The 111,858-nt window shown below is 60.8% G+C and carries 108 protein-coding genes, 1 other RNA gene and 1 pseudogene (1 of these 110 cut by a window edge); 62 read left to right on the top strand and 48 right to left on the bottom strand.

Features of this window, described 5'->3' with window-relative positions; translation table 11 throughout:
• The first annotated feature begins 85 nt into the window (after positions 1-85).
• Together M5B98_RS07860 and M5B98_RS07855 are read left to right on the top strand one after the other, a co-directional pair.
• Positions 86-634 carry a cupin domain-containing protein gene (locus M5B98_RS07860; protein WP_003229444.1) on the top strand — a complete coding sequence of 183 codons (549 nt, stop codon included), beginning with the start codon at positions 86-88 and terminating at the stop codon, positions 632-634.
• A gap of 182 nt (positions 635-816) precedes the next feature.
• The gene (locus tag M5B98_RS07855) at positions 817-1,233 is read left to right on the top strand and encodes a c-type cytochrome (protein ID WP_025112727.1); all 417 of its coding nucleotides are present in this window, start codon (positions 817-819) and stop codon (positions 1,231-1,233) included.
• Between the two features lie 54 nt (positions 1,234-1,287).
• On the opposite strand, the gene M5B98_RS07850 is transcribed toward M5B98_RS07855, so the two are convergent.
• The 4 genes from M5B98_RS07850 to lanM all read right to left on the bottom strand — a co-directional run bounded on the left by M5B98_RS07850 (position 1,288) and on the right by lanM (position 6,690).
• Positions 1,288-2,007, bottom strand: a complete 720-nt coding sequence (locus tag M5B98_RS07850; protein WP_248742378.1) for an AAA family ATPase — start codon at positions 2,005-2,007, stop codon at positions 1,288-1,290.
• On the bottom strand, positions 2,000-2,641 hold the full coding sequence (locus M5B98_RS07845) for a hypothetical protein (protein WP_248742377.1): 642 nt from the start codon (positions 2,639-2,641) through the stop codon (positions 2,000-2,002). Before M5B98_RS07845 ends, M5B98_RS07850 begins: the two co-directional genes overlap by 8 nt.
• 243 nt (positions 2,642-2,884) lie before the next feature.
• On the bottom strand, positions 2,885-3,763 hold the full coding sequence (locus M5B98_RS07840) for a hypothetical protein (RefSeq protein ID WP_248742376.1): 879 nt from the start codon (positions 3,761-3,763) through the stop codon (positions 2,885-2,887).
• On the bottom strand, positions 3,760-6,690 hold the full coding sequence (gene lanM / locus M5B98_RS07835; protein ID WP_248742375.1) for a type 2 lanthipeptide synthetase LanM: 2,931 nt from the start codon (positions 6,688-6,690) through the stop codon (positions 3,760-3,762). The genes M5B98_RS07840 and lanM overlap by 4 nt, the downstream gene beginning before the upstream one ends.
• A 589-nt stretch (positions 6,691-7,279) precedes the next feature.
• On the opposite strand from lanM, the gene M5B98_RS07830 reads away from it, so the two are divergent.
• A complete protein-coding gene (locus M5B98_RS07830; RefSeq protein WP_248742374.1) occupies positions 7,280-9,202 on the top strand; it encodes an acetyl-CoA hydrolase/transferase C-terminal domain-containing protein in 1,923 nt (640 codons plus the stop codon).
• A 126-nt stretch (positions 9,203-9,328) separates the two neighbouring features.
• On the opposite strand, the gene M5B98_RS07825 is transcribed toward M5B98_RS07830, so the two are convergent.
• Both M5B98_RS07825 and rep read right to left on the bottom strand, forming a co-directional pair.
• Complete coding sequence (locus tag M5B98_RS07825) at positions 9,329-9,901, bottom strand: xanthine phosphoribosyltransferase (protein ID WP_007920398.1); 573 nt, start codon at positions 9,899-9,901, stop codon at positions 9,329-9,331.
• A 57-nt stretch (positions 9,902-9,958) separates the two neighbouring features.
• A complete protein-coding gene (gene rep / locus M5B98_RS07820) occupies positions 9,959-11,968 on the bottom strand; it encodes a DNA helicase Rep (RefSeq protein ID WP_085708895.1) in 2,010 nt (669 codons plus the stop codon).
• Between the two features lie 264 nt (positions 11,969-12,232).
• On the opposite strand from rep, the gene M5B98_RS07815 reads away from it, so the two are divergent.
• Complete coding sequence (locus M5B98_RS07815; RefSeq protein ID WP_085708896.1) at positions 12,233-13,903, top strand: putative bifunctional diguanylate cyclase/phosphodiesterase; 1,671 nt, start codon at positions 12,233-12,235, stop codon at positions 13,901-13,903.
• A gap of 39 nt (positions 13,904-13,942) precedes the next feature.
• On the opposite strand, the gene M5B98_RS07810 is transcribed toward M5B98_RS07815, so the two are convergent.
• Positions 13,943-15,337 (bottom strand): NorM family multidrug efflux MATE transporter, encoded by a 1,395-nt coding sequence (locus tag M5B98_RS07810; protein ID WP_114886307.1) that lies wholly within the window; start codon positions 15,335-15,337, stop codon positions 13,943-13,945.
• 157 nt (positions 15,338-15,494) lie between these two features.
• Here M5B98_RS07810 and M5B98_RS07805 point away from each other — a divergent pair, with 157 nt between their 5' ends.
• Both M5B98_RS07805 and M5B98_RS07800 read left to right on the top strand, forming a co-directional pair.
• Positions 15,495-16,415, top strand: coding sequence for a LysR substrate-binding domain-containing protein (locus M5B98_RS07805; RefSeq protein WP_192552564.1), 921 nt, complete (start codon positions 15,495-15,497; stop codon positions 16,413-16,415).
• Positions 16,416-16,597: 182 nt separating this feature from the next.
• Positions 16,598-18,574 (top strand): methyl-accepting chemotaxis protein, encoded by a 1,977-nt coding sequence (locus M5B98_RS07800; protein WP_114886302.1) that lies wholly within the window; start codon positions 16,598-16,600, stop codon positions 18,572-18,574.
• Between the two features lie 105 nt (positions 18,575-18,679).
• On the opposite strand, the gene M5B98_RS07795 is transcribed toward M5B98_RS07800, so the two are convergent.
• Positions 18,680-20,173 (bottom strand): YifB family Mg chelatase-like AAA ATPase, encoded by a 1,494-nt coding sequence (locus M5B98_RS07795; protein WP_248742373.1) that lies wholly within the window; start codon positions 20,171-20,173, stop codon positions 18,680-18,682.
• A gap of 304 nt (positions 20,174-20,477) precedes the next feature.
• Positions 20,478-20,738, bottom strand: a complete 261-nt coding sequence (locus M5B98_RS07790; protein ID WP_248742372.1) for an accessory factor UbiK family protein — start codon at positions 20,736-20,738, stop codon at positions 20,478-20,480.
• Between the two features lie 413 nt (positions 20,739-21,151).
• On the opposite strand from M5B98_RS07790, the gene glnK reads away from it, so the two are divergent.
• The 4 genes from glnK to sutA all read left to right on the top strand — a co-directional run bounded on the left by glnK (position 21,152) and on the right by sutA (position 23,936).
• Entirely contained in the window at positions 21,152-21,490 is a 339-nt protein-coding gene (gene glnK / locus M5B98_RS07785) for a P-II family nitrogen regulator (protein WP_002555808.1), read from the top strand.
• A 37-nt stretch (positions 21,491-21,527) separates the two neighbouring features.
• The gene (locus M5B98_RS07780) at positions 21,528-22,865 is read left to right on the top strand and encodes an ammonium transporter (RefSeq protein ID WP_119426782.1); all 1,338 of its coding nucleotides are present in this window, start codon (positions 21,528-21,530) and stop codon (positions 22,863-22,865) included.
• Between the two features lie 216 nt (positions 22,866-23,081).
• Positions 23,082-23,507, top strand: a complete 426-nt coding sequence (locus M5B98_RS07775; protein WP_085708920.1) for a secondary thiamine-phosphate synthase enzyme YjbQ — start codon at positions 23,082-23,084, stop codon at positions 23,505-23,507.
• 102 nt (positions 23,508-23,609) lie between these two features.
• Positions 23,610-23,936: a transcriptional regulator SutA gene (sutA, locus tag M5B98_RS07770; protein WP_007951900.1), complete on the top strand. Its 327-nt coding sequence runs from the start codon at positions 23,610-23,612 to the stop codon at positions 23,934-23,936.
• Positions 23,937-24,001: 65 nt separating this feature from the next.
• On the opposite strand, the gene M5B98_RS07765 is transcribed toward sutA, so the two are convergent.
• The 6 genes from M5B98_RS07765 to lptM are packed head-to-tail and all read right to left on the bottom strand — an operon-like array spanning position 24,002 to position 28,618.
• Positions 24,002-24,706 (bottom strand): HAD family hydrolase, encoded by a 705-nt coding sequence (locus M5B98_RS07765; RefSeq protein ID WP_248742371.1) that lies wholly within the window; start codon positions 24,704-24,706, stop codon positions 24,002-24,004.
• Positions 24,703-25,602, bottom strand: coding sequence for a tyrosine recombinase XerC (xerC, locus tag M5B98_RS07760; protein ID WP_114886293.1), 900 nt, complete (start codon positions 25,600-25,602; stop codon positions 24,703-24,705). Before xerC ends, M5B98_RS07765 begins: the two co-directional genes overlap by 4 nt.
• 2 nt (positions 25,603-25,604) lie before the next feature.
• Positions 25,605-26,330 carry a DUF484 family protein gene (locus tag M5B98_RS07755; protein WP_114886291.1) on the bottom strand — a complete coding sequence of 242 codons (726 nt, stop codon included), beginning with the start codon at positions 26,328-26,330 and terminating at the stop codon, positions 25,605-25,607.
• 13 nt (positions 26,331-26,343) lie between these two features.
• A complete protein-coding gene (dapF, locus tag M5B98_RS07750) occupies positions 26,344-27,174 on the bottom strand; it encodes a diaminopimelate epimerase (RefSeq protein ID WP_248742370.1) in 831 nt (276 codons plus the stop codon).
• Positions 27,175-27,178: 4 nt separating this feature from the next.
• Positions 27,179-28,426, bottom strand: coding sequence for a diaminopimelate decarboxylase (gene lysA / locus M5B98_RS07745; protein WP_248742369.1), 1,248 nt, complete (start codon positions 28,424-28,426; stop codon positions 27,179-27,181).
• A gap of 9 nt (positions 28,427-28,435) precedes the next feature.
• The gene (gene lptM, locus M5B98_RS07740; protein WP_119426778.1) at positions 28,436-28,618 is read right to left on the bottom strand and encodes an LPS translocon maturation chaperone LptM; all 183 of its coding nucleotides are present in this window, start codon (positions 28,616-28,618) and stop codon (positions 28,436-28,438) included.
• 239 nt (positions 28,619-28,857) lie between these two features.
• On the opposite strand from lptM, the gene cyaY reads away from it, so the two are divergent.
• The 3 genes from cyaY (at position 28,858) to rnk (ending at position 29,949) form a co-directional block, all read left to right on the top strand.
• Positions 28,858-29,190: an iron donor protein CyaY gene (gene cyaY / locus M5B98_RS07735; RefSeq protein WP_114886277.1), complete on the top strand. Its 333-nt coding sequence runs from the start codon at positions 28,858-28,860 to the stop codon at positions 29,188-29,190.
• Position 29,191: 1 nt separating this feature from the next.
• Entirely contained in the window at positions 29,192-29,410 is a 219-nt protein-coding gene (locus tag M5B98_RS07730) for a DUF1289 domain-containing protein (protein ID WP_085708928.1), read from the top strand.
• A 128-nt stretch (positions 29,411-29,538) separates the two neighbouring features.
• Complete coding sequence (gene rnk / locus M5B98_RS07725) at positions 29,539-29,949, top strand: nucleoside diphosphate kinase regulator (protein ID WP_085708929.1); 411 nt, start codon at positions 29,539-29,541, stop codon at positions 29,947-29,949.
• A 7-nt stretch (positions 29,950-29,956) separates the two neighbouring features.
• Here the strand turns inward: rnk and M5B98_RS07720 are convergent, their stop codons facing one another.
• From M5B98_RS07720 to M5B98_RS07710, 3 genes are all read right to left on the bottom strand, one after another.
• Positions 29,957-32,800 carry a class I adenylate cyclase gene (locus M5B98_RS07720; protein WP_248742368.1) on the bottom strand — a complete coding sequence of 948 codons (2,844 nt, stop codon included), beginning with the start codon at positions 32,798-32,800 and terminating at the stop codon, positions 29,957-29,959.
• A 194-nt stretch (positions 32,801-32,994) separates the two neighbouring features.
• Positions 32,995-33,240 (bottom strand): TIGR02647 family protein, encoded by a 246-nt coding sequence (locus M5B98_RS07715; RefSeq protein ID WP_007951883.1) that lies wholly within the window; start codon positions 33,238-33,240, stop codon positions 32,995-32,997.
• Positions 33,241-33,431: 191 nt separating this feature from the next.
• Positions 33,432-33,716, bottom strand: coding sequence for a hypothetical protein (locus M5B98_RS07710; protein WP_102620727.1), 285 nt, complete (start codon positions 33,714-33,716; stop codon positions 33,432-33,434).
• A 123-nt stretch (positions 33,717-33,839) separates the two neighbouring features.
• On the opposite strand from M5B98_RS07710, the gene M5B98_RS07705 reads away from it, so the two are divergent.
• A complete protein-coding gene (locus tag M5B98_RS07705; protein WP_248742367.1) occupies positions 33,840-34,499 on the top strand; it encodes a glutathione S-transferase in 660 nt (219 codons plus the stop codon).
• A 59-nt stretch (positions 34,500-34,558) separates the two neighbouring features.
• Here M5B98_RS07705 and argH read toward each other — a convergent pair whose 3' ends face one another.
• Positions 34,559-35,953, bottom strand: coding sequence for an argininosuccinate lyase (gene argH, locus M5B98_RS07700; protein WP_103368168.1), 1,395 nt, complete (start codon positions 35,951-35,953; stop codon positions 34,559-34,561).
• A 343-nt stretch (positions 35,954-36,296) separates the two neighbouring features.
• Between argH and M5B98_RS28780 the strand changes: the two are divergent.
• The 8 genes and pseudogenes from M5B98_RS28780 to rsd all read left to right on the top strand — a co-directional run.
• Positions 36,297-36,428, top strand: a pseudogene (locus M5B98_RS28780) (sensor histidine kinase); the annotation flags it as partial.
• Positions 36,425-37,171, top strand: a complete 747-nt coding sequence (locus M5B98_RS07690; RefSeq protein WP_085708933.1) for a LytR/AlgR family response regulator transcription factor — start codon at positions 36,425-36,427, stop codon at positions 37,169-37,171. The pseudogene M5B98_RS28780 and the gene M5B98_RS07690, both read left to right, overlap by 4 nt.
• Before the next feature lie 138 nt (positions 37,172-37,309).
• Positions 37,310-38,251, top strand: a complete 942-nt coding sequence (gene hemC / locus M5B98_RS07685) for a hydroxymethylbilane synthase (RefSeq protein WP_248742366.1) — start codon at positions 37,310-37,312, stop codon at positions 38,249-38,251.
• On the top strand, positions 38,248-39,003 hold the full coding sequence (locus M5B98_RS07680; RefSeq protein WP_248742365.1) for a uroporphyrinogen-III synthase: 756 nt from the start codon (positions 38,248-38,250) through the stop codon (positions 39,001-39,003). Before hemC ends, M5B98_RS07680 begins: the two co-directional genes overlap by 4 nt.
• Positions 39,004-39,019: 16 nt before the next feature.
• On the top strand, positions 39,020-40,159 hold the full coding sequence (locus M5B98_RS07675) for a uroporphyrinogen-III C-methyltransferase (protein ID WP_119426770.1): 1,140 nt from the start codon (positions 39,020-39,022) through the stop codon (positions 40,157-40,159).
• On the top strand, positions 40,156-41,394 hold the full coding sequence (locus M5B98_RS07670) for a heme biosynthesis protein HemY (protein WP_248742364.1): 1,239 nt from the start codon (positions 40,156-40,158) through the stop codon (positions 41,392-41,394). The genes M5B98_RS07675 and M5B98_RS07670 overlap by 4 nt, the downstream gene beginning before the upstream one ends.
• A 217-nt stretch (positions 41,395-41,611) precedes the next feature.
• Positions 41,612-42,163, top strand: a complete 552-nt coding sequence (locus tag M5B98_RS07665) for a disulfide bond formation protein B (protein ID WP_134828481.1) — start codon at positions 41,612-41,614, stop codon at positions 42,161-42,163.
• 185 nt (positions 42,164-42,348) lie between these two features.
• Positions 42,349-42,807 (top strand): sigma D regulator, encoded by a 459-nt coding sequence (rsd, locus tag M5B98_RS07660; RefSeq protein WP_085708939.1) that lies wholly within the window; start codon positions 42,349-42,351, stop codon positions 42,805-42,807.
• Between the two features lie 59 nt (positions 42,808-42,866).
• Here the strand turns inward: rsd and M5B98_RS07655 are convergent, their stop codons facing one another.
• The gene (locus M5B98_RS07655) at positions 42,867-43,532 is read right to left on the bottom strand and encodes an FKBP-type peptidyl-prolyl cis-trans isomerase (RefSeq protein ID WP_248742363.1); all 666 of its coding nucleotides are present in this window, start codon (positions 43,530-43,532) and stop codon (positions 42,867-42,869) included.
• A gap of 192 nt (positions 43,533-43,724) precedes the next feature.
• Here M5B98_RS07655 and M5B98_RS07650 point away from each other — a divergent pair, with 192 nt between their 5' ends.
• The gene (locus M5B98_RS07650) at positions 43,725-44,888 is read left to right on the top strand and encodes an AlgP family protein (protein WP_248742362.1); all 1,164 of its coding nucleotides are present in this window, start codon (positions 43,725-43,727) and stop codon (positions 44,886-44,888) included.
• Here M5B98_RS07650 and M5B98_RS07645 read toward each other — a convergent pair.
• Positions 44,885-45,346, bottom strand: coding sequence for a TIGR02444 family protein (locus tag M5B98_RS07645; RefSeq protein WP_248742361.1), 462 nt, complete (start codon positions 45,344-45,346; stop codon positions 44,885-44,887). The two genes, M5B98_RS07650 and M5B98_RS07645, sit on opposite strands and share 4 nt — an antisense overlap.
• Before the next feature lie 50 nt (positions 45,347-45,396).
• Between M5B98_RS07645 and M5B98_RS07640 the strand changes: the two genes are divergently transcribed.
• The 3 genes from M5B98_RS07640 (at position 45,397) to M5B98_RS07630 (ending at position 48,635) form a co-directional block, all read left to right on the top strand.
• Complete coding sequence (locus tag M5B98_RS07640) at positions 45,397-47,307, top strand: ATP-binding cassette domain-containing protein (protein ID WP_248742360.1); 1,911 nt, start codon at positions 45,397-45,399, stop codon at positions 47,305-47,307.
• Positions 47,307-47,888: a mechanosensitive ion channel family protein gene (locus M5B98_RS07635; RefSeq protein WP_096817368.1), complete on the top strand. Its 582-nt coding sequence runs from the start codon at positions 47,307-47,309 to the stop codon at positions 47,886-47,888. The genes M5B98_RS07640 and M5B98_RS07635 overlap by 1 nt, the downstream gene beginning before the upstream one ends.
• Positions 47,889-48,002: 114 nt before the next feature.
• Positions 48,003-48,635: a LysE family transporter gene (locus M5B98_RS07630; RefSeq protein ID WP_085708946.1), complete on the top strand. Its 633-nt coding sequence runs from the start codon at positions 48,003-48,005 to the stop codon at positions 48,633-48,635.
• Between the two features lie 60 nt (positions 48,636-48,695).
• On the opposite strand, the gene M5B98_RS07625 is transcribed toward M5B98_RS07630, so the two are convergent.
• The 5 genes from M5B98_RS07625 to M5B98_RS07605 form a co-directional block, all read right to left on the bottom strand.
• Positions 48,696-49,439, bottom strand: a complete 744-nt coding sequence (locus tag M5B98_RS07625; protein WP_085731448.1) for a penicillin-binding protein activator LpoB — start codon at positions 49,437-49,439, stop codon at positions 48,696-48,698.
• A gap of 3 nt (positions 49,440-49,442) precedes the next feature.
• A complete protein-coding gene (lpoB, locus tag M5B98_RS07620; protein ID WP_007951848.1) occupies positions 49,443-50,030 on the bottom strand; it encodes a penicillin-binding protein activator LpoB in 588 nt (195 codons plus the stop codon).
• A 36-nt stretch (positions 50,031-50,066) separates the two neighbouring features.
• On the bottom strand, positions 50,067-50,441 hold the full coding sequence (locus M5B98_RS07615; protein ID WP_192552538.1) for a YcfL family protein: 375 nt from the start codon (positions 50,439-50,441) through the stop codon (positions 50,067-50,069).
• A gap of 15 nt (positions 50,442-50,456) precedes the next feature.
• A complete protein-coding gene (locus M5B98_RS07610) occupies positions 50,457-51,851 on the bottom strand; it encodes a COG3014 family protein (RefSeq protein WP_248742359.1) in 1,395 nt (464 codons plus the stop codon).
• A gap of 206 nt (positions 51,852-52,057) precedes the next feature.
• Complete coding sequence (locus tag M5B98_RS07605) at positions 52,058-53,458, bottom strand: COG3014 family protein (RefSeq protein WP_248742481.1); 1,401 nt, start codon at positions 53,456-53,458, stop codon at positions 52,058-52,060.
• Positions 53,459-53,634: 176 nt separating this feature from the next.
• On the opposite strand from M5B98_RS07605, the gene M5B98_RS07600 reads away from it, so the two are divergent.
• Together M5B98_RS07600 and M5B98_RS07595 are read left to right on the top strand one after the other, a co-directional pair.
• Positions 53,635-55,530 carry an FTR1 family protein gene (locus M5B98_RS07600; RefSeq protein ID WP_248742358.1) on the top strand — a complete coding sequence of 632 codons (1,896 nt, stop codon included), beginning with the start codon at positions 53,635-53,637 and terminating at the stop codon, positions 55,528-55,530.
• Positions 55,531-55,534: 4 nt separating this feature from the next.
• Entirely contained in the window at positions 55,535-55,990 is a 456-nt protein-coding gene (locus M5B98_RS07595) for a YaiI/YqxD family protein (protein WP_065258237.1), read from the top strand.
• A gap of 130 nt (positions 55,991-56,120) precedes the next feature.
• On the opposite strand, the gene elbB is transcribed toward M5B98_RS07595, so the two are convergent.
• A complete protein-coding gene (elbB, locus tag M5B98_RS07590) occupies positions 56,121-56,789 on the bottom strand; it encodes an isoprenoid biosynthesis glyoxalase ElbB (protein ID WP_085708951.1) in 669 nt (222 codons plus the stop codon).
• 116 nt (positions 56,790-56,905) lie between these two features.
• On the opposite strand from elbB, the gene M5B98_RS07585 reads away from it, so the two are divergent.
• Positions 56,906-58,141: a sterol desaturase family protein gene (locus tag M5B98_RS07585; protein WP_248742357.1), complete on the top strand. Its 1,236-nt coding sequence runs from the start codon at positions 56,906-56,908 to the stop codon at positions 58,139-58,141.
• Here M5B98_RS07585 and M5B98_RS07580 read toward each other — a convergent pair.
• Entirely contained in the window at positions 58,122-58,778 is a 657-nt protein-coding gene (locus M5B98_RS07580) for a DedA family protein (protein WP_085708953.1), read from the bottom strand. The genes M5B98_RS07585 and M5B98_RS07580 overlap by 20 nt on opposite strands.
• 208 nt (positions 58,779-58,986) lie before the next feature.
• On the opposite strand from M5B98_RS07580, the gene hemB reads away from it, so the two are divergent.
• Both hemB and ppk1 read left to right on the top strand, forming a co-directional pair.
• Positions 58,987-60,000 (top strand): porphobilinogen synthase, encoded by a 1,014-nt coding sequence (gene hemB, locus M5B98_RS07575; RefSeq protein ID WP_248742356.1) that lies wholly within the window; start codon positions 58,987-58,989, stop codon positions 59,998-60,000.
• 18 nt (positions 60,001-60,018) lie between these two features.
• A complete protein-coding gene (gene ppk1, locus M5B98_RS07570; RefSeq protein WP_114886240.1) occupies positions 60,019-62,244 on the top strand; it encodes a polyphosphate kinase 1 in 2,226 nt (741 codons plus the stop codon).
• A 66-nt stretch (positions 62,245-62,310) separates the two neighbouring features.
• Here ppk1 and ppx read toward each other — a convergent pair whose 3' ends face one another.
• The 5 genes from ppx to M5B98_RS07545 all read right to left on the bottom strand — a co-directional run bounded on the left by ppx (position 62,311) and on the right by M5B98_RS07545 (position 66,775).
• Complete coding sequence (gene ppx, locus M5B98_RS07565; protein ID WP_134828472.1) at positions 62,311-63,813, bottom strand: exopolyphosphatase; 1,503 nt, start codon at positions 63,811-63,813, stop codon at positions 62,311-62,313.
• Between the two features lie 103 nt (positions 63,814-63,916).
• Complete coding sequence (locus tag M5B98_RS07560; protein WP_114886236.1) at positions 63,917-64,654, bottom strand: amino acid ABC transporter ATP-binding protein; 738 nt, start codon at positions 64,652-64,654, stop codon at positions 63,917-63,919.
• Positions 64,641-65,291 (bottom strand): amino acid ABC transporter permease, encoded by a 651-nt coding sequence (locus M5B98_RS07555; protein WP_085708957.1) that lies wholly within the window; start codon positions 65,289-65,291, stop codon positions 64,641-64,643. Before M5B98_RS07555 ends, M5B98_RS07560 begins: the two co-directional genes overlap by 14 nt.
• Complete coding sequence (locus tag M5B98_RS07550) at positions 65,288-65,968, bottom strand: amino acid ABC transporter permease (RefSeq protein ID WP_248742355.1); 681 nt, start codon at positions 65,966-65,968, stop codon at positions 65,288-65,290. The genes M5B98_RS07555 and M5B98_RS07550 overlap by 4 nt, the downstream gene beginning before the upstream one ends.
• A 21-nt stretch (positions 65,969-65,989) precedes the next feature.
• On the bottom strand, positions 65,990-66,775 hold the full coding sequence (locus tag M5B98_RS07545; protein WP_248742354.1) for a transporter substrate-binding domain-containing protein: 786 nt from the start codon (positions 66,773-66,775) through the stop codon (positions 65,990-65,992).
• Between the two features lie 256 nt (positions 66,776-67,031).
• Here M5B98_RS07545 and M5B98_RS07540 point away from each other — a divergent pair, with 256 nt between their 5' ends.
• The 6 genes from M5B98_RS07540 to M5B98_RS07515 all read left to right on the top strand — a co-directional run bounded on the left by M5B98_RS07540 (position 67,032) and on the right by M5B98_RS07515 (position 74,373).
• Complete coding sequence (locus M5B98_RS07540) at positions 67,032-67,739, top strand: FadR/GntR family transcriptional regulator (protein ID WP_248742353.1); 708 nt, start codon at positions 67,032-67,034, stop codon at positions 67,737-67,739.
• Between the two features lie 120 nt (positions 67,740-67,859).
• Complete coding sequence (gene trxA, locus M5B98_RS07535) at positions 67,860-68,189, top strand: thioredoxin TrxA (protein ID WP_003206727.1); 330 nt, start codon at positions 67,860-67,862, stop codon at positions 68,187-68,189.
• 250 nt (positions 68,190-68,439) lie between these two features.
• Entirely contained in the window at positions 68,440-69,699 is a 1,260-nt protein-coding gene (rho, locus tag M5B98_RS07530; RefSeq protein WP_007951825.1) for a transcription termination factor Rho, read from the top strand.
• A gap of 172 nt (positions 69,700-69,871) precedes the next feature.
• On the top strand, positions 69,872-71,869 hold the full coding sequence (locus tag M5B98_RS07525; protein WP_248742352.1) for an acyltransferase family protein: 1,998 nt from the start codon (positions 69,872-69,874) through the stop codon (positions 71,867-71,869).
• Positions 71,870-71,938: 69 nt separating this feature from the next.
• Entirely contained in the window at positions 71,939-73,405 is a 1,467-nt protein-coding gene (gene ubiD / locus M5B98_RS07520; RefSeq protein WP_007951823.1) for a 4-hydroxy-3-polyprenylbenzoate decarboxylase, read from the top strand.
• Positions 73,405-74,373: a CDP-6-deoxy-delta-3,4-glucoseen reductase gene (locus tag M5B98_RS07515; protein WP_085708962.1), complete on the top strand. Its 969-nt coding sequence runs from the start codon at positions 73,405-73,407 to the stop codon at positions 74,371-74,373. The genes ubiD and M5B98_RS07515 overlap by 1 nt, the downstream gene beginning before the upstream one ends.
• A 29-nt stretch (positions 74,374-74,402) precedes the next feature.
• Here the strand turns inward: M5B98_RS07515 and M5B98_RS07510 are convergent, their stop codons facing one another.
• Positions 74,403-74,879 (bottom strand): sn-glycerol-3-phosphate transporter, encoded by a 477-nt coding sequence (locus tag M5B98_RS07510; protein ID WP_248742351.1) that lies wholly within the window; start codon positions 74,877-74,879, stop codon positions 74,403-74,405.
• Positions 74,880-75,234: 355 nt separating this feature from the next.
• Here M5B98_RS07510 and M5B98_RS07505 point away from each other — a divergent pair, with 355 nt between their 5' ends.
• Entirely contained in the window at positions 75,235-75,903 is a 669-nt protein-coding gene (locus tag M5B98_RS07505) for a gamma-glutamylcyclotransferase (protein ID WP_085708964.1), read from the top strand.
• Here the strand turns inward: M5B98_RS07505 and glpT are convergent.
• Complete coding sequence (glpT, locus tag M5B98_RS07500; RefSeq protein ID WP_248742350.1) at positions 75,879-77,228, bottom strand: glycerol-3-phosphate transporter; 1,350 nt, start codon at positions 77,226-77,228, stop codon at positions 75,879-75,881. The genes M5B98_RS07505 and glpT overlap by 25 nt on opposite strands.
• Positions 77,229-77,453: 225 nt before the next feature.
• On the opposite strand from glpT, the gene M5B98_RS07495 reads away from it, so the two are divergent.
• Positions 77,454-78,086: a flagellar basal body-associated protein FliL gene (locus tag M5B98_RS07495; RefSeq protein ID WP_248742349.1), complete on the top strand. Its 633-nt coding sequence runs from the start codon at positions 77,454-77,456 to the stop codon at positions 78,084-78,086.
• 14 nt (positions 78,087-78,100) lie between these two features.
• On the opposite strand, the gene M5B98_RS07490 is transcribed toward M5B98_RS07495, so the two are convergent.
• Positions 78,101-79,078, bottom strand: a complete 978-nt coding sequence (locus M5B98_RS07490) for an NADPH:quinone oxidoreductase family protein (protein ID WP_248742348.1) — start codon at positions 79,076-79,078, stop codon at positions 78,101-78,103.
• Between the two features lie 150 nt (positions 79,079-79,228).
• Between M5B98_RS07490 and M5B98_RS07485 the strand changes: the two genes are divergently transcribed.
• Positions 79,229-79,636 (top strand): flagellar basal body-associated protein FliL, encoded by a 408-nt coding sequence (locus M5B98_RS07485; protein ID WP_065259922.1) that lies wholly within the window; start codon positions 79,229-79,231, stop codon positions 79,634-79,636.
• Positions 79,637-79,681: 45 nt separating this feature from the next.
• Here the strand turns inward: M5B98_RS07485 and M5B98_RS07480 are convergent, their stop codons facing one another.
• Positions 79,682-80,131 carry an EVE domain-containing protein gene (locus M5B98_RS07480; protein WP_248742347.1) on the bottom strand — a complete coding sequence of 150 codons (450 nt, stop codon included), beginning with the start codon at positions 80,129-80,131 and terminating at the stop codon, positions 79,682-79,684.
• Positions 80,132-80,328: 197 nt separating this feature from the next.
• Between M5B98_RS07480 and M5B98_RS07475 the strand changes: the two genes are divergently transcribed.
• Positions 80,329-80,484 carry a hypothetical protein gene (locus tag M5B98_RS07475; protein WP_007911192.1) on the top strand — a complete coding sequence of 52 codons (156 nt, stop codon included), beginning with the start codon at positions 80,329-80,331 and terminating at the stop codon, positions 80,482-80,484.
• Between the two features lie 37 nt (positions 80,485-80,521).
• Here the strand turns inward: M5B98_RS07475 and M5B98_RS07470 are convergent, their stop codons facing one another.
• The 4 genes from M5B98_RS07470 to M5B98_RS07455 all read right to left on the bottom strand — a co-directional run bounded on the left by M5B98_RS07470 (position 80,522) and on the right by M5B98_RS07455 (position 81,939).
• The gene (locus M5B98_RS07470) at positions 80,522-81,127 is read right to left on the bottom strand and encodes a 5-formyltetrahydrofolate cyclo-ligase (RefSeq protein ID WP_085708969.1); all 606 of its coding nucleotides are present in this window, start codon (positions 81,125-81,127) and stop codon (positions 80,522-80,524) included.
• Between the two features lie 79 nt (positions 81,128-81,206).
• Positions 81,207-81,385, bottom strand: a non-coding RNA gene (gene ssrS, locus M5B98_RS07465) — 6S RNA.
• A 30-nt stretch (positions 81,386-81,415) separates the two neighbouring features.
• On the bottom strand, positions 81,416-81,733 hold the full coding sequence (locus M5B98_RS07460; protein ID WP_007967943.1) for a cell division protein ZapA: 318 nt from the start codon (positions 81,731-81,733) through the stop codon (positions 81,416-81,418).
• Positions 81,730-81,939, bottom strand: coding sequence for a TIGR02449 family protein (locus M5B98_RS07455; protein WP_007940359.1), 210 nt, complete (start codon positions 81,937-81,939; stop codon positions 81,730-81,732). The genes M5B98_RS07460 and M5B98_RS07455 overlap by 4 nt, the downstream gene beginning before the upstream one ends.
• A gap of 125 nt (positions 81,940-82,064) precedes the next feature.
• Here M5B98_RS07455 and M5B98_RS07450 point away from each other — a divergent pair, with 125 nt between their 5' ends.
• From M5B98_RS07450 to gcvH, 9 genes are all read left to right on the top strand, one after another.
• Positions 82,065-82,625, top strand: a complete 561-nt coding sequence (locus M5B98_RS07450; protein WP_085708970.1) for a YecA family protein — start codon at positions 82,065-82,067, stop codon at positions 82,623-82,625.
• Between the two features lie 27 nt (positions 82,626-82,652).
• Entirely contained in the window at positions 82,653-83,987 is a 1,335-nt protein-coding gene (gene pepP / locus M5B98_RS07445) for a Xaa-Pro aminopeptidase (protein ID WP_248742346.1), read from the top strand.
• A complete protein-coding gene (ubiH, locus tag M5B98_RS07440) occupies positions 83,984-85,171 on the top strand; it encodes a 2-octaprenyl-6-methoxyphenyl hydroxylase (protein WP_248742345.1) in 1,188 nt (395 codons plus the stop codon). The genes pepP and ubiH overlap by 4 nt, the downstream gene beginning before the upstream one ends.
• Positions 85,164-85,649 (top strand): DUF4442 domain-containing protein, encoded by a 486-nt coding sequence (locus M5B98_RS07435; protein WP_248742344.1) that lies wholly within the window; start codon positions 85,164-85,166, stop codon positions 85,647-85,649. The genes ubiH and M5B98_RS07435 overlap by 8 nt, the downstream gene beginning before the upstream one ends.
• 9 nt (positions 85,650-85,658) lie before the next feature.
• Entirely contained in the window at positions 85,659-86,876 is a 1,218-nt protein-coding gene (locus M5B98_RS07430; RefSeq protein WP_248742480.1) for a 2-octaprenyl-3-methyl-6-methoxy-1,4-benzoquinol hydroxylase, read from the top strand.
• A gap of 107 nt (positions 86,877-86,983) precedes the next feature.
• Complete coding sequence (locus M5B98_RS07425) at positions 86,984-87,988, top strand: extracellular solute-binding protein (protein ID WP_248742343.1); 1,005 nt, start codon at positions 86,984-86,986, stop codon at positions 87,986-87,988.
• A 95-nt stretch (positions 87,989-88,083) separates the two neighbouring features.
• Complete coding sequence (locus tag M5B98_RS07420; RefSeq protein WP_248742342.1) at positions 88,084-89,700, top strand: ABC transporter permease; 1,617 nt, start codon at positions 88,084-88,086, stop codon at positions 89,698-89,700.
• A 156-nt stretch (positions 89,701-89,856) separates the two neighbouring features.
• Positions 89,857-90,939 carry a glycine cleavage system aminomethyltransferase GcvT gene (gene gcvT / locus M5B98_RS07415; protein WP_248742341.1) on the top strand — a complete coding sequence of 361 codons (1,083 nt, stop codon included), beginning with the start codon at positions 89,857-89,859 and terminating at the stop codon, positions 90,937-90,939.
• 48 nt (positions 90,940-90,987) lie between these two features.
• Positions 90,988-91,371: a glycine cleavage system protein GcvH gene (gcvH, locus tag M5B98_RS07410; protein ID WP_085708978.1), complete on the top strand. Its 384-nt coding sequence runs from the start codon at positions 90,988-90,990 to the stop codon at positions 91,369-91,371.
• Positions 91,372-91,441: 70 nt separating this feature from the next.
• On the opposite strand, the gene M5B98_RS07405 is transcribed toward gcvH, so the two are convergent.
• Complete coding sequence (locus M5B98_RS07405) at positions 91,442-92,584, bottom strand: DegT/DnrJ/EryC1/StrS family aminotransferase (RefSeq protein ID WP_248742340.1); 1,143 nt, start codon at positions 92,582-92,584, stop codon at positions 91,442-91,444.
• A 156-nt stretch (positions 92,585-92,740) separates the two neighbouring features.
• On the opposite strand from M5B98_RS07405, the gene gcvP reads away from it, so the two are divergent.
• Positions 92,741-95,614, top strand: a complete 2,874-nt coding sequence (gene gcvP / locus M5B98_RS07400) for an aminomethyl-transferring glycine dehydrogenase (protein WP_248742339.1) — start codon at positions 92,741-92,743, stop codon at positions 95,612-95,614.
• Between the two features lie 54 nt (positions 95,615-95,668).
• On the opposite strand, the gene M5B98_RS07395 is transcribed toward gcvP, so the two are convergent.
• The 3 genes from M5B98_RS07395 to M5B98_RS07385 all read right to left on the bottom strand — a co-directional run bounded on the left by M5B98_RS07395 (position 95,669) and on the right by M5B98_RS07385 (position 98,269).
• Positions 95,669-95,986, bottom strand: a complete 318-nt coding sequence (locus M5B98_RS07395; protein ID WP_007951791.1) for a DUF2388 domain-containing protein — start codon at positions 95,984-95,986, stop codon at positions 95,669-95,671.
• Positions 95,987-96,055: 69 nt separating this feature from the next.
• Positions 96,056-97,840, bottom strand: coding sequence for a GspE/PulE family protein (locus M5B98_RS07390; RefSeq protein ID WP_248742338.1), 1,785 nt, complete (start codon positions 97,838-97,840; stop codon positions 96,056-96,058).
• Positions 97,841-97,930: 90 nt separating this feature from the next.
• Entirely contained in the window at positions 97,931-98,269 is a 339-nt protein-coding gene (locus tag M5B98_RS07385; RefSeq protein ID WP_248742337.1) for a hypothetical protein, read from the bottom strand.
• 126 nt (positions 98,270-98,395) lie between these two features.
• Here M5B98_RS07385 and M5B98_RS07380 point away from each other — a divergent pair, with 126 nt between their 5' ends.
• Complete coding sequence (locus M5B98_RS07380) at positions 98,396-98,866, top strand: Lrp/AsnC family transcriptional regulator (RefSeq protein ID WP_248742336.1); 471 nt, start codon at positions 98,396-98,398, stop codon at positions 98,864-98,866.
• Between the two features lie 39 nt (positions 98,867-98,905).
• On the opposite strand, the gene M5B98_RS07375 is transcribed toward M5B98_RS07380, so the two are convergent.
• Positions 98,906-100,276: an inorganic triphosphatase gene (locus tag M5B98_RS07375; protein ID WP_248742335.1), complete on the bottom strand. Its 1,371-nt coding sequence runs from the start codon at positions 100,274-100,276 to the stop codon at positions 98,906-98,908.
• 156 nt (positions 100,277-100,432) lie between these two features.
• Here M5B98_RS07375 and argE point away from each other — a divergent pair, with 156 nt between their 5' ends.
• Both argE and argA read left to right on the top strand, forming a co-directional pair.
• Positions 100,433-101,581 carry an acetylornithine deacetylase gene (gene argE / locus M5B98_RS07370; protein ID WP_248742334.1) on the top strand — a complete coding sequence of 383 codons (1,149 nt, stop codon included), beginning with the start codon at positions 100,433-100,435 and terminating at the stop codon, positions 101,579-101,581.
• 135 nt (positions 101,582-101,716) lie between these two features.
• Positions 101,717-103,015, top strand: coding sequence for an amino-acid N-acetyltransferase (gene argA / locus M5B98_RS07365; protein WP_248742333.1), 1,299 nt, complete (start codon positions 101,717-101,719; stop codon positions 103,013-103,015).
• An 81-nt stretch (positions 103,016-103,096) separates the two neighbouring features.
• Here the strand turns inward: argA and tauA are convergent, their stop codons facing one another.
• The gene (gene tauA / locus M5B98_RS07360) at positions 103,097-104,086 is read right to left on the bottom strand and encodes a taurine ABC transporter substrate-binding protein (RefSeq protein WP_248742479.1); all 990 of its coding nucleotides are present in this window, start codon (positions 104,084-104,086) and stop codon (positions 103,097-103,099) included.
• 365 nt (positions 104,087-104,451) lie between these two features.
• Between tauA and M5B98_RS07355 the strand changes: the two genes are divergently transcribed.
• From M5B98_RS07355 to M5B98_RS07320, 8 genes are all read left to right on the top strand, one after another.
• Positions 104,452-105,783, top strand: a complete 1,332-nt coding sequence (locus M5B98_RS07355) for an OprD family porin (protein ID WP_248742332.1) — start codon at positions 104,452-104,454, stop codon at positions 105,781-105,783.
• A gap of 293 nt (positions 105,784-106,076) precedes the next feature.
• Entirely contained in the window at positions 106,077-106,715 is a 639-nt protein-coding gene (locus M5B98_RS07350) for a peroxiredoxin (protein ID WP_085708987.1), read from the top strand.
• Between the two features lie 241 nt (positions 106,716-106,956).
• Complete coding sequence (ssuE, locus tag M5B98_RS07345) at positions 106,957-107,550, top strand: NADPH-dependent FMN reductase (protein ID WP_085708988.1); 594 nt, start codon at positions 106,957-106,959, stop codon at positions 107,548-107,550.
• Between the two features lie 89 nt (positions 107,551-107,639).
• On the top strand, positions 107,640-108,620 hold the full coding sequence (locus M5B98_RS07340) for a sulfonate ABC transporter substrate-binding protein (protein WP_248742331.1): 981 nt from the start codon (positions 107,640-107,642) through the stop codon (positions 108,618-108,620).
• A gap of 25 nt (positions 108,621-108,645) precedes the next feature.
• Positions 108,646-109,794, top strand: coding sequence for an FMNH2-dependent alkanesulfonate monooxygenase (gene ssuD / locus M5B98_RS07335; protein ID WP_192552522.1), 1,149 nt, complete (start codon positions 108,646-108,648; stop codon positions 109,792-109,794).
• 9 nt (positions 109,795-109,803) lie between these two features.
• Positions 109,804-110,586, top strand: coding sequence for an aliphatic sulfonate ABC transporter permease SsuC (gene ssuC, locus M5B98_RS07330; RefSeq protein ID WP_011336451.1), 783 nt, complete (start codon positions 109,804-109,806; stop codon positions 110,584-110,586).
• Positions 110,583-111,389, top strand: coding sequence for an aliphatic sulfonates ABC transporter ATP-binding protein (gene ssuB / locus M5B98_RS07325; protein ID WP_085708992.1), 807 nt, complete (start codon positions 110,583-110,585; stop codon positions 111,387-111,389). Before ssuC ends, ssuB begins: the two co-directional genes overlap by 4 nt.
• Positions 111,390-111,416: 27 nt before the next feature.
• Positions 111,417-111,632, top strand: coding sequence for a TOBE domain-containing protein (locus M5B98_RS07320; RefSeq protein WP_007953520.1), 216 nt, complete (start codon positions 111,417-111,419; stop codon positions 111,630-111,632).
• Between the two features lie 70 nt (positions 111,633-111,702).
• Here the strand turns inward: M5B98_RS07320 and M5B98_RS07315 are convergent, their stop codons facing one another.
• On the bottom strand, positions 111,703-111,858 hold the final stretch of the coding sequence (locus tag M5B98_RS07315) for a TetR/AcrR family transcriptional regulator (protein ID WP_248742330.1). Its footprint extends 477 nt past the window's final position; the window shows 156 of its 633 coding nt (coding positions 478-633); its start codon lies off the right edge, out of view — the gene reads right to left on this strand; it ends in the stop codon at positions 111,703-111,705.

Raw genomic sequence — 111,858 nt, 5'->3', positions numbered from 1 at the left:
CGGGCCGGGCCCAAGTGTTGTAAATACTGAACGCTGTCGCCATGATAACGCTCAATATTTCTACAACACTCAGGAGGCCCAAGCCTTGGACGTCGGTGAACGACTGCAATCGATCCGCAAGCTCAAAGGGCTTTCCCAGCGTGAACTCGCCAAGCGCGCGGGCGTCACCAACAGCACCATTTCGATGATCGAAAAGAACAGCGTCAGCCCTTCGATCAGTTCGCTGAGGAAGGTGCTGGGCGGGATTCCCATGTCCATGGTCGAGTTCTTTTCCGAAGAAATCCTCCAGGAAAAACCGACCCAGATCGTCTACAAGGCCAACGAGCTGATCGACATTTCCGACGGCGCCGTGACCATGAAACTGGTCGGTCGCGCGCACCCGAGCCGGGCCATCGCGTTCCTCAATGAAATCTACCCGCCGGGCGCCGATACCGGCGAAGAAATGCTCACCCATGAAGGCGAGGAAACCGGGATTCTGGTGGAAGGTCGTCTGGAGCTGGTGGTGGGTCTTGAAACTTTTATCCTCGAAGCTGGCGACAGCTACTACTTTGAAAGTACCAAGCCGCATCGTTTCCGTAATCCGTTCGACGCACCGGCGCGACTAATCAGCGCAGCCACGCCGGCGAACTTTTAAACCGAGAGGCGCCAGGCCACTGCGGCAAAGGTGTCCGGACTGTTTGACCGATGCGCAACAAGACCCCTTTAACTTTGGGGTTGTTTCAGTGTGGCGGGCTACCCGCTATACTTGCGCCCGCCTGCGAACCGTGGCCGCAGGCGTGAATAGCCACCATTGAGGGTGAACGCGTGAATCTAATTATGAAAATGCTGGCTGCACCAGCAACCGTACTGGCCCTCTGGGCTGTCAGCGCTCAAGCTGCGACGAATGACGACATTGCCAAACGCCTCGAGCCTGTCGGCCAGGTGTGTGTTCAAGGGCAAGAGTGCAAGGGGATGGAAGTCGCCGCTTCGGCAGGCGGCGGTGGCGGCGCCAAGACGCCGGACGAAGTGATTGCCAAACATTGCAACGCTTGCCACGGCACCGGCCTGCTGGGTGCACCGAAAATCGGTGACGCGGCAGCCTGGAAAGACCGTGCCGATCACCAGGGCGGCCTGGACGGCCTGCTGGCCAAAGCCATCACCGGCCTGAACTCGATGCCTCCGAAAGGCACCTGCGCCGACTGCTCGGATGACGAGCTGAAGGGCGCTATCCAGAAGATGTCCGGCCTGAAATAAGGCGCGCTTCTGACGAAAAAAAACCGTCTTCGGACGGTTTTTTTGTCTGCAATATCACTGTGTGCTTTTCGCGATAAAGGCACCGGAAGAATTCAGCACGGCTTTGTACACTGCATAAGCATCAGTATCTGCCGGGGCTATTGCTTCGGAGCGCCCTTCCGAAATCTGTCTCAGATCACATCCCGGGATCGACATAATGAGCGGTGAGTGAGTGGCGATGATGAACTGTGCACCCTTGCGCGATAGCTCCATTACTCGGTTGATAAACACCAATTGCCTCAATGGGGATAACGACGCTTCCGGTTCATCGAGAACGTACAGTCCCTGGGCTTTGAATCGGTTTTGAAACAGCGCCTCCATTGCTTCACCGTGCGACATGCAATGCATATCCTCGCCGCCGTAGTAGGTTTTTATTTCGGGATCAAAGCTCGCCTCTGCGTCAAGCTTGCGGATCGCAGTGTTCAAGTTATAGAAGGTTTCTGCTCTGTAGAAAAAAACGTCCTTCTCCTTTCGGTAGCCTTTTGAAAGCGTCAGGGTTTCGTGCAGATTCGAGTGGGTGTTCTCGGTCGAGAAATTGAAATTCTTCCCACCGCCTTCTGGATTGCAACCCAATTTGATGGCGAGAGCTTCAAGTAAAGTAGATTTCCCTGAGCCATTTTCTCCGATAAAAACAGTTATGGAACTGCTGAATTCAAGCGGGAATAGGCCGCGCAGGCAGTCAGCCGCCATCATGTCTGGCTTCAGACGTATTTGCTGGATAAATAAATCATTCATAGCGATACCCTCTGAAGATTCTATTCAAGGATACCTTTACTCCAATCATCGCTATTCCTAGTCTTATCGAAGTCGTGCTAGCCATGGCAAAAATTCCGATATAGCCAAGGCAGGCAATGAGACGCTCGCCGAATAGTTCCGGTGTGGCAGTGGCGCTGAAAAAAATGACCGATGCAGTCCCTGCCGAGATAGCCATTTCCGGCCAGAAGGACTGTAGGGTGCTTGCTTTTTGAAACTTGTAACGTGCTCGTACAGTGTCATTCAAATATCCATAGCTCCTGGCAAGCTGAATTTTACTTCGCTCGCCGTCACTGGATACGTTGAAAGTATTAATGAGCGACTCCTTGTACAACTCTTCCTTCGACATTTCTGCTTCATATAATCGCTGGATTACAGGCTTCGCAAACCTCAATTGCACACACGTCAATGTGACAATGGACGCAATGGGTAGGAGGAAGTAAACGTTTTCCTTAAGCAGGATATAGGCTGTGGAAAATGCCAAAATGCAAGTGCCGATAAAATGAATTGAGTCATGAATGACAGAAGCGATTTTCTCGGCATCCTCTTTTATCATCGTTACGCGAGACCATAATGGAGAGGGGCGCTCATCATGCACGATAAAATCGATAAGCATAAAGCGAGATCTCGCTTCTATGAGTGTTGCCAAGGAGCTGCCCAGGGTTTGCGTTGACAGCTTGGTTAAAAAAACAGCGATAAGGATCCAGTATAGTTCAGCGTAAATAGCACCACTGGTGAGAGCAGTTAGGCTCTTTGCGACGACTGATGGTATTAGCAATTGACAGGTGGCTGCTAACGTTAGGCAAATAATAGAAAGCAATAACAAGACCAGGTTTTTTCGTAGACATATAAACATAGCTCAATGTCCCTCATTCTGTAGTTCGTAGCTGCGAATTCGACTTCGTCTATAAGATGCCTCTCTGCTTGAGTAGTAAATTGATATCAGTGACATCGTCGGGCTCAGTACGCGCTCAAGATAGATGGTTGAGGCAAAAATAGCGCCTATATTCGAATCGCCGGACCTTAGCAGATGGGTCGATACCAAGAATAAAACTAACATCGCTACCGGATAACATGAGCCTGAAACAGACTCGAAAGTTGATGCTTTGAGACTGGAGCGAAAAGCGAGGCGTTTTACATTTTTTATGTCGAGTTCAAGCCTGTCGGTGTATGGTGTTGCGTCATATAAATGCTCACAAATGTTGCCGATTGTTGCAGTGTTTTTTTGAATATAGTCAGAAAATAATGAGTTGCTGTTTCTTCGAGTCAAAAAATATGCTGCAGTAGCATAAAGGAGGCCGCTAAGTGGTGCGAGCGCCAGAAGTGGATGATAAAGGGCAGTTATCACGAGCGCAGCGATAATGATGCTGCCGTTTAGTGAAATATCAAAATAAACGGAATGATATAGATAGGTCGAGCCGTCGACATCGCCATCAATTAGCTCGATCCGCTCGCCTAATTTCCTTTTGGTTTGGAGGCGTGTGTTTAGTAAATAATTCAGGATTGTCTTTTTTAAAATATACCTTGTCTTGGAAGTCGTTCTTTGGATATAGATATTGGCTGCCAATTTTAATGGCGGAGTGATGATGATGAACAGTGAAGCGCTTGTAAGTGCATATAAATATAAGTTGTCGCTTGCTAGATACAAATTAATTGAGTTGCCAATTAAGTAGGGTGATGCGCTCGTTGCAATTGAAATGCCCACACCAAAGCAGCAAATTATCAAGTTGTTTTTCATGATTTCAGAAATTCCATTTGGTGGGGGAGAAATGGAAATTCATAGTCGTGTTCAATTAGTGCAATGGATCCGATCAGGGTTCCGACTCGTCCGATCCACAAACCTAAAGGATCTGCGGCGTTTGTTCTAAGTACTCTAGAGTTTTGTTCGCCTAAGTTAATAATGTTCGACCAAAGAAAGACCTTCGGATCGCACAGTGATTTGGTTGAAAGCTTCTTTATGATGTTTAGAATCCCATAAGCGCCATGGCATAACGAGTCGTTAATAGGCCTCTTTCTTTTTTCCAGATTCCTGTATGAGAATACTACTTCGGATGGGTTTTTCTCCAAGAATTCTATTGCCTGCTGCACTCCTTTTCTCGCGAAATAATCTATTGCCAAGTAATTTCCTGGTAAACCATGACTCCATGAAAACTCGCCCGTGCTCGATGCTGAGCGTTTTCTATAGTCATGCCAGTTTTCTATTGCTCCATCATATTCTTCGAGTTCCCAAGATAGAAATCCCATGAATAATTCATAAACTGAGTCTTTTTTTGCAATGAGGTCATTGAAGTAAAATAATGAATATGCGCACCCCATGATTCCATGAGACAAGCCGCTCAATAAGGCATCGGCTCTGGATGTGACTGCATTATCGAATGTGGTTAGCTTTTTGCCAGATATAGGCGTGAGTTCTGTTTCTATTTTTTTGTATAAATTTCTGGCTAAATCAGAAAAATCTGAATCTTTCGTTAGACTAAATAGATGCGTCAGTACATTTAGAGTGCCGAACATACCTGATAGAAAGTCAGAGCCCCAAAAATATTTCTGCCACCATGGCTCAATAAGCACTTCCTGGACGTATTTTTTGTAAAGCTGCAGCAGTTCGCTTTCTCTTTCATCGTCAAAATAGTCTAAGCTTATCAGTAGCGGTATGATCGCAGAGGATAAGCCGAAGTGAAATCCACCTAAGTGCGCACCTTTATTTGAAAGTTTTTTGAATATCCTGGTGCAGCAAATATTTAGCAGTTCGACTACTAAGTGTTTATCTATAGCATTGCAGCGGCTGGTAGCAACTACGCAGCCATAGAGAATGCCAGACAGTCCATAGTAGAAATCGTCTCCTAGCTCTGAGAATTCCATGTAGCCACCAGGTGATGAATGAAATCCTAGCCAAAGCCCGTTGCTAGAAATTTCAGTGGCTAGCATTTCATTGATCAATTTCGCATTTATTTCTGTTGATGACCTGATTTTTTCAATGATCTTATTTGTGTTGGAGTAGCGAGGGTCGTTAATATCATCGTGTTGTTTGAATGTGTGATCCGTGAGGTTGTTCCCATGTTCATACATGTTCCTCATTGCTAATAACGTGTTGGTAGTCAATTTTTCTTCAAATGCAACTCTATTCTTATCCAGGGCTCTGACGTACCGTACACTGTTATCTATTCCATTTATGTAATCATTGCTATCGAGGTATCCAGAGCCATCATACCTAGGCTCGTGAAATTCAAGGCCCCCAGTTTTTCCTTGAGCAAAGGGTACGTCCAGATCGAGGCAAGCGGCGATCTCTGCGCTGAGGAAACCTATTGCAGGAGCGGTGTCATTATTAAGAATATTCTCAAGGAAGGCTGCTCGTTTTTTAGTACATCGCATTAATGTCGCATGTAAGGAGCATTGAATAGCGTAGTGGTATGTGGCGGTCGGTCTTGGGATATACCTATTTCTTCGCCCTCGGAGAGAACTAATAATTTCGATAATTGAAGACTGATCACTACTCACAATGGAAAATAATGTGTTCAGGCCCTCAATAATTTCTTTTTCGTAGTCCCACGGCTGCGCCGGTTTTCCGTTGAGATATAAAACGTTTTGGTTTGGAAATATTTTCACTCCGTCCATGCTAAACTGGCTATGTCCACTCTCGTCTTCTAAATGTTGATACAGGTTCAGGCTGACATATTGCTCCGATAATCCCCCCAGTGCGCTCAAATCTACGCCGATACCATCGGTGCCTTTCCAGGTCCAGTTTGGAAGTATGCTTGTTTGGGTGACATTCCAGCGTACTTCTTTTGGGATGGTTTCTATGTTGAGGCTGCTGTAGAAAATGGTTTCTAGATCAACTGGAATGGGACTTGAGCCATGCGCAATCAAATTATCAGATGTGATATCGGCAGCCATAAAGGTTGTGCAGTAACCTAAGAGGAAGCCAGCTTTTTTAAAATACGATGAAACTTCTTTTTCACTTTCTGCTTGCTTTTGAGGGGTATGCTCTGACCAGCCATGCTCGTCTTTTACAAGGTATTTTGGTATTTTCCAGTCTCGGTAATTATCTCCAGCTGCATTGCTCAAATAAAGCAATAGATCAGATGCGTCGGATTCAAGTTTCAAGTTTCTCGGTTTGTAAAGCACCTTAATGGAATCAAACGACAGCGTACAGACGGTTCGGGATCCATTGTGAGTTTCGCCGGACGAGACCTCAATTGCGGAAAGGTTGGCTCCGGTCGGGATGTTGAACTTTTTGTTGATCTCTTGCCTGTCATCGATCAAGGCTTTAATGAGTTGCACTGTGAACTCAATAAAATTGTTTGAGATTTTGGTGAGGATCCGGTCTAGTTCGGGATAAGCGTTAATTATATCGGCAAGATAATTTTTGTTCCTGCTAACCAAGTCGAAATATGCAGCAGTTTCCATCTTGCTGCAGGTCGTTTTTTCAAATACTTGTTTCTCCGTTATCAATACATTGTTGGCCGCATTGGTAATTCTTGCTGCAAGATTGGTCACAAAGCCATTGATTACAGTTGATTTATACGCTTCGTGGTTTTCACATAACTGTGAAATGCTTTTCTCGATATGGAAAATATAATAAGACAGGTAGGGCCAGACCGGACAGTCAGTGGTATAGCCACGCTCGGGGCTCATTGTCTCACTTAAAAAATCTATCGGGTTTTTCAATATCTGATCCTTGCAAAGGTAAGGGCGGCTACTCGGATTGAGTGCCGCCCGATTCAACTACATATAGGTTGCGTAGCAGCATCCTTGCCAACATTGTGAGCAGCAGCTGGTGCAAGGTCGCGAACCGCTGCTTGCTGCACTTAAGTTGCTGAATGCTTGAATTGCCAAAGTTGAGATAGGTGTTGTTGAGTTCAAAACACGTGCCCGGGCACGATGGATTGCCAGGAAGTCGATTTCCATAATTAAGCCTTGGCGTGAGTTGGTATTTGCCTGGAGGGCGTTGGTATTGAGGTGTTACGTTACTAATCCTAGCGGGGGCTGAAATAACTTCAATCCAGACGCGTCCTGTAGTACTGCATGATTGAATTCGAGGTGGTGTAGGAAAGTATCTTTTAGTTCGTGAGGCAATTCTTTAGGCACTGATAGTTCATTGTTATGTCTAAAGATTTTCCTTTGGTCTTGGCAACCAGATCGCAGGTTTGGCGAATCGGGCATTTTTAAGGTTTTCTTCTTTGATCGTCTTCCCTCGGAAGTAAATCCCCGGCAATCTCGGTCTACCCCTATTCACGGAACGGGCAGGAGGCTTCAGATGGTGCAGTTGTGTTCGATCGAACAGGCAGTGGACGACGTGCTGGCACGGTTGCCGGCGCACATCCACATGGGCCTGCCACTGGGGCTGGGCAAACCCAATCCCTTCGTCAACGCGCTGTACCGGCGGGTTGCCGGATTGCCCGAACGGCAACTGACTATCTACACCGCCCTGTGCCTCGGCCGTCCTGCGTTGGGAGATGGCTTGCAGAAGCGCTTCATCGAACCCTTCGTCGAGCGGGTGTTTGGTGATTACCCGGAGCTGGATTTTCTCGCTGACCTGCGCCGCGACAGCCTTCCGGCGAACATCCGCATCGAGCAGTTCTTCATGCAGCCCGGCAGCCTGCTCAACAGCGCGCCGGCCCAGCAGGATTACGTCAGCAGCAACTACAGCCACGCCGCCCGCGACATCAACGCCGCCGGCCTGAATCTGGTGGCGCAGTTACTCGCCAGCAGCAGCGACCATCCTGATCGCCTGAGCCTGAGCTGCAACCCGGACATCACCCTTGACCTGTTCCCGATGATCGCCAAACGCCGGGCGGCGGGGGAGACCATTCTGCTGGTCGGTCAGGTGCACACCGAGCTGCCGTACATGCCGGGCGACGCCGAAGTCGACATCGATACTTTCGACCTGCTGATCGATGAGAAGGACAGCAGCACGCTGTTCTCCACACCGAACATGCCCGTCGGCTTTCAGGATCATTTCATCGGTCTGCACGCCAGTACGTTGGTGCGCGATGGCGGCACCTTGCAGATCGGCATCGGTTCGATGGGCGATGCGCTGACTGCCGCGTTGCTGGCGCGTCAGGCCGACAATGCCGGGTATCGTGAGTTGCTGGCCGATGTGAACCTCAGCCAGTGGGCGCAACTGATCGAACGCGAGGGCGGAATTGAACCGTTCGCCAAGGGCCTTTACGGGTGCAGCGAAATGTTCGTCAACGGCCTGCTGGTGCTGGCGGACGCCGGGATCATCCGGCGCAAGGTCTACCCGGACGTGCAGACTCAGGAACAGGCCAACGCCGGCACTCTCGACGAAGCCGCACAAACCGACGGCATATCAGTGCATGGCGGCTTCTTCCTCGGGCCGCGCAGTTTCTATAAGCGCCTGCGCGAGCTGCCCCACAGCAAACGTCTTGAATTCAACATGACCCGCATCAGCTACATCAACGAGCTGTACGGTCAGGAAGAGCTCAAGCGCCTACAGCGTCTTGATGCACGATTCATCAACACCGCGTTCACCATGACCCTGCTCGGGGCCGGGGTGTCCGATCAGTTGCAGGATGGCCGTGTGCTTAGCGGTGTCGGCGGGCAATACAACTTCGTCGCCCAGGGCCATGCGCTGCATGATGCGCGGTCGATCCTGCTGCTGCGCAGCTGGCGCGAGTCCGGCGGCGATGTCAGTTCGAACATTGTCTGGGAGTACGGCCACTGCACGATTCCGCGGCATCTGCGCGACATCGTGGTGACCGAGTACGGCATCGCCGATCTGCGTGGCAAGTCCGATGCGGTGGTAATCGAAGCGTTGCTCAATATCAGCGACTCACGCTTCCAGCAGGGCCTGATCGAGCAGGCGCAGAAGGTCGGCAAGCTGCCGAAGGATTTCCGTCTCGATCCGCGTTTTACCGACAACACCCCGCAACGCTTGCAGGCGATTGCCGCGCGGCATCCGAACCTGTTTCCGGAGTATCCACTCGGCTGCGATTTCAATGAGGTCGAGAAGGATCTGTTGCGGGCGCTGAACTGGCTCAAGAGCAAGTTCAAACTGACGGAGATTCTGGAGCTGGGCAAGGCAGCGCTGGATGCGCCGGAGGCTTCGCTGTATCCGGAACATCTGGCGCGCATGCAGCTCACCCACCCGGAAGGCCTGAAGGAGGACCTGTTTCAGCGGTTGTTGCTCACTGGCCTCAAAGCCACCGCACAATAACTCCAACACCCAAAGCAACTGTGGGAGCCAGCCTGCTGGCGATTGCTATCTGCCAGTCCTGAAGATGTTGACTGACACGATGCCATCGCCAGCAGGCTGGCTCCCACAGAGGTAATGCGGGGTTGCTTACTCGATGAAGGTCACGACGCCATCCTTCAGCGACTTCACGCGAGCCAGCGACTCGACGCGATAACCCTGCGAGTCCAGCTCCGCACGGCCGCCCTGGAACGACTTTTCGATCACGATGCCCAGGCCCGCGACGGTAGCGCCGGCCTGCTTGATGATCGAAATCAGCGCCTGGGACGCCTTACCGTTGGCCAGGAAGTCGTCGATGATCAGCACGCGGTCGCTGCTGGTCAGGTGACGCGGGGAGATGGCCACGGTGCTTTCGGTCTTCTTGGTGAACGAGTAAACGGTCGCCGACAGCAGGTTTTCAGTCAGGGTCAGGGACTGTTGCTTGCGGGCGAAAATCACCGGCACGCCGAGGTTCAGACCGGTCATGATCGCCGGGGCGATGCCCGAGGCTTCGATGGTGACGATCTTGGTGATGCCGGAATCCTTGAACAGCGAGGCGAATTCGTCGCCGATCAGCTTCATCAGGGCCGGGTCGATCTGGTGGTTCAGGAAGGCGTCGACCTTCAGGACCTGGTCGGAAAGCACGATGCCTTGTTCGCGGATTTTCTGGTGCAATGCTTCCATGAAGCTGTCCTCATTTGGCGCTTTGTGCGCCGAAGGTCTAGTAAAAAGTGGTCAATTCTAGCGCTTTAACATCGCGCGTATATCAGCCAGTGCGCTATTGCCCCGCACGGCTTTGACTTCGGTCGGTGTGTCGTCGTTGCCTTCCCAGGCCAGGTCGTCCGGCGGCAGCTCATCGAGGAAGCGGCTGGGCGCGCAGTCGATGATCTCGCCGTACTGTTTGCGCTTGGCGGCGAAGGTAAACGCGAGGGTCTGGCGCGCGCGGGTAATGCCCACGTAGGCCAGGCGGCGTTCTTCTTCGATGGTGTCGGCTTCGATACTGGAGCGGTGCGGGAGGATTTCCTCTTCCATGCCCATGATGAACACGTAAGGGAATTCCAGCCCCTTGGATGCATGCAGGGTCATCATCTGCACGCCTTCGGCGCCGTCTTCCTCTTCCTGCTGACGTTCCAGCATGTCACGCAGAACGAGTTTGCCGATGGCGTCCTCGACGGTCATTTCGCCGTCTTCGTCTTTTTCCAGGGTGTTCTTCAAGGCTTCGATCAGGAACCAGACGTTGCTCATCCGGTAGTCCGCAGCTTTGTCGCTGGAGCTGTTGGTGCGCAGCCAGTTCTCGTAGTCGATGTCCATGACCATGCTGCGCAGGGCCGAGATCGGGTCTTCGCCGGCGCACTGCTCGCGCACCTTGTCCATGAAGCGCTTGAAGCGCGACAGGCGATCGGTGAAGCGGCTGTCCAGATGCTCGCCCAGGCCGAGTTCGTCGGTGGCGGCGTACATCGAGATCTTGCGTTCGGTGGCGTAGTTGCCAAGTTTTTCCAGGGTCGTTGAGCCGATTTCCCGGCGCGGCACGTTGATCACGCGCAGGAAGGCGTTGTCGTCGTCCGGGTTCACGATCAGGCGGAAGTAGGCCATCAGGTCTTTCACTTCCTGGCGGCCGAAGAAGCTGTTGCCACCGCTCAGACGGTACGGCACCTGATGGTGCTGCAGTTTCAGCTCGATCAGCTTGGCCTGGTAGTTGCCGCGATAGAGGATCGCGAAATCGCTGTACGGGCGGTCGGTGCGCAAGTGCAGGCTGAGGATTTCCATGGCCACGCGCTCGGCTTCGGCGTCTTCGTTGCGGCAGCGGATCACGCGGATCTCGTCGCCGTGGCCCATTTCACTCCACAGCTGCTTTTCGAATTCGTGCGGGTTGTTCGAAATCAGTACGTTGGCGCAGCGCAGGATGCGGCTGGTGGAGCGGTAGTTCTGCTCCAGCATCACCACTTTCAGGGACGGATAGTCGTCCTTGAGCAGCATCAGGTTTTCCGGCCGCGCGCCGCGCCAGGCGTAGATCGACTGGTCGTCGTCGCCTACCACGGTGAACTGGTTGCGTTTGCCGATGAGCATTTTCACCAGCAAATACTGGCTGGCGTTGGTGTCCTGGTATTCGTCCACCAGCAGGTAACGCACCTTGTTCTGCCACTTTTCGAGGATGTCGGCGTGTTCTTCGAAGAGTTTCACCGGCAGCAGGATCAGGTCGTCGAAGTCCACCGCGTTGAACGCCTTGAGCGTGCGCTGGTAGTGGGTGTAGACGATGGCGGCGGTCTGCTCCTTGGGGTTGCGGGCGTTTTCCAGGGCCACGGCCGGCAGGATCAGGTCGTTTTTCCAGGCGCCGATCATGTTCTTGATCTCGTCGACACCGTCGTCGCCTGCGTATTCCTTCTGCATGATGTCGGTCATCAGCGACTTGACGTCGGTTTCGTCGAAGATCGAGAAACCGGGTTTGTAGCCCAGCCGTTCATGTTCCTTGCGGATGATGTTCAGGCCCAGGTTGTGGAAGGTGCAGACCGTCAGGCCGCGACCTTCGCCGGGACGCAGCAGGGTGCCGACCCGTTCCTTCATCTCGCGCGCGGCCTTGTTGGTGAAGGTCATGGCGACGATGTACTGGGCGCGGATGCCGCAGTTCTGGATCAGGTGCGCAATCTTGCGCGTGATCACGCTGGTCTTGCCGGAGCCAGCACCGGCGAGCACCAATAGAGGGCCGCCGACGTAGTTCACGGCTTCTTGCTGCCGGGGATTGAGTCGGGACATACGAAAATTCGGGAGTCGTTGACGAAATGGGCCGGCATTTTAACAGGCTCAGCGATTTGTGCTGCTCTCTCCGACTTGTGACGCACCACGCGATTCAAATTTGCCGGTTTTGATACTTTCACGCAGGATGCGCGGTGATTTTGCGGCTAATGTTCTCATTCATGACACAAAATAACGTTCTGATAACCGTTGTCATTTGGTCATTGGTTGGCAGAACGGCATAATGCCCGCCGCCCACATCATTGCAGAGTCTAGGGAGTCAGCTTGACTACGCCTGTCGAACCCTTGCGTTTGCTGCTACTGGCCGAAGAGCCAGCGTGGACAGCGTTATTGCGCGAGTGTCTGGCTCCGTTGGGGAGCGCGGCGGTGCTGATCAGCGCGCCGAGCTGGGAGTCGGTCAGCAGTCTGTTCGAAGACAACCGCCATGCGGTGTTGTTGACCGTTCCCGCCTTGCAGCCGGCCCCCGGCCGTTGCAGCCTGCCGACCGTGTTGCTGCTGGAACACGAACCGGCGACCGCGCCCGATGGTGTCAGCGACTGGCTGGTGTTCGATGCCCTCGACGCCGGCATGCTGCGTCGTTGCCTGCGCCATGTGCGCGAACGCGGCGTGCTGGAAAACACCCTGCAACGCCTGGCCGAACAGGATCCCTTGACCGGCATCGCCAACCGTCAGGGCTTCCAGACTTTGCTGACCGCGCGTCTTGCCGAAAATGACGGTCGCGGCCTGGCCCTCGGGCACCTCGATCTCGATAACTTCCGTTACGCCAACGACGCCCTCGGCCATCAGGCCGGCGACCGGTTGATCCTGCAAGTCGTCGCCCGGCTGAAAAGCCAGCTGGAGGCCGGCGATCAACTGGCGCGCCTGGGCAGCGATGAATTTGCCCTGCTGATCGACACCCGTCGCGCCCCGCAACGGGCCGAATGGATGGCCGAACGCATCACCGAAGCCCTGGCCGAGCCTTACTGGATTGACGGTGAAAGCCTGCTGATCGGCTCCAGTCTGGGCATTGCACACGCCCGCGCCCAGGGTGGCGCCGATCCACTGATGTGGCATGCGCACATCGCCATGCAGCAGGCCAAGAGCACGCAGGGCTGCACCTTTCACATCTTCAACGAACGAATCAACCGTAACGCGCGGAGCATCGCCGACCTCGAAAGCGAACTGCGCCGGGCGTTGCGCCGCGACGAACTGGAGCTGCACTACCAGCCACGTCTGGACATGCAGGACGGTCAGATCGTCGGCCTCGAAGCCCTGGTGCGCTGGCGTCACAGCGAACGCGGCCTGTTGCCGCCAAGCGAATTCGTGCCGCTGGCGGAGCAGAGCGGTCTGATCGTACCGCTGGGTTACTGGGTGATTTCCCGGGCCCTGCGTGACATGCAGGCATTGCGCGAACGCGGATTGCCAGCGCTGCACATGGCGATCAACCTGTCGTTCCGCCAGTTTCAGGACAGCCAGTTGCTGCCGACGCTCAGCCGTTTGATCGCCGAGCGTGGGGTCGAGGCGCAATGGCTGGAATTCGAACTCACCGAAACCGCCGTGATGCGCCGCAGCGATCTGGTCAAGCAGACCATGGACGCCCTCGGTCGCCTCGGCGTGCGTTTCTCGCTGGATGATTTCGGCACCGGGTTTTCGTCGTTCGTGCACCTCAACAGCCTGCCGATCACCTTGCTGAAGATCGACAAGAGCTTCGTCGGCGGCATGGAACAGCGCGAAGAAAACCGCAAACTGGTGCACGCGATGATCAACCTCGCGCACAACCTGCACCTGGAGGTGGTGGCCGAAGGGGTGGAAACCCGGGAGCAACTGGATCTGTTGCGCGGATTCGGCTGTGATCAGGTACAGGGTTACCTGATTAGCAAGCCGTTGCCGTTGGCGGAGCTGGTTGACTATCTGATTGCTGACGCCAGCCAGCCTCCGTTGGGTATTGTGGTCTGACTGACAAGCGTACGGGAGCAGGGTTGCTCCCGTAGTCCGTCATTCCGGCTGAGCGATCTTGAATCCTCGAGATTGCGGCTCCAGCCGAATCATCCGCTTCATCTTCCATTCGAACGCCAGCGTCAGGCTGATCGCTGCGCAGGCCAGGCCCAGCGCCAGACCCCACCAGACGCCGGTCGGCCCCCAGTGCAGATGGAACGCCATCAACCACGCTGCCGGCGCGCCGATCAGCCAGTAGCAACCGAGCCCGACCAGGAAGGTGGTCTTGGCATCCTTGAGTCCGCGGATGCAGCCCATGGCAATGGTCTGCGTGCCGTCGAACAGCTCGAACCATGCCGCCACCGCCAGCAGGCTCACGGCCAGCCGAATCACTTCGGCAAACGCCGGGTCGTTATGGTCGAGGAACAAACCGACCAGCTGATTCGGCAGCAACCAGAACACCATCGCAAACCCCAGCATCACCACTGCACCGAAGACGATTCCGACTCGCCCGGACATTCGCGCATCGTTCAATTGCCCGGCACCGTAATGCTGGCCGACGCGCATGGTGATCGCATACGACATCCCCGCCGGCACCATGAACGCCACCGAAACAATTTGCAGGGCAATCTGGTGCGCCGCCAGTTGGGTGCTGCCCATGGTGCCCATGCACAGCGCCGCGAAGGCGAACAGCCCGACTTCAACTGCGTAGGTGCCGCCGATCGGCAGGCCCAGGCGCCAGAGTTCTTTCAGGTACTGCCGGTTGGGCCGCGACAGGCCCTCGCGCAACGGGTAAGCGTCATAGGCCGGATGCCGACGGATATGCCACGCCAGTGCCAGCGCCATGCAGTTGGCGACAATCGCCGTGACCAGCCCGATACCGGTCAGCCCCAGTTTCGGCAGGCCGAACATGCCAGTGATCAGCGCGTAATTGAGCAGGAAGTTGGCCACGGTGCCGGCGAGGCTGATGACCATCACCGGCGTCGCCCGGCCAATCGCGCTGGTGAACCCGCGCAAGGCCATGAAGCTCAAGTAGCCGGGCAGGGCGAACGGCAGGGCGATCAAGAACTGCCCGGCAGCGTTGACGTTGGTCTCGGTCTGGCCGAACAGCAACAGCACCGGTTTGAGGTTCCACAGCAGCAACCCGGCGCCCAGCGCCATCAGCCACGCCAGCCACAGCCCGGCCTGGGTCAGTCTGGCGGCGCCGATAATGTCGCCGGCACCCTGACGGATCGCCACCAGGGTGCCGACCGCCGCGATCACGCCGATGCAGAAGATCGACACGAACGAGTAACTGGCCGCGCCCAGCCCACCGCCGGCCAGTGCTTCGGGGCTGAGGCGGGCCATCATCAGGGTGTCGGTCAGCACCATCAGCATGTGCGCCAACTGCGAGGCGATCAACGGCCCCGCCAGCCGCAAAATGGCCCAGAGTTCGGTACGCACAGGACGCTGCATGGTTTCACATCCTTATAAAAGAGGGAGCAAGAGACCGTCGATTCTCAGGGTTTGGCGCGGGTTGCACAAAGGGATAAAAAGGATGGGTGGCATGATTAAAACTCATCCAGAAGCAATTCTGCTAAGTTGGCGCAATCCCGCCATTGGAGCGCTGTGCATGTCCCGTCGTCTTCCACCCTTGTATGCCCTGCGTGCATTCGAAGCTGCGGCGCGGCACAGTTCGTTCACCCGCGCCGCCGAAGAGTTGTCGATCACTCAAAGTGCGGTGAGCCGGCATATCCGCACGCTCGAAGAGCACTTCGCCTGTCGGCTGTTCCATCGCAGCGGCCGCAACCTGCAACTGACCGAGTCGGCGCGCCTGCTGTTGCCGGGCATTCGCGAGGGGTTCGCCGCCCTGGAGCGAGCCTGCAATACCTTGCGCGCCGAAGATGACATCCTGCGCATGAAAGCCCCGTCGACCCTGACCATGCGCTGGCTGCTGGCGCGGCTCAGTCGCTTCCGCCATTTGCAGCCGGGTAATGAAGTGCAACTGACCAGTGCCTGGATGGACGTGGACTCGGTGGACTTCAACAACGAGCCTTTCGATTGCGCGGTGCTGCTGAGCGACGGGCATTTTCCGCCGGACTGGGAGGCCAGCCTGTTGTTCCCGGAAGAGCTGATTCCGGTAGGCGCCCCCAACCTGCTCAATGATCAGCCCTGGGATGTGACGCGACTGGCCTCCACCGAATTGCTGCACCCGACCCCGGATCGCCGCGACTGGCGCAGCTGGCTGGAGCACATGGGGTTGTCGGATCAGGTATCACTCAAGGGCGGACAGGTGTTCGATACCCTGGAACTGGGGATGATCGCGGCGGCCCGGGGTTATGGCGTGTCCATGGGCGATCTGCTGATGGTGGCCGAGGATGTGGCGCAAGGACGTTTGAGTCTGCCATGGCCGACGGCGGTCGCCAGCGGCCTGAATTATTACCTGGTGTGGCCAAAGACCCGTCCGGGAGGTGAACGTTTGCGCCGGCTCAGTGATTTCCTTCAGGGCGAAGTTCGGGCGATGGAACTGCCGGTGGTCGCGCGCTTGAGCTGAAACGTTCGAGCCGCCACAATGCCGGCCTCGGGCCATAACCCTGCTGTACGCTCAAGTATTCGCTTTCACCGCCGAATACGTCCAAGTGGAACCGTCGTGCCGGTTCTGCGCATCACCCCCATTATTAGAATTTTTCCGAGCCGCGATCAGGGAGGATCCGCAGACTCGGCCAGGAGCTGTCCATGTCTCAACCTCGCGCCCGGATCGCCTCGCAGCTGGGCCTTGCGCTCGCCGTGATACTGGCGGTTGTCATCAGTGGCAGTACGGTGTTCGCCCTGCGTTCGCTGGACACCGCCAACCTCGCCACCCGTGAAGAACACCTGGCCAGCGAGGCCCGTCTGCTCGCCGACCAGTTGAGCACCTTCCACGGCACGCTGCGTGAAAGCACCCAGCGCCTGAGCGGGCTGTTCGAGAAGCGCTTCAGCGCGGGCCTGAGCATTCACCCGGACGAGCCGGTCAGCGTGGCGGGCACCCAGACCCCGGGCCTGCACCTGGGCAGCGAAGTGTTGAACAACAACTTCAAGGAAGTCGACGAGTTCAAGCAGATGACGGCGGGCGTTGCCACGCTGTTCGTGCGCAGCGGCGAAGACTTCGTGCGGGTCAGTACCTCGCTGACCAAGCAGGACGGCAGCCGCGCCATCGGCACCTTGCTCGATCACGCTCACCCGGCCTACGCGAAGTTGATGGCGGGGCAAGGCTACGTCGGCCGCGCGCTGCTGTTTGATCGCTCCTACATGACTCAGTACACCCCGGTGCGTGACAGCAGCGGCAAGGTGATTGCGGTGCTGTTCGTCGGCTTCGACTACACCGACGCGCAGAACGCCCAGTTCGACAACCTCAAGCGCTTCCGCATCGGCCAGAGCGGCTCCCTGGCGCTGCTGGACGAGCAGAACAAATGGCTGGTCGCGCCGGCCGGCGTGCAGGCGCCGGATCAAGCGGTGCCCGTGGTGAATGGCCTGGCGAAAGCGCCGGGCAAGGGTCGGTTCTGGAGTGATACCTCCGAAGACTTCTACAGCATCGCCGTGCCGTTCGAAGGTGGACCGTGGTCGGTGGTGGCGAGCATGCCGAAGTCCGAGATCCGCGAAGTGACCTGGAGCGTTGGCTTCCAGTTGGCCATCGGCAGTCTGCTGGCGATGCTGATCGCGGTCGGGTCTGCGGTGTGGCTGCTGCGCAGCAAACTGCAACCGCTGGGTGATCTGGTGCGTCAGGCCGAAGCCCTGGGCGCCGGTGATCTGAGCGTGCGTCTGAACGTGTCGAGCAACGATGAAATCGGTCAGTTGGCCCGTGCGTTCAACCAGATGAGCCAAGCCCTGTCGACCATGGTCGAGCACATCCGTCGCGCTTCGGAAGAGGTCAACAGCCGTGCGCAGGCACTGTCCGGTCTGTCCGGTGGCGCTTATGAAGGCATGGAGCAGCAGTCCGGCGAAATCACCAGCATGGCCGGTGCGGTTGAAGAGTTTTCCGCTACTTCGCTGAACATTGCCGACAACATGGGCAACACCCAGCGTCTGGCCCAGGAAAACGCCCAGCAGACCCAGATCGGCCGCAGCTCGATGGAAGAAGCCTCTTCCTCGCTGGAGCAGATTGCCGGCGCGCTGAACACCACGGCAACCGTGATCAACACCCTTGGTCAGCGCTCCCAGGAAATCGGCGGCATCGTCAGCGTGATCACCTCGATTGCCGAACAGACCAACCTGCTGGCGCTCAACGCGGCCATCGAAGCGGCCCGTGCCGGTGAACAGGGTCGCGGCTTTGCCGTGGTGGCTGACGAAGTGCGCAACCTGGCGTCGCGCACCCGTCAGGCGACTGACGAAATCTCCGGAATGATCCACAGCATCCAGCAGGAAACCGGCAACGCCATCAGCACCATGGAACAGGGCAACGTGCTGATGCAGGAAGGTCTGTCGCGCAACGCCAACGTTGCCTCGGCGCTGGCGCGGATCGATGAGCAGAGCCGCTCGGCGGGTCAGCAGTTTGCGGCGATTACCACGGCGACTCAGGAGCAGAGCAGCACCGCGACGCTGTTGAGCAGCAATCTGCAGAGCATTGCGATGGCCAACAGTGAGCAGCGTGAGGTGGTTTCCAATCTGGCGGTAACCGCTAAAGAGCTGGAGAAGCTGGCGGCGGATTTGCGTTCCGAGGTTGATCGCTTCCGCTGATGCATCTCTGAAATAGCTATCGCGAGCAGGCTCGCTCCCACAGGATTTGCGTTGCACCTGTGAGAGCGAGCCTGCTTGCGTTTGGGTCCTCCCAAAACTCAGCACCTACTGAGTCGCCGGCCGATACTGCAACGCTTCGGCCAGATGCTCGCGATTGATATCCGCGCACGTTTCCAGATCCGCCAGCGTCCGCGCGACCTTGAGCAACCGATGCGCCGAGCGCAGCGACAAGGTCAGCCTTTCACACGCCGTTTCCAGCCAGGTTTCATCGGCTGTGGATAACTTGCAGTGCCTCTTCAGCCCCGGCAAATCGAGAAACGCATTGGCGCAACCCTGGCGCTTTTGCTGGCGTTCGCGGGCCTCGGCGACCAACGCCGCCGCACTGGCACTGTCTTCTCCCGGTTTCACCGCCGGGTTCAACGCTGTGGCCTCTCGCGCAACCGTCAGGTGCAAGTCGATCCGGTCCAGCAACGGCCCCGACAGCTTGTTGCGATAGCGCTGCACCATGTCCGGCGTGCACGAGCACTTGCCGCTTGGTTCGCCAAGATATCCACAGGGACAGGGATTCATCGCCGCCACCAGCTGGAATCTTGCGGGAAACCGCACCCGTTCCTTGGCCCGGGCAATCACGATGCAGCCGGACTCCAGCGGTTCGCGCAGAACCTCCAGCACCTTGCGATCAAACTCGGGCAGTTCATCGAGAAACAGCACGCCGTGATGGGCGAGAGTGATTTCGCCGGGTTGCGGTTTTGAGCTGCCGCCGACCAGTGCCGGCCCGGAGGCGGAGTGATGGGGTTGGCGGAACGGACGCTGCGGCCAATGAGTGAGCGGCGTGCCGCTGGCGACGGACTGAATCGCCGCCACTTCCAGCGCCTCACTCTCGGCCAGCGGTGGCAGCAACCCTGGTAGTCGGCTGGCCAGTAATGTCTTGCCCGTTCCGGGAGGTCCGCTGAACAGCAGGTTATGTGCGCCGGCAGCGGCAATCAGCAGCGCCCGTTTGGCGGCCAGTTGACCCTGTACTTCGTTCAGGTCGGGATAGGGTTTGGCGGCATGGATCAGCCCGTCCGATACATAGGGTTCGACCGGTGTATGCCCGTTGAAATGCGCCACTGCCTCCAGCAGATGATCCACCGCGATCACCCTCAGTCCCGACGCCAGACATGCCTCCTCGGCATTCGCCCTCGGCACCACCAGCGTCCGCCCGGCCTTGCGCGCCGCCAGCGCCGCCGGCAACACCCCGCGCACCGCCCGCACTGCGCCGGATAACGCCAGTTCGCCAAGGCATTCCACATCATCGAGCGTCAACGTCGGCACCTGAACACTCGCCGACAGAATCCCCAGCGCAATCGCCAGATCGAAACGCCCGCCATCCTTGGGCAAATCCGCCGGGGCCAGATTCAGGGTGATCCGCCGCGCCGGAAACTGCAGCCCGGAATTGATGATCGCACTGCGCACCCGGTCCTTGCTCTCTTTCACCGCCGCTTCGGGCAGGCCGACCATGGTCAGCGAGGGCAAGCCGTTGGCGAGGTGAACTTCGACGGTGACGGCGGGGGCATCCACGCCAATCTGGGCGCGACTGTGGACGATGGCGAGGGACATGGTCGCTCCTTGAGTTGAATCGGGGGCCGCTTCCTGCGGTTTTTTAAGGGTAGTCGGGGAGAGGGGAGTTGAAGGGACAGTTGCCTGGGCAAAGCTTCACTGGATGTTGCTGAAATAGAAATGACTAATCTTCAGGCGAAAAAAAACCGCCTTGAGGAGACGGTTTTTAGTTGCAGGCTTCGGTGAGGCCAAGGCCTGCGCATCCTTAGTGGACACACTCACGTTCGCTGAGGGTATGCAGGTTTGCTCAGTGGCACAAGCATCAACGAAACTCTTCCAGCCAGTTGCGGACTGGAATGAGGCCTCACTCAGCCGGCGGCGTCAACTTCGCTTCCATCTCCGCCACCTTCGTCTCAAGGCTCTCAAGCCGGGCGCGAGTGCGCGCCAGTACCACCATCTGACTATCGAATTCTTCCCGGCTCACCAGGTCCAGTTTGCTGAAGGCGCTTTGCAGCAGCATCTTGAACTGGCTTTCGATTTCGGCTTTCGGCAATGGCGTGTCGCCGCTGAACAGGCGGGAGGCGGTGCCGCTCAGGGCGTCGAGGAAGTCTTTGGGCGCGAGCATGGGATATGTCCTGGAAACAATGGCCGGCAGTGTATCACGCGGTGTCTATAGTCATTCGCGCGGGCCGGGATGCACGCTTTTCGCGCAAAAGGACGAACGGCTGCGCACCGTTGTTGTGCGTATCCCGTGTGCCATTTCGGTGATGGCATCGGCGGCCGCGGCCAAGGGATTGAAATCAGGGGATTTTGGCGAGATGGCAAGCTTTCTGCTTAGTCGGTAGTGACCCATGCACTGATGCAGTCGCTGTGACGAATGCAGTGCGCCGGACGGGACGGGGAGTTTCGTCGGGAGCGGTTAGCTGGCGTCAGTCGGGCGGGTAGGGCCGACGATGCGTTACAAAGCCAGGCACTGCGCTTAGACTTGAGTCGGGTTTGTTTTCCTGGGGCAAGTCCATCAATTCGGGAGAGAGTTTCATGAAGCTAGTCACTGCCATCATCAAGCCGTTCAAGCTGGACGACGTGCGCGAGTCGCTGTCCGAAATCGGCGTGCAGGGCATTACCGTAACTGAAGTCAAAGGCTTCGGCCGGCAGAAGGGTCACACCGAGCTGTATCGCGGCGCGGAGTATGTGGTCGATTTTCTGCCCAAGGTGAAAATCGACGTTGCCATCGACGACAAGGATCTGGATCGGGTTATCGAGGCGATAACCAAGGCTGCCAACACCGGCAAGATCGGTGACGGCAAGATCTTCGTGGTCAATCTGGAACAGGCGATTCGCATCCGTACCGGCGAAACCGATACCGACGCGATCTAAGCGCCGCCACAAACCCAACGCCCCAGGAGAAAACAATATGACTCTGCGTAAATTCGCAGGGCTAGGCGCCCTGTTGTCCATCGTAATGCCCGGCCTGGCTTTGGCGGCAGATCCGGTGGCGCCTCCAGTCCTCAATTCCGGCGATACCGCCTGGATGCTGACCTCGACGGCCCTCGTGCTGTTCATGACCATTCCGGGCCTCGCGCTGTTCTACGGCGGCATGGTGCGGTCAAAAAACATTCTTTCCGTGATGATGCAGTGCTTCGCCATTACCGGCCTGGTCACCATCCTGTGGTTCATTTATGGCTACAGCATGGCGTTCGACACCACCGGGATGGAAGCCAACGTCGTCAACTTCAACTCCTTCGTCGGCAGCTTCGGCAAGGCGTTCCTGGCGGGCGTCACCCCGGCCAGCATTACCGGCCCCACGGCGCTGTTCCCTGAAGCGGTATTCGTCACTTACCAGATGACCTTCGCCATCATCACCCCGGCGCTGATCGTCGGTGCCTTCGCCGAGCGTATGAAGTTCTCCGCGATGCTGGTGTTCATGGGCGTCTGGTTCACCCTGGTTTACGCGCCGATTGCACACATGGTCTGGAGCGGTCCGGGTTCGCTGTTGGGTGACTGGGGCGTGCTCGACTTCGCCGGCGGCACCGTGGTGCACATCAACGCCGGTATTGCCGGTCTGGTGGCGTGCCTGGTACTGGGCAAGCGCAAAGGCTTCCCGACCACCCCGATGGCGCCGCACAACCTCGGTTACACCCTGATGGGCGCGGCGATGCTGTGGGTCGGCTGGTTCGGTTTCAACGCCGGCTCCGCAGCTGCGGCCAACGGCACTGCCGGCATGGCAATGCTGGTCACTCAGATCGCAACCGCCGCTGCTGCACTGGGCTGGATGTTCGCCGAGTGGATCACCCACGGCAAACCAAGTGCGCTGGGTATCGCTTCGGGCGTGGTTGCCGGTCTGGTGGCGATCACTCCGGCGGCCGGCACCGTGGGCCCGATGGGCTCGCTGATCATCGGTCTGGCCGCTGGCGTGGTGTGCTTCTTCTGCGCCACCAGCCTGAAACGCAAACTCGGTTATGACGACTCCCTGGACGCCTTCGGTGTGCACGGTATCGGCGGTATCCTCGGCGCAATCCTTACCGGTGTGTTCGCTGCTCCAGCGCTGGGTGGTTTCGGTACCGTTACCGACATTGCTTCCCAAGTGTGGATTCAGTGCAAAGGCGTCGGCTTCACGGTGATCTACACCGCGATCGTCACCTTTATCATCCTCAAGGTGCTGGATGCGGTAATGGGTCTGCGCGCTACCGAGGAAGAAGAATCGGTAGGCCTGGACCTGGCACAACACAACGAGCGCGGCTACAACCTGTAAGAACGCGCCTCAAAAAAACTTGCCCGGTTCGCCGGGCATTTTTTTGTCCGGAATTTGTCATCCCTGATGTGGCTGAATGGATTTTTCGTACTGCTTTGGTCGTGTTTACGACGGGTGTTTTTCTACGGCCAATGGCTTACATCATTGAAGGAATATTAGGGCCTTTGTTTTTTTTCAGAGCGCGCTAGAATGCGCCCCGAACGTGCGGAGAACTGTATGTGGCAACAGACTCTGATAACCCTGCGGGCACGGCCCCGGGGCTTTCATCTGGTAACGGAAGAGTTGCTCGCCGGACTGCCCGAACTCAAGGCATGCCGGGTCGGTCTGTTGCATTTGTGGCTACAGCATACCTCGGCGTCGTTGACCATCAACGAGAACGCCGATCCGGCGGTACGTCGCGACTTCGAACGATTTTTCAATCGTCTGATCCCACAAGGAACAGACGGCTATGAGCATAACGACGAAGGCCTGGACGACCTCCCGGCGCACTTCAAGGCCAGCGTGCTGGGCTGCCAGATCAGTTTGCCGGTAACGGCGGGTCGACTGGCACTGGGCACCTGGCAAGGCGTTTACCTGGGCGAGCATCGCGATCATGGCGGTGCCCGTAAAGTCCTCGCCACCTTGCACGGTGAAGGGGCATAAACCGTTGGTCACCAATGGTTACCGATTTTTTTACGGCGACTTTCGACAGTCGCCAAAGCTGGTCTATAACTAATCTGCTTTTCGCAAGTCATGAGGTAGAACATGAGCGACGATGATCTGGAAAACGACGACCTCGAAGTAGGCGACGAAGACGAGGCCGAAGACGGTCTGGAAGCGGCAGCGGAAGACGTTGCTGAAGACGATGGCGGTGACGATACGCCGGCCCCGGCTGCCAAAGGCAAGGCCAAGGCTGCGGTGTCGGTCGACGAGTTGCCGAGCATCGAAGCCAAGAACAAGGAGCGCGATGCCCTGGCCAAGGCCATGGAAGAGTTCCTTGCCCGTGGCGGCAAAGTGCAGGAAGTGGAGGCCAACGTGGTCGCCGATCCGCCCAAGAAGCCGGACAACAAGTACGGCAGCCGCCCTATCTGAAGCGTGCCGCCTGCTTGCTGAAAAAGCCCGCCGTCGCTGCGGGCTTTTTCATGGGCGAAAGAAATCTAGCCGCGGCTGTTCCAGCGAGCGAGCACGGCGGGCAGATCGTTCAGGCTGCGAATCTCGGCATCCGGCAAACGCTCCGCTTCCCAGACCTTGCCCGCCGGGTTGAACCAGATCGCACGCAAGCCCGCCTGCTGCGCTCCGGCAATGTCATCCCCCGGATGATCGCCGATATGCACCGCCGCCTCGGCACTCACGCCGCCGCGCTGCAGGGCTTCATGGAACAGTCGCGCATCCGGCTTGGCGATGCCGATGTCTTCGGCGCACAGCGCAAACTTGAAGTAATCCGCCAGCCCGAGGCGACGCACATCGGCGTTGCCGTTGGTGACCACGCCTAGGGCGTAATGTTTGGCCAGGGTTTCCAGGATCGGCTCGACTTCCGGGAACACCTCGATCTGATGCCGGGCATGCAGAAACACTTCAAAACTCTTGTCCGCCAGCTCCGACGCTTCGCCGTGGGCATATCCGGACTCTTCCAAAGCATGGAACAGCACTCGCCGGCGCAGCGCGCTGATGCGGTGCTTGAGCCCCGGCTCGCTGCTCAGCACGCGCTCGCGGATCGACCACAGATGTTCCACCGGCACCGCGCCAAGCTTCGGTGCATGGTCGCTCAGCCACTGGCGCAAAACCGCTTCGGCGCTGACGATCACCGGGGCGGTGTCCCACAGGGTGTCGTCGAGGTCGAAGGTGATCAACTGGATGCTCATGAATCGTCGCCTTTCATGCGTTTGGCCCGTGGGTGGGCGCTGTCGTAGACCGCCGCCAGATGCTGGAAGTCCAGGTGGGTATAGATCTGGGTGGTCTTGATATCCGAGTGGCCGAGCAGTTCCTGCACCGCGCGCAGGTCCTGGGAGGACTCCAGCAAATGGCTGGCGAAAGAGTGCCGCAGCATGTGCGGATGCAGGTTCTGCCCCAGTTCGCGTTCGCCGGCCAGTTTGACCCGCACCTGAATCGCTCGCGGGCCCAGGCGCCGGCCTTGCTGGCTGACGAACACCGCGTCGTCCGCCGGGTTGGTCAATGCGCGCAGCGGGAGCCACTGCTCCAGCGCTTCCCGGGCCTTTTTGCCGACGGGCAACAGGCGCGTCTTGCTGCCTTTGCCGAGCACCTGAACCATGCCGTCGGCGAGGTCGAGCTGATCGAGATTGAGCCCGGTCAGTTCCGACAGGCGCAGGCCTGAGGAATAGAACAACTCCAGAATTGCCTGATCGCGTCGGGCCAGAAAATCGTCCTCGACCGCGCCTTCAAGCAATTGCAGCGCCCGGTCGGTATCAAGGGTTTTCGGCAGGCGGCGTTCGCCCTTGGGCGGTGTCAGGCCGGTGGCCGGGTCGTGATCGCAGAGGCCTTCGCGATTCAGATAATGATAGAGCCCGCGCACTGCCGAGAGCAGGCGTGCAAGGCTGCGCGAGGACTGGCCCTGGGCGTGCAGGCGGGCGATCAGGCTGCGCAGGCGCTGGATGTCCAGGGCCTGCCAGCTGCCGACGTTCTGTTTGTTGCACCAGCCGAGGACTTTATCGAGGTCGCGGCGATAGGCCGACAGCGTATGCGGCGACACCTGCCGCTCACTGCGCAGGTGTTCGCAGTAAGCGTCCAGTTGCCGTTCCATGCTCAGCGTACCGAGCGCAGGGAGCTGTTGACCCGTGGCAGCACGCGGCCCATGACTTCGGCGATGTAGCTGAGGAACAGCGTGCCGACCGAACTCTTGTAGTGCTGCGGATCGCGGCTGGCGATGGCCAGGATCCCGTGAATGCCCTGGTGGCTGACGGCGACCACGGCGGTGGAACCGATCTGCTTGCGTTGCTCTTCGCCGAACAGGAAGTCCAGTTCGTGTTCACGCAGGCTGCCGCTGACGCTCTTGCCTTCGGTGAGCAGGCCGCCGATGGCGGTCTGCGCGTCGGCGTGGGTCACCCAGCGGCCGACCGGCGCCGGGTTGTCGCCGAGCAGGATCAGGCTGACGAAGGGCACCTGGAAATCCTGTCGCAGGCTGTCTTCGACGCTGATCACCACGTCTTCCAGAGTCGCAGCGTCCATCAGGGCGAGGATCAGGCGACGGGTCTTGTCGAACAGGCGATCGTTGTCCCGGGCCACGTCCATCAAGTGCGAGAGGCGGTGACGCATCTCGATGTTGCGGTCGCGCAGGATGGACATCTGGCGCTCGACCAGCGACACGGTGTCACCGCGACGATGAGGGATGCGCAGGGACGGCAGCAGCTCTTCGTGCTCGACGAAGAAGTCCGGATGAGCCTCCAGGTACGCGGCAACCGCTGCCGCCTCCAGGCTCTCGGACGCTGTTTCACCGGACTGTCGGGCGGGTACCTGAGGCTTATCGGTCATGGCTTCTGCTCACTCAAAGACGGACTTGTCCTTCGTATACACGCACTGCCGGACCGGTCATCAGCACCGGTTGGCCGGGGCCTGCCCATTCGATGGACAGGCGCCCGCCCGGCAGGTCGATCAATAGCGGCGAATCCATCCACCCCTGGCTGATCGCAGCTACAGCAGCAGCGCAGGCGCCGGTGCCGCAGGCCTGGGTTTCCCCGGCACCGCGTTCCCAGACGCGCAATTGTGCGCGGTTACGGTCAATGACCTGGAGGAAACCGACATTGACCCGCGCCGGAAAGCGCGGATGGTGTTCGATCTTCGGCCCCAGCTCATGCACCGGTGCGGTGTTGATGTCCTGCACGCGCAGTACCGCGTGGGGGTTGCCCATCGATACTGCCGCCAGTTCCACCGATGTACCGTCGACGTCGACCTGATAGCTCAGGGCCTGCTCGTTCGCCTGGAACGGAATGTCCGCCGGCACCTGGCGCGGGGCGCCCATGTTCACGCCGATCTGGCCGTCGTTACGCACGTCCAGCTCGATGATGCCGCCCTTGGTCTCGACGCGGATCTGCCGCTTGGCGGTCAGGCGCTTGTCGAGCACGAAGCGGGCGAAGCAGCGCGCACCGTTACCGCACTGTTCGACTTCGGAGCCGTCGGAGTTGAAGATCCGGTAACGGAAATCCACGTCCGGATTGCTCGGCGCCTCGACGATCAGCAACTGGTCGAAACCGATGCCGGTGTGCCGGTCACCCCACATTTTTGCGTGCTTGGGCTGAATGTGCGCGTGCTGGCTGACCAGGTCGAGGACCATGAAGTCGTTGCCCAGGCCGTGCATCTTGGTAAAACGCAGCAGCATGGGGTTACTCCGGCAGCAGGCTTTCGCCGGCGAACAGCTCGGCCACGGTCTCGCGGCGGCGCACTTCAAATACCTGATCGCCATCTACCAGCACTTCGGCGGCGCGGCCGCGAGTGTTGTAGTTGGAGCTCATCACAAAACCATAGGCACCGGCCGAATGCACGGCCAGCAGGTCGCCTTCTTCCAGCGCCAGTTCGCGATCCTTGGCGAGGAAGTCACCGGTTTCGCAGATCGGGCCGACCACGTCGTACTTGCGTGCGGAAGTGTCGCGCGGTTTGACCGCGGTGACGTCCATCCACGCCTGGTACAGGGCCGGGCGGATCAAGTCGTTCATCGCTGCATCGACGATGGCGAAGTCTTTGTGCTCGGTGTGCTTGAGGTACTCGACCTGGGTCAGCAGCACGCCGGCATTGGCGACGATGAAGCGGCCCGGTTCGAACACCAGCGCCAGGTCACGACCGACCAGACGTTCGCGCACAGCCTTGATGTAGTCGGCAGCCAGCGGCGGCTCTTCATCGCGGTAGCGCACACCCAGGCCACCACCGAGATCGATGTGGCGCAGGTGGATGCCGCAATCGCCCAGGCGGTCCACCAGATCGAGCAGGCGATCGAGCGCATCGAGGAACGGTGGCAGGGTGGTCAGTTGCGAACCGATGTGGCAATCCACGCCGACCACTTCCAGGTTCGGCAGGTGCGCGGCACGCACGTACACGTCTTCGGCGTCGGCGATGGCGATGCCGAACTTGTTCTCTTTGAGACCGGTGGAAATGTACGGGTGGGTACCGGCATCGACGTCCGGGTTCACGCGCAGGGAAATAGGTGCACGAACGCCCAGCTCGGCGGCGACCACTTGCAGGCGCTCCAGCTCGTCGGTGGATTCGACGTTGAAGCAATGCACGCCGACTTCCAGTGCACGACGCATGTCGTCACGGGTCTTGCCGACGCCGGAGAACACGATCTTGTCAGGGCTGCCGCCGGCGGCCAGGACACGTTCCAGCTCGCCACGGGACACGATGTCAAAACCGGCGCCGATGCGGGCCAGGACATTCAATACACCGAGGTTGGAGTTGGCCTTGACCGCGTAGCACACCAGGTGCGGCATGCCGGCCAGCGCATCGGCGTAGGCCAGGTACTGGGCCTCGATGTGGGCGCGGGAGTAGACGTAGGTCGGTGTGCCGAAGCGGTCGGCGATGGCGGACAGCGCCACACCTTCCGCGAACAGCTCCCCGCCACGGTAGTTAAAAGCGTCCATGGCGATCCCTTATTGGTAAACGTCGTGCTTGTGTGCTTTGGACGGCTGCTTTTGCGAAGACTGGGCTTGTGCAGCCGGATCCTGATCTTCATCGGGCAGGTACAGCGGGCCTTTCTGACCGCAGGCCGAAATCAAGCAGGCAAAAGCGACGAGCGAAGCGAGCGCAGCAATGGAAGAGATCAGGCGCTTCATGGCGAAATCCTTGAATATGCGTTAATTGCGCCGGAGTATACCGGCCACCCGGCAGCTTGCCTATGCGACGGAACTCCCGTCCGGCGGGGCTCGGGCTGCGGCGCGGAAAACTTTCCTGCATGGCGGGTGCATATTTCGTCGCCGGGCAGGGCGCTTGGTCGTTATCCTTTGCAATCGGCTGGCAGCGTCCGTATCTTGCGGCGCTTGAGCCTGATCAGACATTTTTTGAGGTTGCCGCAATGAGTTTGTCCGAAGCCCGTTTCCATGATCTGGTCGATGCCACCCAGCAAGCGCTGGAGGACATCTTTGACGAAAGTGGCCTGGATCTGGACATGGAGAACTCGGCCGGTGTGCTGACTATCAAGTTCGACAACGGCAGTCAGTTGATCTTCAGCCGTCAGGAGCCTCTGCGTCAGTTGTGGCTGGCTGACCGTTCCGGTGGTTTCCATTTCGACTATGACGAGCAGGCCGGCAAGTGGGTCTGCGAGAAAACCGAAGAGTTGCTGGGCGAAATGCTGGAGCGCATCGTCTGGGAGCGCGCCGGCGAAAAACTCGATTTCGACGAAATCTGAGATGACGACCGCGCCACGCCCTGCCAAGCCGCTCTACAGCAACGTCAGCCCGGCCGTGCCTTCGCCGTGCACCGGCGTCTGTCGACTGGATGAGCAGAAGGTCTGTCTCGGCTGCATGCGCCATGTCGAAGACATCCGTGAATGGCGTTCGGCCGATGACGAGCGCCGCCGGGTAATCTGCGCGCAGGCGATGCAACGCCGGCAGCTCGCCGGAGCGTAGCTTGTATATTTTTTGAGCTGTGATAGTGTCCGGAAACGCCTCAACCCATCGAGGCCTGGTGAAAACCCCGTCTTTTTTGGCGGGGTTTTGCTTTTTTTGTGTGCAGAAGAAAGGAGTCTGCCCGGATCATGACCGCACCTTCCATCACCCTTACCCGTCTGGACGTGCAACGTCTGGAACGCCTGATCGACAGCCTGGATGACTCGCTGCCGGGCGTGATCGCGCTGCAAACCGAGCTGGACCGCGCCGATACCCTGGTCGGCCACGATGAAGTGCCCGCCGATGTCGTGACGATGAATTCCCGTGTGCACTGTCGCGAAGAAGGCAGTGGCAAGGACTACCACCTGACGCTGGTCTATCCGAAGCACGCCAACGCCGACGAAGGCAAAATCTCGATCCTGGCCCCGGTCGGCAGTGCGCTGCTGGGCTTGAAGGTTGGCCAGCACATCGACTGGCCGGCACCGGGCGGCAAGACCCTGAAGCTGACCTTGCTGGAAGTCGAATCGCAGCCGGCCAACGGCGGCGATTTTCCGGAGTAGCCCCGCCTCAGACCTGCTCGAGCGCCTCGTTCAGAGAGCGTTCCAGGTCGGCCTTGTAACGCAGATACAGATTGCTCGAACTCTGCCCGTCACCGATCACGCCCGACAGGTCCAGGTCGGTGATGTAGCAGCGGTAGCGCTCGGTTTCCCGGCGCTGCCCGACGATTTCCCGGGCGACCACGCTGAACAGCTGGTCGCCATGTTCCAGTTCGCAGAACTCCCGCTGATTGCAATACAACGTGACCTGCACCTCCCCCGGTGCGGCTTTGCCGATGATCGCCTGCACGTCGTAGAACGGTTTGTTGGCTGGCGTCTGCGGCGCCGGGCGCATTTCGACCCGTCGTGCGCGTCCCGGCCCTGACGGCAATAACTGGTAATACAAGATTTCAAGGCTGGCGGCATGGTTTGAATCCATGGGCAACAGTGCTTCGCGCCGGAACTGGATCGATTGCAGGAAGCGCTGCAACGGCACCAACAGACTTTGCTCGTCGTGATAGGGCAAATGTTGTTGCCACAGTGCGTTGAATTCGTCGAGCACGTACAGCTCGGCCGTTTGCTCGGTGATCCGGTAAAACACCTGAATGCATGCGGGCTGGCCCATCGGCAGGATCAGCGCGAGGTCGTGGTCTTCCAGCGCCATCGGGTCCAGGTGCAGCGGGCTGTAGCGCGGTTGCTCCTCGCCGAGGTAATCGAGCAGTGCCGGCAGGGTGGCGAGGGCGACATGGCTGACCTGGCCCGGCACCAGTTCCAGCACGTGATAGTGCTGCTGCACCTGAATCAGGTAGCGGTGATTCAAGTCGCTGAGCAGCAGGTTCTGCGCGGTATCGACGATCTCTTCCACCCGGCGGGCGATGAATTGCGCGCGGTTGTGGCAGAAGCAACGCACTCGCAGCGAGGGCTGTTGCGGTCCGCGCGGCAGGTTGTTGAGGTAATCGCGCAGGCAGTCGAGCAGCGCATGCGGGCCGTCGAAGCGGTTGACCAGCACTTCGTTCCAGCTGTTGAGCGTGACCTGATCGAGGGTCAGGACCAGGTTCTCGCGCACGCCGGCATAGCTCAGGGAGTCCGTGCGTTCGGTGGTCATCAGGATGTTCAGGTCGCGGTGATGCTTGAGCGGATCGACGCCGACATTCACCAGAATCAGCACTTCGCTCGGCACACTGGCGCGCAGCAGCGGTTCTTCGGCAACGGTCGGCAAGGGCAGGGCGATGCTCTGTTGCAGGCTGCCGAGCAAATTGAACAGCTCGAACTCGCTCATGTCGCTGGTGCCGGGATGCAAGGCCAGTCGGGTGCTGCTGTCGATCACGCCGTTGCGATGACACCAGGTCAGCAGTTCCAGCAACTGGCGGCTGCGCTTGATCGGCGCGAAGTGCTCCCACTCCAGCGCCGTCAGGCTGCCGTTGTACAGGCCCCACTGGGTTTGCCCGGGTTCCTTTTTATTCGGTGACTGCACCAGGGTCAGGGTGTCTTCGGCCAGATCCGGGGCGATGCCCGGGTTGATGAACTCGACCTTGTCGGCCTTGCGTTCGAACGCGGCGTACAGGCGTCGGCCGAGAACGTTGAGATCGCGTTTGTTGATCAGGCTGACAGTCTGCTCGGTGCGGGCGAACTGGGTCAGGAAGCGATAGCTGTAATTCAGCTCGTTGACCAGAGCCCGGCGTTCGGCACTGACCTGGCGGACTTTCCATTGGCTGCGGCTGTCGAGCAGCGCCAGTTGCCGCTGGTCCCAGTGCCATTCGCTGGCCAGCCGTTCCAGCAATGAGCGCTGCCAGCTCTCGGTGCGGCTGTTGCCGGTGAGCTTGCGGTTGATCTTGAGGTACAGCGCACGGCGTACCAGTTCCAGTCGTTCCGGTTCGTTGCGCGCGGTGAGGTATTCCTCGATCCGGCGGTAAACCACCATGTATGGATCCAGCTCGTCGAGGTCGAGTCGATTGGCAAACACCGCCTGCTTGAAGCGCAGGCTCAGGCACTGCACCTGCGGATGTTCGCTGGCATAGACCTCGATCAGCAGCAGCTTGAGTACCGACTTGTAAGGTGACTCGATGCCCTTGAACAACTGCCACAGCCCGGCACCCACGAACTCGCCCGGCGGAATGTGCGCCAGTGGGCCGAGGTCGAGTGTTTCATCGTTGCGGATGAAACGCTTGGAGATCAGGGTGTGGGTGTACTGGTCGTATGCGCGCTCTTCGTAGACCGGCACCAGCCACCAGATCGGCGTACGCCCGGCCAGCCAGATCGCCGTGCGGTAGAACTCGTCCAGCAGCAGATAGTGCTGGGTGGTGCCGCAATCTTCGGAACTGAGCTGGGTATCACGCTCGCCTTTGACGAAACGCACCGGGTCGATCAGGAAGAAATGCGCCTCGGCCCCCTGGCTCGCGGCCCAGGCTTCGAGCAACTGGCATTTTTTGCGCAGTTCGGCGAGTTCGCTGTCGCTCAGGTCGGGAGCGTGGCAGACCCACACGTCCATGTCGCTCTGGTCGGCCTGGGCCAGGGTGCCGAGGCTGCCCATCAGGAACAGGCCGTGAATCGGTCGCGGCGGGTTGCTGCCGTGGCGCGGCTTGTAGGAAAACGAGCGCGTCAGGCGCTGGGCTTCGGCGAGGGCGTCGGCGTCCGGTTCGTAATTCGACAACCCGGCCGGCGTGCTGCCCGAGACATAACCGGGCAGCAGCGGATGATTGACGTGGAAAAACAGCGGCAACAGGGTCAGCACGCTTTGCTGGCGCGTCGACAGGCCTTCGAGGGCCCGGTTCAGGCGCCCTTCGTTGAGTTTGAGAAAGCGTGCGCGCAGCTGGCTGAGTACCTTGCGGTCGATTCCCTCGTCCAGGTCGGGGCGGATTTCATGGGTGCGGGTCATGTCGACTCAAACCGGCTCGCAGGGCTCGGAGGCAGAGGGTCACGGAATGCGAGGGAGTTTAGCGCCTGTGCAGCGCGAGCATTAAGCTGAATTTGTTTTTTGACGTCAGATTTCCACCGCTTGACGGTGGCGTGCGGCCGGGCTGGCCCGCGGAAATCCCGTGGCGGAGGTTTCCGTGGGCAAAGTCGGGAGGATCAGGCGGTTTGTTGCTCTTTCAGAATCGTCAGTACGGTCTGCACGTTTTGTGCGGCATCGCGACCGAGACTGGTCAGGTAACCGCCATCAGGCTGGTCTGTCAGTTCTTTTTCAAAGAGGCGTTGGGCAGCAGCAATGTGCTTCGGGGCAGCGGTCTGATGAATTTTCAGACCTTCCTGGGAACTGTCCAGGTTGAAGAGTGCGAGGACTTCCAGTTCGGCAACCAACTCAGGGGTAAGCGACATAAGGACTCCAGACTTTCTAGGAATTGGACGACAGCGCCCCTAAGGTGAACCTGCCGGCGCGGCCTGTCCAGTGTGCGTCGGGGTTTTTGTCTCGGGGGTGGATTCCAGTGTAGTCAGGGGCCGGGAGAAGGCCGCAGAGATGGGTGACAAATTGTGTGGGAGCAGAGCTGCTCCCACATCGGGTTGCCCGGTTAAGCCTTTTCCGGTGGCAGCTCGGGCAATGCGCGAAGGGCCGCTTCGTACCATTCGGTATTGAACGCGCGGTCGTCATCGAGCATGGCGTCGATTTCGTAAGCCAGCACGTGGGCCATCAGGTTCAGGATGTCTTCTCGCTCGTAACCGACCAGGGTCAGTTTGTTGAACGTGGCCTTGGCTGCGGGCGGGTTGTCGCTTTCGATCTGGTTTTCGATGGCTTCGATCAAAGTGCTCTCGGTGAACTCTTCTTCGTCGTTATCGATGTCTGTCGGCTCGCTCATGGCAGGCTCCTCAAGGAAAGGCGCCAGTTTACCCGCATTCAGCGACGTGATGCTGCTGGCGGGATTCCCCGGAGCGATCTATAAACAGGCACTGCCCACCCCGCACGGCCTGGAGGCTATGTGATGTTCAAGCTCTACGGATTCTCAGTCAGCAACTACTACAACATGGTCAAACTGGCGCTGCTGGAAAAGGGCCTGCCGTTCGAGGAAGTCACCTTCTACCCGACGCCAACGCCGGAATCTCTGGCCATCAGCCCGCGCGGCAAGGTGCCGATACTGGGGGCCGAAGGCGGTTACATCAATGAAACGATGGTGATGCTCGAATACCTCGAAAGCACCCGGACGGGTGTTCCGCTGCTGCCGGCCGAGCCGTTCGCGCGCGCTCAGGTGCTGGCGGTGGCCAAGGAGATCGAGCTGTACATCGAGCTGCCGGCCCGTGCCTGTTACGGCGAAGCGTTTTTCGGCGCGGCGCTGCCGGAGGCGATCAAGGAGAAGACCAAGTCTGAATTGCTGCTGGGTTTTGCGGCGCTGGGTCGTCACGGCAAGTTCGCCCCGTATGTGGCGGGCGACAGTCTGAGCATCGCTGACCTGTACTTCCTCTACAGCGTGCCGCTGGCGGCTGCGGTGGGGCACAAGCTGTTTGGTCTGGATCTGCTGGCGGACATGCCGCAGGCCAAGGCGTTGCTGGAGCGGCTTGAACAGAATCCGCATGTGCAGAAGATTGCAGCAGACAAGGAAGCGGCGATGCCGACGTTTTTGGCGATGATCGCAGCCAAAAAATAGAAATTTGTTCTGAAGCGAGTTCGCGGGCAAGTCGATGATTCGACTTGCCCGCGATGCTTTTAGCGGCTGGCGATCAACGCCTGTCCGCGAGCCACGGCAGCCTTGACCTGCGCCGGCGCAGTACCGCCGATGTGGTCACGGGCATTCACCGAGCCTTCCAGGGTCAGTACGGCAAACACGTCCTGCTCGATCTGGTCGCTGAACTGACGCAGTTCTTCCAGGCTCATTTCCGCCAGATCCTTGCCGGTATCGACGCCGTACTTCACGGCGTGGCCGACGATTTCGTGGCAGTCACGGAATGGCAGGCCACGGCGAACCAGGTAGTCGGCGAGGTCAGTGGCGGTGGAGAAACCGCGCAGCGCCGCTTCACGCATGATCGCGTGTTTCGGTTTGATCGCCGGGATCATGTCGGCAAAGGCACGCAGCGAGTCGCGCAGGGTGTCGGCGGCGTCGAACAGCGGTTCCTTGTCTTCCTGGTTGTCTTTGTTGTAGGCCAGCGGCTGGCCTTTCATCAGGGTCAGCAGGCCCATCAGGGCGCCGAACACACGGCCGGTCTTGCCGCGTACCAGCTCCGGCACGTCGGGATTTTTCTTTTGCGGCATGATCGAGCTGCCGGTGCAGAAGCGGTCCGGCAGATCGATGAACTGGAACTGCGCGCTGGTCCACAGCACCAGCTCTTCGGAGAAGCGCGACAGGTGCATCATCGCGATGCTCGCGGCCGAGCAGAATTCGATGGCGAAGTCGCGATCGGACACGTTGTCCAGCGAGTTGCCGCCAACAGCGTCGAAGCCCAGCAGTTGTGCGGTGTATTCGCGGTCGATCGGGTAGGTGGTGCCGGCCAGCGCGGCGCTGCCCAGCGGCATGCGGTTGGTGCGCTTGCGGCAGTCGACCAGGCGCTCGTAGTCGCGGCTGAGCATTTCGAACCAGGCCAGCATGTGGTGACCGAAGGTCACAGGCTGTGCGGTCTGCAGGTGGGTGAAGCCCGGCATGATGCTGGCGGCCTCGCGCTCGGCCTGCTCCAGCAGGCCTTTTTGCAGGCGGGTGATCTCGGCCAGGATCAGGTCGATCTCGTCGCGCAGCCACAGACGGATGTCGGTGGCGACCTGGTCGTTGCGGCTGCGGCCGGTGTGCAGCTTCTTGCCGGTGATGCCGATGCGGTCGGTCAGGCGTGCCTCGATGTTCATGTGCACGTCTTCGAGGTCCACGCGCCAGTCGAACTGGCCGGCCTCGATTTCGCCCTGGATGGTCTTCAGGCCATCGATGATGCTGTCGCGCTCGGCATCCGTCAGCACGCCGACCTTGGCCAGCATGGTGGCGTGGGCGATCGAGCCCATGATGTCGTGGCGATACAGGCGCTGGTCGAAAGTGACGGAGGCGGTGAAGCGGGCGACGAAGGCGTCGACGGGTTCACTGAAGCGGCCGCCCCAGGACTGATTGGTCTTGTCAGTGCTCATGAATTCGCTCGTATCGGCTTGAAGAAAGAAGGCGTGAAACGCTGGCGCGGATAATAACAGGGTTGCCAATCCTGTCGCTGACACTGGTCGATACGTTTTTTTCTCATCTCTGCGTTCATAGTCGCCGCCGGTTCCGGGGGATTTGCGCAAGGATATTTTCCGATTGAGCAATATCGGCCCGGCGAGCGTCTACAGTAGGACTAAGGGTCGGCGTGACTGTGGATCGTGCAAAGGTCTGGCCGCCGACTATAAGAAGAGAGGGGTGGGTGTTTTGACCATCGGCATACCCTGCGTAAAACGCAGACAGACGCGAGCTTCGAGTGGTGCGTCCCGGGTGTCGGCAAATATTGCCGGCCGACGTACGGCACTTTTTGGCGCTCGCGCTAGTCTTAGCGTGGATCGCGGTGACGGACGTCACTCCACTTGTCTACGCTATCCTTGTGCGAGACTCACGCAGGAATCCAGCGCAATATGAATGTCCTGATCGTTGATGACGAACCACTGGCCCGCGAGCGCCTCGCCCGAATGGTGAGCGAGCTCGAGGGCTACACAGTCCTGGAGCCCAGCGCCACCAATGGCGAAGAGGCGTTGGCACTGATCGACAGCCACAAGCCGGATATCGTGCTGCTCGATATCCGCATGCCGGGCCTCGACGGCCTGCAAGTGGCTGCCCGGCTGTGCGAACGCGAAACCCCGCCCGCCGTGGTGTTCTGCTCCGGTATCGATGAATTTCCCTTGGAGGCCCTGCAGGCCAGCGCCGTGGGCCATGTGGTGAAACCCGTGAGAACCGAACATCTGCAGGAAGCCCTGAAAAGGGCCGAACGTCCGAATCGGGCTCAGCTATCGGCCCTGACCCGTCCCGCCGCCGAAAGTGGCAATGGCCCGCGCAGTCATATCAGCGCCCGCACCCGCAAAGGCATCGAACTGATCCCGCTGGATCAGGTGGTGTATTTCATTGCCGATCACAAATACGTGACCCTGCGTCATGAGGCCGGTGAAGTGTTGCTGGACGAGCCACTCAAGGCGCTGGAAGACGAGTTCGGCGAGCGCTTCGTGCGGATCCACCGCAATGCGCTGGTCGCCCGCGACCGCATCGAACGCCTGCAACGCACCCCGCTGGGCCACTTCCAGTTGTTCCTCAAGGGCCTGAACGGTGACGCGCTGATCGTCAGCCGCCGCCATGTGGCGGGCGTACGCAAAATGATGCAAGGGCTTTAGCCCGAGGGCGTCGGGCGGTTTTCCATTCTCTTCACCAGGCAATGCCGGCCAGGGAGGCCACGCCGTTTCTGATTCAGGTCAAAGTGGATTTGGCTGAGCTGTTATTATCCGCCGTATCTATTCAGTACGGATTGATCCATGTCCTCTCGCGAAATCCGCATCGCCACCCGCAAAAGTGCACTGGCCCTCTGGCAGGCCGAATACGTCAAAGCCCGTCTGGAAGCAGCCCACCCGGGATTGCTGGTGACGCTGGTGCCCATGGTCAGTCGCGGCGACAAGCTGCTTGATTCGCCGTTATCGAAAATCGGTGGCAAGGGCCTGTTCGTCAAGGAACTGGAAACCGCGTTGCTGGAGAACGAAGCCGATATCGCCGTCCATTCGATGAAAGACGTGCCGATGGACTTCCCCGAAGGCCTCGGCCTGTTCTGCATCTGCGAGCGTGAAGACCCGCGCGACGCGTTTGTCTCCAATACTTTTTCCAGCCTTGATGCGTTGCCGGCCGGCAGCGTCGTCGGTACCTCCAGCCTGCGCCGTCAGGCGCAGTTGCTGACCCGTCGTCCCGACCTGGAAATCCGCTTCCTGCGCGGTAACGTCAACACCCGTCTGGCCAAGCTCGATGCCGGCGAGTACGACGCGATCATCCTCGCGGCGGCCGGTCTGATTCGCCTCGGCTTCGAAGATCGCATCACTTCTGCCATCAGCGTCGACGACAGCCTGCCGGCCGGTGGCCAGGGTGCCGTCGGTATCGAATGCCGCAGCGCCGATGCTGAAATCCACGCCTTGCTCGCGCCTCTGCATCACGCCGATACGGCTGACCGTGTGAGCGCCGAGCGTGCCCTCAACAAACACTTGAATGGCGGTTGCCAGGTGCCGATCGCCTGCTACGCCGTGCTCGAAGGCGAGCAATTGTGGCTGCGTGGCCTGGTTGGCGAGCCGAGCGGCGGCAAGCTGTTGAGTGCCGAAGCCCGGGCGCCGCGCACTGAAGCTGAAGCGCTGGGTGTGCAGGTCGCTGAAGATTTGCTTCGCCAGGGTGCCGACGACATTCTCAAGGCTGTCTACGGCGAGGCAGGTCACGAGTGACGACCTGGCGCCTGCTGCTGACGCGCCCCGCTGACGATTGCGAGGCGCTGGCCGAGGTGCTGGCCGGGCAGGGGATTTTCAGCAGTTGTCTGCCGCTTTTGGCAATCGCGCCGCTGCCGGTCTCTGACACAATGCGCCAGACGTTCGCCGGGTTGTCGCGCTACAGCGCGGTGATCGTGGTCAGTAAACCGGCGGCACGCATCGCTGTGCAAATGATCGATGCCGTGCCGGCCATGCCCTGGTTCAGCGTTGGCGCAGCGACGGCACAGATTCTTCGGGATCGGGGTCTCGATGCGCATTGCCCGGACGAAGGCGATGACAGCGAAGCCTTGCTGCAATTGCCGCGTCTGCTCGAGGCTGTTGCACAGCCCGGCGCACAGGTGTTGATCCTGCGCGGAGAGGGCGGTCGTGAGCTGCTGGCCGAGCGCCTGCGCGCGCTTGGTGCTAGTGTCGAGTATCTGGAACTGTACCGCCGTGACCTGCCGGACTATCCGCCGCGAGAACTTCCTCGACGGATTGAGGCGGAACGCCTGAACGGGCTGGTGGTCAGCAGTGGACAGGGTTTTGAGCACCTGCGCCAATTGGCCGGCGATACGTGGCCGGTGCTTGCGCAGATGCCGTTGTTTGTTCCAAGCCCAAGGGTCGCCGAGCAGGCACGTGCCGCCGGGGCCCGAACAGTTGTGGATTGTCGCGGCGCCAGTGCCGCGGCCTTGCTGACGGCGTTACGGGAGCATCCCGTGCCCGTTCTCTAATGCAAAGGATGGATACGTGAGCGAAACAGCCTTGCCTAAAGATGACGTTCAACCTGTGATCGATGCACCGGTTGATGCACCGCCACCGGCCGCTGAACCGCGCCGAGGCAACGGATTGGCCATTGTCGCGCTGCTGCTCGGCGCCGCCGGTGTTGCGGTGGGTGGCTGGGGTGTCTGGCAGGTGCGACACCTGCAAGCCAGCACGCAGGAGCAATTGAGTCAGGTGCAGGCGTTGAATGATCAGGCCCAGAACCTGAAACTCAACGAGCAGCGTCTGACCGAACGTCTCGGACAACTGCCGGGCGCCGACGAGCTCGCCGAGCGCCAGCGTCTGGTCACACAACTGCAGGGCGATCAGCAGCGCCTCAATCAGCGTCTGGAAACCGTCCTCGGGGCCAGCCGCAAGGACTGGCGTCTGGCCGAGGCCGAACATCTATTGCGTCTGGCCAGCTTGCGTCTTTCGGCCCTGCAAGACATCAGCAGCGCTCAGGCACTGGTGCAGGGTGCCGACGATATTCTGAAGGAGCAAAACGATCCGGGTTCGTTTGCCGCGCGTGAGCAAGTGGCGAAAACCCTGGTGGCGTTGCGCAGTACCGAGCAACCCGATCGTACTGGTCTGTTCCTGAAGCTGGGCGCCCTGCGCGATCAGGTCATCGGGCTCACCGAGTTGGCGCCGGAATACAAGGATCGCGGCGATTCGCTGCTGGGCCTGACCTCCGACGGCGACGGTGCCAGTCGCTGGTCGCAATGGTGGGATCAGATCTCGCGCTACATCCGCATCGATTTCAATGCCGATAAAAACGTGCGGCCTCTGCTTGCAGGGCAGAGCCTGAGCCAGGTACGCCTGGCCCTGAGTCTCTCTCTGGAACAGGCGCAATGGGCGGCGCTCAACGGTCAGGCAGCGGTCTATACCCAGGCACTGACTGAGGCGCGGGACGTGCTCAAGGGTAATTTCAACCCGGACAACCCGCAGAGCAAAATCATGCTTGAGCAAGTGGCGGAGCTGAGCAAGCAGCCGGTCACGGTTGTTACTCCGGATCTGGCAGGCACCCTCAGCGCCGTGCAGGCCTATCTTGAGCGCCGTAACGTCAACGCTGAGGACTCGGTGAAACCCTTCGCCAAACCTGCCGCCACCGCGCAGGAGGCCACACCATGAAGCGTCTTTACGTCATCGTGTTTCTGGTGATCGCTGCGACGGCGGCTCTTGGTCTGGCGATTGCCGAGCATTCCGGTTACGTATTGGTGGCCTACAAAAGCTTCCGCTATGAGTCGAGCCTGTGGGCGACGTTGGCGCTGGTGGCGGTGCTCTGGCTGCTGATCTGGGGCATCAAGGCGCTGGTTGAACTGGTGCTGACTTCCGGTGGTGTGGTCAATCCATGGTCGCGCCGCAACCGCAGTCGTCGTGTGCAAGTGGCGATCGAACACGGTCAACTGGATCTGGCCGAAGGTCGCTGGGCCAGCGCCCAGCGTCACCTTTATCGGGCTGCCGAGGCCGAGCGCCAACCGTTGCTGTATTACCTCGGCGCCGCCCGTGCTGCCAACGAGCAAGGCAATTACGAGGAAAGTGATCGTCTGCTGGAGCGCGCGCTCGAACGTCAGCCTCAGGCTGAACTGGCGATCGCCTTGAGCCACGCGCAACTGCAAACCGATCGTGGCGATACCGAAGGTGCGCTGGTGACCTTGCAGGCCATGCGCGAGCGTCATCCGCACAACGTCCAGACCCTGCGTCAGTTGCAGCGTCTGCATCAGCAGCGCGGTGACTGGTCCGCGGTAATTCGCATGCTGCCCGAGCTGCGCAAGGACAAAGTCCTGCCGCCTGCCGAACTGGCCGAGCTGGAACGTCGCGCCTGGGGAGAGAATCTGTCGCTGGCGGCGCATCGCGAAGAAGATGGCGCGGTCGGTCTGCAATCGCTCAACCGTGCCTGGCAGCAACTGACCTCGTCACAGCGCCAGGAGTCGCCGCTGGTACTGGCCTACGCCGAACAACTGCGTCAACTCGGTGCTCAGGTCGAGGCGGAAGAAGTGTTGCGCAACGCCCTCAAGCGTAAGTACGACAGCCACCTGGCGCGCCTCTATGGCCTGGTGCGCGGTAGTGATCCGACGCGTCAATTGCAGGTGGCCGAGGGCTGGCTCAAGGATCATCCCTCCGACCCGAGCCTGTTGCTGACGCTCGGCCGCCTGTGCCTGCAAGCCAGTCTGTGGGGCAAGGCGAGGGACTATCTGGAAAGCAGCCTGCGCACGCAGCGCAATCCGGAAGCCTGTGCGGAGCTGGCTCGATTGCTGGCCCGGCTGGGTGATACCGAGCGCAGCAACCAGCTGTTCCAGGAAGGTCTGGGATTGTTGGACGAGCGCCTGCTGGCCGCGCCTTTACCGGTGCAGGCTCACGCCTGAATGGACGAGGGGGTGCGCTCCCTCGCCCATATCCTTGACTGAATAGTTACCGCTATTTCACTTCTGAGGCAAAGTCCTACAGAGGCCTACATTCTTTCCTCTCGCGTCTGTCGGGATTTCCCTACATCTCTGGTGAAGTGTCGCCAGTGACCTGCCTTGAAAGGCCGAGGCCCTTTCCTCTACCGTAACTGCCTGTCTTTACTGTTACGGATAACCCATGTCGTTGACCTGCTCACGCTCCCTGTTTTTTATGGCTTTCACGGCGGGAACACTGGCGCTGGGAGCTTCCTATTACCTCGAGTACGTGGTGGGTCTCGTGCCGTGCAGCCTGTGCCTGGTGCAACGGCTTTTCCTGAGCATTCTCACCACCTGCTGTGGTGTGGCAGCGGTGCATGGGCCAGGGCGCTTCGGCCTTTCGCTCTACTGGTCCGGTGCGCTGGCGGCCAGTCTCGGCGCAACCATGGCTGCATGGCGGCAGGTGCTCCTGCAAAGTGACGCTCTGCATCATCTGGCACAGTGCGCGCCCGGCACCGAGGAATTATTCAGTCACCTGCCGTGGCTTTGCGCCCTGGCGCGGATGTTCACTGACAGCGAGGATTGCTCGCAAATGTCCTGGACGCTGTTCGATCTGAGCGTTCCGGAGTGGAGCCTGCTGTTCTTCGTCGCGATGTCGATCCTTGCGGTTTACCAATTGCTGCGACTGGCCTGGAGCGCTCTGCAGCGACCGCTCAGCGGCGAAGCGTCGCACCGGGGGCTGGTCAGGGATTAAACACTTGTATGAACTTTCTCTCCTGCGTACCTTGAAGCCACAGGCGTGCGGGCATAATCTGGCCCGCACGTGTCATTGGATTTGTGTTGCTCGATGACGCTCTGCCTGAACGCCTCTCAAAGCAACAGCCACAAGAAGGGGCGCAGGCGTAGGGCAGCATGACCCACAAGGGAAGAGAGATCGCCATGCTCGAAAGTTGTCAGAATGCTCAGGAACGTTGGGGTGGAGTTCATCTGCTGATCGACCGCTGGCTCCAGGAGCGTGAGGAACTGATCGCTGCCTACGACAAGCTGGGCGCAGAACCTCAGGCACTGTCCGAAGATCGAAAGCCCTTGCAGGAATTCTGCGGTGTACTGGTCGATTACGTGTCGGCCGGGCATTTCGAAATCTACGAACAGCTGACGGGCGAGGCCAAGGCCTTCAACGACAAGCGTGGCCTGGAACTGGCCGAGACGATCTACCCGCGCATCGATGTCATCACGGAAAAACTGCTGGCCTTCAACGATCTTTGCGATGAAGGCAAATGCGTTGCCGAAAAATTCAAGGAGCTGGGTGGGCTGCTCCACGAGCGCTTCGAACTGGAAGACTGCCTGATCGAAGTGCTGCATACCGCCCACAAGGAAGAGGATCCGGTTCAGGCCTGAACCGGTCCCGCAAGACACAAGAACGGTGCGCCAATAGCGCACCGTTTTTTATTGGGCGATCAACCGGTCGCGCCGCGCAACTCGACTTCGAACACCAGCGGTGTGAACGGCGCGATCAAGTCGCCGGCACCGTCGGCGCCGTAAGCCTGATCCGATGGAATCACCAACCGCCACTTCGCACCCACCGGCATGTTTTGCAACGCGGTGCGCCATCCGGCGATCACGCTGTCGAGATTGAACCACTGCGGCTGAGTGTTCTGGTCGAACACGGTGCCATCCGGCAGTCGACCGATATACAGCACCTGCACCTTTCCGTCGGGGCCGGCCTTCGCACCATTGCCCGGCGCCAGCTCGGTAAGCAGGATGCCGTCGGACAACTCTTTCACCCCAGGCTTGGCTTTTTCGGCGGTGAGAAAGCGTCGCTCGTTTTCCATCGCCGCTTCAGTCGAAGGCATGGCTGCGTGCTCGGCGGTCTGCGATTCGTGATCCGCCAGAATCTGTTCGATCCGCGCTTCGCTCAGGGCGAGCGGCTTGCCTTGATAGGCCTGTTGCAGGCCTTCGATCAATGCCTGGATCTGCAGTTGCGGAACCTCCTGACGCAGCCGTTCACCGAGGCTCGCGCCGAGACTGTAGGCCAGATCATGGGCATCGTTCGCGGTGTTTTTTTCGTCGGCCTGGACCGCCGAAAAGATCATGCAGAGGGATAAAAAAAGGTAGCGCGACATGGGCACTCTCCGTCCTGAATTGCGGTGGATTATGCCAGCGCGAAGCTCTGCAACGGTGAACTGCTTTGAGCAATGTGCAGAAGTTTTTCGCGAGCCTGCAACCGAGTGCATTCGATACTGTCAACATGCCCTAGCGGCGGTAGCAGCAGAGGTCTAGTATGAGCCGCACTCACGTCAGCCAGGAGGTAAACCATGTCGGCCACCAAGAAGCCTGTAAACACTCCGTTGCACTTACTCCAACAGCTCTCGGGCAGCCTGCTCGAACATCTGGAAAACGCTTGCTCCCAAGCCTTGGCTGATGCTGAAAAACTGCTCGCCAAACTGGAAAAGCAACGCGGCAAGGCACAAGAAAAACTGCACAAATCCCGCACCAAATTGCAGGACGCAGCCACAGCCGGTAAAGCCAAGGCGCAGACCAAGGCCAAGGCTGCCGTGAAGGAACTCGAAGACCTGCTCGATGCGCTGAAGGATCGTCAGTCCGACACCCGCAGCTACATTCTGCAACTCAAGCGCGATGCCCAGGAAAGCCTGAAACTGGCCCAGGGTGTTGGCCGTGTTCAGGAAGCTGTCGGCAAGGCGTTGTCCCTGCGTTCGGCCAAACCGGCAGCGGCGCCTGCGAAAAAAACGGCCGCCAAACCTGCTGCAAAAGCACCGGCCAAAGCACCAGTGAAAGCCGCCGCAAAACCTGCAGCGAAGAAACCCGCAGCCGCAAGCGCTGCTAAACCTGCAGCTAAAACCACCGCTGCAAAACCTGCTGCCGCCAAGCCGGCTGCAGCGAAACCAGCCGCTGCCAAACCTGCTGCGCGAACCGCTGCTGCAAAAGCGGCTCCGGCAAAAACCGCAGCTGCCAAACCGGCCGCTAAACCAGTCGCCAAAACCGCCGCCAAACCGGCAGCGAAACCAGCGGCCAGAACGGCTGCTGCCAAGCCTGCGGCCAAAACCGCTGCCAAACCGGTTGCAGCCAAACCCGCTGCCAAAGCTGCAGCGAAACCTGCGGCCAAGCCTGCGGTAAAAACAGCGGCTAAACCTGCTGCTGCCAAACCTGCTGCGAAACCAGCCGCCAAACCGGCTGCTGCTGCCAAGCCTGCAACTGCCGCCGCCAAGCCAGCGACCGCCGCTAAACCGGCCGCCAAGCCAGCCGCTAAACCTGCTGCAAAACCAGCAGTGAAAAAACCAGCCGCTGCCAAGCCAGCTGCAGCCAAACCGGCCACCGCTCCTGCTGCCAAACCTGCCGCTCCGGCAACCCCGGCTGCAACCACAGCACCTGCATCGGCCGCCACTACCTCGACCACCGCAACCACGCCATCCTCGGCGCCGGTGTCGAGCGTCGCCAGCAACCCGACCAGCGCTTCCTAAGCGCCGGTCGCCGCGACGCGCAGCACTTGCAGCGCGTCGCGGTTCAGGTTGGCCGCAGGGCCGGCCAGCACCTCCAGCCAGTCACTCGATTCCTTCGAATTACGCTTCCATCCCTGCGCTACGCCTTCAAGTCGCGACAGCAACGCGCGCTCCGCCTCCAGCTCCAGCCCCTTGATCTGCTCGCGCATACCCTTGAGCACAGGATCGGTGTCGGCCAGACTTTTCCACTGCATGCGCATCGCGCGCAGCGGTTGAACCACCTCTTTGTCCCAAGGGATGGTCAGCTCTTGAAGCTGCCTCGTGCGTACCTCGTCGCAGGTCGCATCGCGCTGTTCCAGCCACAAACCACACAGCATCAGGCACACGTTGCCCCCCGCCGATTGCAGGCGCAGGCAGGCATCCTCCACGCCGGGACGGGCGTAGATGGCAAGGGCAAAGCTCCACAGGTCAGAGGACATCGTGCTACTCGCGCCAGTTGCGGACGAAGCTGGTAGACTCCGCCGCCATTATGATCCGACTTCAGAACCTGACTTTACAGCGTGGCCCGCAACGTCTGCTAGAAGACGCCGAGCTGACCCTGCACGCCGGCCACAAAGCCGGCCTCATCGGTGCCAACGGCGCCGGCAAATCCAGCCTGTTCGCCTTGCTCCGCGGTGAGTTGCACCCGGATTCGGGCGACTGCCTGCTGCCGGCCGACTGGCGTATCGCCCACATGCGCCAGGAGGTCGACACCCTCGAGCGGCTGGCGGTCGACTACGTGCTTGATGGCGACCTGCGCCTGCGCGAGGTCCAGCGTGACCTCGCAGCCGCCGAAGAGGCCCACGACGGGGCTGCTCTGGCGCGCCTGCACGCCGAACTCGACAGCGCCGACGGCTACACCGCCGACGCGCGGGCGCGCAAGTTGCTGGCCGGTCTTGGTTTCACCAACGAGCAGATGGATCGTCAGGTAGGAGATTTCTCCGGTGGCTGGCGGATGCGTCTGAACCTTGCGCAGGCTTTGATGTGCCCGTCAGACCTGCTGCTGCTCGACGAACCGACCAACCACCTGGACCTCGACGCCATCATCTGGCTCGAAGAGTGGCTGAAAAGTTACCCCGGCACCTTGTTGCTGATTTCCCACGACCGGGACTTCCTCGATGAAGTGGTCGATCACGTGGCCCACGTCGATCAGCGCAAGCTGGTGCTCTACCGTGGCGGCTACACCGCGTTCGAGCGCGCCCGTGCCGAGCGTCTGGCCCAGCAGCAACAGGCCTACGAGAAGCAGCAGGCGCAACGTGCGCACATGGAAAGCTACATCGCCCGGTTCAAGGCCCAGGCCACCAAGGCCCGTCAGGCCCAGAGCCGGATCAAGGCACTTGAGCGGATGGAAGAGCTGTCGGCAGCTCACGTCGATTCGCCGTTCGACTTCGTGTTCCGCGAGTCGACCAAGATCTCCAGCCCGCTGATCGACCTGTCCGATGCGCGTTTGGGTTACGGCGAGAAAACCGTGCTGGAGAAGGTCAAGCTGCAACTGACCCCCGGTGCGCGGATCGGTCTGCTCGGCCCCAACGGCGCCGGTAAATCGACCCTGATCAAGAACCTCGCCGGCGAGCTGTTGCCGCTGGCCGGGCGCCTGACTCGCGGCGAGAACACCGTGGTCGGCTACTTCGCCCAGCATCAGCTCGATTCGCTGGATGCCAAGGCCAGCCCGTTGCTGCACCTGCAACGTCTGGCACCGACCGAGCGTGAGCAGACCCTGCGCGACTTCCTCGGCGGTTTCGACTTCCGTGGCGCACGGATCGACGAGCCGGTGCTGAACTTCTCCGGTGGCGAAAAGGCCCGTCTGGCCCTGGCGTTGATCGCCTGGGAACGGCCGAACCTGTTGCTGCTCGACGAACCGACCAACCACCTGGACCTGGAAATGCGCCTGGCGCTGACCATGGCGTTGCAGGAGTTCAGCGGCGCGGTGCTGGTGGTTTCCCACGATCGGCACCTGCTCAAGAGCACCACCGACAACTTCTTCCTGGTCGCGGACGGCAAGGTCGAGGAGTTCGATGGCGACCTCGAAGACTACGCGCGCTGGCTGGTGGAGTATCGCCAGCGCAACGCCCCGGTCAGCAACACGCCGGTGAACCCGGACAAGACCGACAAGAAGGCCCAGCGTCAGGCTGCGGCTGCGTTGCGTCAACAACTGGCACCGCACAAGCGTGAAGCCGACAAGCTCGAAGCCGAGCTGGGCAAGCTGCACGAGAAACTGGCCAAGGTCGATGCCAGCCTCGGCGACAGTGATCTCTACGAGCCGGCACGCAAGAACGAATTGCGCGACCTGCTGGCCGAACAGGCCAAGCTGAAAGTCCGCGAAGGCGAGCTTGAAGAGGCGTGGATGCAGGCGCTGGAAACCCTGGAAACCATGCAGGCGGAGCTGGAGGCGCTGTCCTGATGGACGCGTTCAAGCTGCCGTTGCCGGCGGTGTGGATCGAGCCGATCTGGCTGGGTGTACAGATTCTGCTGATCCTGCTGGCGGGGTACTTCGCTCAGCGTGTCGTCGCGCGGTTCCTGACGCGCCTGGGCGAGAAGTATCCGTTCCCGCCGCAGTTGTTGATGCCGCTGCGCGGTGGCCTGCGCTGGCTGATCATGGGCAGTGCGCTGATCTTCGTGCTGGAGCGTCTCGGTGTTTCTGCCACCGTGCTGTGGACGGCACTGTCTGGCTTCGTCGCCGTTGCCGCCGTGGCGTTCTTCGCCATGTGGAGCGTGTTGTCGAACCTGCTCTGCGCGATTCTGATTTTCACCGTCGGCCCGTTTCGTCTGGGCGATGTGGTGGAGCTGGTGGACACCACCGACAAGCCCGGCGTCAAAGGCCGGGTGGTGGCGATCAATCTGCTCTACACCACGCTGATCGAGGCCGAAGAACTTGGCACCGGCAGCGCCATGGTGCAGGTCCCCAACAGCCTGTTCTTCCAGCGCTCGGTAAGACGCTGGCGCGGGTCGGATGTGTTTCCTTCCAGCGGTTTCGAAAAGTGATCGGGCGCCGGCCACGTTGGTCGGCGGCCGCAACATCCTGAAAAAAATCGGTAGTCATCCAGCCTGAATCCCATTAGCTTGGACGTTTGTCACGAGTCTGAGTCGAGGTGTGCGATGGAGCTTCAAACATGGCTGGCGTTTTTTGCCGCGTGTTGGGTAATCAGCCTTTCTCCGGGCGCCGGCGCGATTGCGTCGATGTCCAGCGGTCTGCAATACGGTTTCTGGCGCGGTTACTGGAACGCCCTGGGCCTGCAACTGGGCCTGGCCCTGCAGATTGCCATCGTCGGCGCCGGTGTCGGCGCAATCCTCACTGCTTCGGCCACCGCGTTCCATGCGATCAAATGGTTTGGTGTCGCCTACCTGGTTTACCTGGCGATCAAGCAGTGGCGCGCACTGCCGATGGACATGAGCGATGACGCGGCGGTACGCCCGATCGGCCGGCCGATGGCGCTGGTGTTCCGTGGATTCCTGGTGAACATCAGCAACCCCAAGGCCCTGGTGTTCATGCTGGCGGTGCTGCCGCAGTTCATCAATCCTCACGCACCGCTGCTGATCCAGTACGTGGTGATCGGCGTGACCATGATCTGCGTCGACCTGATCGTCATGGCCGGCTACACCGGGCTGGCGTCGAAGGTGCTGCGTCTGCTGCGCACACCGACCCAGCAAAAACGCATGAACCGTACGTTTGCCGGGCTGTTCATCGGTGCAGCGGCGTTCATGGCGACGTTGCGCAAAGCTGCTGCGTAAAGCGGGCAGGCATAAAAAAGGCGACCTTTTCAGGTCGCCTTTTTCGTTTCCGGCAGTCGGTCAGTGCAGAATCACCGGCGCCGTATCACGCGGCAGATTGTTGCGCTGCTGCGGTTCACGCGGCTGCTCGTAACCGCCACCGCCGAGCTGCATGCTCAGTTGCCCGGCCACGTCTTCACCCAGCGCCTTCGAGACATCACGCACCACCCGTGGGCGGTTCAGCGAGATCTTGATGTCGCGGTGGTTCACCAGTTTGGTGTCCTGCGCTTCACCCATGGCCGTGAAGGCCGAGGTGATTTCGTAGGTCTTGGTGTTGATCAGGCTGAAATCCGCCACCAGCGTCAGGCCCAGTACGGCTGAATAGCTGTCGGTGTTGGCCAGCTCGTTCATGTCCTGAGTGAAGTCGATGTCGGACACCGTACCGAACAGCACATAGTCGGCGCCTTTGAAGTTGCCGGCCTTGATCCGCTTGATCACGTCGTATACGTCACCCTTGGAAGACGCCGTGTACGGCGTGCCTTGCACCAGCTGGAACATGCCGGTGCGCAGGATTTCACCCTTGATGTCGCCGGTGAATTTACGCAGTTCGCCTTGTTCGATGTAGCTGGTGGACGCTTCAAGCTCGTTGTAGTTCGACGAACCGCTGGAGCTGTAGTAGCCCTCACGGTAATTGTTCTGCGCCGAAACGATGTGGATGTATTGCTCCACGCGTTCCTGGTACGCCAGATCCGTTACCGCGACTTTCGGGGCCGCTTGCGCGCTGAACGCACAAGCCAGGGCCATCATGCCAATCCATGCGCGCATCGATTAACGCTCCGTGGTTTTGCGGATCTCTTTCTCGTCCATCCACTCGGCCAGACCGCTTTCAACGTCGATCAGTTGCAGGCTGAATTTGTAGAAGACGTCCTTGTAGTCGCTGCTGCGCTTGACGATCGAGCTGATCGAACCTTCAAGACGGTATTTGGCGGCGATCATGTTGCCAGTCTTGGCCACGGTGCTTTTCTTGTACAGGCCGCTCTGGTTTTGCAGCTTGAGCTGGTCGACCTGGCTCTGCATTGCGGTGTTGTCGCTGGCGAAGCGGGCGGTGCCGGACTTCATCAGCTGGGTCTTGATGCTGGTGGTGATTTCGCGGGTGTCGATGTATTCGCTGGTCTTGTTCTTCACGTCGTAGACCTGCACCACCGGACGGCCCTGCAGAATGCCGGACTGGGCCAGGGAGCGGGTCATCGACTCGGCGATCATCTGCAGGTCGGTCGAGCCGAACTCGTTGGTCACGGTTTCAACGGCCTTGGTGTCGCCGTAGCTGATGTTTTTGCTGCCCAGGGTCGGCGAAGTGTTGGCGCAACCGGAGGCCAGCAGGGCGAGGACAGCGATGAAGGAAAAGCGTGCAAACATGGGAATGTTCTCTGAATCGGGAATAGGGTGTCGGGCTTAAGGCGTTTTCATTTCAAGACGGAAGTCCACGGCTTTCGGCGTCGGGGCGATGCCCTGGATGAAGCTGGTCTGGGCGCCGTACATCATCTGGCTCTTCCAGACTTCTTCTTCGGCGATCGGGAAGCCTTCCGCGCCGAGCCAGGCGAAGCGGTAATAGAACGTCTTGTTGCTGTTGAGGGTGTTGGTCAACTGCACATTGACGGTCATGAAGCCGTTCTCGCGGGCGACGCGCATGGCGCCGACCGCAATGTGTTTCTGCGGGCCCATGGCCACGACCTTGCTCGCGGCGCTGCCCGGTTCCGGTGGTGGCGGGGTGGCGCAGCCGCTGGCCAGCGCGGCGAGGGCGGCGACAGCGAAGAGTTTGAAACGCATGCAAAGACTCCGTTCTTAAGGTTGTTTGAGGCTGGCTACGGCGGTGGTGCCGGCGCTCGGGGTCACGTGGGCGGCGAGGCCGGCGGCGAACACCTGATTGCCGACGGCGCGCAGGGTGATGACCTGATAACGCTGATCGACGGTGACCTTGACCTGCGTGCCACCCACGGCGCTCGGCAGAGTAACCTGATGCTCGCCCTTTTTCAGGCGCAGACGTACCACTTGAGTGGTGTCCGGCAAGGTACGCCATGTACGGGTATCGGCACCTTCGAGCACCGCTGAAGAAATACCCACGGCCAGACCCGCCAGCGGGTTGGTTTCGTTGATCTTCTTCTGCGCCACGCCTTTGGTGATTGCCCGCACCATGGTGCGCACGATGATGCCCGGCATGTCATCGCGCAGGGCGCGGCGGGACATGGCGGTGGTGCTGTTGAGAGCGGTCAGGTTCAGTTGCTGGCCGTCGACGCCGATCTGCGCGAAGGTCGCGGTCGAGGTGTCAGGCTTGATGATCGGGAACGACAGCGGGGTGATCACCACGTTGTTGGAGATCGGCAGCGGCAGCGGTACGCGGATCGAGTCGCGGGCCGGTGCCAGACCGCTTTGCACCACGATCAGGACGTCGCTGTCATCGCTCTTGACCGGTTTGTCGAGGTTGACCAGCGCCTGCTCCAGCAGCGGCGTGTTCGGGCGCAGTTCGGCTGCCTTGCGGTAGCCCGGCGCGGCCAGGTCTTTTTCATCCAGGGCTTCGTAGACGAAACCGGCCAGATAGTGGCTGAACGCACTCTGGTAGCTGTTCTTCAGGCCGACCACTTCCGGGGCGTCGAGGCTGGCGACCGGGTAGCCTTGCAAGTCCTTGTACTGGGTCTTGATGCCTTCTTTCTCGGCTTGCTCTTCGCTCTTGAGGTATTCCTTGTCACGCAGGTCGGCGATCACGGCTTCACGTTCGTGGGTCTTCTTGATCGCGGTGCGGGCGCCGTCGAAATCGTTGACCGCCAGCAGGTTCAGGGCCATCTGCGTGGTCAGCATGACTTTTTCGTAGTCGTAGCCTTCGTAGCGACGGACCTTGTCGTTGACCAGGAAACTGCCGAACTGGGCCAGGTACTTGTCGGTGTCCAGCTTGACCGAATCTTCCCACTTGCCCACCACCTGGTCGGCGCTGGTCCAGGCGTTCTGGCTGCCGGACAGGTCGCCCTTGGCGCGCAGCAGTTCACCTTTCTCGAAGTAATAGAGCAGGTCCTTGTCCGGGCCGGTGTTGTTCTTTTCCAGCAGGGTCAGGGCGGCGTCGACGTTGCCGGTGGCCAGTTGCTGATTGGTCTGGGCCAGTTCGGAATCGTAGTTGCGAAACGCCGAACAGCCGGACAGCAGAGTGACTGCGCCAAGCGCGATCAGAGTGGGAGCGCGGAATGCCATGGGGTACTTCTTCCATGAGTAGCGACAGCCTCGGGTGCGGGTCGGGCTGCTGGGACCGATCGGCAGTGGCGCTGGCCTCCTGCCAATTCCTCATAAACAGAGGAGCTTTAATGCCGCGTCGCGATAACGAGGGCGCGGCATTATAAGCGGGCGATGCTGGCTATGTAATAGCTTTTTAATTGCACTGGTTAGTTAGATGCCATTATTTATTTCAGGCCGGATACCACGCGGCTTTCCGCTGAAACGGGTGCCTGGAAAGCACTGCCATTGGCATAGATACGGTCGCCCAAGGCACGCAGGCCGATGATCTGGCGATCCTGATCGATGCGGATTTTCAGTGGGGCGACACCGGGTGCGGTTGGCAGGCTGATCGAGTGTTCGCCTTTCTTCAGACGCAGGCGCAACACTTGAGTGAGGTTGGGCAGGGTGCGCCAGGTGCGGGTGTCTGCGTGCTCGAATCCATCGTAATGGGTCACGTAGGACGCTTTGGCCGGGTTGCGCCGATTGTCGGTGCCCTGGACGTCTGCGGCGAGGAACGCTCGATACGTGGTGCGTTGAATGATCCCGGGCATGTCGTCACGCAGGGTGCGCAAGGACATGTCGGTGATATTGTTGACCGTGATCAGCTTCTTCTGGCGGCCGTCGAGGCTTATCTGATTGAAAGGCTGGGTGGAGGTGTCGGGCACCATCACCGGAAACGACACATTGGCGACGATCACCTGACCGTCTTCAAGCTTCACCGGATACGGCACGCGCACCGAGCTGCGAGCCGGTGCCAGCCCGCTTTGCACGATGATCAGCACGTCGCTTTCGCCGGCCTTGAGTCCGGGGCTGTCGAGGTCACGCAAGGCCTGTTGGAAGAACGGCATGTCAGGACGCAGTTCAATGGCCTGACGATAACCCGGGGCCGCCAGATCCTTTTCGCCCAGGGCTTCATACGTGAAGCCGGCCAGATAGTGGCTGAACGCACTTTGATAGCCGTTCTTCAGGGCGATGACCGCCGGCGAGTCCAGCATGACCACCGGGTAACCTTGCAGGTCCTTGTAATGCACGCGGGCGCCCCCGTCCTTGGCGGCGTTTTCAACACGCTCGTACTCCAGCTCTCGCTGCCGGGCGATCAGCGTTTCGCGCTCGTGGGTCTTCTTGATGTCCGCACGGGCGCCATCGAAATCATTCACGGCCAACTGATTCAGGGCCATTTGCGTGGTCAGCATGACCTTTTCATAGTCGTAGCCATCGTAGCGACGAATCTTGTCGTTGATGATGCTGCCCCATTGATTGCCCAGGGCGGAAAGCAGCTTGTCGCCAGTGGTTTCGATGGCGTCCTGGCGCTGGATCACCATCTGTTCGGCGCTGCGCCAGGCGACCTGACTCTGTGGCAACTCGCCGGCGGCGCTGAGTACCGCACCTTTCTCGAAGTAATACAGCAGGTCTTTTTCTTCATCCGGGTTATGCGCCTCGATCAGGGCCAGCGCACCGTCGGTGTTGCCTGCTTTCAATTGCTCGGTGGTCTGTTGCAGTTCCAGGTCGTAATTGCGGTAGGCCCCGCAACCGCTCAGTTGCAGGAGCGCACTCAACAGCAAGGGAAACAGCAGGCAATGGCGCATGACCACGAGATCTTCCTTAATCGAAAGGGGCGAAAGGCGACGCAGTATAGAGGCGAGTGATGGCTATGTGCTGCAACCCGTTGTGCGTAATCCTGATGCGGCCAACGAGAAAGCTTGAGTCAGCCTCCATCGACGTGAACAATGTGTTACTTCGCATTTCCAATTGAGACCCCTTCATGACTGCCTCGTCCCGATTCCTGGCCTGGCTGGTGTTCCCGTTGTTTGCCCTGAGCAGCTTCAATCTGCTGGCCGATACCGTGGAAGGCGCGCCGCAAGCGCTGCACCTGCTCGATTACATCAGCGCCGATTACCCGCCAACGGTGGAGGCGGGCAAGGTCATCGACGATGCCGAATACCGTGAACAACTGGAGTTCACCCGCGCGCTGCAGGGTTTGATTGCCGGCATGCCGGCCAAACCGGAGAAGGCCGGCCTGGAGCAGGGCATCGACGCGCTGCTGGCTGCGATCACCGCGAAGCAGGACGGCGCGGACGTCGCCCGTCAGGCCCGGCAACTGGGGGCGAAACTGGCGGTGGCCTATGAAGTCAGCCAGGCGCCGATCATTACCCCGGATCCGACCCGTGGTGCGCCGCTCTATACCCAGCACTGCTCGGTGTGTCATGGCGCCAACGGGGCCGGCGATGGCCCTGCGGGTGTCGGCATGGAGCCCGCGCCGGCCAACCTGCGTGATGCCAAGCGTCTGGACCATCTGAGCCTCTACGCGATCTACAACACCCTCGGCCAGGGCGTCGAAGGTACCGACATGCCGGCCTTCGCCGATCAACTGGACGACCGTCAGCGCTGGGATCTGGCGACCTACATCGCCCAGTTCAGTGCCGACCCGGCCACGGCCAAGTCCGACAAGACCTACAACATCGCCGACCTCGCCCGTCAGACGCCGGCCGAAGTGCAGGCCGCCGAAGGCCCGGCCGCCGCCGCGACCTTCCGCGCACAGCGGGCGCAACCGCCGCAGGTCAAGCGTGGTCCGGCGCAGTTGCTCGACTACACCGCCGCGACTCTGGACAAAAGCCTCGCCGCCTACCGCGCCGGTGAACGTGATCAGGCGTATGACCTGTCGGTTGCAGCCTATCTGGAAGGCTTCGAACTGGTCGAAAGTTCGCTGGATAACGTCGACGCCAACGTGCGCAAGGACACCGAAAAATCCCTGATGGCCTACCGGCAATCGCTGCAGGACGGCTTGTCGGTGGAGCAGGCCGAACAGCGTCTCGACGCGGCCAAGGCCAGGCTCAAGGAGTCCGCCGATTTGCTGGGCAGCGACGGCCTGAGCTGGTCGCTGAGCTACATCTCCGGGCTGCTGATTCTGCTGCGCGAAGGCCTGGAAGCGATTCTGGTGCTGGCGGCGATCCTCGCGTTCCTGCGCAACACCGGCCAGCAATCGGCGGTGCGCAGTGTCAACGTCGGCTGGGGTCTGGCGCTGTTGGCCGGTCTCGGCACCTGGGCGCTGGCGGCGTATGTGATCGATGTCAGCGGTTCCCAGCGTGAATTGCTGGAAGGCGCCACGGCGTTGTTCGCCAGTGTCATGGTGCTGTGGCTCGGGGTGTGGATGCACGACCGTCGGCATGCGGCAGCCTGGCAGGATTACATCAAGCAGAGTCTGGTCGGTGGCGGCGGGCGGTTCGGCTTCGCGGTCCTGGCGTTTTTCTCGGTGTACCGCGAGCTGTTCGAAGTGATCCTGTTCTACGAAACCCTGTGGCTGCAGGCCGGCCCTGCCGGGCATAACGCGGTATTGGCGGGCGGTGCCACGGCACTCGTCCTGCTGTTCGGTCTTGCCTGGATCATTCTGCGCGGTTCGGCGAAGTTGCCGTTGACACTGTTTTTCAGCATCAACGCGGGGCTGCTGTGCGCGCTGTCGGTGGTGTTTGCCGGTCATGGTGTGAAGGCGTTGCAGGAAGCCGGGATCTTCGGCACCCGGCCCGTGGCGTTCTTCGATTTCGAATGGCTGGGGATTCATGCCGACGCCTACTCGCTGACGGCGCAGGCCGTGGCGATTGCAGCGATCATCGTGCTGTACGGCCGCAGTCGGGTGGCGGAAAAGCGCCGGGTGGCGGCCTGAGATGATGCGCGTATGGATCGACGCCGACGCCTGCCCGAAGATGGCCAAGGAGCTGGTGGTCAAGTTCGCCCTCAAGCGCCGCTTCGAGGTGGTGCTGGTGGCGGGGCAGCCGCAAAGCAAACCGGCACTGGCGATCGTCAAGCTGATCGTGGTGCCGAGCGGCCCGGATGCGGCGGATGATTATCTGGTGGAGCACGCGGTGCCGGGCGAACTGGTGATCTGCAGCGATATCCCGCTGGCCGACCGGCTGGTGAAGAAGGGTGTTGCAGCGCTGGACCCGCGCGGCAAGGAGTTCGACGCGCAGAACATGGGTGAGCGGCTGGCGACACGCAACCTGTTCACTGATCTGCGTGAGCAGGGTCAGGTCAGCGGTGGCCCGGCGCCGTTCGGCGACCGGGAGAAGCAGGCGTTCGCCAATGCGCTGGACCGGATCCTCACCAGGCTCACCCGCAAACCCTGAACATTACATAAATCCCTTGTGGGAGCGGGCTTGCTCGCGAACGCGTTGTGTCATTCAACGAATAGTTGTCTGACCTGACGTTTTCGCGAGCAAGCCCGCTCCCACATTGGTTTTGTGTTCGACCGAGAGATCAGGCGTCGTTTTCGTGGGTCAGCTCAAGCACGCGATCCACCAGTTTGTTAATCCCCGAAGCCGCTTCACTGATCGACTGCGCCAGCATGTAGGCCGGGGTAGTCACGAGTTTGCGCGCCTTGTCTTCGATGATGTCGGTCACCGCGCAGTCTTCGTGGGTGGCGCCCATCTTGCCGATGGCCTTGGCCGTCTCCGCGTCATTGCCGATGGTGCAGGTCACGCCCGGGCCGTAGATCTTCGCGGCCAGTGCCGGCGAAATGCACATCAGGCCCACCGGTTTGCCCGCTTCGGCAAACGCCTCGGTCAGCGCCAGCACGTCCGGCTGGACGCAGCAGCCGGCGCCGTCGGCGGCGAAGTTCGACAGGTTCTTCGCTGCACCAAAACCGCCGGGCACGATCAGCGCATCGAAATCATCGACATCGGCTTCACGGACATCCTTGACGTTGCCCCGGGCGATGCGCGCCGACTCCACCAGCACGTTGCGCGACTCGGGCATCTCTTTGCCGGTGAGGTGGTTGATCACATGCAATTGCGCGATGTCCGGGGCGAAGCACTGCACCTGGGCGCCGCGCTGATCCAGGCGCAACAGGGTGATGACGCTTTCGTGGATCTCGGCGCCGTCGTACACGCCGCAACCGGACAGGATCACTGCAACTTTTTTGCTCATGGGTTTCTCTCCAGATTCATGGCGCTAAATGTCCACTAATTTGTCGTTCGTTGCCATAGGGCCAAGCCGTGGCTACACCTAGGATCTGTGCACACGGATCTCGATCAGGGCGCGTCATGAACTTCATTCTGTATGCGGTGCCGTTTTTCTTCGTATTGATCGCGGCAGAGCTGATCGCCGACCGTTGGCGCGGGGTGAGTAACTATCGCCTGGCCGATGCGGTGAACAGCATCAGCACCGGGGTGTTGTCGACCACCACCGGCCTGCTGACCAAAGGCGTTGGGCTGGTGACCTACGGCTTTGCCCTGGAGCATCTGGCGCTGCTCAGGTTGCCTGCAGACAGCGTCTGGACGTGGGTCTTCGCTTTTGTCCTCTACGACTTCTGCTACTACTGGCTGCACCGCATGGGCCACGAGCGGAACATTCTCTGGGCCGCTCATTCGGTGCATCACCAGAGCGAGGACTACAACCTGTCCACCGCCTTGCGCCAGACCAGCACCGGGTTTCTGCTGGGCTGGATCTTTTACCTGCCGATGGCCGTGCTTGGCGTACCGCTGCTGGTGTTCGTCAGTGTCGCGGCGATGAACCTGCTGTATCAGTTCTGGGTTCATACAAAGCACATTCCCAAGCTCGGCTGGTTCGAATGGTGCTTCGTCACCCCGTCCAATCATCGGGCCCACCATGCACAGAACGCTCTCTACATGGATCGCAACTATGGCGGGGTGTTCATTATTTGGGATCGTCTGTTCGGCTCGTTCCAGGAAGAGGACGACAATGAACCGGTGATTTTCGGCGTGACCACACCGCTGGCGAGCTGGAATCCGCTGTGGGCCAACCTGCAGTTTTACGCGCAGTTGTGGGACGATGCGCGGCGCGCCGGGAGCAAACGGGACAAGCTGCGGATCTGGTTCATGCGTACCGGATGGCGTCCGGCGGACGTGGCGGAGAAGTACCCGATGCACAAGCCGGACTTGAGCCGTTTCCGCAAATTCGAAGTGCCGCTGGGCGTCCGACAGCAGTGGTACGTGCTGCTGCAATTCGGCGTGTATGTGGCGCTGGGCAGTTACCTGATGAATCTGGAGCGCAGCCTGTCGACCGGCGCTCTGGTACTGGGCTGGGGCGCGGTGGCGTTCGGTTTGTTCGTGTTGGGAGCGGCCCTGGAAAATCGCCCGTGGGCGTTGAGGCTGGAGCTGCTGCGGCTGGCGGCGAATCTGCCGCTGGTGTGGCTGGCGCCGCAGGTGGGGCTATGGCCGGCCAGCCCCGAGGTCTGGGCCGGTCTGCTCGGTTACAGCCTGCTCAGTGGCATCGGGCTGTATTATTGCCGCCAGCGGTTTACTCGGCTGGCGTCTTAGGTTCGGCGGATTTGGCCTGTTCGGCTTTGTGCCGTTCGGCCTTGGCCAGTTGCTCGGCCTGCTCGTCCTCGTAGACCTTCTTGGCCAGCCGGGCATTCTTGAACCGGCGGCGCAGCCACAGGCCGACGCCCAGCACCAGCAGCGCGCCGAGCACCCACAGTTCATATTTCTTGATGCTACCCAGCATGCCTTCAAGCACCGCACCGAAGTGGTACGCGGCTGCGGCCAGGGCGGCGGCCCAGATCGCTGCGCCAATCCCGTTCAGCAGCAGATAGCGTCCCGGCGGGTAGCCCGACAGGCCGATCGCCACCGGCATCACCGTGCGCAGGCCGTAAACGAAGCGGAAGCTCAGGACCCAGATGTCCGGGTGCTTGCGGATATGCTCCAGCGCGCGGTCGCCCATCATTTGCCAGCGCGGTTTGCGCGCCAGCAACTTGCGCCCGTGCTTACGGCCCAGGAAGTACCACAGCTGATCGCCGGCATAGCTGCCGAAGAACGCCACGACCACCACCAGGTTGATGTCCATGTAGCCACGGAACGCGAGGAAGCCCGCGAGCACCAGGATGGTTTCGCCTTCGAAGAACGTGCCGAGAAACAGGGCAAAGTAGCCGAAGTCATGCAGAAATTGTTGGAGCATTGTCTGGGTGCTGGCGAAATGAACGCGCAGCCTAACCCTTCGGGCACATTCAGGAAAGTGTCGAAATGTGTCTCGACGTTAACATTTCCTACAACGACAATGGATTGCGGCTACATGTCACAGGGGTGCACATAACTGTAATACGACCGTCATAATGGCCGCTTATAACTGCCACACTCGCCCGTCTGCGCGGGCTCAGGAGTCTGCCGTGAGCTTTACCCCAGCCAACCGCCTGTTCCCCGCCACCCGCCTGCGTCGCAATCGTCGTGATGATTTTTCCCGGCGACTGGTGCGTGAGAACGTGCTGACGGTCGATGACCTGATCCTGCCGGTGTTCGTGCTGGACGGTGAGAACCGTCGCGAAGCCGTGGCCTCGATGCCGGGTGTCGAGCGCCTGACCATCGACCTGCTGCTTGAAGAAGCGGCGAAATGGGTCGAGCTGGGAATTCCGGCGCTGGCGCTGTTCCCGGTCACGCCACCTGAACTCAAATCCCTCGATGCCGCCGAAGCGTGGAATCCCGAAGGTATCGCCCAGCGCGCCACCCGCGCCCTGCGTGACCGCTTCCCGGAGCTGGGCGTGATCACCGACGTCGCCCTCGATCCGTTCACCACTCACGGTCAGGACGGCATTCTCGATGAAGAAGGCTATGTGCAGAACGACATCACCGTCGATGCACTGGTCAAACAGGCGTTGTCCCATGCCGCCGCTGGCGCCCAGGTGGTGGCCCCGTCGGACATGATGGACGGTCGCATCCAGGCGATTCGCGAGGCGCTGGAGCTGGCCGGTCACGTCAACGTGCGGATCATGGCCTACTCGGCCAAGTACGCCAGCGCCTATTACGGCCCGTTCCGCGATGCCGTGGGTTCGGCCATGAACCTGGGCAAGGCGAACAAGGCGTCCTACCAGATGGACCCGGCCAACAGCGACGAAGCGTTGCACGAAGTGGGCGCGGACTTGTCTGAAGGCGCGGACATGGTCATGGTCAAACCCGGCATGCCTTACCTGGATATTTTGTTCCGGGTAAAAGATGCCTTCAAAGTGCCGACGTTCGTCTATCAGGTTAGCGGCGAATACGCCATGCACATGGCGGCGATCCAGAATGGCTGGTTGAGCGAAGGCGTGATCCTCGAATCCCTGACCGCCTTTAAACGTGCCGGCGCTGATGGCATCCTGACTTACTTTGCTGTCCGTGCCGCTCAATTGTTACGAGAGCAGAAATAGCCCTCCCAGGAACATTCGATGAATACCGAAGGACTCACTGAAGTTGCCGTAAAAGAAGCTCAACCCGTGGTCGAGCAGATTACCGAAACCCCGCCGGAACTGGAGCCTGCGCCACCCGCGCCGGCCACCGAGCCCGCAGCGGCGGCGCCGGCGATCGCGATTCCCGGCCTGGATGACAGCAGCCTGTATATCCACCGGGAATTGTCGCAACTGCAGTTCAACATCCGCGTGCTGGAACAGGCGCTGGACGAGTCCTACCCGTTGCTGGAGCGGCTGAAGTTCCTGCTGATCTTCTCCAGCAACCTCGACGAATTCTTCGAGATCCGCGTCGCCGGCCTCAAGAAGCAGATCACCTTCGCCCGTGAGCAGGCCGGTGCCGACGGCCTGCAACCGCATCAGGCCCTGGCCCGCATCAGCGAGCTGGTCCACGGTCATGTAGACCGCCAGTACGCGATCCTCAACGACATCCTGCTGCCGGAGCTGGAAAAGCATCAGGTGCGCTTCATCCGTCGCCGCTACTGGACGACCAAGCTCAAGACCTGGGTACGTCGTTACTTCCGCGACGAGATCGCGCCGATCATCACTCCGATCGGCCTCGACCCGACGCACCCGTTCCCGTTGCTGGTGAACAAGAGCCTGAACTTCATCGTCGAACTCGAAGGTATCGACGCCTTCGGTCGCGACTCCGGTCTGGCGATCATCCCGGCGCCGCGACTGCTGCCACGGATCATCAAGGTGCCGGAAGAAGTCGGCGGCCCTGGCGACAACTATGTGTTCCTGTCGTCGATGATCCACGCTCACGCCGATGACCTGTTCCAGGGCATGAAAGTAAAAGGCTGCTACCAGTTCCGCCTGACGCGAAACGCCGACCTGGCGCTCGACTCAGAAGACGTCGAAGACCTGGCCCGCGCCCTGCGTGGCGAGTTGTTCTCCCGTCGTTACGGTGACGCCGTGCGCCTGGAAGTCGCCGACACCTGCCCGAAACACCTGTCGGACTACCTGCTCAAGCAGTTCAATCTGAGCGAGACGGAGTTGTATCAGGTCAACGGTCCGGTGAACCTGACGCGTCTGTTCAGCATCACCGGCCTGGACAGCCATCCGGAGCTGCAATACACGCCGTTCACCCCGCAGATCCCGAAACTGCTGCAGAACAGCGAGAACATTTTCAGCGTCGTCAGCAAACAGGACATCCTGCTGCTGCACCCGTTCGAGTCGTTCACCCCGGTGGTCGACCTGCTGCGCCAGGCCGCGAAAGACCCGCACGTTCTGGCCGTGCGCCAGACCCTGTACCGCTCCGGCGCCAACTCGGAAATCGTCGATGCACTGGTAGATGCCGCGCGTAACGGCAAGGAAGTGACAGCGGTCATCGAGCTGCGTGCACGCTTCGACGAAGAATCCAACCTGCAGCTGGCCAGCCGACTGCAAGCGGCCGGTGCGGTGGTGATCTACGGCGTGGTGGGCTTCAAGACCCACGCCAAGATGATGCTGATCCTGCGTCGCGAGGCCGGCGAGATCGTGCGTTACGCGCACCTCGGCACCGGTAACTACCACGCCGGCAACGCCCGTCTGTACACCGACTACAGCCTGCTGACCTCTGACGACGCCTTGTGCGAAGACGTCGGCAAACTGTTCAGCCAGTTGATCGGCATGGGCAAGACGCTGCGCATGAAGAAGCTGCTGCACGCGCCGTTCACCCTGAAGAAGGGCATGCTCGACATGATCACCCGCGAGACGCAATTCGCGCTCGACGGCAAGCCGGCGCACATCATCGCCAAGTTCAACTCGCTGACCGATCCGAAGATCATCCGCGCGCTGTACAAGGCCAGCCAGTCCGGCGTGCGCATCGATCTGGTGGTGCGCGGCATGTGCTGCCTGCGTCCGGGCATCGCCGGGGTTTCGCACAACATTCACGTGCGCTCGATCATCGGCCGCTTCCTTGAACACACCCGGGTGTTCTACTTCCTCAACGGCGGCGAGGAACAGATGTTCCTGTCCAGTGCCGACTGGATGGAGCGCAACCTCGACAAGCGCGTCGAGACTTGCTTCCCGGTGGAAGGCAAGAAGCTGCTGACCCGGGTCAAGAAAGAGCTGGAGCTGTACCTGACCGACAACACCCACAGCTGGAGCCTGCAGTCGGACGGCCGCTACATCCGCAACACGCCGACCGGCAACCAGAACCCGCGCAGTGCGCAGGCGACGTTGCTGGAGCGGCTGGGCAGCCCGATTCTGCCGGTGAGCAGTTGACTGCAGGTCTCAAGACGATAAAAAAGGCGATCCATCCGGATCGCCTTTTTTGTGCCTGCCTTTGACTCAGTGCACGGTCAGGACAACGCCCACTCGCGTCAGCCACTCGGCCTCAAGCGCGAAATCCGCCTGGGTCAGCTGGTTTTCATCCAGCCAGTTCTCCGGGAACTCCACGTCGAGGTTGTCGCCATTGGCGTGCAACGCGACCTGCGGCATGGTCTGGGTGCCGCGAATGTGGTGGAACAGGATCGCGAAGCGCAGCAGTACGCACAGGCGGATCAGCTTGTCGCCGTCCTCGCCGAACTCGGCGAACTTGTCCTTGGGGATGTTGCGGCGGTGGCCGCGCACCAGCAGGGCGAGCATTTGCTGGTCTTCGCGGGAGAACCCGGCGAGGTCCGAGTGCTCGATCAGGTAGGCGCCATGCTTGTGGTAGTGGTAGTGAGCGATGTCGAGCCCGACTTCGTGCACTTTCGCCGCCCAGCCCAGCAATTCGCGCCAGATGCCGTCGTCCAGTTGCCAGTCCACGGCCACCTGATCGAAGGCATGCAGGGCTTTGCGCTCGACTCGCGCGGCCTGTTCCAGGTCGACGTGGTAGCGCTCCATCAGCGAGGTCAGGGTGCGTTCGCGCACGTCTTCGTGATGATGGCGGCCGAGCAGGTCGTAAAGAACGCCTTCACGCAGCGCACCTTCGCAGTGATCCATGCGTTGCAGTTCGAGGGCGTCGAAGATCGCTTCGAGAATCGCCAGGCCCGCCGGGAAGATTGCCCGACGGTCAGGCTTGATGCCTTCGAAGTCGATCTTGTCGACGTCGCCGAGCTTGAACAGGCGACGCTTGAGCCACGCCAGGCCTTCGGCGTTCACTTCGCCTGTGCCGTGTCCGCCGGCCTTCAGCGCCAGGCCGATGGCACGGATGGTGCCCGAGGAGCCGATGGCTTCATCCCAGGTCAGGCGATGCAGGGCGTGTTCGATGCTCATGATTTCCAGCCGCGCCGCCGTGTAGGCCTGGGCGTAGCGGGCCGGAGTGATCTTGCCGTCCTTGAAGTAGCGCTGGGTGAAACTCACGCAGCCCATTTGCAGGCTTTCGCGCAACAACGGTTCGAAGCGCTGGCCGATGATGAATTCGGTACTGCCGCCGCCGATGTCGGCGACCAGGCGTTTGCCCGGGGTGTCGGCGAGGGTGTGGGACACGCCGAGGTAGATCAGACGCGCCTCTTCACGGCCGGAGATGACTTCCACCGGGTGGCCGAGGATTTCTTCGGCGCGGTGGATGAACTCCAGGCGGTTGCGCGCTTCGCGCAGGGCGTTGGTGCCGACGATCCGCACGGCGCCCAGCGGCATACCGTTGATCAGTTGGGCAAAACGCTTCAGGCAATCGAGCCCGCGCTGCATGGATTCTTCGTTGAGATGGCGCTCATCGTCGATGCCGGCGGCCAGCTGAACCTTCTCCCCGAGACGTTCGAGAATACGGATTTCGCCGTTCTGGGCCTTGGCCACGACCATGTGGAAGCTGTTGGAGCCCAGGTCGATCGCGGCGATCAGGGACAGATTCTTGGCTTGGGATTGCGGCATGGTCTGGGGTCTCGGTCGATAACCCTGACATCGTGCCACGATCAAAGGCTGCCGCCAACGCGCATGGTTCAAACCCTTGATTTAGCGCACTGACGGCCTGCTTTCAGCCTGCGGCTTCTGCGGTTCCGATGAAATTCGCCAGCTCCGGCGTCTGCGGGTCGGCAAACAGTACCTTCGGATCGCCCACCTCGTGCACTTTGCCCTGGTGCATGAACACCAGTTTGTCCCCGACCTCCCGGGCGAAGCGCATTTCGTGGGTGACCATGATCAATGTCATGCCTTCTTTGGCCAGTTGCCGGACCACGCTGAGCACTTCGTTGACCAGTTCCGGGTCCAGCGCCGAAGTGATCTCGTCGCACAGCAGCACCTTGGGCGACATCGCCAGCGCACGGGCAATCGCCACGCGCTGTTGCTGGCCCCCGGAAAGCCGATCCGGGAACGCATCGAATTTTTCACCCAGGCCGACGCGCTCCAGCATCTGCCGCGCCAGTTCCTGCGCTTTGGCCTTGGGCACTTTCTGCACCACTTGCGGCGCGAGCATCACGTTTTCGCCCACCGTCAGGTGCGGGAACAGGTTGAACTGCTGAAAGACCATGCCGACTTTCTGCCGCAGGCTGCGCAGGTCGGCGCGGGCCGCGTCGAGGTATTCGCCGTCGACCTCGATCACGCCGTCGTTGATCGATTCAAGACCATTGAGGGTGCGTAGCAGGGTGGATTTGCCCGAGCCGCTGCGGCCGATGATCGCCACCACCTGGCCTTCCTCGACGCTCAGGTCGATGCCTTTGAGCACGTGGTGATCGCCGTAGTATTTATGCAGGGCGGAAATTCTAAGCAGAGGCATGCAGTCTCCTTTCCAGGTAGCGCGCACTGAGGGACAGGGGGTAGCAGAGCAGGAAGTAGCCGGCGGCGACGAGGCCGTAGACCATAAACGGTTCGAAGGTGGCGTTGGCGAGCATGCCGCCGGTCTTGGTCAGTTCGGTGAAGCCGATGATCGAGGTCACGGCGGTGCCTTTGACCACTTGCACCGAGAAGCCCACGGTCGGTGCCACGGCAATCCGCAGCGCCTGCGGCAGGATCACGTAGCGCAGTTGCTCCAGCGGATTGAGCGCCAGGCTCGACGAAGCCTCCCACTGGCCATTGGGAATCGCCTCGACGCAGCCGCGCCAGATCTCCGCCAGGTAGGCGCTGGTGAACAGCGTCAGGGCAATCGCCGCCGCCATCCACGGCGAAATCTCCACCCCGGCCAGCGCCACGCCGAAGAACACCAGAAACAGCTGCATCAGCAATGGCGTGCCCTGGAACAGTTCGATCCAGGTGCGGGCAATGCTGCTGGGCAGCGGGTTTTTCGAGATGCGCATGACCAGGATCAGCAACCCGACGATGCCGCCGCCGATGAACGCCACCAGTGACAGCGCCAGCGTCCATTGCAGGCCGGTGAGCAGGTTGCGCAGGATGTCCCAGAACGTGAAGTCGCTCATTGGCTGCTCCTTGCGCTGCTTTTCGTCAGGTAACGGCGGCCAAGCCAGTTCAATATCTGACGGATCAGCAGCGCCATGCACAGATAAATGAGGGTGGTCAGGGCATAGGTTTCAAAAGCGCGGAAGTTGCGCGACTGAATGAAGTTGGCGGCGAAGCTCAACTCCTCGGTGGCGATCTGCGAACACACCGCCGAGCCGAGCATGACGATGATGATCTGGCTGCTCAGCGCCGGCCAGACCTTGCCCAGCGCCGGCAGCAGCACCACGTGGCGGAACGCTTCGAAACGGCTCATCGCCAGCGCGGCCGCTGCTTCCAGTTGCCCGCGCGGGATCGCCTGGATGCCGGCGCGGATGATCTCGGTCGAGTACGCGCCGAGATTGATCACCATCGCCAGCACCGCCGCCTGCCACTCGGAAATCTGCACGCCGAGGGACGGCAGGCCGAAGAAGATGAAGAACAGTTGCACCAGGAACGGCGTGTTGCGGATCAACTCCACATACACGCCGAAAATCGCCGAGAACGGGCGGATATTCCACGCCCGTACCAGCGCCCCGACGATCCCCACGCCAACCCCGAACAGCGCGCCAATGGCCGTCAGCTCAAGGGTGAACAGCGCCCCGCGCAGCAGCAGGTCGGTGTTTTCCACCACCGGCAAGAAATCGAACTGATAGGCCATGAAAGTCTCCCGCGTCGCCGGTCAGAGGTCGGCCGGCAGCGGCTCTTTGAGCCAGGTCTGCGCGTTCTTTTCCAGCGCGCCGTCAGCCTTGGCGCTGGCCAGGATCTCGTTGACCTTGCCCAGCAGCGCCGGCTCGTTCTTGTTCACGCCGACGTAGACCGGCGAATCCTTGAGCTTGACCTTCAGCGCCGGTACGCGCTTCGGGCTCTTTTCGCTGATTGCGACCATCACCACGTTGCCGCTGGCGATCAGATCGACCTGGCCTGCGAGGTAGGCGGCGATGGTCGAGTTGTTGTCTTCGAAGCGCTTGATGGTCACGCCTTCGGGGGCGACCTTGGTCAGTTCGATGTCTTCGATGGCGCCACGGGTGACGCTGATGGTCTTGCCCTTGAGGTCGTCCAGGGTGCCGACGGCTGCCTCCGGCGGGCCGAATACAGCGAGGTAGAACGGCGCGTAGGCGCGGGAGAAATCGATGACCTTCTCGCGCTCGGGGTTCTTGCCGAGGCTGGAAATCACCAGATCGACCTTGCCGGTGGTCAGGAACGGGATGCGGTTGGTGCTGTTGACCGGGGTCAGTTCGAGTTTGACCTTGAGCTGCTCGGCCAACAGTTTCGCGGTGTCGATATCGAGGCCGCGCGGCTTCATGTCCGGGCCGACCGAGCCGAAGGGCGGGAAGTCCTGAGGCACGGCGACTTTCAGGGTGCCGCGTTTGACCACGTCGTCCAGACCGTCGGCATGGGCGGGGGCCTGGCTCAGCATCAGACCGGCAAACAGGGCGGCGAGGAGGGCGCTGTAACGCTTCGTCATGGACAATCTCCGGATCGGCGGGAAGTGAAATCTGCGATCGGACAGAGCACGGGCCGTGCCAAGCCAGCGGTCTGGCCCCGCAAAGCCACGGGTTTAGCGGGTTTGTTCGGTCTTACTGGTCTGAACAGTCAGGTCGGGTTTCGCACTGCGATAGCGCATCGATGCGCGCCGTCGAACCCCGCTGGGGCACGACTTGCCTGATGCCTCGAATAGCATTACAACTGGCCGCACCTTGGCCTGGTCCGTCTGGAAAACCATGAACTCGATCTCCCGCGCCGTACCCGAAGTGGCGCTGCAAGCGATCCGCAAACTGATTACCGAGCAGGGCTTCGGCCCCGGCGATGCGCTGCCCTCGCAACGGGATCTGGCGGTGCAGCTGGGGGTCAGCCGGGCGTCGCTGCGCGAGGCGTTGTCGTCCTTGAGTGCGCTGGGCGTTGTCAGTATCCAGCCGGGCAAGGGCGTATTCGTGCAGTCGCCGGTGGATTTGCCGCGCGGGGAGGGCACGCCGGCCTGGCCGTTCGCAGCCCAGGCCTCGCCGCTGGAGATCTTTCAGTTGCGTTATGCGCTGGAAGGCTTCGCGGCCGGGCTGGCGGCAGTGACGCTGAGCACGTTCGATCTGGACGAACTGGAAGACAACGTCGCCGCCATGCGTGAGCAACTGCGTGCCGGCGACTTCGAGGCGGCGGCGAAACTGGACTTCGAATTCCACCAGCGGATCCTGCGGGCCAGCGGCAATCAGGCGATGCTGAGCATCCTCACCGCCAGCGCCGAGATCTTTCTGGAGAGCCAGAAGCTACCGTTCATCCGCGCCGAACGGGCCATGGAAACCTGGCAGGAGCACCGCAAGATCCTCCGCGCCCTGGCGCGCCGGGCCTCCGCTGCCGCGCAGAAAGCCATGCAGGAGCATGTGCGCAACGCGGCGCTGCGTACCGGAATTTCCTTCATCGCCCCCGCCGGCGCGTGACTTGAGCTATACCCAAACTCATCGAGTGCCATAGCAAGACTCAATCATCTGCGGCTTCCTGAACAAGGGAAGGGCGGCTATGATGGGCCACGTTTTTTTGCTTACAACCTGGAGAATTCCATGAGCAGCGATCTGATCAAACACGTTAGCGACGCTAGCTTCGAAGCCGACGTACTCAAGGCCGAAGGCGCTGTCCTGGTCGACTACTGGGCTGAATGGTGCGGCCCTTGCAAAATGATCGCTCCGGTTCTGGACGAGATTGCAGAGACCTACAAAGGCAAGCTGACCGTTGCCAAACTGAACATCGACGAGAACCAGGAAACCCCGGCCAAGCACGGCGTACGTGGTATTCCTACCCTGATGCTGTTCAAGAACGGCAACGTGGAAGCGACCAAGGTCGGCGCTCTGTCGAAGTCGCAACTGGCTGCTTTCCTCGACGCCAACATCTAAGCGTCGCAGTAAAGATTGTCCTCAAAAAGCCCCGCAAATTGCGGGGCTTTTTGCGTATTCAGGGCTAGACGCTCCGAAACTCAGGTGATACATTCGGCCCCGCACTGGTTTCTCCACTGCCCCCTGCTAGCCGTCGCCGACGCACTCCTTTTCGAACAAGTACGCGATCCTGTCGCCTTCTCCGCGGCGCGGCCTCATTAAGCCAAAAGCTTAATTTCCCCCCCTCCATAAATGATTACGTCATTCCTATATGAATCTGACTGAACTCAAGCAAAAGCCGATTACCGAACTGCTCGAATTGGCCGAACAGATGGGCATAGAAAATATGGCCCGTTCGCGCAAGCAGGACGTGATTTTCTCCCTGCTGAAAAAGCACGCTAAAAGCGGTGAGGAAATCTCCGGTGATGGCGTGCTGGAGATTCTCCAGGACGGCTTCGGCTTCCTGCGCTCCGCTGACGCTTCCTACCTCGCCGGCCCTGACGACATCTACGTCTCGCCGAGCCAGATCCGCCGTTTCAACCTGCGCACCGGTGACACCATCGTTGGCAAGATCCGGCCGCCGAAGGAAGGCGAGCGTTATTTCGCCCTGCTCAAGGTCGACACGATCAACTTCGATCGCCCTGAGAACGCGAAGAACAAGATTCTCTTCGAGAACCTGACCCCGCTGTTCCCGAACGTGCGCATGAAGATGGAAGCCGGCAACGGTTCCACCGAAGACCTGACCGGTCGTGTGATCGATCTGTGCGCCCCGATCGGCAAAGGCCAGCGTGGTCTGATCGTTGCTCCGCCGAAAGCCGGTAAAACGATCATGCTGCAGAACATCGCAGCGAACATTGCCCGTAACAACCCTGAAGTTCACCTGATCGTGCTGTTGATCGACGAGCGTCCGGAAGAAGTGACCGAAATGCAGCGCACCGTGCGCGGCGAAGTGGTTGCCTCGACCTTCGACGAGCCGCCGACCCGTCACGTGCAGGTTGCTGAAATGGTGATCGAGAAGGCCAAGCGCCTGGTCGAACACAAGAAGGACGTGGTGATCCTGCTCGACTCCATCACCCGTCTGGCCCGTGCCTACAACACCGTGATCCCGAGCTCCGGCAAGGTGCTGACCGGTGGTGTCGATGCCCACGCCCTGGAGAAGCCGAAGCGTTTCTTCGGTGCCGCGCGTAACATCGAAGAAGGCGGCTCGCTGACCATTATCGCCACCGCGCTGGTTGAAACCGGCTCGAAGATGGACGAAGTGATCTACGAAGAGTTCAAGGGTACCGGCAACATGGAGCTGCCTCTGGACCGTCGCATCGCCGAGAAGCGTGTGTTCCCGGCCATCAACATCAACAAGTCCGGCACTCGCCGTGAAGAGTTGCTGACTGCTGACGATGAACTGCAGCGTATGTGGATCCTGCGCAAGCTGCTGCACCCGATGGACGAAGTGGCGGCCATCGAGTTCCTGGTCGACAAGCTGAAAACGACCAAGACCAACGACGAATTCTTCCTGTCGATGAAGCGCAAGTAACATCGTCGGTCGAGTCTGAAAATGGCGTCCCTCAGGGGGCGCCATTTTTTTTGCCCGTTTTTTGTCCGGGCTTTGGGAGGTTTGCGATCTGGTAAGGTCAGTGTTTTGGCAAAACAACAGGCAGTCCCCGAGGCTGTACAAAAAATAACCATCTGATTGGCATCAAGGATTTATGAGCACTCTCGCTTATCGAAGGGATATCGACGGCTTGCGCGCAGTCGCAGTGATTGCCGTGGTGCTGTTCCACTTTGGCGTCCCGGGATTCACCGGCGGATTTGTCGGTGTGGACGTGTTTTTTGTGATTTCCGGCTACCTGATCACCTCGATCATCTGGAACCAGCGCCAGGCCGGGCGTTTCAGCTTCGTCGAGTTCTGGGCCCGGCGTGCCCGGCGGATCCTGCCGGCGCTGTTTGCGATGATCATCGCGGTGCTGGCAGTGGGCTGGTTCCTGCTGGCGCCCAAGGACTACGAAGAGCTCGGACGCTCGGTGCGCTACCAGGTGACTTTCGTCTCGAACATCCTGTTCATGCGTCAGGACGGCTATTTCGACGTCGCGTCGGATCTCAAGCCACTGCTGCACACCTGGTCGCTGGCGGTGGAAGAGCAGTTCTACATCCTTTTCCCGCTGTTGCTGACCGTGCTGTCGAGCCGATTGAAACACTGGCGGCTGGCGCTGTTCGGCGTATTGCTGCTGTCCTTCGGGCTGAGCGTCTGGGCGGTCCAGCATTATCCGGAGAAGGCGTTCTTCCTGTTGCCGATGCGGGCGTGGGAGTTGCTGGCCGGTGCGATGCTTGCGGTAGCGCCCCGACATTCATGGCGCCTCAATCCGATGGCCGCGCAGTGGCTGAGCCTGCTCGGTATGGCGTTGATCCTGCTGGCTGTCTTCGGGTACGACAAACGCACGCCGTTTCCCGGTATCGCTGCGCTGTTACCGGTGCTGGGCGTGGTGGCACTCATTCTGGCCAACGGTCATCGAGAGACGCTAGTTGGTCAATTCCTGAGCAGTCGGGTGATGGTCGGCCTCGGCCTGATTTCCTATTCCTGGTACTTGTGGCATTGGCCGGTGTTCGTGTTTTCCAGCTATGCCAGCGTCGAGGAGCCGGGTGTGCCGGACATCGCAGGGTTGATCCTGTTGACGCTGGTGCTGGGTTACCTGTCATGGAAATTCGTCGAAACGCCGTTCCGCGAGCGTCGCCTGCTGGCCGGGCGTCGACAGGTTCTGCTGGCCGGCTTCTGCGGCATCCTGGTGCTCGGACTGGCCGGGCAAGCCCTGCGCTGGACCGATGGCATGCCGTCCCGTCTGTCCGAACAGGCGCTGCAATATGCCAGGGGCCACGAGTGGCGGCCGGAGCTGATGGCGTGCCTGACGGATGACAAGGCACCGGACGACAAGTTGTTCTGCCATTACGGCGTGGAAAACCTGCCAGCCCAGGCAATGGTCTGGGGCGACAGCCACGCTACGGCATTCATTCCAGTGCTGGAGGACGGTGCGCAAGCCCATGGCGTCAGCGTGATCCTCGCCAGCTCTGCCGGTTGTATTCCGGTCGAGGGGCTGGAAACCGATGCGGCCTGCACGCATTTCAATCGGCGCGTCGAGCAGCGGCTGAGCGCGCAACGTATCAGCGATGTGGTGCTGGTCGCGCGTTGGAGCCTCTATCTGTATGGCGACGCCAAAGGCGATCTCGACCACGCGCTCAGAAAGCCGGATGGCAAATACGACCGTGCCGTCGCTGAGCAACGTCTGGCCGAAGGCTTGCGCGCGCAGCTTGCTCAATTGCGCGAGGGCGGGCATCGGGTCTGGCTGGTGAAAGAGGCGCCGTTACAGGCGTTCAGCCCGCCGTATCGCCTGACACGCCTTGCAATGCTGGGCCATCCGGTGGATAGCGTCGGTCTGGCCATCGGCGAGCATGACAAGCGCCAGGCATTTATCAGCCGCTTATTTGCCCAGTTGGCGCAGGATCCGATGGTGCGGGTGATCGACCCGGCGCCACGGCTGTGCGATGAAAACGGTCTGTGTCGCGCCGAGCTCGACGGCTATTCGCTGTACAAGGATGACAATCACCTGTCGGAAGTAGGTGCGCGATACGTGGCACCGATCCTCGAACCGCTGTTTGTCAGCCTGCAGGCCGGCAAAAATCCGGGTAACGGCCAGGTGAATGCAGCCAAGTAAGCAGTGACGGGCTGCCAGCGACCGGCATAGCAGGTAGGATGTACGCCTATTTTGAGGGTGCCATCGTCAATGAAATTCAAGGATCTTCGGGATTTCGTGCAGCAGCTTGAGCAGCGCGGAGAGTTGAAACGCATCCAGATTCCCGTCTCGCCGGTGCTGGAAATGACCGAGGTGTGCGACCGCACACTGCGGGCCAAGGGCCCGGCGCTGTTATTCGAGAAGCCGACCGGTTACGACATCCCGGTGCTCGGTAATCTGTTCGGCACCCCCGAGCGGGTGGCCATGGGCATGGGCGCCGAGTCCGTCAGCGAGCTGCGCGAGATCGGCAAGCTGCTGGCGTTCCTCAAGGAGCCGGAGCCGCCGAAGGGCTTGAAGGACGCTTGGTCGAAGCTGCCGATCTTCCGCAAGATCATTGCGATGGCGCCGAAAGTCGTCAAAGACGCACCCTGCCAGGAAGTGGTCATCGAAGGCGATGACGTCGATCTGGCGATGCTGCCGGTGCAGACCTGCTGGCCGGGTGACGTGGCGCCGCTGATCACCTGGGGCCTGACGGTCACCAAAGGCCCGAACAAGGACCGGCAGAACCTCGGCATCTACCGTCAGCAAGTGATCGGCCGCAACAAGGTCATCATGCGCTGGCTCAGCCACCGTGGCGGTGCGCTGGATTTCCGTGAGTGGTGCGAGAAGCACCCGGGCCAGCCGTTCCCGGTGTCCGTGGCCCTCGGCGCCGATCCGGCGACCATTCTCGGCGCCGTCACCCCGGTGCCGGACAGCCTCTCCGAATACGCCTTCGCCGGTCTGTTGCGCGACAGTCGCACGGAGCTGGTCAAGTGCCGCGGCAACGACCTGCAAGTGCCGGCCACCGCCGAGATCATCCTTGAAGGTGTGATCCATCCGGGCGAGATGGCCGACGAAGGCCCGTACGGAGACCACACCGGCTACTACAACGAAGTCGACAGCTTCCCGGTGTTCACCGTCGAGCGCATCACTCACCGGATCAAACCGATCTACCACAGCACCTACACCGGCCGTCCGCCGGATGAGCCGGCGATTCTCGGCGTGGCGCTGAACGAAGTGTTCGTGCCGATCCTGCAGAAGCAGTTCCCGGAGATCACCGACTTCTACCTGCCGCCGGAAGGCTGCTCGTACCGCATGGCCGTGGTGACGATGAAGAAGTCGTATCCGGGCCACGCCAAGCGCGTGATGCTGGGTGTCTGGTCGTTTTTGCGACAGTTCATGTACACCAAGTTCGTTATCGTCACCGACGACGATATCAACGCGCGGGACTGGAACGACGTGATCTGGGCCATCACCACGCGCATGGACCCCAAGCGCGACACGGTGATGATCGACAACACGCCGATCGACTACCTCGACTTCGCTTCGCCGGTGTCGGGACTTGGCTCGAAAATGGGCCTGGATGCCACCCACAAGTGGCCGGGCGAAACCACTCGCGAATGGGGCCGCGTCATCGTCAAGGATGATGCCGTCACCCAACGGATCGATGCCATCTGGAATCAGTTAGGAATAGATTGATGCGTGTAACCCTGCAGCCCTCCGGAGCGGTGCTCGAGATACGGCCCGGAGAGCGGATTCTCGATGGTGCGCGGCGCCTGGGCTACGAATGCCCGCAAAGCTGCCGCAACGGCAATTGTCATGTATGCGCAGCGCTGCTGGTGGAAGGCCGGGTCGAACAGGCCGGCAAGGTGCATGACCACGGCGAGTTCTACACTTGCATAGCGCAGCCGCTGGAAGACTGCATCCTGCTGTGGGATGGCGTGCTTGCGCTGGGAGAACTGCCGGTGCGCAGCCTGTCGTGTCAGGTCATCGAATGCCGGGACGTCGGTGGCGATACCTGGCGCGTGCGCCTGCGGGCGCCGGCCGGCAAGCCGCCGCGTTATCACGCCGGCCAGTACCTGATGATCGAGCGCGAGAGCGGCGAGAAATCAGCCTTTTCCATGGCCTCGGCGCCCCACGGCGGGCGAGATCTGGAAATCCACGTCCTGGCGCGCGAAGCCAGTGCCTTGAGCCTGATCGAGCAACTGCAGCGCAATTCGATGGTGCGGGTCGAGCTGCCGTTCGGTGACACCCATCTCGCGGAATTGCCGGACGGACCGCTGGTGCTGATCGCCGCCGGCACCGGCATGGGCCAGATCCACAGCCTGATCGAACATTGCCGGGCCAACGGCTTCAAGCATCCGGTGCATTTGTACTGGGGCGTGCGTCGTCCGGAAGATTTCTATGAAATCGAGCATTGGGACGAATGGCTGAAGCTGCCCAACCTGTTTCTGCACAAGGTCGTCAGCGACCAGTGCGGCTGGGAAGGGCGCTGCGGGATGTTGCATGAGGCGGTGTGCGAAGACTTCCCGGATCTGAAATCCCTGCATGTCTACGCCAGCGGCTCGCCGGCGATGGTTTACGGCACCCTGGATGCGCTGGTGGAAGCCGGGATGGATGCCCACCAGATGCGCGCCGACGTGTTTGCGTATGCGCCGCGCTCTTGAGCCGCGCTCTTGAGTCTGCCTGAGTCGCTTTAGAAGCGTACGCCCGTCGTCACCATGGCCGCATTGGCGCCGAGAAACACCAGCTCGGCGCCCAGCGGGCCATAGTGGGTGCCGACCGACGGAATGATCACCGGTGCAACGCCGAAGTGATTGAGCGGGATCTTGTCCTTGTAGTCACCCCGATAGCCCTGCAGCAACCCGCCCGTGAGTTTCACGTACACCGGATAATCGGCGCTCTCGAAGCGTTTGCCGGCATAGGCGTAATTGGAGCGCTGACTGAACGAGTTACGGAAAGTTGCCCCGCCAAATACCCAGCCGGAAGCCTGATTGCGTTCAATGCCGATCAAGTCCTGATGATTATTGTGTTCGGGGTCGGGTGAGTAATGTTTGGTGTAGACACTGGTTTGTGCGTACCAGAAACCTTTGTCTTCTTGCGAGTCATCCGTAGCCAGTGCCTGGCCGGTCTGAACCAATAAAAGTGCGGCCAAAAGCCTGGTTGTGTTCATCGTGCAGCCTCGGTTGAACGGGTTGGCTTGCGCCAGAGGAAAGCCGTTTTACGCAGGCGATCAGCGACGGTAAATATGGGAAGTCCGAAATTTTAGTAGGAAAAATCCCGAGACTTCATGAACGAATCCTGAACGAAGAGAGGGCTTAACGATATTTCATTCGGGTATTTAAGATATCCGCGCAATGGTATTAGGCTATATCAAACAAGATAGCCCTCGCGGATAACCCCGAATTAGCGCTATCAAAGGTGTCATACATCCTTTAGCACTTTTCGTTTTACAGTTACTGCTATATGTTCTATCAAGCGAATTGTGCTTACATCTTGTAATACTTGCGGGGCCGAACACTTCCGTCATGACAGCCATAGAATCTGCTTTTCTGAATCTGGCTTACCCTCCGCGGCTCGATCTGGGTCCGCAGCTGACTCACGAACAACTTCTCGCTTCCATGCAATCGACCATGGCGCGCCACAAGGGCGGGCCGGTGTGGCTGTTCGCGTATGGTTCGCTGATCTGGCGGCCGGAGTGTTCGGCGGTGGAGCGGGTACGCGGACGGGTGCATGGCTACCATCGCGGCTTGTACCTGTGGTCCCACGAACATCGCGGTACGCCGGAAATGCCGGGGCTGGTATTCGGTCTGGATCGCGGCGGTTCGTGCAGCGGCTTTGCCTACCGGTTGCCGGAAGACAATCTCGACAGTGCGCTGTATGCGCTGTGGAAACGCGAGATGCCGTTCCCGTCCTATCGCCCGCACTGGCTCAACTGCCGTCTCGAAGATGGCAGCCAGGTACAGGCCTTGGGATTCGTGTTGGAGCGACACCTGCCCAGCTATGCCGGCAATCTGCCGGATCACGTGCTGAGCCAGGTGTTCGAAAGCGCTTGCGGGCGTTACGGCACCACTCGCGATTATGTCGAGCAGACCGCCCACGCCCTGCGCAGCCACGCCATGCCAGACCGGAATCTGGAGGCGCGGCTCAAGCGCTGCAAGTCAAAAGCCGATCAGGCGACTGCTTCGCGGCTCTGACTGGCGACTTGCTTGTGCCACAGGGTCGGGGCCAGGAAGGCCATCGACAGCAGGCAAGCGCCCACCAGCAGCACGAAACCGCCATCCCAACCGAAGTGGTCCACGGTGTAGCCCATGGCGGCACTGGCCGCGACCGAACCACCCAGATAACCGAACAGACCGGTGAAGCCTGCGGCAGTGCCAGCGGCTTTCTTCGGTGCCAGTTCCAGCGCCTGCAGACCGATCAGCATCACCGGGCCGTAGATCAGGAAGCCGATGGAGAACAGCGCGATCATGTCGACGGTCGGGTTGCCGGCCGGGTTCAGCCAGTAAACCAGCGTCGCCACGGTCACCAGGGCCATGAACACCATGCCGGTCAGGCCACGGTTGCCACGGAAGATCTTGTCCGACATCCAGCCGCACAGCAGCGTGCCCGGAATGCCCGCCCACTCATAGAAGAAGTAGGCCCACGAAGTCTTGTCGACGTCGAAGTGCTTGGCTTCCTTGAGGTAGGTCGGCGCCCAGTCCAGTACGCCGTAGCGCAGCAGGTAGACGAACACGTTGGCCATGGCGATGTACCAGAGCATTTTGTTGCGCAGCACGTATTTGACGAAGATTTCCTTGGCGCTGAATTCGTCTTCGTGGCTGGCGTCGTAGCCTTCCGGGTAGTCGTTCTTGTACTTCTCGATTGGCGGCAGACCAACCGATTGCGGAGTGTCACGCATGGTGATGAAGGCAAATGCCGCCACCGCCAGGGCTACCGCCGCCGGTACATAGAACGCGGCGTGCCAGTCGTTGAACAGGCCCATGCCGATCAGGAACAGCGGGCCGATCAGGCCGCCGCCGACGTTGTGCGCCACGTTCCACACGGACACCACACCGCCGCGTTCCTTCTGCGACCACCAGTGCACCATGGTCCGTCCGCTCGGCGGCCAGCCCATGCCCTGGGCCCAGCCGTTGATGAACAGCAGGATGAACATCATGGTCACGCTGGACGTTGCCCAAGGTGCGAAACCGAAAATGAACATCACCCCCGCCGAAACCAGCAGGCCGAACGGCAGGAAGTAGCGCGGGTTGGAACGGTCGGAGACCAGGCCCATGAGGAACTTGGACAAACCGTAGGCAATGGCGATGGCCGACATCGCCAGACCCAGTTCGCCACGGGTGTAACCCTCGTCGATCAGGTACGGCATGGCCAGGGAGAAGTTTTTGCGCAGCAGGTAATAACCCGCGTAGCCAAAGAAGATACCGGCGAAGATCTGCCAGCGCAGGCGTCGGTAGGTACTGTCTATTTTTTCTTCAGGCAATGGAGCCTGATGTGCGGCAGGTCGAAAGAAAGCAAACATTCAAGAGCTCCAGATTTCTTGTTTTGACTGCGGATACGAATGTTACAGTTTCGTTACCGAAAATAGCACCGGTTCGCATCGGCAAAACAGCGGAAAATGTTGGAAGTCGCGCGTTCTTTTACGAACCTGTCGCTCTCCTGTAAGAACAGGGCGTTTTCACCACTTATGAACATGGGCTGGCATAGACTCGCGATCCGTCGATCGACTGATCAGCAGAGATGAATGATGGCTTTGAAGGTTCGCATGCTCATGCGCCGATTATTGGCGGCGGCGGTTATCGCCGTTGCGGTGCTGGGATTGATTTACGCCGATCACCCTGCCCAGTCCGGGTTGCGCAATGCAACCGTGCTGATCATCCGCCATGCGGAGAAGCCGACTGAAGGCTCGGTGCTCAATGCCCGGGGCGAAGAGCGGGCTCGCGCCTACGCCGACTACTTCAATCCATTGAAGCTCGATGGCCAGACGCTGACCCCGGAACGGCTGATTGCCGCCGGCGACACTCCCGAGAGCTCCCGCTCACGTTTGACCCTGACCCCGCTGGCCGAGCGCCTGAATCTGTCTATCGAGCAGCCTTACATCAACGGCGACGTGCATGAACTGGTCAAGCTGTTGCGCAAGAGCAATCAGGCGCCGGTCATCCTGATCGCCTGGCACCACGGGCGCATCAACAAGCTGATCAGCGCGTTCGGCGGCGACAGCACGGCCCTGATGGGCCAGAAGAAATGGCCGGACGAGGTGTACGACTGGATGCTCGTGCTGCGTTTCGATGACAAGGGCCAGATCATCAAGGCTGATAGCCGGAAGGTTCTGGAGCACCTGTTGCCGGGCGACGCTGTGGATTCTCCCGGCAACAATTGACGGCTCCGAGGTGCTCAGCGCACCTGCACCACAACCTTGCCCACTGCCTTGCGCTGCCCAAGATCATTGATCGCCTGTGACGCCTTACTCAGCGGATAGACCTGCGACACCAGCGGCTTCAGCTTGCCTTCGGCGAACCAGCCGAACAGTTGCTGGAAGTTCGCAGCGTTGTCCTGCGGCTGGCGCTGCGCGAAGGAGCCCCAGAACACGCCGAGCACCGCTGCACCCTTGAGCAGGGCGAGGTTGACCGGCAGTTCGGGGATGCGTCCGCTGGCGAAACCGACCACCAGCAGGCGGCCGTTCCAGGCGATGGCGCGGATGGCCTGGTCGAACAGGTCGCCGCCGACCGGGTCGTAGATCACGTCGGCACCCTGGCCGTCGGTCAGGCGTTTGATTTCGTCCTTGAGGCTGGTTTCGCTGTAGTTGATCAACTCGTCTGCACCAGCGGCCTTGGCCACGGCGAGCTTCTCGGCGCTGCTGGCGGCGGCGATAACCCGGGCGCCCATGGCTTTGCCGATCTCCACGGCAGCCAGGCCGACACCTCCGGAGGCACCGAGCACCAAGAGAGTTTCCCCCGGTTGCAGGTTGCCGCGCTGTTTGAGGGCGTGCATCGACGTGCCGTAAGTCATGCTGAAGGCGGCGGCGGTGTTGAAATCCATCGACGGCGGAATCGGCAGCACGTTATAGCCCGGCACCGCCACCTGCTCGGCGAAGCTGCCCCAGCCGGTCAGGGCCATGACCCGGTCGCCAATCTTGAGGTGACTGATCTTTTCGCCGACTTCGCGGACCACGCCAGCCGCTTCGCCACCCGGCGAGAACGGGAAGGGCGGCTTGAACTGGTACTTGCCCTCGATGATCAGCGTGTCCGGGAAGTTGACCCCGGCGGCGTGCACGTCCAGCAGGATTTCATTCTTCTTCGCGACAGGACTGGCGACGTCTTCCAGCACCAGCGATTCGGCAGGGCCGAAGGCTTTGCACAGCACGGCTTTCATCAGGGCTATTCCTTTGGGAGTGATGGCCGATAAGTGTAGGTGTGGCAGTCAACGGGTCAACGAGCATGCCCGGCCCTGATAGTCCGCCATAAGCTTGTGCTTGCGCGGCGGGTCGTTATGCTAGGCCGCAAACCGGATAAGGAGCGAATTGTGAAAGCGTGGATCATGTTGTTGCTGGCCCTGTCTCTGCCTGTGGCAGCGCTGGCCGAAGAAGCCAAAGAAGGCGAGGCGCCGAAGGTCAACTACATCACCCTGAGTCCGCCGTTCGTGGGCAACTACGGGCTGGACGGCACGCCGAAGCTCAAGGTCTACAAGGCCGACGTGGCGTTGCGGGTGACCGGCGACGAGGCAACCAAACTGGTCAAGGCCAACGAGCCGCTGATCCGCAATCAGCTTGTGGCGCTGTTCACTCAGCAGACCACCGACGCGATGGGCAGCATCGAAGGCAAGGAAAAGCTGCGTCAGGAAGCCTTGAAGCAGACCCAGCAAGTGATGAATGACGAGACCGGCAAGCCGGTGGTCGAGGATCTGTTGTTCAACAACCTGATCATTCAGTAAGGCTGGACTCGCAGGAGTCGGATTCCGGCTCCTGCGAAGACGCGGTCAAAGCAACGCGATAACCGCCGCCCATTGTTCGGCCGTCACCGGCATCACCGACAGCCGCGAGCCCTTCTGCACCAGTGGCATCTCGGCCAGCGCGGTCTGCTGCTTCAGGTAATCCAGCTTCAACACCCGGGCGAACGTCTCGACATGGGCGACATCGATCGCGCTCCAGGCGTTTTTCTCCGGCGTGGCTTTGGGGTCGAAGTAATGGCTTTCCGGTTCCAGTGCGGTGGGATCCGGGTACGCGGCCTCGATGATCCTGCCGATTCCGGCAATCCCCGGCTCAGGGCAGCTGGAGTGATAGAAAAAGAACTCATCCCCCACTGCCATGGCCCGCAGGAAGTTGCGCGCCTGGTAGTTGCGTACCCCGTCCCAGCGCGCCTTGCCGAGTTTTTCCAGACCCTTGATCGAGAGTTCGTCGGGCTCGGATTTCATCAGCCAGTAGGCCATGGTGGTTGCTCCTGAAACGGTCATTGGGCAGGTTGTCGGGCAATTTTATGACAAACCGACAGTCGGTTGACGCCAGCATTTGCGCAGAGGTTCACGTTGTCGCAAAATGCCGGCCTTTAAAGCTTGACGCTGCTGCACGGCCTACGAATGGAAACCGCTGCTGTCATCGTGATGATGTGCCTTGAGGGGGGCAATCGATGAAACGCAAACCGGATTTGCTGTGGACTTTGGTGATTTTGTTCGGCCTTGGCGTCGTGACCACCGGTTATGCGCAAAGTCTGTGGGCCAACAAGGCCGATGCTCCGATTGAAGTGGCGCAACAAGTACAGCAGTCGACAGCGTTCAAACGCTGATCCTGTCTTCCCGACGCCGCTGATTCCCTCGCGGCGTCTATCCTGCGAAATACCACGCCTTGTCGGTCACCGTTCCCTGCAACGGTACATCCCAGCTGGCCTGCGCCAGTCGTTCGACTTTCTGACATTCATGGGCCAGGCCCAATAGCGTCGGCTTGCGCCAGTTCTGGCGTCGGGCCAGGTACGCGAGGCTGCGGTCGTAGAATCCGCCGCCCATCCCCAGTCGTCCGCCGACATCGTCAAACCCTACCAATGGCAACAACACCAGATCCAGTGCCCATATCTTGCGCTGACGGGCGACATTGACTCGAGGCTCAAGAATTCGGAAGCGGTTGGGCCGCAGCTTTTCGCCGGGGCGGATCTGCTGAAAGACCATTTTGGTCCGCGGCCAGGCACTCAACACCGGCAGGTAGGTTTTTTTGCCGCGGCGCTGGGCGGCACGCAGCAACAGGCGCGGGTCGATCTCACCGTCGGTGGGCAGGTACAGGGAAATGTGTTTCGCCCGGCGAAATTGCGGGTCCTGCGCGAGTTGTTTGTACAGACCTTCGGCGGCCGCGCGTTGCTGACTTGGCGTCAAGGAGCGGCGGGCCTTGCGCAGCAGGCGGCGCAGTTGGGGACGGGGCAGCAGCGCGGGTTCGGTCATGGTCGGCTTCGGCAGGGTGGGACGAAAACGTACGCATAAAAAATCCGATGCCGGCATGCACCGGCATCGGATTCGAATCAGGCTCCCCGGATGAGCCGCTGTCGACTTAGCCCTTGAACCCGAGAGTTCAAGGTGGAGGATGCAGTAGGCTTTAAGGCTTTCCGTCTGGCGGACATGCACACCAGCCCAACGTGCAACCCCCAGGGTAGTGCAAATCGGCTCAGGGACATCGTCAACTGGCAAGCACCCCAGGGAGTGCGGCGAGTATACCTCAAGCGGCCTGGCGAATCAGCCCTTGCTGATGTCCGGATCGTCGGCCAGTACCAGATCGACACGATCGAGCAAGTCACGCACCTGTTCACGGGTCGAGCCGCTGGCCTGGATGTCCGGGCGCTCTTCTTTGTGCAAGAGATCGTGGGTGATGTTCAGGGCGGCCATCACGGCGATGCGGTCGGCGCCGATGACTTTACCGCTGCTGCGGATCTCGCGCATCTTGCCGTCCAGGTAACGCGCGGCACTGACCAGATTGCTGCGTTCTTCCTGGGGACAGATGATCGAATATTCTTTGTCGAGGATCTGCACGGTAACGCTATTGCTTGAACTCATGAGTCTTGCTCCAGGGCCTTGAGGCGCGAAATCATCGACTCGACCTTACGCCGGGCGATTTCGTTTTTTTCAATGAGGTGCGCGCGTTCCTCGCGCCAGGTCTTTTCCTGAGCTAGTAAGAGTGCGTTTTGACTCTTTAGTTGCTCGACCCGAGTAATCAGCAGTTCGAGTCTGGCCATCAGCGCTTGCAGGTCGGTGTCTTCCATTGTGTCCACTGATTCGGTCTGATGGGTTTGGCTGGGGGACAGCCTTTAATGGTCTTGGCGAGTCTGTCGATGTAGGATACAAGGCCTTCATTCTAGACATAGCGCCGTCTGGCGCCTAGCTGCCCATGCCCATTCAGAATTCTCCGTACCAAGCCTTCGCCACCCTGCTGACTGCCAGCGGTCACAACGTCTCGCCTGCCGAACTGCATGGCCTGCTGCTCGGTCGCAGCTGCGCCGGTGCCGGCTTCAATGCCGAAGAATGGCTGATCGACGCTGCCGAGCTGCTCGAAAGCGAGCCGCAGGACAACGTTCGCAACGCGCTCATCGGCCTGCAGGAAATGGTCAAGGGCGAGCTTACCGGCGACGACGTGACCGTCGTGCTGCTGTTGCCGACCGACGACGTGCCGCTGGCCGATCGCGCTGCCGCACTGGGCGAATGGTGTCAGGGCTTCCTCACCGGTTTCGGCCTGAACTGCCGCGACAGCAGCATGCTGAGCACCGAGGCCACCGAGGTGTTGCAGGATCTGGCAGCGATCTCCCAGGTGCAAGATGCACTGGAAGAATCCGAAGACGGCGAAAGCGACTACATGGAAGTCATGGAGTACCTGCGTGTAGCGCCGCTGCTGCTGTTCTCCGAAACCAAGAAAGCCGACGTGCCGCCAGCCGCCAAGCCGTCGCTGCACTGATCGCGTGCCAGGGAAAGCCATCTGCCCATGATCCATATCCCGAAAGCGGAATACACCCGTCGCCGCAAGGCACTCATGGCGCAGATGGAACCCAACAGCATCGCCATCCTGCCCGCCGCTGCGGTTGCCATTCGCAACCGTGACGTCGAGCACGTCTACCGCCAGGACAGCGACTTCCAGTACCTGAGCGGTTTCCCCGAGCCACAGGCGGTCATCGTCCTGATGCCCGGTCGCGAACACGGCGAATACGTGCTGTTCTGCCGTGAACGCAATGCCGAACGCGAACTCTGGGACGGCCTGCGCGCCGGCCAGGAAGGTGCGATTCGCGACTTTGGCGCCGACGACGCGTTCCCCATCACTGATATCGACGACATCCTGCCGGGCCTGATCGAAGGTCGCGACCGGGTGTATTCGGCCATGGGCAGCAACCCGGAATTCGACCGTCACCTGATGGACTGGATCAACGTGATCCGCTCCAAGGCGCACCTCGGCGCCCAGCCGCCGAACGAATTCGTTGCCCTGGATCACCTGCTGCACGACATGCGCCTGTATAAATCGGCGGCAGAAGTGAAGGTGATGCGCGAAGCGGCGCGGATTTCCGCCCAGGCTCACATCCGGGCGATGCAGGCCAGCCGTGCCGGCCTCTACGAATACAGCCTCGAAGCCGAGCTGGATTACGAGTTCCGCAAGGGCGGGGCGAAGATGCCGGCCTACGGTTCGATCGTCGCTGCCGGGCGCAACAGCTGCATCCTGCATTACCAGCAGAATGACGCGTTGCTCAAGGACGGTGACCTGGTGCTGATCGACGCCGGTTGCGAAATCGACTGCTACGCCAGCGACATCACGCGGACGTGGCCGGTCAACGGCAAGTTCTCCGCCGAGCAGAAAGCGATCTACGAATTGGTATTGGCCTCGCAGGAAGCCGCGTTCGCCGAAATCGCCCCGAACAAACACTGGAACCAGGCGCACGAAGCCACGGTTCGGGTGATCACCACCGGGCTGGTGCAGCTGGGGTTGTTGCAGGGCGAGGTGGACGAGTTGATCGCCTCCGAGGCCTACAAAGCGTTTTACATGCACCGCGCCGGCCACTGGCTGGGGATGGATGTGCATGACGTCGGCGAGTACAAGGTCGGCGGCGAATGGCGAGTGCTGGAAGTCGGCATGGCGTTGACCGTGGAGCCGGGCATCTACATCGCCCCGGACAATCAGAACGTAGCGAAGAAATGGCGCGGCATTGGCGTGCGCATCGAGGACGACGTGGTAGTGACCAAGAGCGGTTGTGAAATCCTGACCGGCGGTGTGCCGAAAACCGTCGCCGAGATCGAAGCCCTGATGGCGCAAGCACGGACACACGCGGCATGAGTCGGGTCAATCTGGCAATCATCGGTGGCGGTCTGGTCGGCGCCAGTCTGGCGTTGGCCTTGCAGGCCGGAGCCAAGGCCCGGGGCTGGAAGATCGTGCTGATCGAACCGTTCGCTCCCGGCGACAGCTGGCAGCCGAGCTACGACGCACGTTCATCGGCGCTGTCCTTTGGCTCGCGGCAGATTTATCAGCGGCTGGGCGTGTGGCAGGAAATCTCCCGCCGCGCCGAGCCGATCAAGCAGATTCATGTGTCCGACCGTGGACGGTTTTCCACCGCCCGACTGTCGGCGATGGAAGAGGGCGTACCGGCGCTCGGTTATGTCGTGGAAAACGCCTGGCTCGGTCATAGCCTGTGGCAACACCTCGACAAAGACGTGATCAGTTGGCGCTGCCCGGCGGAAGTCATCCGCATGGAGCCGCTGCCCGATGGCTATCGCCTGACCCTCAACGATGAGACCACCGTCGAATGCGATCTGGCGGTGCTCGCCGATGGCGGCCGCTCCGGTCTGCGCGAACAACTGGGCATCAACGTGCGCAAGCGCCCGTACAACCAGAGCGCGCTGATCGCCAACATCACCCCGAGCGAAGCGCACAACGGCATGGCCTTCGAGCGCTTCACCGACGAAGGCCCGATGGCGCTGCTGCCGCTGCCGGAAAACCGCTGCGCGCTGGTCTGGACCCGTCTGGGCATGGACGCGCAACGTCTGGCGGACCTGAGTGATCGTGATTTCCTCAGCGAGCTGCAAGGTGTGTTCGGTTACCGTCTCGGCACTTTGAAGCAGGTCGGCGCACGGCATCTGTATCCGCTGTCGCTGGTGGAGGCCGAAGAGCAGGTGCGTTCACATCTGGCCGTCCTCGGCAACGCCGCCCACAGCCTGCACCCGATTGCCGGGCAGGGTTTCAACCTGTCCCTGCGCGATGCCGATGCCTTGGCCGCCGCGCTGCTGACCAGCGACAAACCACTGGGGGATTTCGCCACGCTGCAGGCCTATCGCGAGCGCCAGCGCCTCGATCAGGACCTCACCGTGGGCTTCTCCGATCAGGTCACGCGCCTGTTCGGCAGCACTCAGCCGCTGGTGTCGCTGGGGCGCAACATCGGCCTGCTCGGCCTCGATCTGCTGCCGCCGGCCAAACGCTGGTTCGCCCGTCAGGCCATGGGGCTGGGGACGCGGCCGGATGCGTGAGTGGCTGATCAAACAGTTTGGCAAGGCGCGGCTGATGCGCTGGATCATGACGTTCTACCCGCCGTACTTCGGCGCCGGAGTCCGGGTGAAGCACATCAGCGATGACTTTCGTGACATCCAGGTCTCGATGGGCCTGGGCTGGTACAACCGCAATTACGTCGGCACCCAGTTCGGCGGCAGTCTGTATTCGATGGTCGATCCGTTTTTCATGTTGATGCTCATGGAGAACCTCGGCTCGCGCTACATCGTCTGGGACAAGGCTGCCGACATTGACTTCATTGCGCCGGGCAAAGGCCCGGTGTTCGCCCGGTTCAACATCGACGACACCCTGCTCGACGAAATCCGTCGGCAGACCGCCAGTGGCGAGAAATACCTGCCGCAGTTGCAGGTCGACATTCATGACGGCGCCGACAACCTGGTGGCGCGGGTCGGTAAAACCCTTTACGTGCGGCTCAAGCCGCAAGCGAGACAGGCTTAAAGCATGGAAATGCGCGCGGATGTGCTGATTGTCGGAGCCGGAATGGTCGGCAGCGCCCTGGCGCTGGCGTTGCAGGGCAGCGGACTGGAAGTCCTGCTGCTCGACGGCAGCCCGCTGAGCGTCAAACCCTTCAATGGCGATGCGCCGTTCGAGCCGCGAGTCAGTGCGCTGTCGGCGGCCAGTCAGCGGATCCTCGAGCGCCTCGGCGTGTGGGACGGCATCGTCAACCGTCGCAGCAGCCCCTACACCGACATGCACGTCTGGGACGGCAGCGGCACCGGGCAGATCCACTTTTCGGCCAGTAGCGTGCACGCCGAAGTGCTCGGCCACATTGTCGAGAACCGCGTAGTGCAGGATGCCTTGCTCGACCGTTTGCACGATTGCGATCTCGGCCTGCTGGCCAATGCGCGGCTGGAGCAGATGCGCCGCTCCGGTGACGACTGGCTGCTGACCCTGGCTGACGGTCGCACCCTGCGCGCGCCGCTGGTGATCGCAGCAGATGGCGCCAACTCCGCCGTACGTCGCCTGACCGGCGTCGCCACTCGCGAGTGGGATTATCTGCATCACGCCATCGTCACCAGCGTGCGCAGCAGCAAGCCGCACCGCATGACAGCGTGGCAGCGTTTCACCGATCACGGGCCGCTGGCGTTTCTGCCGCTGGAGCGTGACGGTCAGCAGGACTGGTGCTCGATCGTCTGGTCGACCACGCCGAGCGAAGCCGAACGGCTGATGGCGCTGGATGAAGCGGATTTCTGCCGTGAGCTGGAACGCGCCTTCGAAGGTTGCCTCGGCGACGTCATCAGCGCCGACCCGCGGCTGTGCGTGCCGCTGCGTCAACGTCACGCCAAGCGCTACGTGGCCGAAGGCCTGGCGCTGATCGGCGATGCGGCGCACACCATTCACCCATTGGCGGGGCAGGGCGTGAACCTTGGTTTCCTCGACGCTGCCGTGCTGGCCGAAGTGCTGTTGCAAGCCCACGAACGCGGCGAACGTCTGGCGGACGTGAAGGTCTTGAGCCGCTACGAGCGTCGGCGCATGCCGCACAACCTGGCGCTGATGGCGGCGATGGAAGGCTTCGAGCGGTTGTTCCAGGCCGATCCGCTGCCGCTGCGCTGGTTGCGCAACACCGGACTGAAAATCGTCGAGCAGATGCCCGAGGCCAAAGCGCTGTTCGTACGCGAAGCGTTGGGGCTGACCGGGGACTTGCCGGCGCTTGCCAAGGTCTGACGAACGTCGTGCAACATCTGGTAACTCCTTGGGAAAGTGATCGATTGAGCTGGTAAATGTGAGTCCTTATCATTTGGGCCACTTTTCCCGACCGAGAGATCACTCCCATGTTGGCACCCCAGCGTCTTCTGACCGCACTGGCCCTGACCCTGATCGGCAGCACCGCCGCCCAGGCCGCCGACGAGGTGGTGGTCTACTCGTCGCGCATCGATGAACTGATCAAACCGGTGTTCGATGCCTACACCGCCAAGACCGGGGTGAAGATCAAGTTCATCACCGACAAGGAAGCGCCGCTGATGCAGCGGATCAAGGCCGAAGGCGAGAATGCCACTGCCGACCTGCTGCTGACCGTCGATGCCGGCAACCTCTGGCAGGCCGAGAAGATGGGCATTCTCCAGCCGTTCACCTCGAAAACCATCGACGCCAACATTCCTCTGCAATATCGCTCGTCCAGCCACGCCTGGACCGGTCTGAGCCTGCGCGCGCGGACCATCGCCTACTCCACCGAGCGCGTGAAACCGGGCGAGCTGACCACCTACGAAGCGCTGGCCGACAAGAACTGGGAAGGCCGCCTGTGCCTGCGCACGGCGAAGAAGGTCTACAACCAGTCGCTGACCGCCACCATGATCGAAGTCCACGGCGCCGAGAAAACCGAGAAGATCCTCAAGGGCTGGGTCAATAACCTGTCCACCGACGTGTTCTCCGACGACGTCGCGGTACTGGAAGCGATCAACGCCGGCCAGTGCGACGTCGGCATCGTCAACACCTACTACTACGGTCGCCTGCACAAGCAGAAACCGGACCTGCCGGTGAAACTGTTCTGGCCGAACCAGGCGGATCGCGGTGTGCACGTCAACCTGTCGGGCATCGGTTTGACCAAACATGCACCTCACCCGGAAGCCGCCAAGGCACTGGTGGAGTGGATGACCACGCCTGAGGCACAGAAGATCTTCGCTGACGTAAACCAGGAATTCCCGGCGAATCCGGCGGTGAAGCCTTCGGAAGAAGTGGCGGCGTGGGGGCAGTTTGTCGCCGATACGCTGCCGGTCGAAGTGGCGGGCAAGCGTCAGGCTGAAGCGATCCGGATGATGGATCGGGCGGGCTGGAACTGACGCTGCGAGTCGAATCGCCGCAAGCGTGACGCGCAGCGTCACACGATACGTGCCCACGCAACGCGTGGGCACAATCATTCAACGAGAGTTTTTCCTTGGCCCACCCCGCCCAGCGCCGCTGGTACCCCATCGTCTTCGCCATCGCCGCGTTGGTGCTGCTCCCCCTCAGCGTCCTCCTGCTGTCGTGGCAGACCATCGACCAGCAGATCTGGTCGCACCTGTGGGAAACCCAGATGCCGCGCCTGCTGGGCAACACCCTGACGCTGGTCTTCGGCGTAGGTGTCGGTGTGACGCTGATCGGTGTAAGCCTCGCCTGGCTCACCAGCCTCTGCGAATTCCCCGGCCGGCGCTGGCTCGACTGGGCGCTGATGCTGCCGTTCGCGATCCCGGCCTACGTGCTGGCGTTCGTGTTCGTTGGCCTGCTGGACTTCGCCGGTCCCGTGCAAAGCCTGCTGCGTGAATGGTTCGGAACCGGCCTGCGTCTGCCGCGAGTGCGCTCCACCGGTGGCGTGATTCTGGTGTTGGTGCTGGTGTTCTACCCCTACGTTTACCTGCTGGCGCGCACCGCGTTTCTCGCCCAAGGCAAAGGCCTGATGGAAGCGGCGCGGGTGCTAGGGCAGTCACCGTGGCAAGCGTTCTGGCGCGTGGCATTGCCGATGGCGCGACCGGCCATCGGCGCCGGCGTGGCGCTAGCCTTGATGGAAACCCTGGCGGATTTCGGCGCGGTGTCGGTGTTCAACTTCGACACGTTCACCACCGCAATCTACAAGACCTGGTATGGCTTCTTCAGTCTGTCGAGCGCTGCGCAACTGGCCAGTCTGTTGTTGCTGGTGGTGATGCTGGTGCTGTACGGCGAACGTCGCGCCCGCGGTGCCAATCGGGCGAGCAACGAGCGGCCGCGGGTCAAGGCGCTGTATCACCTGCGCGGCCCAAAGGCCTGGGCGGCAACCGGCTGGTGCGGTCTGGTGTTCGCCTGTGCGTTTGTCATTCCGGTGCTGCAACTGCTGGTGTGGTTCTGGCAGCGCGGGCGTTTCGATCTGGATGAGCGTTACGCCGGGCTGATTCTGCACACCCTGTATCTGGGCGGCATGGCGGCGTTGATCACGGTCAGCGTGGCGATGTTGCTGGCGTTCGCCCGACGTCTGGCACCGACTTCTGCGATCCGTTCCGGCGTCAGTCTGGCCAACCTCGGCTACGCGTTGCCGGGCTCGGTGCTGGCGGTGTCGATCATGCTGGCATTCAGTTATCTGGATCGTGAGCTGGTGATTCCGCTGTCCGGCTGGCTCGGCGGTGCGGGCAAACCGTTGCTGCTGGGCAGTCTGGCGGCGTTGTTGATGGCTTATCTGGTGCGCTTCGTGGCGGTGGCCTACGGGCCGCTGGAAAGCAGTCTGGCGCGTATACGGCCCTCTTTGCCTGAAGCGGCACGTAGCCTGGGTGTCAGTGGGCCGCGACTGTTTTTCAAAGTGTATCTGCCGTTGCTGCTGCCCGGCACGCTCAGCGCCGCACTGCTGGTGTTCGTCGACGTGCTCAAGGAAATGCCCGCGACCCTGCTGATGCGCCCGTTTGGCTGGGACACGCTGGCGGTGCGCATCTTCGAGATGACCAGCGAAGGCGAATGGGCGAGGGCGTCGTTGCCGGCGCTGACGCTGGTGCTGGTCGGGTTGTTGCCGGTCATCGGACTTATCCGCCGCTCGGCGCACCGAAACACTTAGTCGTCAGTCCTGAATCATGCGGCTACAATGCGCGGCATTCGGTGCGGTCCGTCTGACAGACCCTGTCGCTGAAATCGGCTGAGAGCCTTCTCTTTCGGGGCTTTCAAACCGTGCAGCAGCGCTCCGCACCTTCGCCACGCCCGGAAGGAGAAACCCATGGGACAGCGTACGCCTCTGTATGACCTGCATCTCGCCCTCGGCGCGAAAATGGTCGATTTTGGCGGTTGGGACATGCCACTGCATTACGGCTCGCAGGTCGAGGAGCACCACGAGGTGCGTCGCGATTGCGGGGTGTTCGATGTATCCCACATGACCGTGATCGATGTCGCCGGCAACCAGGCCAAGGCCTGGCTCCAGCATTTGCTGGCCAACGACGTCGAACGCCTGCACAGCCCCGGCCGTGCGTTGTACAGCACCATGCTCAACGAGCGCGGCGGCATCGTCGACGACATGATCGTCTATCGCCTCGAGGACGGTTACCGACTGGTGGTCAACGCCTCGACCCGCGATCAGGATCTGGCGTGGATGCAGGCTCATCTCTCCGGCTTCGATGTGCAGCTGCAAGAACGCACGGATCTGGCGATGCTCGCCATTCAAGGCCCCCATGCCCGGCACAAGATTGCCGAACTGGTGACCCAGTCCCGCGCCAATCTGATCCAGATGCTCAAGCCTTTCGAAGGTCAGGTCGACGGCGACTGGTTCATTGCCCGCACCGGTTACACCGGTGAGGACGGACTGGAAATCGCCCTGCCGGCCGATCAGGCCCCCGGATTCTTCAACGATCTGGTAGGCGCCGGCATTTCTCCCATTGGCCTCGGTGCCCGCGACACCTTGCGGGTGGAAGCGGGGATGAACCTCTACGGTCAGGACATCCATCAGGACGTTTCGCCGCTGGCCTCGAACATGGCCTGGAGCATTGCCTGGGAACCGGCCACGCGCCGCTTCATCGGTCGCGATGCGCTGGAAGCGGAAAAAGCCGCCGGCGTGCAGCACAAACTGGTGGGTCTGGTGCTTGAGGAACGCGGGGTTTTGCGTGCGCATCAGGTGGTTCGTATCGCTGATGTTGGCGAAGGAGAGATCACCAGTGGTAGTTTCTCTCCTACGCTTAGCAAGTCGATTGCCCTGGCGCGTGTACCGATGGCGACTGCCGACCGCGCCGAAGTGGAAATCCGTGGCAAGTGGTATCCGGTGCGAGTGGTCAAACCGACCTTCGTCCGTCACGGCAAAACCTTGATCTAACCTTTTCCGGCGGGCACGACCGCTGACAATTTCTTGAGGACACCGAGCATGAGCAATATCCCCGCCGACCTGCGTTTTGCCGAAAGTCATGAATGGGCGCGCCTGGAAGCCGACGGCACCGTCACCGTGGGCATCAGCGATCACGCACAGCAAGCGCTGGGCGATGTGGTGTTTGTCGAGCTGACTGAAGTCGGCAAGGTGTTTGCTGCCGGTGATGCGGCAGGTGTTGTCGAGTCGGTGAAAGCCGCTTCCGACATCTACTCCCCGGTCGGCGGTGAAGTGATCGCGGTCAACGAAGAGCTGGCGGATTCGCCGGAGCTGCTGAACGAAGAACCGTACAGCTCGTGGATCTTCAAGCTCAAGCCGAGCGACAAGTCCGAGCTGGACAAGCTGCTCGACGCCGCTGCCTACAAGCAGTCCATCGGCGAGTAAGCTTCAAGCAACACCGCAAAGCCCCGATCCGTCGGGGCTTTTTTGTGGCCGAAGCTTTCTATTGCGCGGCTCAGGCGTTGCCCAATACCGTTTTGACCGCCGCCACCGAGCGCTCGACATCGGCTTTGGTCATGGTCGTGAACATCGGCAAGGACACGATCAACCGTCCGACCCGTTCGGCAACCGGCAACATGCCTTCCTTGAAACCGCGCTCGCGGTACAGGCTCAACAAGTGGATCGGCGGATAGTGATAACCGATGCCGATGCCCAGCGCCTGAATCTGCTCCATGAACGTGGCCCGCGCCGGCAAGCCGTCCTTGCGCTCCGGCAATACCAGCTGGAACAGGTGCCAGTTGCTGTTGGTGAAATCGGCAGGTGGCAGTTGCGCGCCGTACGTGGCTTCGAAGTCGTCGCCAAAGCACTTGAAGTAGTGGCGAGCCAGTTCCTGACGATGAGCAGTCAGGGCTTCGATGTGGGCGAACTGGCCGAGGCCGATGGTCGCTGCGACGTCGGTCATGTTGAACTTGCCGCCGAGCACATCGACGTCCAGGCCGTCGAAGCCGGTGCGGGTGACGCCCTGCAGGCGATATTTCTCCGCCAGACGCGCTTCCTCGGGCGTGTTCAGCACCAGGCAGCCACCCTCGGAGCAGGTCACGTTCTTGTTGGCCTGGAAGCTGAACGACACGAAGTCGCCGGTGGCGCCGATGCGCTGGCCGTTCCAGCTCGAACCCAGGGCCTGGGCGGCGTCTTCGATGATGCGCAGGTTGTGCTTTTTGGCGATGGCGTACAGGCGCTCCATGTCCACCGGCAACCCGGCGAGGTAGACCGGAATGACGGCTTTGGTGCGCGGCGTGATGGCCGCTTCCAGTTTATCCAGGTCGATGTTGCGGGTGACCGGATCGATGTCGGCGAACACCGGGGTGGCGCCCACTTCAAGAATCACGTTGGCCGTGGCGACCCAGGAGATCGGCGTGGTGATCACTTCGTCACCCGGTCCGATGCCGGCGATGCGCAGGGCAATCTCCATGGTGCAGGTGCCGGAGTTGAAGGTGCGTACCGGACGCCCGCCGAAATACTCCGACAGTTGCGCTTCGAAGGCCTGGACCTTCGGCCCGCTGGTGATCCAGCCGGAACGCAGGACATCGCCGACGGCGGCGATGGTGGCTTCGTCGATGACAGGTTTGGAAAACGGCAGAAACGGCAGTTGGCTCATGAGGATTCGATCATCCAAGGGTTGGGCGCGTGTTGCAGGTGCCACAGCATGCCCCGTTCGACCACCCGCCGCCAAGCCGTCCGCGACGGGATCGACTGCTATGCTGGTTTGACCGTGTTGCATTGACGCCGAGCGCCAGCCAAGAGAGAGCCCGTCATGTCCCAGTTGCCATCCTTGAGCCAGTTACGCGACCCCCATGCCTTCCTGCGCCGTCACCTCGGCCCTGATGCCGCCGAGCAGCAGGCCATGCTCGACAGCCTGGGCCTGGGCAGTCGGATCGAACTGATCGAGCAGACCGTCCCGCCCGCCATCCGCCTCAACCGTGAACTGGACTTGCCGCCCGCGCTGGACGAGCAGGCCGCGCTGGCGAAACTGCGCGGCTACGCCGAGCAAAACCAGGTCTGGACCAGCCTGATCGGCATGGGTTACCACGGCACCCTCACGCCGACGGTCATTCTGCGCAACGTGCTGGAAAATCCCGGCTGGTACACCGCGTATACGCCGTATCAACCGGAAATCGCCCAGGGCCGGCTCGAAGCGTTGCTCAACTTCCAGCAACTGACCATCGACCTCACCGGTCTGGAACTGGCCAACGCTTCGCTGCTCGATGAGGCGACTGCGGCCGCCGAGGCCATGGCGCTGGCCAAACGTGTGGCGAAGTCGAAGAGCAATCTGTTTTTCGTCGATGAAAACTGTCATCCGCAAACCATTTCCGTGGTGCAGACCCGCGCCGAAGGCTTCGGTTTCGAGCTGATCGTCGACACTGTGGATAACTTGAAACAGCACCAGGTATTCGGCGCTCTGCTGCAATATCCCGACACCCACGGCGAGGTCCGCGACCTGCGTCCGTTGATCGATCACCTGCATGCGCAACAGGCGCTGGCCTGTGTCGCGGCCGATCTGCTGAGCTTGCTGTTGCTGACACCGCCGGGTGAACTGGGCGCCGATGTGGTCTTCGGCTCATCCCAGCGTTTCGGCGTGCCAATGGGGTACGGCGGGCCGCATGCGGCGTTTTTCGCCAGTCGCGAGGAATATAAACGGGCGATTCCCGGGCGCATCATCGGCGTGTCGAAAGACGCGCGGGGCAACGTTGCGCTGCGTATGGCCCTGCAGACCCGCGAGCAGCATATTCGCCGGGAGAAGGCCAACTCGAACATCTGCACAGCTCAAGTGCTGTTGGCCAACATCGCCAGTTGCTACGCGGTGTACCACGGGCCGGAAGGCCTGAAACGGATTGCCCAGCGAGTCCATCGGTTGACCTGCATCCTCGCTGCCGGCCTCGAACGGCATGGCATCAAACGCATCAACCAGCAGTTTTTCGACACGTTGACCCTGGACGTCGGCGGCGCGCAGACCGCGATCATCGAAAGCGCTCAGGCGGCACAGATCAACCTGCGCATTCTCGGTCGCGGCCATTTGGGCCTGAGTCTCGATGAAACCTGTGACGAGAGCACCGTCGGCAAACTGTTCGATGTATTGCTGGGTGTCGATCATGGGCTCAACGTCGAGGAACTCGACGCCGAAGCGTTGGTATCCGGAATTCCTGACAATCTGCAACGCAGCTCACCGTACCTGCGCCACCCGGTGTTCAACGCCCATCACAGCGAAACCGAGATGCTGCGCTACCTCAAACAGCTGGAAAACAAGGATCTGGCGCTCAACCAGTCGATGATCCCGCTCGGCTCCTGCACCATGAAACTCAACGCCACCAGCGAGATGATCCCGATCACCTGGCCGCAATTCGCCAACCTGCACCCGTTCGTGCCCCGGGAGCAGGCCGTCGGTTACACGCTGATGATCGAAGAGCTGGAACGCTGGTTATGCGCGATCACCGGGTTCGATGCGATCTGCATGCAGCCCAACTCCGGGGCCCAGGGCGAATACGCCGGGTTGCTGGCGATCCGCAAATACCACGAAAGCCGCCACCAGGGCGGGCGCGACATCTGCCTGATCCCGTCATCGGCCCACGGCACCAACCCGGCCTCGGCGCAGATGGCCGGGATGCGCGTGGTGATCGTCGAGTGCGACGAGGCGGGCAACGTTGATCTGGATGACCTGAAATCCAAGGCATCCGAAGCGGGAGACAAGTTGTCGTGCCTGATGGCGACCTATCCGTCGACCCACGGCGTATACGAGGAGGGCATCAGCGAAATCTGCGAAGTTATCCACAAGCACGGCGGTCAGGTGTACATGGACGGCGCTAACCTCAATGCCCAGGTCGGGCTGGCGCGGCCGGCGGACATCGGCGCCGACGTCTCGCACATGAACCTGCACAAGACCTTCTGTATTCCCCACGGCGGAGGCGGGCCGGGCATGGGACCGATCGGCATTCGCGCGCATCTGGCACCGTTCGTCGCCAATCACCCGGTGGTGCCGATCGACGGCCCACAGCCGCAGAACGGCGCGGTGAGCGCAGCGCCTTGGGGCAGTGCGAGCATTTTGCCGATCAGCTGGATGTACATCGCGATGATGGGGCCGCAACTGGCGGACGCCAGCGAAGTGGCGATCCTTGCGGCGAATTACCTGGCGCAGCATCTGTCCGGCGCCTTTCCGGTGCTCTACACCGGGCGCAATGATCGGGTGGCCCATGAGTGCATTCTGGATCTGCGGCCGCTGAAAGCGCAGACCGGCATCAGCGAGGAAGACATCGCCAAGCGTCTGATGGATTACGGCTTCCATGCACCGACCATGTCGTTCCCGGTGCCGGGCACTTTGATGGTCGAGCCGACCGAGAGTGAATCCAAGGCTGAACTGGACCGCTTCATCGGCGCCATGTTGAGCATCCGTGCGGAAATCACCGAAGTGCAGAACGGCAACTGGCCGGCCGAGGACAATCCGCTCAAGCGGGCGCCGCATACGCTGGCCGATGTTACCGGCGTCTGGGAGCGGCCCTACAGCATCGAGCAGGGCATCACCCCGGATGCGCACACCAAGGCGCACAAGTACTGGCCGGCGGTGAACCGGGTGGACAACGTCTACGGCGACCGCAATCTGTTCTGCGCCTGTGTGCCGGTGGACGATTACCGCTGATCGGCGGGCAAAAAAATGCCGCTCATGTGAGCGGCATTTTTGTGGGCGACAGATTTATTCCGAAGCCACGGCGTTCTTCGCCAGAATCGCATTCGCCAGTTCCATGTCCGTCGCCTGCAGGCCCGGGTTGTCGGCGCGGACTTTCTGCATGGCGGCCTCCAGGTACGGGCCACGGATGCCGCCATCGCTGGCAACGAAACTGCCGGCGTCGTCCTGGGCGGCGACGATCAGTTTGTGATCCTTGAAGGTCAGGTACGTCGAGCCGGTGGTGGCGCCGGACGAAATGACGTTACGCCAAAAGCTGTCAGCCATTGCCGAACCGACGGGCAGAGACAGCAGGGCAAGGGTGGCGACAGCAAGTTTGAGACGCATGAGGGATGACTCCACTGGTGTTGAATAACGGCTTGGATCGTCATTTCGACGATCCGGTTCCGTGACGGGCTATTTCTGCTCGCTCTGCGGCGTCACCCGCAGCACCTCCTCGATGGTCGTCAGCCCCGCCGCGACTTTCTGCGCGCCGGACAGCCGCAGGCTGCGCATGCCTTCCTTGAAGGCCTGACGGCGGAGCGCCGTCAGATCGGTATCCGGGCTGATCAGCCCCTTGAGGCTGTCGGTCAACTGCATGATTTCGTAGACCCCGGCGCGGCCGTGATAACCGGTGTCGCGGCATTCCAGGCAGCCGATGGCCCGTTGCGCGTTGCCCGGCAGCGGCGCCTGCCACGGCCGGGTCAGGGTTTGCCAGTCCTCTTCGGCGACAGGCAGCGGTGCCTTGCAGTGCGGGCACAGTGTGCGCACCAGACGCTGGGCCATGACCCCGAGCACCGTGGCCTTGATCAAATAATGCGGCACGCCGAGTTCCAGCAGGCGGCTGATGGCGCTCGGCGCGTCGTTGGTGTGCAGGGTCGAGAGCACCAGGTGCCCGGTCAATGCGGCCTGGATCGCCATTTCGGCGGTCTCCAGGTCGCGGATTTCGCCGATCATGATGATGTCCGGGTCCTGCCGCATCAGCGCCCGCACCCCGGCGGCGAAAGTCAGGTCGATGTTGTGCTGCACCTGCATCTGGTTGAAGGCCGGCTCGACCATCTCGATCGGGTCCTCGATGGTGCAGAGGTTGACCTCCGGGGTCGCCAGTTTTTTCAGGGTGGTGTAGAGCGTGGTGGTCTTGCCTGAACCGGTCGGGCCGGTCACCAGAATGATGCCGTTGGGCTGCCGGGTCATGTCCTGCCAGCGCCGCAGGTCGTCGGCGGAAAACCCGAGCTGGTCGAAGTCCTTGAGCAGCACTTCCGGGTCGAAGATCCGCATCACCATCTTTTCGCCGAACGCGGTGGGCAGGGTCGACAGGCGCAGCTCGACCTCGCCGCCGTCCGGGGTCTTGGTCTTGACCCGGCCGTCCTGGGGTTTGCGCTTCTCGGCGACGTTCATCCGGCCGAGGCTTTTCAGGCGGCTGACGATGGCCATCGTCACCTGTGGCGGAAACTGATAGACGTTGTGCAGCACGCCGTCGATGCGAAACCGTACCGTGCCTTGCTCGCGCCGTGGCTCGATGTGGATATCGCTGGCCCGCTGCTGGAAGGCGTACTGGAACAGCCAGTCGACGATGTTGACGATGTGCGCGTCGTTGGCGTCCGGCTCCTGATCGCTGGCGCCGAGGTTGAGCAGTTGTTCGAAGTTGCCGAGGTTGCTGCCCGGCTGGTCGGCGTTGCTGGCGCCGCTGACCGATTTGGCGAGGCGAAAGAACTCGACGCTGAAGCGCTGGATGTCCGCCGGGTTGGCCACCACCCGTTTGACCGGCAGTTTCAGCACGTGGGTCAGATCGGCTTCCCAGCCCCTGACGTAAGGCTGGGCGCTGGCCACGGTCACGACATCGCGATCAACCGACACCGCAAGGATCTTGTGGCGCTGGGCGAAGGCGTAGGACATCAGCGGCGTGACGGCGGCGACATTGATCTTCAGCGGATCGATGCGCAGGTACGGCTGGCCGGCCTGCTGCGCCAGCCACAGGGTCAGGCTTTCCAGGTCCAGGTGCTTGCCCGGACGGCTGAGGTCGTCCAGTTGCTGGCCGGCGATAAATTCCAGTGGATGTATCTGACCGTGGGTCGCCTGCCGGCGGCGGGCATTCAGCGCGTGTTCGGCCGAGTCCTGGCTGATGAAGCCCTGGGCGACCAGTTCACGCAATACATCATTGAGATCCAGCCAGCGGTCCTGAGTGGCGAGTTGAACGGACATGCGGGCTCCTTTTGAACGACAGTCCGCAAAGGATAGTCGTGGCCCCGCCGACCGTTGGGCCACTACCCGACAAAGGCGTTTCCGCTTTTGTCAGCCAGCCGCCTGAGCCGGCGCATCCCACGCCGCATCGGGGTTCTGCAGATTCACCGAGCAGACGCTGATCAGGTTACGAAGTTTTTCCGCGATCATCTGGGCGCGATGCCAGCTCAGGCCACCCATGACGATGTCGATGGACAGCAGGTCGTCCAGGCGCTGGACATTGACCTGTTCCGGGGTGAGGAACTGCAGGGCGAACAGGTTCAGCACCCGCACCAGCAGATCCGGTTCGGCCTCGGCCAGTATCTGGTACTGCGCAAGGCAATGGGCGTTGCTGGCGTTCCACACATCGGCACGGGGCGCTGGAGTGTTGACGGCTTCGAGGTGTGGCATGGCAGGTCTCCGGAATCAGTGGAGAAATTTTTACATTCGATGCCGGGCATTTCTTGTCTAAGATGAGTCGATTGGCCGGTTGATAGGGTGGATCAATTCGGTATTGGCTGCTTTTGAGGATTATTTATGCACAGCGAACTGGACAGCTATGACCGACGCATTCTCGCCCTGCTGCAAGAGGACGCTTCCCTGTCCAGCGCACAGATCGCCGAACAGGTGGGTCTGTCGCAGTCGCCGTGCTGGCGGCGGATTCAGCGAATGAAGGAGGAGGGGATCATTCGCGGCCAGGTGACCTTGCTCGATCGCAAGAAAATCGGCCTGAACACGCAGATCTTCGCCGAAATCAAACTCAACGCCCACGGCCGTTCGAACTTCACTGAGTTCACCGAGGCGATTCGCGGCTTTCCGGAAGTGCTGGAGTGCTACGTGTTGATGGGGGCGGTGGATTTTCTGTTGCGGATTGTCGCGGCGGACATCGAGGCGTATGAGCGGTTCTTCTTCGAGAAGCTGTCGATGGTGCCGGGGATTCAGGAAGTGAACTCGATTGTGGCGCTGTCGGAGATCAAGTCGACGACGAGCCTGCCGGTACTGCGCTGATGATCGTTCCCGTGAGCGGGAACGATCATCATCCGGGGATTACATGCGCAGCAGCATTTTCCAGGCGCGATTCTGGTAAACCGCAATCGCCTGATGCTTGCGTGCATCGAGCAGTTCATCGGTGATGGTCGGCTCGTTGGCCAGTTGCGCCAGTTTGTTCAGCTCGCCGTACAGACGATCCATTTCCGGGATCTCCAGCACGTTGCGCGCGTGGTGCAGCCAGACCTGGATGCGTTCGATGCGCGGCAGTTGCTCGGCCAGATCTTCCGGCTGCTGCTGATAACGCTGCAATTGCAGCGAAGTGGCTTCTTCGCCCAGCAGGCGCGGCAGCCAGCTTTGCAACTGCGCGGCACCCTGGCGATTGCCACGGGTGTTGCGGTCGGCCGCCCAGGTGCGGGCCAGCAACCAGCGCGAGGTGTTCAGCGAGAACAGGCCCCAGCGCGGATCTTCCAGTTCCTCGAGGAACTGCTCCGGCGCGGCTTTGCGCACGTCTTCGTCTTCAAGGCCGACTTGTACCAGCGGGCGCCAGTCTTCCAGCAAGGCGTCCAACGCAACGCGCAGGTCGTGGGTCGACTGACGCGGTGCGGCCTGGCCGAGGCTGCTCAGCAGGGCGCGCATTTCCGCGAGGCTTTCGACCCAGTCCTGCAGCAGGCGCCAGTGGCCGTTGAAGCGATACTGTTCGGCCAGACGCTGACTGCTGCCGAGCAGGTGCCAGCTCAGGGCGGCGAAGGCGTCGTCCAGCGGAGTTTCTGCGGTGATGGCCGGCGCCGGCAGGCTCAGCGAGTAGCTGTTGGCGTCGTACAGGCGATAACCGCGCTCGGCCTTGCTGATATCGCAAGGCATCAGGGCCAGGGTTTCGGCCAGTTCGGCGGCCAGTTCCAGCAGCGCGGCAGGCTCGCCTTCGCGCAGTTCCAGTTCCAGCTCGCAGATTTCTTCTTTCTGCTTGCCGACCACCACATGGCCCAGGTCCAGTGCGGCTTCGATGACCACTTTGGTCTTGCCACGGCCCCAGGCGATTTCGGCGCGCTCGCGGACGAAATCGGTGGTGAAGATCGGTTTCAGGGTTTTCTTGTCCAGCTCGGCGAGGGACTCGGGCCAGCATTCGCCGTCGAGTTTCTTCACATCGAGCTTGGCTTTGGGCAGGTGCCAGTCGTACTCGTTACGCTCGGACAGACCGGCGACGCTCTGGCCACGGGTCTTGAGGGTCTGAATCACTTCTTCGCCGTCCTTGCGCAGGCGCAGGGCAACCTTGGCCCGGGCCAGATCACGCTCGGGCGTGTCGAAGTATTGATTCATCAACTCACGGCGTTCCCAGCCACTTTTGTTGCGTTTTTTCAGGAGAGGGTGCTCGCGCAGGGCGGCGAGGGTTTCGCGGCTGACGCGGAGTTTGATTTCGGTTTCTTTCTGCATGGCCGGAAAATCCAGGATCGGGAGCGCAGCCGGGGGAATGTGTGGCTGCCAAGGTCGTGCAGTGTACAGGACTGAACCTTCCTACGCTTTGCGGCGGTTTATTCTCGGCGCCGGATGGTTCTATGATGGACTTCAATCCGGGAGTTGGAGTCAGCGATGCCTTTGCCATCCATGCAAGACCAGTTCGCTGCACTGATCGCCGTGCCGTCGGTCAGCTGCACCCAACCGAACCTGGATCAATCCAACCGGGCGGTGATCGATCTGCTTGCCGGATGGCTGGGAGATCTGGGTTTCAGCTGCGACATCCAGCAGGTCAGCCCCGGCAAGTTCAACCTGCTCGCCAGTTTCGGCAGCGGTCCCGGCGGGCTGGTGCTGGCCGGGCACAGCGACACGGTGCCCTACGACGATGCATTGTGGAAAACCGACCCGCTGAAACTCACCGAAGTCGACGGCCGCTGGGTCGGCCTCGGCAGTTGCGACATGAAGGGCTTTTTCGCCCTGATCATCGAGGCCGTGCAACCGCTGCTCGACCAGCCGTTCAGGCAGCCATTGCTGATCCTCGCTACCTGTGATGAAGAAAGCTCGATGTCCGGTGCCCGGGCGCTGGCCGAAGCAGGTCAGCCGCTGGGCCGGGCGGCAGTGATCGGCGAGCCGACCGGGCTCAAGCCGATCCGCATGCACAAAGGCATCATGATGGAACGCATCGATATCCTCGGGCAGAGCGGCCATTCGTCGGATCCGCGTCTGGGGCACAGCGCTCTGGAAGCCATGCACGACGCCATCGGCGAGCTGCGTGGTCTGCGTCTGCTGTGGCAACGCGAATTCAACAACCCGCAGTTCAGCGTGCCGCAGCCGACCATGAACTTCGGCTGCATCCATGGTGGCGACAATCCCAATCGCATCTGTGGCCAGTGTTCGCTGGAGTTCGATCTGCGGCCGCTGCCGGGGATGGACCCGAAGGTGCTGCGGACCGAGATCCTGCGCAAGCTCAACCCGGTCGCCGAGCGGCATCAGGTGAAGATCGATTACGCGCCGCTGTTCCCCGAGGTGCCGCCGTTCGAGCAGTCCGAGGACGCCGAGCTGGTGCGAATCGCCGAAAAACTCACCGGCCATGCGGCCGAAGCGGTAGCGTTCGGCACCGAAGCGCCTTATCTTCAGCGCCTTGGCTGCGAAACCATCGTGCTCGGCCCCGGCGACATCGCCTGCGCTCACCAGCCGGACGAGTACCTTGAAATGTCACGTTTGCAGCCTACCGTGCATCTATTGCGGCAGTTGATCGAACATTACTGTCTCAAAGCTGTATAAATTGCCGTCCTGCCAACCCGTATTCATGAGGAGAGCGCGCGTGTCGCCAAGCCTGTTCCGACGATAACCATCAGCCCGCTGTGCGTTTTCCGTTTCGCCCTTTTTCCGGCTGCTATTTATTACAGGCCCAGGTTCATGCCCGAATACGTCAATTGGCTTCGTCACGCGTCTCCTTATATCAATGCCCACCGCGACTGCACCTTCGTCGTCATGCTGCCCGGCGACGGCGTGGAGCATCCGAATTTCGGCAACATCGTCCATGACATCGTGCTGCTGCACAGTCTTGGCGTGCGACTGGTGCTGGTGCACGGTTCCCGCCCACAGATCGAAACCCGTCTCGCGGCGCGTGGCCTGACCCCGCATTACCACCACGGCATGCGCATCACCGATGCCGCGACGCTTGAGTGCGTAATCGACGCGGTCGGCCAGCTGCGCATCGCCATCGAAGCGCGGCTGTCGATGGACATGGCCTCGTCACCGATGCAGGGCTCTCGCCTGCGGGTGGCCAGCGGCAACCTGGTGACCGCGCGGCCGATCGGCGTGCTGGAAGGCGTCGACTATCACCACACCGGTGAAGTACGCCGGGTCGACCGCAAAGGTATCAACCGTCTGCTCGACGAGCGCTCCATCGTGCTGCTGTCGCCGCTGGGTTACTCGCCGACCGGTGAAATCTTCAACCTGGCCTGCGAAGACGTCGCCACCCGTGCTGCCATCGACCTGGGCGCCGACAAGCTGCTGCTGTTTGGTGCCGACCTCGGTCTGATCGACGAAAACGGCAAACTGGTGCGCGAGCTGCGCCCGCAACAGGTACCGGCGCATTTGCAGCGTCTGGGCAGCAACTATCAGGCGGAACTGCTGGATGCCGCCGCCGAAGCCTGCCGTGGCGGCGTGGCGCGTAGCCATATCGTCAGTTATGCCGAGGACGGCGCGCTGCTGACCGAACTGTTCACCCGCGACGGTGGCGGTACGCTGGTGGCCCAGGAACAGTTCGAACTGGTGCGCGAGGCGGCGATTGAAGACGTCGGCGGTCTGCTCGACCTGATCAGTCCGCTGGAAGAGCAGGGGATTCTGGTACGTCGCTCCCGTGAAGTGCTGGAGCGCGAGATCGAGCAGTTCAGCGTGGTCGAGCGCGAAGGGATGATCATCGCCTGTGCGGCGCTGTATCAGATTGCCGAATCGGATGCCGGTGAGCTGGCGTGCCTGGCGGTGAATCCGGAGTACCGCCATGGCGGTCGCGGTGATGAATTGCTTGAGCGCATCGAGACCCGTGCCCGGGCGCAGGGCCTGAAGACGCTGTTCGTCCTCACCACCCGCACCGCCCACTGGTTCCGCGAGCGTGGGTTCGAACCGAGCAGCGTCGAGCGTCTGCCGGCGGCCCGGGCTTCTCTCTATAACTATCAGCGCAATTCGAAGATTTTCGAAAAGTCTCTGTAACGTGGTGCCCTCATCGCGAGCAGGCTCGCTCCCACAAGGTTCACTGAGCCTGTGTGGGAGCGAGCCTGCTCGCGATAGCGTTTATTCGGTTACAAACTTCGCACTGACATAAGGCGCGTAATCGGGCAGTACGCTTTCGACCTTGCCTTGTTCCTTCAAAAATTTTGCCGTCTCGCCAATCGCCTTCGCCGTGCCGCCGTCCAGCAGCGCCGTGGTCTGTTGCGCCTTGGCATCGGGGAACGCCGAACCTGCGAGCAATTCCGGGACGTCGGCGGCGTTGGCACCGGTCAGTTTGGCGATTTTTTGCACCGGTACCGAGTCGGCAGTCCAGCTGTCTTTATGGGCGGCGTAGTCGGCGAACGAGTCCAGAGTCACCTTGGCGAATTTGGCCACGACCTCCGGATGCTTCTCGGCGAAGTCCTTGCGCGCGACCCAGACTTCGAAGGTTGGCGCGCCCCACTGGCCGACCTGTGCGGCATCGGTCAGGGTCTTGCCGGTCTTGCGGATTTCCCCCAGTGCCGGCGACCAGACAAAGGCGCCATCGATGTCGCCGCGTTTCCAGGCCGCCGCGATTTCTGCGGGTTGCAGGTTCACTACTTTGACTTTCGAGGTGTCCAGGCCCCAGTGCTTGAGTGCACCGAGCAGGCTGTAGTGGGAGGTGGAGACGAAGGGTGTGGCGATGGTCTTGCCCACCAGATCCTCGGGTTTGTCGATACCGCTGCCGTTGCGCACCACCAGCGCTTCGGCTGCATTGATCTGTGCTGAAACGATGAACGCGACAATCGGCAGATTACGCGAAGCGGCGGCCGCCAGCGGACTGGAACCGAGGTTGCCGATTTGTACGTCACCGGAGGCGATGGCTGTCACAACTTCCGGACCGCTATTGAAACGGCGCCAGTCGATTTTCTCGCCTATGGTCTTCTCGTAAACGCCGTCGGCTTGGGGGACTTTGCTTGGATCGATGCCGGTCTGGTAGCCGACAGTGAGGCTGGAAGCATGGACAGAAAAAGAAATCAGCGCTGACACACAAACTGTAACAAATTGACTAGATAGTGCACGTTTGGCCATGATGGCGTCGCCTTTTCGATAGGGTTTGACGAATCGGGGTTTCGCCAAAGCTAAACGATCTAAAAAAAGGCTAATAAATACCATTTAGGAATGAGCTTAGGCGCCGATACGCTGTATCCCGGTACAGATGGCCACTATCCAGCCATATTCCTGAATGGTATGAAAAAGAATGAATAAATTCTTTTTGGGTTTATCTGGAAGTCTTTACCCTGCAAGGACCAAATAACTGCGATTAGACCTTGGTCGTAGACGCACAAGGTTACGATTGACTTGTCAGTCACGGTCTGGCGCTAATCGCGCATCTTAGGATCCAGGGGCATCAGACTCCGGACCAGGAACACAAGAATTAGAAACGAGAGGAGCGATACATGAACAAGTCCACCCTGGCTCTGGCCGTGGCGGTAGGGGTTATTGCGCAGCAGGCAGGCGCAGCCGGTTTCATCGAAGACAGCAAGGCCACACTGGGGCTGCGTAACTTCTACATCAACACTGACAACCGCGATGGCACTGGCCCGAACAAGAACGAAGAGTGGGGCCAAGGCTTCGATCTGCGTTTCATCTCGGGTTACACCCAGGGCACCGTCCAGTTCGGCGTTGATGCCATCGGCCTGTACGGCCTGCGTCTGGATTCCAGCCCGGACAAGAGCGGCAACTCGACCGGTAGCGCTTCCGGCGGCACCATTTTCCCGAGCGATGGCAACCGTGCCGTGCATGACTTCGCCAGCCTGGGCCTGACCGGTAAGGTCAAGATCTCCCAGACCGAGCTGAAGGTCGGTACCCTGATGCCGAACAACCCGGTCATCAAGTACAACGATGGTCGTCTGCTGCCACAAACCTTCACCGGTGGCGAGCTGAAGTCCAACGAGATCAAGGATCTGACCCTGACTGCCGGTCAGATCGAGTCCGCCAAGGGCCGTAACTCCAGCAACGACGAAAACCTGTCGATTGCCGGTGCGAACGCTAACTCGAACTACGATGCTGGCAAGTTCAGCAACAAGTTCTACTACGGTGGTGCTGACTACAAAATCACCAAAGACCTGACCGCATCGTATTACTACGGTGAGCTGAAGGACTTCTACTCGCAGAATTTCCTGGGTCTGGTACACAACTGGGCCATCGGTCCGGGCGTGCTGAAAAGCGACCTGCGTTACTACCGCAGCCGTGACAACGGCTCCAACGGTAATGAGTCGGCCTACTTCACCTCCGGTTACTACCCAGACAACAAGGTCAAGAACCGCGGTAAGGTCGACAACGATCTGTACAGCTACCTGGCACTGTACTCCGTTGAAGGTCACACCTTCGGCGCCGGCTACCAGTACACCAAGGGCGACAGCGACTTCCCTTGGCTGAACCAGGGTGACGGTTCGTCCAACAGCACCATCACCGACATGCAGATCCAGAAGTTCGCCCGTGCCGGCGAGCGTACCTGGCAGGCTCGCTACGCCTATGACTTCGCCAAGGTTGGCGTGCCTGGCCTGACCGCCGGTGTGATCTACCTGCGTGGCGACAACATCGACACCACTCTGGGTGAAAAAACCGAGTGGGAACGTGACCTGACCGTTGGTTACGTGATTCCGGAAGGCCCGCTGAAGAACCTCGGCGTTGCCTGGAAGAACGCCATGTGGCGCACCGACCTGGCGAACACCCGTTCCCAGGACGAAAACCGCCTGATCGTCAGCTACTCGATCCCGCTGCTGTAATAGCGCTCGAGCAACCGACGTAAAAAAGCCCCGTCCGGCATCGCGCCGGACGGGGCTTTTGCGTTTTCGGGTCAGGCCCACCCCCGTAGACCTTTCCCGGCATTTCCCTCTTTACAGCAACTCAAGGCCTTCTCGAACCTTGGGGCCGATGTTCGGCGCGTTGCCGGCGAGCGTCCAGTGAACAGAAGTTTAATATTCTCAAATGGTCTAGATATCTAGTTATTTATTCTTTTTCTGAATGGCAAATCCCGAGCTACAGTTGAGGTCTCCAACAACTCATCAGGAGCAGCACCATGAGCCTCAGACTCGGCGATATCGCCCCCGATTTCGAACAGGACTCCAGCGCCGGCAAGATTCGTTTCCACGAATGGCTGGGCAACAGCTGGGGCGTGCTGTTTTCCCATCCGGCGGACTTCACCCCGGTGTGCACCACCGAGCTGGGCTTCACCGCCAAGCTCAAGGATGAGTTCACCAAACGCGGCGTGAAAGCCATCGCGCTGTCGGTCGATCCGGTGGACTCGCACCACAAGTGGATCGAAGACATCAACGAAACCCAGAACACCATCGTCAACTTCCCGATCCTGGCCGATGCCGATCGCAAGGTGTCCGATCTCTACGACCTGATCCACCCGAACGCCAGCGACACCCTGACCGTGCGCTCGCTGTTCGTGATCGATCCGAACAAGAAGATCCGCCTGACTATCACTTACCCGGCGAGCACCGGGCGCAACTTTCACGAAATCCTGCGGGTGATCGACTCGCTGCAACTCACCGACAACTACAAGGTGGCCACGCCGGCCAACTGGCAGGACGGTGAAGAGGTGGTGATCGTGCCGTCGCTCAAGGATGAAGATGAAATCAAGCAACGCTTTCCGAAGGGCTATCGCGCGGTGAAGCCTTACCTGCGCCTCACGCCACAACCGAACAAATAACCTACCTCGGATCGTTCCCGGGTTCTGCGTGAGGGCGATCAGCAAAAACCACGATGCAGGGTTTCAGGCCGTTTTCACGGCCTGTTTTTTTGCCCGGAGAAAAGTGAAACGTATATCTCCATAAAGAATAACCAAATGAATAAATATGATTTATGGATATATGAATCAGCTGATAAGGTCACTCTCATTGAAGCGAGATCGCAACCCGCGAATCGCCGGTAACGCGCAAGGAATCGTCTGAATGCTGGTCGTCTCACTCGGTGGCAGTCCCAGTCAACGCTCCCGTTCCGGGGTGTTGCTGGAGCGCTCGCAACGCTGGTTGCAGCAGCAAGGGGTGGAAGTGGTGAGTTATCAGGTGCGGGACTTTCCCGCCGAAGACCTGCTCCACGCCCGCTTCGACAGCCCGAAGGTGCTCGACCTGCTGCAACAGATTGAAAACGCCGATGGCCTGCTGATCGCCACCCCGGTCTACAAGGCGTCGTTCTCCGGCGCCCTGAAAACCCTGCTCGATCTGCTGCCGGAACGCGCCCTGAACCACAAGATTGTCTTGCCGATGGCCACAGGCGGCAGCATCGCCCACATGCTGGTGGTCGATTACGCACTCAAACCGGTGCTGTCGGCGTTGAAGGCCCAGGAAATGCTGCAAGGGATTTTTGCCGAGGACAGCCAGATCGCCTACGGCGAAGGCAGTGCGGCGGCGCAGCTGGCGCCGGCTCTGGAACAGCGACTGCATGAAGCGCTGGACCAGTTTGTCAGTGCCATGGCACGCCGGCCGAAGCCACTGGAGCCGGGGTTGTTGAACGAACGTTTGTTGAGTGCTCGCTGGAGCATTTGAGCCACATCGACACTTGAAGTACTGGCCTTACTCGCCCGCCAACGGGCAAGCAGGTGCAGCCAAAACCCAACAGCAAAAAGGAGAGCGCTATGCGCACTGTATTTTTGCGTCGTGGTCTGGTCGCTCTGTTTGCTGCGGCTGTCACCTTCGGCGCCATCACTCAAGCTCAGGCCGAGACGCTACGAATCGGTTATCAGAAGTACGGCACGCTGGTGCTGCTCAAAGCCAAGGGCACCCTGGAAAAACGTCTCGCCGCCCAAGGCGTCGACGTGCAATGGACTGAATTCCCCGGCGGCCCGCAACTGCTGGAAGGCCTGAACGTCGGCTCGATCGACTTCGGCGTCACCGGCGAAACCCCGCCGGTCTTCGCCCAGGCAGCCGGTGCCGATCTGCTCTACGTCGCTTACGAACCGCCCGCGCCGAACAGCGAAGCGATCCTTGTGCCGAAAGACTCGCCGATCAAGTCGGTGGCGGATCTCAAGGGCAAGAAAGTCGCCCTGAACAAAGGCTCCAACGTCCACTACCTGCTGGTGCGTGCACTGGAAGACGCCGGCCTCAAGTACACCGACATTCAAACCGTATTCCTGCCGCCGGCCGATGCCCGCGCCGCGTTCGAACGCGGCAGCGTCGACGCCTGGGTCATCTGGGACCCGTACCAGGCCGCCGCCGAGCAACAGCTGCAAGCGCACACCCTGCGTGACGGCAAAGGCATCGTCGACAACCACCAGTTCTACCTGGCGACCAAACCCTACGCACAGAAAAATCCCGAGGTGATCAAGACCCTCGTGGAAGAAGTGCGCGCTGTCGGTGAGTGGTCCAAGGCCAATCCGCAAGACGTGACCCAGCAGGTCGCGCCACTGCTCGGCCTGCCGGCAGACATCACCTTGACCTCGGTGAAACGCCAGGGCTACGGCGCGCTGTTCCTGACCCCGGAAGTGGTCGCCGCGCAACAGAAAATCGCCGACACCTTCTACCAGCTCAAGCTGATTCCCAAGCCGTTGAGCATCAAGGACGTGATCTGGACCCCACCGGCCGCTGTGGCCCAAAGCTCGGTTACCAAAGCCCAGTAAATCGAATCCCCAAGGAGACCACTCCATGAGCCTCAACATCTTCTGGTTCCTGCCTACCCACGGCGACGGCCATTACCTTGGCACCGCCGAAGGCGCCCGCGCCGTCGACCACGGCTATCTGCAACAGGTCGCGCAAGCGGCAGATCGCCTTGGCTTCGGCGGCGTGCTGATTCCCACTGGCCGCTCCTGCGAGGATTCGTGGCTGGTGGCGGCATCGCTGATCCCGGTGACCCAGCGCCTGAAGTTTCTGGTCGCCCTGCGCCCCGGGATCATTTCCCCGACGGTGGCGGCGCGTCAGGCGGCGACCCTGGATCGTCTGTCCGGCGGTCGTGCGCTGTTCAACCTGGTGACTGGCGGCGATCCGGAAGAGTTGGCCGGCGACGGTCTGTTCCTCGATCACGAAGCGCGCTATCAGGCTTCGGTGGAATTCACCCGGATCTGGCGTCGGGTGCTGGAAGGCGAGACTGTGGATTACGACGGCGAGCACATCAGCGTGAAGGGTGCCAAATTGCTCTATCCGCCGATCCAGCAACCGCGTCCGCCGCTGTATTTCGGTGGTTCGTCGGAAGCGGCGCAGGATCTGGCTGCCGAACAAGTGGAAATGGTCCTGACCTGGGGCGAGCCGCCAGCGGCGGTTGCCGAAAAGATTGAACAGGTTCGCGCCAAAGCGGCCAGGCTCGGGCGCACCGTACGCTTCGGTATTCGTCTGCATGTGATCGTGCGGGAAACCAACGCTGAAGCCTGGCAGGCGGCGGATCGCCTGATCTCGCATCTGGACGACGACACCATCAAGCGTGCCCAGGCTTCGCTGGCGCGGTTCGACTCGGTCGGCCAGCAGCGCATGGCCGCGCTGCATGGTGGTAGCCGCGACAACCTCGAAGTCAGCCCGAACCTGTGGGCCGGCGTCGGTCTGGTGCGCGGCGGTGCCGGTACGGCACTGGTGGGCGACGGCCCGACCGTGGCCGCACGGGTGAAGGAATACGCGGCACTGGGTATCGATACCTTCATCTTCTCCGGTTATCCACACCTCGAAGAGTCGTATCGCGTCGCCGAGCTGCTGTTCCCGCACCTCGACGTCGAGCGCCCGGAACTGCCGAAAAGCGCGGGTTACGTCAGCCCATTCGGCGAGATGGTGGCCAACGACATTCTTCCCAAAGCCGCGTCCCAGAGCTGAGGCGCCGCCATGAAGAAATTTATCCACAGCCTCGCGCCCTGGGCGTTGCCGGTGTTGCTGCTGGCGGTGTGGCAGTTGTCGGTGTCGGCGGGCTGGTTGTCGACGCGGATTCTGCCGGCACCGGTGGCGGTGATCGAAGCCGGCGTGAGCCTGGTGCGCAGTGGTGAAATCTGGACGCACCTGGCAATCAGCGGCTGGCGCGCGGCGCTGGGCTTCACCATCGGTGGCAGCATCGGTCTGGTGCTGGGCTTCATCACCGGTCTGTCGAAGTGGGGCGAGCGCCTGCTCGACAGTTCGGTGCAGATGATCCGCAACGTGCCGCACCTGGCGCTGATTCCGCTGGTGATCCTGTGGTTCGGCATCGACGAGTCGGCGAAGATTTTCCTGGTGGCATTGGGCACGTTGTTCCCGATCTACCTCAACACCTATCACGGCATCCGTAACGTCGATCCGGCGCTGGTGGAAATGGCGCGCAGTTATGGCCTGTCCGGTTTCAGCCTGTTCTGGCAGGTGATTCTGCCAGGTGCATTGCCTTCGATTCTGGTCGGCGTGCGCTTCGCCCTGGGCTTCATGTGGCTGACGCTGATCGTGGCGGAAACCATCTCCGCCAGCTCCGGCATCGGTTATCTGGCGATGAATGCCCGTGAGTTCCTGCAGACCGACGTGGTGGTGCTGGCGATTCTGCTCTACGCGGTGCTCGGCAAGCTGGCCGACCTCGCGGCTCGTGGCCTTGAACGTGTGTGGTTGCGCTGGCATCCGGCCTATCAAGTGGCGAAAGGAGGTGCGGCATGACGGCTCAACAACCTCCACGCCTGCTGCGCGGGATTCCGCTGGTGGTGCGCAATCTGCAAAAGACCTTCGGCGCGCGGCAGGTGTTGCGCGACATCGACCTGCACATTCCGGCGGGGCAGTTCGTCGCCGTGGTCGGGCGCAGCGGCTGTGGCAAGAGCACCTTGCTGCGCTTGCTGGCCGGCCTCGATCAGCCCACCGGCGGCGATCTGCTCGCGGGTGCCGCACCGCTCAGCGATGCCCGGGAAGACACCCGGCTGATGTTTCAGGAAGCACGGCTGCTGCCGTGGAAAAAGATCATCGACAACGTCGGTCTCGGCCTCAAGGGCAACTGGCGTCCTCAAGCCCTGGAAGCGCTGGATGCCGTTGGCCTGGCGGATCGCGCCAATGAATGGCCGGCGGCATTGTCCGGCGGGCAGAAGCAGCGTGTGGCGCTGGCCCGGGCGTTGATCCATCAACCGCGTCTGCTGTTGCTCGACGAGCCGCTCGGCGCACTGGACGCGCTGACCCGGATCGAGATGCAGCAACTGATCGAACGTCTCTGGCAACAGCATGGTTTCACCGTGTTGCTGGTGACCCACGATGTCAGCGAAGCGGTGGCGATTGCCGACCGGGTGATTCTGATCGAGGACGGCGAAGTCGGTCTCGATCTGCAAGTGGAGCTGCCGCGCCCTCGGGTCCGTGGCTCCCATCGGCTGGCAGCGCTGGAAACCGAAGTACTCAACCGTGTGTTGTCCCTGCCCGGCGAGCCGCCGGCGCCGGAACCCGTTTCACCCTTGCCTACGCAATTGCGCTGGGCTCAATAACTCAAGCAAACGACAGGAATCAATGCCATGACTATCAAAGCCATCAACGTACGCAACCAGTTCAAAGGCGCGATCAAGGAGATCGTTCTCGGCGACGTGCTGTCGGAAATCGACGTGCAGACCGCTTCCGGCATCGTCACTTCGGTGATCACAACCCGTTCGGTCAAGGAGCTGGAGCTGGAGGTCGGCAGCGAAGTAATCGCCTTCGTGAAATCCACCGAGGTGTCCATCGCCAAGTTGTAAGCCTGTGAGTAAAAAACAACCCCGAAGGGCGTGAGCCCTTCGGGGTTTTTTGTGTCTGTCGCGTGCTGCGCTAGAGAACCCGCTTGGGCAGATACGGCGGCAGATACAGCCCGATGTAGGCATCGAACACGCGCATTCCTTCCTCGGCCATGCGCGGGGTGATCCGCCCGTGCTGCTGCACCGAGCGGGCGTAGACGCGGTCGCCCAGCTCCATGGCCAGCGCGAA

Origin of the sequence: Pseudomonas sp. MWU12-3088 (assembly GCF_023242405.1) — a bacterium.
Classification (GTDB): domain Bacteria; phylum Pseudomonadota; class Gammaproteobacteria; order Pseudomonadales; family Pseudomonadaceae; genus Aquipseudomonas; species Aquipseudomonas kribbensis.
The sequence above is the reverse complement of the archived record's forward strand: the minus strand, read 5'-3'. Positions and strand labels throughout refer to the sequence as shown.

What these genes read in the sequence shown, in the direction of transcription:
- argA (WP_248742333.1), top strand. Translation starts at nt 101,717, where the DNA reads ATGCCCGAATACGTCAATTGGCTTCGTCACGCGTCTCCTTATATCAAT.
- M5B98_RS07610 (WP_248742359.1), bottom strand. Translation starts at nt 51,851, where the DNA reads ATGGCATTCCGCGCTCCCACTCTGATCGCGCTTGGCGCAGTCACTCTG.
- pepP (WP_248742346.1), top strand. Translation starts at nt 82,653, where the DNA reads ATGATCCATATCCCGAAAGCGGAATACACCCGTCGCCGCAAGGCACTC.
- M5B98_RS07510 (WP_248742351.1), bottom strand. Translation starts at nt 74,879, where the DNA reads ATGAACACAACCAGGCTTTTGGCCGCACTTTTATTGGTTCAGACCGGC.
- M5B98_RS07475 (WP_007911192.1), top strand. Translation starts at nt 80,329, where the DNA reads ATGAAACGCAAACCGGATTTGCTGTGGACTTTGGTGATTTTGTTCGGC.
- M5B98_RS07555 (WP_085708957.1), bottom strand. Translation starts at nt 65,291, where the DNA reads ATGAGCGACTTCACGTTCTGGGACATCCTGCGCAACCTGCTCACCGGC.
- M5B98_RS07765 (WP_248742371.1), bottom strand. Translation starts at nt 24,706, where the DNA reads ATGAGCATCCAGTTGATCACCTTCGACCTCGACGACACCCTGTGGGAC.
- M5B98_RS07810 (WP_114886307.1), bottom strand. Translation starts at nt 15,337, where the DNA reads ATGCAGCGTCCTGTGCGTACCGAACTCTGGGCCATTTTGCGGCTGGCG.
- M5B98_RS07385 (WP_248742337.1), bottom strand. Translation starts at nt 98,269, where the DNA reads ATGCCACACCTCGAAGCCGTCAACACTCCAGCGCCCCGTGCCGATGTG.
- M5B98_RS07795 (WP_248742373.1), bottom strand. Translation starts at nt 20,173, where the DNA reads ATGTCCCTCGCCATCGTCCACAGTCGCGCCCAGATTGGCGTGGATGCC.
- M5B98_RS07580 (WP_085708953.1), bottom strand. Translation starts at nt 58,778, where the DNA reads ATGCTCCAACAATTTCTGCATGACTTCGGCTACTTTGCCCTGTTTCTC.
- M5B98_RS07515 (WP_085708962.1), top strand. Translation starts at nt 73,405, where the DNA reads ATGCGTGTAACCCTGCAGCCCTCCGGAGCGGTGCTCGAGATACGGCCC.
- cyaY (WP_114886277.1), top strand. Translation starts at nt 28,858, where the DNA reads ATGAGTTTGTCCGAAGCCCGTTTCCATGATCTGGTCGATGCCACCCAG.
- ssuB (WP_085708992.1), top strand. Translation starts at nt 110,583, where the DNA reads ATGACGGCTCAACAACCTCCACGCCTGCTGCGCGGGATTCCGCTGGTG.
- M5B98_RS07495 (WP_248742349.1), top strand. Translation starts at nt 77,454, where the DNA reads ATGGCTTTGAAGGTTCGCATGCTCATGCGCCGATTATTGGCGGCGGCG.
- ppx (WP_134828472.1), bottom strand. Translation starts at nt 63,813, where the DNA reads ATGCCGCAATCCCAAGCCAAGAATCTGTCCCTGATCGCCGCGATCGAC.
- M5B98_RS07540 (WP_248742353.1), top strand. Translation starts at nt 67,032, where the DNA reads ATGAACTCGATCTCCCGCGCCGTACCCGAAGTGGCGCTGCAAGCGATC.
- M5B98_RS07380 (WP_248742336.1), top strand. Translation starts at nt 98,396, where the DNA reads ATGCACAGCGAACTGGACAGCTATGACCGACGCATTCTCGCCCTGCTG.
- M5B98_RS07605 (WP_248742481.1), bottom strand. Translation starts at nt 53,458, where the DNA reads ATGCGCCATTGCCTGCTGTTTCCCTTGCTGTTGAGTGCGCTCCTGCAA.
- M5B98_RS07805 (WP_192552564.1), top strand. Translation starts at nt 15,495, where the DNA reads ATGTCCCGTCGTCTTCCACCCTTGTATGCCCTGCGTGCATTCGAAGCT.
- lptM (WP_119426778.1), bottom strand. Translation starts at nt 28,618, where the DNA reads ATGAAGCGCCTGATCTCTTCCATTGCTGCGCTCGCTTCGCTCGTCGCT.
- M5B98_RS07715 (WP_007951883.1), bottom strand. Translation starts at nt 33,240, where the DNA reads ATGTCGCTTACCCCTGAGTTGGTTGCCGAACTGGAAGTCCTCGCACTC.
- M5B98_RS07615 (WP_192552538.1), bottom strand. Translation starts at nt 50,441, where the DNA reads ATGCGTTTCAAACTCTTCGCTGTCGCCGCCCTCGCCGCGCTGGCCAGC.
- M5B98_RS07845 (WP_248742377.1), bottom strand. Translation starts at nt 2,641, where the DNA reads ATGCTTATCGATTTTATCGTGCATGATGAGCGCCCCTCTCCATTATGG.
- M5B98_RS07320 (WP_007953520.1), top strand. Translation starts at nt 111,417, where the DNA reads ATGACTATCAAAGCCATCAACGTACGCAACCAGTTCAAAGGCGCGATC.
- M5B98_RS07690 (WP_085708933.1), top strand. Translation starts at nt 36,425, where the DNA reads ATGAATGTCCTGATCGTTGATGACGAACCACTGGCCCGCGAGCGCCTC.
- rho (WP_007951825.1), top strand. Translation starts at nt 68,440, where the DNA reads ATGAATCTGACTGAACTCAAGCAAAAGCCGATTACCGAACTGCTCGAA.
- gcvP (WP_248742339.1), top strand. Translation starts at nt 92,741, where the DNA reads ATGTCCCAGTTGCCATCCTTGAGCCAGTTACGCGACCCCCATGCCTTC.
- M5B98_RS07755 (WP_114886291.1), bottom strand. Translation starts at nt 26,330, where the DNA reads ATGACCGATAAGCCTCAGGTACCCGCCCGACAGTCCGGTGAAACAGCG.
- argE (WP_248742334.1), top strand. Translation starts at nt 100,433, where the DNA reads ATGCCTTTGCCATCCATGCAAGACCAGTTCGCTGCACTGATCGCCGTG.
- rsd (WP_085708939.1), top strand. Translation starts at nt 42,349, where the DNA reads ATGCTCGAAAGTTGTCAGAATGCTCAGGAACGTTGGGGTGGAGTTCAT.
- M5B98_RS07480 (WP_248742347.1), bottom strand. Translation starts at nt 80,131, where the DNA reads ATGGCCTACTGGCTGATGAAATCCGAGCCCGACGAACTCTCGATCAAG.
- M5B98_RS07705 (WP_248742367.1), top strand. Translation starts at nt 33,840, where the DNA reads ATGTTCAAGCTCTACGGATTCTCAGTCAGCAACTACTACAACATGGTC.
- M5B98_RS07790 (WP_248742372.1), bottom strand. Translation starts at nt 20,738, where the DNA reads ATGCTCGCGCCCAAAGACTTCCTCGACGCCCTGAGCGGCACCGCCTCC.
- M5B98_RS07730 (WP_085708928.1), top strand. Translation starts at nt 29,192, where the DNA reads ATGACGACCGCGCCACGCCCTGCCAAGCCGCTCTACAGCAACGTCAGC.
- M5B98_RS07775 (WP_085708920.1), top strand. Translation starts at nt 23,082, where the DNA reads ATGTGGCAACAGACTCTGATAACCCTGCGGGCACGGCCCCGGGGCTTT.
- M5B98_RS07655 (WP_248742363.1), bottom strand. Translation starts at nt 43,532, where the DNA reads ATGTCGCGCTACCTTTTTTTATCCCTCTGCATGATCTTTTCGGCGGTC.
- M5B98_RS07375 (WP_248742335.1), bottom strand. Translation starts at nt 100,276, where the DNA reads ATGCAGAAAGAAACCGAAATCAAACTCCGCGTCAGCCGCGAAACCCTC.
- M5B98_RS07840 (WP_248742376.1), bottom strand. Translation starts at nt 3,763, where the DNA reads ATGAAAAACAACTTGATAATTTGCTGCTTTGGTGTGGGCATTTCAATT.
- M5B98_RS07390 (WP_248742338.1), bottom strand. Translation starts at nt 97,840, where the DNA reads ATGTCCGTTCAACTCGCCACTCAGGACCGCTGGCTGGATCTCAATGAT.
- elbB (WP_085708951.1), bottom strand. Translation starts at nt 56,789, where the DNA reads ATGAGCAAAAAAGTTGCAGTGATCCTGTCCGGTTGCGGCGTGTACGAC.
- dapF (WP_248742370.1), bottom strand. Translation starts at nt 27,174, where the DNA reads ATGCTGCTGCGTTTTACCAAGATGCACGGCCTGGGCAACGACTTCATG.
- M5B98_RS07630 (WP_085708946.1), top strand. Translation starts at nt 48,003, where the DNA reads ATGGAGCTTCAAACATGGCTGGCGTTTTTTGCCGCGTGTTGGGTAATC.
- M5B98_RS07830 (WP_248742374.1), top strand. Translation starts at nt 7,280, where the DNA reads ATGGTGCAGTTGTGTTCGATCGAACAGGCAGTGGACGACGTGCTGGCA.
- M5B98_RS07455 (WP_007940359.1), bottom strand. Translation starts at nt 81,939, where the DNA reads ATGGAAGACACCGACCTGCAAGCGCTGATGGCCAGACTCGAACTGCTG.
- M5B98_RS07600 (WP_248742358.1), top strand. Translation starts at nt 53,635, where the DNA reads ATGACTGCCTCGTCCCGATTCCTGGCCTGGCTGGTGTTCCCGTTGTTT.
- ssuE (WP_085708988.1), top strand. Translation starts at nt 106,957, where the DNA reads ATGCTGGTCGTCTCACTCGGTGGCAGTCCCAGTCAACGCTCCCGTTCC.
- M5B98_RS07585 (WP_248742357.1), top strand. Translation starts at nt 56,906, where the DNA reads ATGAACTTCATTCTGTATGCGGTGCCGTTTTTCTTCGTATTGATCGCG.
- M5B98_RS07825 (WP_007920398.1), bottom strand. Translation starts at nt 9,901, where the DNA reads ATGGAAGCATTGCACCAGAAAATCCGCGAACAAGGCATCGTGCTTTCC.
- sutA (WP_007951900.1), top strand. Translation starts at nt 23,610, where the DNA reads ATGAGCGACGATGATCTGGAAAACGACGACCTCGAAGTAGGCGACGAA.
- ssuD (WP_192552522.1), top strand. Translation starts at nt 108,646, where the DNA reads ATGAGCCTCAACATCTTCTGGTTCCTGCCTACCCACGGCGACGGCCAT.
- M5B98_RS07595 (WP_065258237.1), top strand. Translation starts at nt 55,535, where the DNA reads ATGCGCGTATGGATCGACGCCGACGCCTGCCCGAAGATGGCCAAGGAG.
- M5B98_RS07490 (WP_248742348.1), bottom strand. Translation starts at nt 79,078, where the DNA reads ATGAAAGCCGTGCTGTGCAAAGCCTTCGGCCCTGCCGAATCGCTGGTG.
- M5B98_RS07430 (WP_248742480.1), top strand. Translation starts at nt 85,659, where the DNA reads ATGCGCGCGGATGTGCTGATTGTCGGAGCCGGAATGGTCGGCAGCGCC.
- hemC (WP_248742366.1), top strand. Translation starts at nt 37,310, where the DNA reads ATGTCCTCTCGCGAAATCCGCATCGCCACCCGCAAAAGTGCACTGGCC.
- M5B98_RS07350 (WP_085708987.1), top strand. Translation starts at nt 106,077, where the DNA reads ATGAGCCTCAGACTCGGCGATATCGCCCCCGATTTCGAACAGGACTCC.
- M5B98_RS07780 (WP_119426782.1), top strand. Translation starts at nt 21,528, where the DNA reads ATGACTCTGCGTAAATTCGCAGGGCTAGGCGCCCTGTTGTCCATCGTA.
- trxA (WP_003206727.1), top strand. Translation starts at nt 67,860, where the DNA reads ATGAGCAGCGATCTGATCAAACACGTTAGCGACGCTAGCTTCGAAGCC.
- M5B98_RS07665 (WP_134828481.1), top strand. Translation starts at nt 41,612, where the DNA reads ATGTCGTTGACCTGCTCACGCTCCCTGTTTTTTATGGCTTTCACGGCG.
- M5B98_RS07855 (WP_025112727.1), top strand. Translation starts at nt 817, where the DNA reads ATGAAAATGCTGGCTGCACCAGCAACCGTACTGGCCCTCTGGGCTGTC.
- gcvT (WP_248742341.1), top strand. Translation starts at nt 89,857, where the DNA reads ATGGGACAGCGTACGCCTCTGTATGACCTGCATCTCGCCCTCGGCGCG.
- ssuC (WP_011336451.1), top strand. Translation starts at nt 109,804, where the DNA reads ATGAAGAAATTTATCCACAGCCTCGCGCCCTGGGCGTTGCCGGTGTTG.
- M5B98_RS07505 (WP_085708964.1), top strand. Translation starts at nt 75,235, where the DNA reads ATGACAGCCATAGAATCTGCTTTTCTGAATCTGGCTTACCCTCCGCGG.
- M5B98_RS07850 (WP_248742378.1), bottom strand. Translation starts at nt 2,007, where the DNA reads ATGAATGATTTATTTATCCAGCAAATACGTCTGAAGCCAGACATGATG.
- M5B98_RS07640 (WP_248742360.1), top strand. Translation starts at nt 45,397, where the DNA reads ATGATCCGACTTCAGAACCTGACTTTACAGCGTGGCCCGCAACGTCTG.
- rnk (WP_085708929.1), top strand. Translation starts at nt 29,539, where the DNA reads ATGACCGCACCTTCCATCACCCTTACCCGTCTGGACGTGCAACGTCTG.
- ppk1 (WP_114886240.1), top strand. Translation starts at nt 60,019, where the DNA reads ATGAATACCGAAGGACTCACTGAAGTTGCCGTAAAAGAAGCTCAACCC.
- ubiD (WP_007951823.1), top strand. Translation starts at nt 71,939, where the DNA reads ATGAAATTCAAGGATCTTCGGGATTTCGTGCAGCAGCTTGAGCAGCGC.
- M5B98_RS07450 (WP_085708970.1), top strand. Translation starts at nt 82,065, where the DNA reads ATGCCCATTCAGAATTCTCCGTACCAAGCCTTCGCCACCCTGCTGACT.
- glnK (WP_002555808.1), top strand. Translation starts at nt 21,152, where the DNA reads ATGAAGCTAGTCACTGCCATCATCAAGCCGTTCAAGCTGGACGACGTG.
- ubiH (WP_248742345.1), top strand. Translation starts at nt 83,984, where the DNA reads ATGAGTCGGGTCAATCTGGCAATCATCGGTGGCGGTCTGGTCGGCGCC.
- M5B98_RS07800 (WP_114886302.1), top strand. Translation starts at nt 16,598, where the DNA reads ATGTCTCAACCTCGCGCCCGGATCGCCTCGCAGCTGGGCCTTGCGCTC.
- gcvH (WP_085708978.1), top strand. Translation starts at nt 90,988, where the DNA reads ATGAGCAATATCCCCGCCGACCTGCGTTTTGCCGAAAGTCATGAATGG.
- M5B98_RS07355 (WP_248742332.1), top strand. Translation starts at nt 104,452, where the DNA reads ATGAACAAGTCCACCCTGGCTCTGGCCGTGGCGGTAGGGGTTATTGCG.
- M5B98_RS07425 (WP_248742343.1), top strand. Translation starts at nt 86,984, where the DNA reads ATGTTGGCACCCCAGCGTCTTCTGACCGCACTGGCCCTGACCCTGATC.
- lysA (WP_248742369.1), bottom strand. Translation starts at nt 28,426, where the DNA reads ATGGACGCTTTTAACTACCGTGGCGGGGAGCTGTTCGCGGAAGGTGTG.
- M5B98_RS07405 (WP_248742340.1), bottom strand. Translation starts at nt 92,584, where the DNA reads ATGAGCCAACTGCCGTTTCTGCCGTTTTCCAAACCTGTCATCGACGAA.
- M5B98_RS07470 (WP_085708969.1), bottom strand. Translation starts at nt 81,127, where the DNA reads ATGACCGAACCCGCGCTGCTGCCCCGTCCCCAACTGCGCCGCCTGCTG.
- argH (WP_103368168.1), bottom strand. Translation starts at nt 35,953, where the DNA reads ATGAGCACTGACAAGACCAATCAGTCCTGGGGCGGCCGCTTCAGTGAA.
- M5B98_RS07435 (WP_248742344.1), top strand. Translation starts at nt 85,164, where the DNA reads ATGCGTGAGTGGCTGATCAAACAGTTTGGCAAGGCGCGGCTGATGCGC.
- M5B98_RS07625 (WP_085731448.1), bottom strand. Translation starts at nt 49,439, where the DNA reads ATGCGCGCATGGATTGGCATGATGGCCCTGGCTTGTGCGTTCAGCGCG.
- rep (WP_085708895.1), bottom strand. Translation starts at nt 11,968, where the DNA reads ATGTCCCGACTCAATCCCCGGCAGCAAGAAGCCGTGAACTACGTCGGC.
- M5B98_RS07645 (WP_248742361.1), bottom strand. Translation starts at nt 45,346, where the DNA reads ATGTCCTCTGACCTGTGGAGCTTTGCCCTTGCCATCTACGCCCGTCCC.
- M5B98_RS07650 (WP_248742362.1), top strand. Translation starts at nt 43,725, where the DNA reads ATGTCGGCCACCAAGAAGCCTGTAAACACTCCGTTGCACTTACTCCAA.
- M5B98_RS07670 (WP_248742364.1), top strand. Translation starts at nt 40,156, where the DNA reads ATGAAGCGTCTTTACGTCATCGTGTTTCTGGTGATCGCTGCGACGGCG.
- M5B98_RS07560 (WP_114886236.1), bottom strand. Translation starts at nt 64,654, where the DNA reads ATGCCTCTGCTTAGAATTTCCGCCCTGCATAAATACTACGGCGATCAC.
- M5B98_RS07395 (WP_007951791.1), bottom strand. Translation starts at nt 95,986, where the DNA reads ATGCGTCTCAAACTTGCTGTCGCCACCCTTGCCCTGCTGTCTCTGCCC.
- M5B98_RS07710 (WP_102620727.1), bottom strand. Translation starts at nt 33,716, where the DNA reads ATGAGCGAGCCGACAGACATCGATAACGACGAAGAAGAGTTCACCGAG.
- M5B98_RS07635 (WP_096817368.1), top strand. Translation starts at nt 47,307, where the DNA reads ATGGACGCGTTCAAGCTGCCGTTGCCGGCGGTGTGGATCGAGCCGATC.
- xerC (WP_114886293.1), bottom strand. Translation starts at nt 25,602, where the DNA reads ATGGAACGGCAACTGGACGCTTACTGCGAACACCTGCGCAGTGAGCGG.
- lpoB (WP_007951848.1), bottom strand. Translation starts at nt 50,030, where the DNA reads ATGTTTGCACGCTTTTCCTTCATCGCTGTCCTCGCCCTGCTGGCCTCC.
- M5B98_RS07720 (WP_248742368.1), bottom strand. Translation starts at nt 32,800, where the DNA reads ATGACCCGCACCCATGAAATCCGCCCCGACCTGGACGAGGGAATCGAC.
- glpT (WP_248742350.1), bottom strand. Translation starts at nt 77,228, where the DNA reads ATGTTTGCTTTCTTTCGACCTGCCGCACATCAGGCTCCATTGCCTGAA.
- M5B98_RS07525 (WP_248742352.1), top strand. Translation starts at nt 69,872, where the DNA reads ATGAGCACTCTCGCTTATCGAAGGGATATCGACGGCTTGCGCGCAGTC.
- M5B98_RS07460 (WP_007967943.1), bottom strand. Translation starts at nt 81,733, where the DNA reads ATGAGTTCAAGCAATAGCGTTACCGTGCAGATCCTCGACAAAGAATAT.
- M5B98_RS07550 (WP_248742355.1), bottom strand. Translation starts at nt 65,968, where the DNA reads ATGGCCTATCAGTTCGATTTCTTGCCGGTGGTGGAAAACACCGACCTG.
- M5B98_RS07340 (WP_248742331.1), top strand. Translation starts at nt 107,640, where the DNA reads ATGCGCACTGTATTTTTGCGTCGTGGTCTGGTCGCTCTGTTTGCTGCG.
- M5B98_RS07545 (WP_248742354.1), bottom strand. Translation starts at nt 66,775, where the DNA reads ATGACGAAGCGTTACAGCGCCCTCCTCGCCGCCCTGTTTGCCGGTCTG.